Origin of the sequence: Streptomyces sp. rh34, assembly GCF_002551245.1 — a bacterium.
Classification (GTDB): Bacteria; Actinomycetota; Actinomycetes; order Streptomycetales; family Streptomycetaceae; genus Streptomyces.
This window is the reverse complement of the sequence record NZ_NTGZ01000002.1, coordinates 1-115,343: the sequence shown is the minus strand read 5'-3', so window position 1 is coordinate 115,343 and position 115,343 is coordinate 1. Positions and strand designations below refer to the sequence as shown.

Genomic DNA, 115,343 nt, shown 5'->3' with positions numbered 1-115,343 from the left:
ATGTCGGGCCGCGACGACGAGGGAAGCTCCCAGCCGCTCAGCCGGTCCGCGAACAGCCGGAGGGCGCGGGTCAGAGCGCCATCGGTCCTGGCGGAGAAGACGAAGACGCGATCGCCCCCTGCCGGCGTCGCGGTACGGGGCGCACGGGTCGGCGGCTCCTCCAGCAGGACGTGTGCGTTCACGCCGCCGAAGCCGAAGGAGCTGACGCCTGCCCGCAGCGGGAGCCGGCTGCCGTCCTCGCTCTGCCGGGGCTCCCAGGGAATGGTCCTGTCGACGATGCGGAACGGGCTCCCGTCCAGATCGACGTACGGATTGACCTGGTCCAGGTGCACCATGCCGGGCAACGCCCGGTGACGCATGGACAGGATGATCTTCAGCAGGCCGGCGATCCCGGATGCGGGTTCGAGATGCCCGATGTTCGTCTTCACCGAACCGATGCCGCAGTACGGCTCGCCGGACAGCTCGACACCGCGCTTCCGGGCCAGGCGGCGGAACGCGAGCTTGATGCCGTTGATCTCGACGGGGTCTCCGAGTTCGGTGCCGGTGCCGTGCAGCTCCACGTATCCGATGCTGTCGGGTCCTACGCCGGCTTCGTCCAGCGCCGTGCACAGCAGGTCCGCCTGTGCTTCGGCGTTGGGCGCCGTGAGGGACGCCGCACGTCCTCCGTGGTTGACGGCCGTTCCGCGGATGACGGCATGGATCTGGTCTCCGTCGGCCAGTGCGCGGGCGAGCGGCTTGAGCACCAGCATCCCGACGCCCTCGCCCTTCACGTAGCCGTTCGCCCTGGCGTCGAGCGTCTTGCAGCGGCCGTCCGGCGAGAGCAGTCCCATCATGCCCGCGGCCACGGTCGAGTGGGGCGAGAGATTGAGGGATATGCCGCCGGCGATGGCGAGTTCACTCTCCCCCTGGCGCAGCGACCGCACGGCACGATGCACCGATACCAGTGAGCTGGAGCAGGCGGTGTTGACCGGTTCGCTCGGGCCGCGGAGATCGAGGAGGTAGGAGATCCGGTTCACCGAGATGGAGTGTTCGTTGCCCAGGCCGGACTGGGCGCTCATGACGCCGGCCTCGTGCATGAGGTGCTGGTAGTCGCTGAACTGGATGCCCGAGAAGAGGCCCACCCGGCGGCCCGCGAGCGCGGACGGACGGTATCCGGCGTCCTCGATCGCGGTCCACACCGTCTGGAGGAGCATCCGCTGTTGCGGGTCCATCATCTCGGCCTCGGCCGGGGAGATCCCGAAGAACAGCGGGTCGAAGGTGTCCGCTCCCTCGATGAATCCGCCCCATCGGTAGGGCGTGCGCTGCTCGGGCGGCAGGTCTTCGCTGTCGAGGGCCTTCCAGTCCCAGCGGTCGGCCGGCACTTCGGTGACCATGTCCCGGCAGTGGTAGAGGTTCTCCCAGTAGTCGTCGAGATCCCGCGAACCGGGGAACCTGCCGCTCATGCCGATGACCGCGATGGGTTCGGCGCCGTCCCTGTACTCCGGAACCTCCCCAGCCGTCAGCACACGGGAGGCGACGGCCGTCTGCCCACTGGCGTCGGCCTCCGCGGTCGGGGCGTCGGCTTCCGCGGACCGCGGTACGCGGGAGGCGAGCCGGTCTTCGTACTCCTCGATGAGCCAGTCGACGGCTCCGGCGACTCCACGCCGCTCGAAGAAGAGCGTGGGGGACATGGTCACTCCCAGATGGCTGGAGACGCGGTCCGCCAGCGCCTTCAGGGAGACCGACTCGAATCCGTACTCCCCCAGCGCGGTACGACGGTTGATGCGCTCGGGCGCCAGTCCGATCGACTCGCCGGCGAACGTCGTCAGTGTCCGTTCGAGCCACGACCTGAGGTTGCCGTCGCTCTCCTGCGGTGAACGCCCCGTGTCCGTCTTGCTGTCCATCATGACCTCCGGATCGTCCTGCGGGGATGGTTCGGGAGCGGATACCGCGGCCGTCCGTGCGGCCGTGTCGAGCCAGTGGCGTTCGCGGGCGAAGGGGTAGCCGACCAGAGGGACGGCTCCGCGTCCGCGCCCGGCGTGCTGGGAACGCCAGTCGACCTGGGCACCGCGCACCCACCGCTGGGCGAGGGCCTCGGGGCTGTCGGTGTCCGTGGGGACGCCGACCCGGTCGGCGGCTTCGTCCGGGTCGACCGCCAGGCTGCCGGCGAAGACACCGGCCGCGGGAACACGTCCCTCGGCGAAGGCACGAAGCCCGGCGACCGCGCCCGCGAGGTCGGCGGTGACGACCGCGAGGCGTTCGTCCATGGCTTCCCTGCCGACCTGCAGGGTGTAGGCAACGTCTCCGAGACGGTGCGGCCGTGTGGGAATCGACCGCCGCGGGCGGTCGGCCGGAACCTCGAAGTGGCCGCGCAGAACACTTTCGTGCTGTCCGATCAGGTGGTCGGACAACTTCTCCACCGTGTGTGCGGCGAGGGGCAGTTCATCGGACGGCACCCCGCATTCCTCGGCCACGGCAGTGCCCAGCCGCACCCTGGTCACCTCGTCGAATCCGCACTCGGCGAGATCGTCGGCCTGCCCGAGGTCCCCGGGCCGCAGGCCGAGCAACTCGCTCAGCCGATCGGTCAGGTAGTCCTTCACCCTGCTCGCCAGCGTGTGCTCCGGAGCCCCGGGGCCGGAGTCGGCCGAGTGGTCCAGCCGGTCGGCGAGTCGCGAGGCCAGGTCCGTGAGACGGTCGGGGCTCTTCGCGGAGAGCACGAGTACGTGTCGGCCGTCCGCGTCGTCCGGCAGCGGCTCCGGCAACCGGGGTGCTTCGAGGATGAGGTGGGCGTTCGAGCCTCCTGCCCCGAAGGAACTCACACCCGCGATCCAGCGAGGCCGCGCGTCACCGCGTGGCGTCCACTCGGACAGCTCGCGCTGCAGACGGAAGGGTGAGGCCTCCAGATCCACGTCGGGGTTGAGCCGCTCCGCGTGGAGCGACGGCACCAGGGTCCGGTGCCTCATCTGCAGGATGACCTTGGTCACCGCGGCGATGCCCGCCGCCGACTCCAGGTGCCCGATACCCGACTTGACCGAGCCGATCGGGATCCTGTGCGAGCCGTCGGGCACGACTGCCGCACGGGGGTCCGGGCCGGCGTGATCCTGGTCGTGGAACGCCTCGGTGAGCGCGGCCACTTCGATGGGGTCCCCGAGCGCGGTTCCGGTCCCGTGCGCCTCGACGTACCCGATGTCCTCGGCCCTCACCCCGGCCCGGTGCATGGCCGCGGTGATCGCCGCGCTCTGCGAGCGGGTACTGGGCACCGTGTAGCCGTTCGTGCGTCCGCCGTGGTTCACGGCGCTGCCGCGGATGATCGCGTGAACGGTGTCGCCGTCGCGCAGCGCCGCGTCCAGCGGCTTGAGCAGCAGCGCTCCCGCGCCCTCGCCCGGAACATAGCCGTCCCCGTCGGCGCCGAAGCTGCGGCAACGCCCGTCGGTGGAGAGGAAGCGCGCCAGGCTGAGCTGCCGGTACTTGTCCGGGTGGGTGCTGAGATTGACGCCGCCGGCGACAGCTGTGTCGCATTCCCCCCTGCGCAGGCTCTCGCACGCCAGGTGAATGGCGGTGAGGGACGACGAACACATGGTGTCCAGCGCCATGCTGGGCCCGCGGAAGTCGAAGAAGTACGACACCCGGTTGGCGATGGAGGCGTAGGACGACACGCCCATGCGGCCGTCCGGCGCGGCACCGTAGCGCTGGTAGTCGCCGTACATCACCCCCACGAAGACGCCGGTGGTGCCATCCCGCAGGTCGGCACGGGTTCGGCCCGCGTCCTCCAGTGCGTGCCAGACCGTCTCCAGGAAGACGCGTTCCTGGGGGTCCATCATGTCGGCGTCGCGCGGAGCGATGCCGAAGAACAGGGGGTCGAACCTGTCGATGTCATCGAGGAATCCACCCCACTTGGCGTAGCTCCTGCCGGGCCCGCCCTCGGGGTCGTAGAAGCCCTCCATCGGCCATCGATCCGCCGGGACGGTGGTGACGCAGTCCCGGCCCTCGACGAGGTTGTGCCAGAACTCCTCGATGTCCCCGGCCATGGGGTATCGCCCGGCCACACCGATGACGGCGATCTCCCCGTTCGCATGTGTCGATTCCTCGGCCCCCGCCCGGAGGACCTGCGTGCGCCCGGTGGCTGAGGCGGTGACGCTCGACGGGCCCGGGCCGGCCGCCGGTTCCTCCGGTGCCTGGTCCGTGGCGGTGCTCCCATCGGGAGACATCTTGCTCTTCAGCAGTGGCCCGTACCTCCGGGCCAGGTGTCCCGCGATCTCGGAGAGGTTGGCGTACTGGAAGAACAAGGTCTTGGGCAGCGGACCGAACTCACGCTCCAGGCGTTCGGAGAGCCGCATCACCATGACGGAGTCGATGCCATACGTGTCGAACGAGGCCTCGGGGTCGATGCGTCGCGCCGGTACGCGCAACTCCTCGGCCAGGACCTCGCCCAGCAGGGTGGTGGCGAACCGCCGCAGGTCCTCCGTGCCGGCCGCCTGGTCCGCCGTGTCGTCCGGGCGACGCCCGACGGCCGAGCTCTCCGTCTGCCCGGCGGATGCCTGGACGGCGGCGGCAGCCGCCCGGCCCTTGACGACGACGAGCCGGGGCCCGGGGCTGCTGAGCGCCTTCTTGAACGCGCTCCATCCCTCGTCGACGCCGAGTGTGTCCGGGCCCGGGAGCACGTGAGCCATGCCTCCGCCGGACCAGGCGGGCCAGCCGATCGACAGGGTCCGGCCGTTGCGGCGCCCCTCGCCGCGCCACGTCTCCCGCGTCTCGGCGAACTCGTCGAGGAATCCGTTGGCGTAGGCGTAGTCGCTCTGGCCGGGGTTGCCCACGGTGGCCACCACGGAGGAGAAGAAGACCATGAACTCGAGCGGGTCCTCGCGGGTCAGGTCGTCCAGCCACACCGCGCCGTCGCACTTCGCGCCGAGCACGTCCTGGAGGTCGTCCGCCGTCTTGTGCAGGAGGAACGCGTCACGGATGACGCCGGCCGCGTGGATGACGCCGTGCAGCGGACCGAAACGGCTCCTGACCTCACGCAGTGCTTCACCCAGGGCGGTCCGGTCGGACACGTCCGCCCTCATGTGGACCACATCGGCTCCCTCCGCCCGGAGGGAGCGCAGCGTCTCCCGTGCCTCGGGCCCGGGGGCGGAGCGACTGACGAGGACCGGACGGGCGCCGTCGGCCGCCAGGCGCCCCGCGAGTGCGAGGCCCAGGTGACCCGTACCTCCCGTGATCACGTAGGTGTGTCCGGGCCGGACGACGCTCGCGGGGGTTTCCGTCTGTGCGGGCAGCTCCCTCAAGGTCCGCTGTCCGATGGAGCCGGTCGGCTCCAGGCGGAGCTCCACCGGTTCGTCGGGGGACACGTCGGCGAGCAGGAGGTCCCAGGCGGTGGCGGGGAGAGCGCGGTCGTCGATTCCGGTGGGCAGTCCGATGGTCCCCAGGCACAGGTCGGGGTTCTCCCTCCGTACCGTTCGGGCGAAGGCCCCCAGTGCGGCGAGTTCGGGGGCCGTCCCCGCGGCGGCCGGGTAGGCGGTCCTGACCGCCACCGGACCCGGCAGCGGTGCGGCGCAGAGGGCCTGGGTCAGCGCGAACAGCGTGCGGAGCCCATGCGTCCGGCCGAGCGGGGCCTCCAGGCTGGCGGAGAGGGTTCCGGTCGCCGCTGTCCGGGCGGTCGACAGGAGCAGGATCCGGGTGGGCCGCTGTGCCTCCGGCAGGGCGGCCAGCAACCGGGCGTAGTCCTCGGTGGATTCGGGCCGCACTTCGTAGTGACCGGGCGCGAGGGACCGGAATGCTTCGCCGGGGGTGACGAGGACGACGGGCCGCCCGGGGTTCTCCGCACGCAGACGATCGGCCGACGAGCCCTCCGTGTCCAGCACCAGGACCGGCTCCACGGAGGACCGCGCCGTATCTGTGAGGCGCTCCGTCTCCTGCCACTCCGGGGCGAACAGGGTGAGGTCCGGCGGTGTCGCCGGGTCCGGTTCCCGGCTTTCGAGAACCTCAAGACCCTCCATGGTCACGAGCACCGTTCCCGTGTCGTCCATGACCTCGACATCCAGCACGCCGTCGTCACGGCGTTTCAGACGGGCGTAGCAGGAGTCGCCGAGCGGTGTGTGCACGGTCAGCCGGCGCAGTGCGTAGGGGACGCGACGGACGCGGTCGTCGTCACCGGCGAGGGCGACGAGGGCCTGCAGCGCGCCGTCCAGCAGCGTCGGCCTCAGGGAGTTCGGGGCCTGGCGGACGGCCTGTTCCGCGGGCAGTTCCAGGCGGGCCAGGACTTCGTTGCCGGAGAACCGCAGTTCGCTCACCACCCGGAAGCCCGGCCCGTAGGCGAACCCCAGCGCGGTGAATCGTCGGTAGCAGTCCTCCCGGTCGATGACCGAGGTGCAGCGGGCGCGTACTGCCTCGATGTCGACGGTGAGGTCTTCGGGCTCCCGGCTCCGGGGGCTCAGTACGCCGGTCGCGCCCGCGACGCCCGTGGACCCGTCGGGCGCGTCCACCGTGAAGCGCAGGGTTCCGTCCTCGCTCGGGGAGACCGTGATCTCGATCCCTCCGTCGTCCGTCGGGACGACGGGCCGGTTCCAGGTGATCTGTTCGACGACCGGCTGAGCGCCGAAGCCGGCCCGGGCGGCCGCGGCGCGGGCGAGTTCCAGGGAGACCATGCCGGCCAGCACGCGCCGGCCGCCGATGACGTGGTCGGCCACCAGCGGATCACCGGGCCGCGCGCGGAAGCGGAAGGACGCCCCGTGTGCCGAGGGGAGCTCTTCCAGGTCCGGGCCGGTGTCCGGACCGTGCACGGCGGCGTCGGAGTGCCAGTAGTGGTCCCGCTCGAAGGGATAGGTAGGGAGGGGCACCCGCCGCTGTCCGCCCTCGGGAAGGACCTGGCGCACGGGCAGCGTGATCCCGCGTTCGTACAGGTCGGCCGCGAACCTCAGGGCGCGAGCGTGATCGGTGCTGCCCGGGAGGACGTCGGCGAGGCGCTCTCCCAGCATGTCCAGGAGCCGCGTCTTCTCGGCACCGCTCAGCCGCGCGGCGGGCGTGCGGTCCGCGGCTCGGCCGTCGAGGGCCTCCTGGATCGAGCGGCGCAGACCGTGCGTCGTGTCGGCGACCAACGCGAGACGTATCTCGAAGTGCTTGCGGCCGTCGTGCAGGGTGTGGGCGATGTCCTCGAGCCGGTGGGCCTCGCCCCGCTCGTCGAGCCAGGCGTCCAGGTCCTTCAGGCGGCGGCGCAGGGCCTCCCCGGTCTTGGCGGAAACGAGAATGAGGTGGGGCCGGCCGCTGTCGGCCGGGGCGGAAGCCACGGGGCGCGGGGCGGGCGGTTCCTCCACGACCACATGGGCGTTGGTGCCGCTGTAGCCGAAGGAGCTGATCGCGGCGCGGCGCGGCGCGTCCTCGCGTCGAGGCCATGGCTGGAGGGAGGTAACGGGGCGGAACGGCGTCTCGGAGAAGGTGATGCGTTCGTTCGACGCCGAGTAGTGGAGCGTGGGCGGGATCTGCTCGTGCTCGAAGGCCAGCAGACACTTGATGAGCCCGGCCACTCCCGCCGCTTGGCCGGTGTGTCCCAGATTGGACTTGACCGACCCGATGGCGCAGAACTCCCGGTCGTCGGTGAAGCGGGCGAACGACCGTGTGAGGGCCTCGATCTCGATCGGGTCGCCCAGGGCGGTGCCGGTGCCGTGCGCTTCGATCAGCGAGATCGTCCGGGGGTCGATCCCGGCCTGCTCGTACGCCTGGAGCTGCACCTCCGTCTGTGCGCGGGAGCTGGGGGCGGTGATGCCGTTGGACTTGCCGTCCTGGTTGACCGCCGAGCCGAGGATGACACCGCGGATGTCATCACCGTCGCGCAGGGCCGCGTCCAGGCTCTTGAGGACGACCACCCCGCACCCTTCACCGGGAACGAAGCCGTCGGCGTCCTGGTCGAAGGCGCTGCACCGGCCTCGCGGCGAGAGCATGCCCGCCTTGCTGGCCGACACGTAGAACCCGGGGCCGACGAACAGGCACACACCGCCGGCGAGCGCCATCTCGCACTGTCCGCTGCGGATGGCCTGGCAGGCCAGGTCGAGGGCGACCAGCGAGGAGGAACAGGCGGTGTTGAGGGCCACGCTGGGGCCCCGCAGGTCGAGCAGGTAGGAGATGCGTGAGGCCAGGATGGAGGTGTCGTTGCCGAGCAGGACCTGAGCGTCCGCGTCCGGGCCGGAGCGCTGTGATTCCAGCGGGTAGTCGCTGGCCGGAGTGCCGACGAACACTCCGCAGCTGGAGCCCGCGAGCGAGTCGCCCGCGTGACCGGAGTCCTCGAGTGCGTTCCAGCAGCCCTCGAGGAAGAGCCGCTGCTGCGGGTCCATCCGCTCCGCCTCGCGGCCGGAGAGGTGGAAGAACAAGGGGTCGAAGGCGGCGACATCCTCCACGAAGGCGCCCCACCGCGAGTTGGTCCTGCCGGGGGTCCGGGGATCGGGGTCGTAGTAGTCCTCGGGGCGCCAACGGTCCGGCGGCACCTCGGTGACCGCGCACGTGCCCTCGGCCAGCAGACGCCACAGGGCGTCCGGCGACCCGGCTCCGGCGTAGCGGGTGGAGAGGCCGATGACCGCGATCCGCTGCTCCGCAGGTGATCCGGCGGTGTGTGCGGCTCGCGGCCGGTCCGCCTGCCGCCCGGCGGCGCGCAGCTCGGCGAGGCGCCGCTGCCCCTCCTCCGGCGTGATCTGCTTCGTCTCGACGAGTTCCAGCAGTTTCTTCATGGCGCTTCTCATGCGGATCCCCCGAGATTCATGTACGCCTCTTCCAACGACAGCTCGCCGGCGGCCAGGCGTCGGAGCATGTCCTGCTCATCCGTCTTCCCGTCGTCACCGCCGTCGCGCGGTGTGTGCCCCGGGGCGTCGTCGGCCGGTACGGGTGTGTGCTCGTCGTGCACGAACGCGGCGAGCGCCGCGAGCGTGGGGTGGTCGAACAGTGCGGTGGTGCCCAGGTCGATGCCGAGCTCGGCGTTGAGCGTGCTCACGAGCTCGACGAGGATGATCGAGTCCACCCCGTACTCCGTGAACGGCCGTTCCGGGTCGAGGTCGGCCTCGTGCCGCCCCAAGGTCCTGGCTATGAGCTCGGCCAGCTGCCCTTGGGTCTCCTCCAGGTCCCGTTGCTGGTTCTTGCCGGGTTCCGGGGCGTGCCGGGACGGTTGTGCGGGGCGCTGGAGGTCGGCGACCAGCACGTGGAGGCCGAGGCTGCGCGGGGCACCTGCCACCGCGTCGAGGACGGCTGTCTGTTCGAAGCCCTTCTCCCGCAACAGGGCCTGCCAGGTGGCTGGTTCGGCCAGGGGCGAGGAGGGAATCCTCCGGAACCCGTCCTCGAAGCGCCACCAGCCGTCGAGAAGCCCGAACGTGAGGGTCGTGAAGGCGCTGAAGGCGGTCGTCTCGCACAGGACGAGGCGGCCGTCCTCCGTCAGCAGGCGCCGCACGTGCGTCAGAGTGCGGTCCAGGTTCTGCGTGGCGTGCAGCACGTTCGCGGCCACGACCACGTCGAAACCGCCCTCCTCGAATCCCTGGTCACCGGGGGGCCTCTCGATGTCCAGGCGCTTGAAGGACACGAAGGGGTGGCGGGCGGCGAACTCCTTGCGCCCATGGCGCAGGAACCCCGTGGAGACGTCCGTGTAGACGTATTCGACCCGGTCCGCGTAGGGGCTCAGGGCCGAAAGCACGGTGCGTGTCGTGCCGCCCGTTCCCGCACCCACCTCGAGAATCCGCAGGGGGCGTCCCTCCGGGTTTCGGGAGCCGGCGGCGCGGGCGACGACCTCACGTGCCGCCGCCCGGTTGGCTCCGCTCGCGAGCGGGTCGCCCTTGTAGACGTTCTCCACCAGCCTCGTGGACGAGTCGGGGAAGATCACTTCGGTGGGGTCGATCCTTCCGGTCAGCAGCCTCGGGTACTCCCTCAGGCAGGCGTCCAGGAGCTGTACGTGAGCGGCCACCTCGGGGTGGCGTGCCGCCAGTTCTCCCGCCTCAACAGACAAGTCGCGCCCTTCCAGGGCCGTCACGGCGTGGGTGGCGCGGAGCAGCTCTCCGTCGCGTTCCACATAGCCCGCGGCCACCGCGATGTCCATCACGGCGTCGCCCAGCCGGCGGTGCGCGGGGGCCAGTCCCAGTTCGGCGGCCACCGCGGCGGCCGGCAACTGTTCACCGGGCTTCCGGAAGGCCCCCAGGTCCTGCAGGGAGCGGACCATCATCCGGGCTCCCAGGGCGTTCAGTTCGTCATGCGCGCGACGCAGTCGTACCCCGTCCGGCTCCTGCGTCCCCGCCGCGGCCCCGGGAACGGCGGAGAGCTCCTCCCGGTGCGGCGCCGGAAGAGTGCCGAGCCGGTCCAGGAGCCGTTGCTCCGCCTTGATCACCATGGCCTGGGTCAGCCCGCGTCCGATGACGACCTCCAGGGCGGCCATGCCCTCCTCGGAGCTGACGGAGTGCACGCCCATGGCCTGCATCCGGCGGCGGTAGCTCGCCTTCGCCACCACGCCGACGTCGCCCCAGTAGCCCCAGTTGACGACGTGCACAGGCCGGCCCGCACGGGCGAGACCCACACCGAAGGCGTCCTGGAAGGTGGATGCCGCGGCGTAGTTCGACTGTCCCGCGTTGCCGCTGAACGACTGGGCCGACGAGTACAGCACCAGGAAGTCCAGCGGCTCGTCACGCAGCGCCCGGGCCAGCGACACGGATCCGCGCGCCTTGGGCGCGAGCACCGCGTCGAGAGCGGCCTCGTCCATGTCTGCGAGCCGGGAGTCCGCGAGGACCAGCGCGGAATGGAACGCGCCGTGGATCCTTCCGAATCGCCGGTTCACCGACGCGACGGCGGCGGCGAGGGACTCCTCGTCGGCCGCGTCCGCCTGTACGTACATCGCGCGGCCGCCGGCCTCCTCGACGGCACGCAGGTGCTCCTCGACGGCGGGAGTCGCGGCCCTGCGGCCGAGCAGAGCCACATTCGCCCCGGCACGGCGGGCCAGGTGCAGAGCGGTGACCGCACCGATGCCTCCGGCACCACCGAGAATCACATACGTGCCGCCCTTCCGGAACGGTGACTCCTGCGGCGCGGTCGTGTCGGCGATTCGCAGGAGTCGCTTCCAGCGGCGGCCGTCCCGCAGGACGATCTCGTCTCCGTCGGGGTGCCCGCTCTCCAGCGCGACGGTCCGGGCGACCTCTTCGGCCGCGGGCCCGGTCAGGTCCCGGGTGGCGACGTCGACGCAGCCGACCCGCCAGCCGGGGTACTCCTTCGCCAGCGAGCGGCACAGCCCGAACAGGGCGGCGGCCACCGGCCGGGGCTCTTCCGTACCGGTGCGTGCATGCCCGTCTCCCGTCACCGGGATCAGGTCCAGCGGCCTGTCGCCGAGGTTTCTCCGCAGGAGTTCCTTGACCAGGCGGACGAGGGAGCGGACGCCGAGATCCTGCGCACGTTCGAGACCGGCGATCGAGGAGGACGCCTCGGCGGAGTCGAGGGCGCCGAGGAAGTAGACGCGTTCCGGCTCGGGCAGACGGGCCGTCGCCGCGGTCCAGGGTTCGCTGTTCCCGGGGTCGAGGGACACGATCCGGACGTCGGCTTCAGGGTGGTGAGCCGCCAAGCGGGCGGCCAAGCCGTGGTCCCGGGAGGGTGTCACCACCCACACCCGGCCCGCTGCCGTCGTCGCCGACCGGTCGCTCTGTTCCGCTTCCTGCCACACCGGTTCCAGGATGCGCAGCGGGACAGGCGCTCTGAGCTCCCGGTACGAGAGGCCTTCGACGGCCACGCAGGGGCGGCCGGCGGCGTCGAGGATCGTGACGTCGCACTCCTGGGCCCCGGTCTGCCGGACGTACGCCCAGCTTTCGGCCGGGACGGGGCGGAACAGCCGGACCGCGGCCATCGAGAAGGGCACCAGGGGACGCTGCTCCTCTCCCTCCGGCTGAATCGAGGCGACCGCCTGCACCGCGCCGTCCATGACGCCCGCGGGCAACTCCGTGCCGCTGTCCTCGCGAGCGAGGGCCACCAGGCCCTCGCCTGATCCGCTGCGGATGTCGACGACCGTCCGGAAGTGAGGACCGTAGTGGACGCCCATGCGGTCGAAACGGGCGTAGTGGTCCGCCGGCGGGGTCGAGGTGACACACCTCGCCCGGACGGCATCGAGGTCGACTCGGTCCTCGGCGCCGGCGCCGGTCCGGATCTCACCCCGGCTGAACGTCTGCACGGCACCGCTCATGTCCGGGCCCCGCACCTCGAAGGCGTACGCGCCGTTCTTCGTGGGCGAGAGGGCCACCAGGGCCGTCAGCTGTCCGGTGACGAAGAAGGGGCGCAGCCAGACCGCCCGGGACACCGTGACGGGCACGTCCCCCAGCATCGACAGGACCGCCCGATGCACCAGCGAGAGGTGTCCCGCCGCCGGCAGCAACGGCTTGCCGTCGACCACGTGATCGCGCACGAGCGGCTGGTCCGGCGCCAGCGGATACGTGAAGGTGTTCTGGTTCTCCGGCTCCGTCCGTACGCGGGAACGCGTGCCGGATCTCCGGTCGCCCGGCGCCGCGGCGGGCGCCGGGACCGGCTGTGCGGCCGGTACCCAGCAGCTTTCCTGCGCGAAGGGGTAGGTGGGCAGTGAGATCCGGCGTCCGCCGTCCGCTCCGTTCACGGTTTCCCAGGAGATCTCTCCACCGGCGACGAACTCGTCTGCCAGGCGGCCCAGTTCTCCGGTGTCGCCGGTCGGGCGTGTCTCGGGCCGCTGCAGTCGTGCGGCGATCTGTTCCCGGAGGTCGTCGGCTCCTCGGGCGACGAAGGCCGCCCGAACGGGGAAGTGGGAGCGACCCGTTCCCAGCGTATGTGCGATGTCCCGCCATTCGTGTTCCCGGCCCTGCCGCTCCAGCCAGTCGGAGAGGTCCGCCAGCCGTTCGTCCAGCGCCTGCCGGGTCTTGGCCGAGACCGGGCAGAGCCGGAGCCTCCCGACGTCCTCGGACGGCCGCGGCGGGGCGGCGGGCGCCTCGCGTACCACCGTGTGCACGTTGGTGCCGCTGAACCCGAAGGAGCTCACCGCAGCCTGCCGTGGCAAGCCGTTCTCCGCAGGCCAGTCCCGCAGTTCGGTGCTCACGTAGAAGGGGCTCTCGTCGAAGAGGATGTGCTTGTTCGGTGACTGGAAGTGCACCGTCGGTGCGAGCTTGCGGTGTTTGAGCGACAGCAGCGCCTTGAAGAGACCCGCCACGCCGGAGGCGGTGAGGGTATGGCCGAGGTTGGACTTCACGGATCCGACGGCGCAGAATCCGCGGCGCGAGGTGGACGTCCGGAACGCCTGGGTCAGTGCCTCGATCTCGATGGGGTCGCCCAGGCGGGTTCCCGTGCCGTGGCACTCCACGTAGCCGATCCCGCCCGGGTCGATGCCGAACCGCTCGTAGACCGAGGTGAGCAGCCCGCGCTGCGAGGGGGCGCTGGGCGCCGTGATTCCGCTGGTCCGGCCGTCCTGGTTGGCGCCGGAGCCGGCGATGACACCGTGAATGTGGTCTCCGTCGCGCAGCGCGTGATCCAGCCGCTTGAACAGCAGCGCGCCCACCCCCTCCCCGGGGACGAAGCCGTCGGCGCCCTCGTCGAAGGGGCGGCAGCGCCCGCGGGGAGAGAGCATGCCCGCCTTGCTCGCGAGGATGTGGAGTTCCGGGGTGGCCAGGGCGGCCACGCCGCCGGCCATCGCCAGCTCGCTGCGTCCCTCCCGGACCGCCTCGCACGCCAGGTGGACGGCCATCAGGGAGGAGGAGCACGAGGTGTCCACCGCGAGGCTCGCTCCCTTCAGGTTGAGGTGGTAGGAGAGTCGTGACGAGAGCACGGCGGGGTGGGTGCCCATGAAGGTGTAGCCCTCGACGGGCACGCCGTGCTCCCGCAGCAGATGGTGGTAGTCACCCATCGAAGTGCCCACGAACACCGGGCACTCGACACCGTCGAGCGACCGGTCGCTGTAGCCGGCGTCTTCGATGGCCCGCCACGCCTCCATGAGGAACAGGCGCTGTTGCGGGTCCATGAGGCGGGCCTCTCGGGGCGAGATGCCGAAGAAGTCGGGGTCGAACCGGTCGATGCCGTCCAGGACGGAGCCCCACTTGCTGTACGTCTTGCCGGGTGCCTTGGGGTCGGCGTCCCAGTGGGCGTCCGGGTCCCACCGATGCGGGGGAATCTCCCGCACCGAGTCACGGCCGGCGGCCAGGTTGACCCACAGCTCCTCCAGGTCGGCCGCGTCCGCGAATCGGCCCGACATGCCGATGACCGCGACGTCGTGCCGGCTCGCTCCGACGGGCTCGGGGTCTGCGCGGTGCGCCGGTACGACACGGCTCGACTCCGCCGGGGTTCCCACCGGCTGCGGAGCAGGCGCAGGAGATGTCCGCATGGCCGTGCCGACTGCCGTGCCGCCCGTTCCCGGCACGGATACCGCGTTCTCGGCGACGTGCTCGGCGAGCTTGCGGAGCGTCGGGTAGTTGAAGAAGTCGGTCGGCCGGAGGTCCGTGCCCAGTCGCCTGTTGATCTGCTCGACGATCTCCACGGCGAGGACGGAGTCCACGCCGAATTCGGAATGAGGGATGTCGGGCTGGAACTCTTCGACAGGAACTTCGAGCACGGCCGCCATCGCGGTGATGACGACCTCGCGGACGTCCGCGAGGTCCGGACCGCTCCGCACGGCCACCGTCTCCTCCACCGGCGATGCCGGCGATGCCGTCACCGTCCTGGGGGTGTCCTCCACGGGGACTTCGGCGGCCCGGGGCGGGCGGCTCGTTTCGGGGCCGTGCGCGTCGGCGGCAGGAGCAGGGCCTTCCTCGTGGGTCTCCGGTACCCAGTAGCGGTCTCGGGCGAAGGGATATCCGGGCAGGGAGACCCGCCGGGCGCCGCCGCGCGCCGACGGTTCGCCCGCCGCGTCCAGTCCGGAAGCCCAGAGACGGGCGAGCCTGTCCAGGTCGCCGGCCCGCCGGATCGTGGCGAGGAAGGCCGCGCCTTCCTCCCCGTCGAGGAGGTCCTCAAGCAGTCCCAGCTGTCCGTCCGCCGTGCCGCGGACGACCGACGCCGACGTCCTCCCCGCCGCGAACTCCGTCAGGGCGAGCGCCAGTTCCCGTACGTCGGTGGCGATCACGGCGAGGCGCTCGTTCTGGGGCTCCCGGCCGGTCCCGAGGGTGAAGGCGATATCGCGCAGTCCGCGGGATTCCCGGTCCGGCCGCTCCGGGGCCGGACCGGACGAGGCTGCCACCCGCTCCACCAGCTCCCGGACCTTCTGGTGGCCGGCCGGTGCGGGCGCGGCAGCGGCCTCCCCGAAGGCGGTGCGGAGGCGTTCGGCGAGCTCCGAGAGGGTGACCGTGTCGAAGCCCAGGCTCTCCAGGTCGTCGTCCGGATCGACGTGTTCCCCGGGCACACCCAGCACATCGGCCACGACGAGGCGCAGCTCCCTTTCGACGGCCGGAGCCCCCTGGAGCTCCGTCGCATCCTCGCGGCGACGCGGCAGTACCGCGTCGGACAGGCGTACCGCCAGTTCGCGCAGCTGGTCCTCGGTCCTGGCGGACAGGAGGACGAGTTCGGCATCACGAGCGCTGTCCGTGCCGGTCTCCGCAGCCGTGGTGGGTGACGGTACGTATTCCTGCAGGACGGCATGGGCGTTGGAGCCGCCCGCGCCGAAGGAGCTGACCGCCGCCAGGCGCGGCAGCTCCCGGCCCTCGCGGCTGAGCGCCGGCCAGGGTTCGTAGGCGCGCTGTACGTGGAAGGGGCCCTGCCCGAAGGCCACGTTCGGATTCAGTTTCTCGGCGTGCAGCGACGGCACCAGAGCCCGGTGCCTGAACTGCAACAGCACCTTGGTGATCGCCGCGACCCCGGCGGCCGACTCCAGATGCCCGATGTTCGACTTCACCGAACCGATGGGGCAGGCGGCCGAGACCTCGTCCCCCGTGCCCGTGAAGGCACGGCTCAGGCCCGCGATCTCGATGGGATCCCCGAGGGCTGTGCCGGTTCCGTGCGCCTCCACGTAGCCGATCTCCCCGGGCTCGACGCCCGCCCTGCGGAGCGCTTCACCGATCACCTGGGCCTGGGCGGCAGGTGTCGGCACGGTAAAGCCATTGCTGCGTCCACCGTGGTTGACGGCGGTTCCCCGGATCACCGCGTAGATGTGGTCGCCGTCGGCCTCGGCCCGGCTCAGCGGCTTCAGCAGCATGGCGCCCACGCCCTCGCCGGGCACGTACCCGTCTCCGCCCTCACCGAAGCTGCGGCAACGCCCGTCGGTCGAGGCGAACTTCGCCTGGCTCAACTGCAGATAGCGGTTGGGGTGGAGAATCGCGTTGACGCCGCCGACCAGGGCCTCGTCGCAGTCTCCGAGCCGGATGCCGGCACAGGCCATGTGCAGCGCGGTCAGCGAGGAGGAGCACATGGTGTCGAGTGCGATGCTGGGGCCGGTCAGACCGAGGGCGTACGACACACGGTTGGCGACGGCGGCCGACAGCGAGGCCGGGACGAAGCCCTGGCCCTGGAGTGCCGGATCGGCACCGTACAACTGGTACTGGGCGTACATGACGCCGACGTATACGCCGGTCTTCCGGCCGTTCGGTGCCGAGCGGGCGTGGCCGGCGTCCTCCAGTGCGTGCCAGGCGGCCTCGAGGAAGATCCGCTCCTGCGGATCCATCATCCGCGCCTCCCGGGGCGGGATGTTGAAGAAGAGCGGGTCGAAGCGGTCGACGTCCTTCAGGAACCCGCCCCACTTCGCATAGGCGGTACCCGGACGGTCCGCGTCCGGATCGAAGTACTTCGTGTGATCCCAGCGGGACCGCGGCACCTCGGTGACGCAGTCCCGGCCGTCGCGCAGGTTCTGCCAGAACTCCTCAAGGGTGTCGGCCATCGGGTAGCGCCCGCTGACTCCCACGATCGCGATCGGCTCCTCCCGCACCGCGGACGGCGTCGCGACGGCAGCGGGGGGCTGCTCAGGGGCTCGGTCCACGACGGCTGCCGCGGCGCTCGGTTCCGGTGCCGGGGCCGTGACGGCGCTCACGGCTGCTCGGGCGGGAGGCTGCCCGAAGTGCTCATCCACGACACGGGGGTGGCTCCGGGCAAGGTGCCGGCACAGATCGGCCAGACAACGGTGCTCGAAGAACAGCGTCTTGGACAGTTCCCCGAACATCTCCTCCAGGTCCCGGGTGACGTTCATGACCATGACGGACTCGAGCCCGTACCGCTCGAACGGCTTCCGGGGCTCCATTCTCTCCGGCGCCGTCTTCAGCTCGGCGGCCACCAGGCGGGTGAGGTGGTCCAGCAGTTTCCGCTGAGCCACCGGCGCGACGGAGCTCTCCAACTTCCCGTCCGTCTCCTGCTCGGGCTCCGACCGGGTCGCCTCGCCGGTACTGCCGGCCGGCCGGAGCGCGCGCAGGATCGTGGAACGGCGGCCGTGGAACACCGCTGTCCGGGTACGGGCCCGGCTGAGCGCCGCCGTGAAGACCCGCATGCCCGTGCCGACGGGCAGCGGAACCCAGCCGAGGTGCTCCTCGATCCACTGCTTGGCCTTCTCGTCCACGTCCATGCCGCCCGTCTCCCAGAGCGGCCAGGCGATGGAGACCGTGGCTCCTGAGCGGTCGCCGCTGCGACGGTGCTCCTCCCGCCAGTCGGCGAAACCGTCCAGGAAGGCGTTGGCGAACCCGTAGTCGCTCTGTCCCGCGACGCCGGTCACCCCGCTGGCCGAGGAGAAGAGGGCGAAGAAGTCGAGCGGCTCGTGCCGCGTCGCACGGTCGAGGTGGTGCGCCCCCCAGACCTTGGGCCGCAGCACCGCATCCGCGTCCGCCCGCGTCTTCCGGGCCACGAGTCCGTCGCGCAGCACGCCGGCGAGGTGGATGACACCGTCCAGCCGGCCGAAGCGGGTCCGGGCCTCGTCGACCAGCCGGCGCGCGCCGTCCTCGGTCGCACAGTCCGCGGCCACATAGCAGGGGCGGGCGCCGGCATCCTCCAGTTCACGGAGGAACGCGTTGGTGTCCGCAGTGGGCGCGGAGCGGCCGCTCAGCACCAGTCGGGCCTGGTGACGATGGGCCAGGTCCAGGGCGAGCCGACGGCCGAGTCCGCCGAGGGCGCCGGTCACCAGGTACACGCCGTTCGTGCGCAGATGTGGGCCGTCGACCGGGGCCGCGGCTCCCGGCGGGGCAGCCAGATCCTCGCCCTCCGTCAGCTGAAGGCGCCGACGCGTCCCCTCGGTGTCGTAACGGATCTCCTCACCGCCGGCCGCCGGGGCGGCGAGTTCGTCGACGAGGCGCCGAACGTCATCCGGACACAGGGGGGAACCGGTGGAAGTGCCGGGCAGGGTGAGCGTGCTGAACGCGTAGGAAGGATGCTCCGCCGCGACGGCCCTGCAGAATCCCGCCACCGCCCCGCGGGCCGGAGCTCCCGCCGGTACCAGGGAGACCAGTCGGAGGGACGCCCCGGGCGCCCGGACGGCCAGTGCGGTGGTCAGCGCCCGCAAGGCGTGAAAGCCGGTCTCCAGCTCCTCGGAGGTCACCGAGGTGTCCTTGTCGCCTGGTTCCGTCGGCCATGCGTGGACCACGGTGTCGACCGGAGGCTGTGCGGACGATGTCTCCGACAGTTCCTCCAGCAGCCTCGCGTAGTGCTCGCTGTCGCCCGCCACGACCTCGAAGCGGTTCTCACCGGACCTGCGGTACGCCTTTCCCGGGAGCACACGCACGATGCGCGTCGTCGGCAGGTACGCACCGGCGAGCGCATCGCCCAGCCCCTGATCGCCCGCCGTGTCGAACACCAGCACGGTCCCCGGGCGGCGTGCGGCCGGGGCCGGCAGCGGTTGCGGCTGCCAGGCCGGCCGGAGCGTCACGACGGACGACCTGGCGCCCTGCGAGGGGCGGACGACAAGCCCTTCGACTCGTGCGAGGACCTGGCCGCTGTCGTCCGCCAGTGCGAGGTCGAAAACCTCCGGGCGTCCCTGATCGTCCTTCGCACCCGGCCGCGGGCGGGCGTGAACCCAGCAGGCGTCGGGCAGTGGAGCGGGGCCGATCAGCACGCGCGACGCGGCGAAGGGCACCCGGGCCCGTCGGTCCGGAGCAGCCGCGTCGAACGCCACCAGGGTCTGGAACGCCCCGTCGAGGAGTGCCGGATGGAGCCGGTAGCCGTGCCGGTGCGCACCCCGTCGGCCGGTGTCCGCGAGCCTTACCCGGCCCAGTGCCTCTCCGGCTCCCGAGCGCACCGTCTCCAGCACCCGAAGGGCAGGTCCGTACGACAGGCCCTGCTCCTCGAAGCGCTGGTAGCAGGTGGGTCCGTCGAGCCCGGCGTCGCCATCCTTGGTCGCTGCCTCCAGGTCCAGGAAGCCGAGCCCGCCGTCGGCGGCCGCCCCGGGTCCCGCCTGGGCTGTCATGACGCGCCCGCGGACATGTACGGCTCCGCCGTCCGCTCCTGCTTCAGCGACGGTGAAGTCGGTCGTCGCGAGATCAGGGGCGCGCGGCGTCAGGCATACCTCGATGCGGTATTCGCCCTGCGGTGGCACTTCGACCGGGGAGTGCCACACGAGGTCAGCGAGTGTCAGATCTCTTCCCAGTCCCGATTCCTCGGCTGCCGCGAGGACCATCTCGACGATGGCGGCGGCCGGGAGGAGGGCACGGCCGTCCACCACGTGGTCGCGCACCAGAGGCGAGGCGAGCGTGAACGCGGTGATGAACCGCTGGCTGCCGAAGGTGGAGGCGTTACGGCCGAGGAGGGGGTGACGAGCAGCCGTGTCGGGGGTGGACGGTTCTCCGGCCGGTACGTCGTCAGTGAGGTCCGGCCAGTGCCGTTCGGGCAGGAAGGGGTACCCGGGCAGTCCGACCCTGGGTGGGGCGGGGGTGTCCAGGGCGCTCCAGTCGACCGTTTCGCCCCGTACCCAGCGGCGGGCCGACTCCTCGATGCCGTGGCTCCGGGCCGGGTCCGCTCCTGAGATGTTCCGGGCCGTGTCACGCGGGCCTTCCGCCGACCCGAGGAAGATGCCCTCGGAGGAGGCGCGGTCGGAGAAGTCCCGCAAGCGCCGACCGAGTTCGGAGGCGGTGGGGACCACGAGGGCGAGTCGGTGCTCGAAAGCCTCCCGTCCCTGCCGGAGCGTGTACGCCGCGCCGGCAAGCCAGGCAGCACCCTCTTCCACCGGATCGCCCGCGTACCGTCCGGCGTACTCGGCGAGCAGGCCCGCCAGGGCCCGCAGCCGCTCCTGGGTCGGGGCGGACAGCACGATCAGCTGCGGCCCCGGAGCGGGCCGGTGCGGCGTTCCGCGCTCGGCCGGCGGTTCCTCGACGATCAGATGCGCGTTGGCGCCCCCGGCTCCGAACGAGCTGATGCCGGCGATGCGCGGTGTGGCGCGGCCCTCGTCGTCCCGGGGCTCGTGCCATTCCTCCAGGGTTCGCTGAAGACGCAGTCCGGCGGCGTCGAAGTCGATGTGGGGGTTCGTGGTCTCCGCGTGCAGCGAGGGGACCAGACGGCGATGGCGGAGTTGGAGCACCACCTTGGCCAGACCGGCGATACCCGCCGCACCCTCCAGGTGCCCGATGTTGGACTTCACGGAGCCGATCGCGCAGGGTGCCTGGCCGTCGGCGCGCGGGCCGAGTGCCCGGGCCAGCGCCGCGATCTCGATGGGGTCGCCCAGCGAGGTACCGGTCCCGTGGGCTTCGACGAAGCCGATGTCGCGCGGTGCGATCCCGGCACGGTGGCAGGCCTCCACGATCAACCGGGCCTGTTCGTTCGGGTTGGGCACGGTGTAGCCGTTGGTCCTGCCGCCGTGGGCGACGGCGCTGCCCCGGATCACGGCGTGGATCCGGTCTCCGTCCGCGAGGGCGGCGTCCAGCCGTTTGAGGACGACCGCGCCGACTCCCTCGCCCGGAACGTAGCCGTCTCCCCCCTCTCCGAAGCTGCGGCAGCGTCCGTCGGTGGAGGCGTACCGGCCCTGGCTGAGGTCGATGTGCTTCGCGGGATGGATGGTCAGGTTGACCCCGCCCGCGACGGCGACCTTCACGGTCCCGCTGTTCAGCGCCTCGCAGGCCAGGTGGATGGCCGTGAGCGAGGAGGAGCACATGGTGTCGACGGCCATGCTGGGGCCGCGGAAGTCGAAGAAGTGGGAGATCCGGTTGGCGATGGACGCGTAGGAGGAACCGAGGTGCAGTGGGTTGCCGCGCGCGGCCTCCTCCGCCTGGAGCAGCTGGTACTGGGAGTACATGACGCCGGCGTAGACGCCGACGGCTTCTCCCGCGAGCTGGGCCCGGGTCAGACCGCCGTCCTCCAGTGCGTGCCAGACCTCTTGGAGGAGGAGCCGTTCCTGGGGGTCCATCCTCTCGGCCTCCCGCGGCGATATGCGGAAGAACTCGGCGTCGAACGTATCGACGCCGTCGAGGAAGCCACCCCACTTGGTGTAGCTCTTGCCGGGGGTTCCGGGGCGTGGATCGAAGTACTGCCGGTGGTCCCAACGGTCGGCCGGGATCTCGGTGACACCGTCCCTGCCGGCCTTGAGGTTCTCCCAGAAGACATCGAGATTCTCGGCCTGGGGGAATCGTGCGCTGAGTCCGACGACGGCCACGCGGGTGTCCGCCGAGCGTGGGGCGGAGGGAGCAGCGGCCGGAGCCGACTCCGTTCGGGATGTCCGCTCGCCGTCCGGGGCGTGCCGGGGGCCGGGATCCGCACCCTCCGGCAGGAGACGGTCGACGGCGTCGGCGTGTTGCCCGACGAGGAAGTCCGCCAGGGCGCCGATCTTCTGATGCTCGAAGAGCAGGGTCGCCGGCAGCGGTCCGAAGTGTTCCTCCAGCGCACGCACCACGTTCAGCGCCATCACCGAGTCGAAGCCGTAGCGGTCCAGTGACTCGTCGGCGTCGATGGTGTCCACGGGTATCTGCGCCTCGGACGCGATGACCCCGCACAGCCATCGGGCCAGGTCTTCGGCCCGGTCGTTCGCGCTCTCCGGCCGGCGACCCGCATCGTTCGTACGGAGCAGGCGTGCTGCCTCCTCCACACCGACGGCGCCGGACCGGATCCTGCTGAGGAGGGCCTTGCGACCCGTCGCGTCATTCTGCACAGAAAGCCTCCAGGGCCGATTCGGCCGTACGTTCGTCGATCTCGCCGTCCCGGAACCTGCGGAGCAGGTCTTCGAGGGCATCCTCGGAAGGCACAGCGGTACGAACGTCGGGCAGCTTGATCGTCAGTCGTTCCAGGGAGAGGAGCACTCGGCCCTCGTCGTCGAGGAGCTGGATGTCGAAGGTGTGGACGGATCCGGACGCGGGCGTGCCGGGGTGGGTGGCCGCCCGGACCATGACCGACGGCGGCAGTGTGCCCGTGCGGACCAGCGCGCCGAGCGCGACGGGAAGCAGGGGCCGCCCCGGTCCCATGGCACGGATGGAGGGCATCGCGGCGAGGACCTGCAGTGCGCCGTCCACCAGCGTCGGGTGCAGGTCGTACGCGGACCCGCTGGCCGCGAGCTGCTCGGGAAGCCGGAGGCGTCCCAGCACCAGATCCTCTCCCACCCGCAGGTCACGGACGCAGGCCAGCGCGGGGCCGTGTTCGAGTCCCATGCCGGCCAGGAAACGGTAGTGCTCGGCGACCGGTAGGGACCGGGGGCACGCGTGTCGCAAGGCGTCGAGGTCCATCCTCCGCTCACCGCCCCCGGAGTCCCCCGGTTCGACGGTTCCCCTCGCGTGCAGGGTCTCGGCCGAGCGGATCTCGAAGTGCGCGGCGCTCCCGTCGGGTTCCAGATGGACCGTGATCCGGACGGGTCCACCGTCGATCACGAGGGGGCGCAGCCACTGGAGGCGCGTGACCGTATCCGCCCGCAGGCCGGCCTGTCGGGCGGCCCGGAGCGCGAGTTCGGGGTAGAGCACCCCCGGCAGTGTCGGGTTGCCCTGCACCCGGTGATCGGTCACGTAGAACTCGGCGCCGGTCAGTTCCGCGGCCATGACGACGGGCACCGCGCCGGCCGGGCTGACGCGCTTCAGCTCCGGGGCGTCGTCCGTGGCCGCGGCGTAGACCGTGTCGCGTTCCGTGTACCAGTACCGGTGGCGGTCGAAGGGATAGGTGGGCATCGGGATTCTGCGGACGGTGTCCCCTGCCCACAGGGACCGCCAGTCCACGTCCTCTCCGGCCAGGTAGCGCGCGGCGGCCGCGGACAGGGCCGGGTCGGCGCTCGCCAACGCCCCACCCGTCGTGCCGTCGATGGTCTCGCGAAGCCGGGCCCTCAGCTCGTCCCGGTCACGTACGACGAAGACGGCGCGCTCCCGGAAGTGGTCGCGGTGCAGTTGGAGGGTGCCGGCGATCTCGGTGAGGGACGCGCTCGCTCCGTCCCGTTCGAGCCAGTCGGCGAGCCGCGCCACGCGCGCCGCGAGCGCCTGCGGGGTCTGGGCCGACAGGGGTACGGCGAACGTGTGACGGTCGGTCGGGACTGTCCCGCGGACAGGTGGCGGCTCTTCGAGCACGAGGTGGGCGTTGGTGCCGCTGAATCCGAAGCTGCTGACCGCAGCCCGTCGGGGCAGTCCGTCCCGGGAGGTCCACGGACGCAGTTCGGTGTTGACGTAGAACGGTGTGTCGGCGAAGTCGATGAGCTGGTTGGGCTGCTCGAAGTTCACCGACGGTGGTATCTGCCCGTGGCGGAAGGAGAGCAGAACCTTGATGATCCCGGCGATGCCGGCCGCCGCGGCGGTGTGACCGATGTTCGTCTTGACCGATCCGATCGGGCAGAACGACTTGTGGTCGGTGTAGTGGCCGAAGGCATTGCTGAGCGCCTCGATCTCGATGGGGTCGCCCAGGCGGGTCCCCGTGCCGTGGGCTTCCACGTAGCTGATGGACTCCGGGCTGATTCCGGCGCGCTCGTACGCGGCGATCTCCACGGCCGTCTGCGCGGCGCCGCTCGGCGCGGTGATGCCGTTGGTCCTGCCGTCCTGGTTGATCGCCGAGCCCTTGATCACCCCGTGGATGTGGTCGCCGTCACGCAGGGCCGCGTCCAGGGGTTTGAGGATGAGGGCGCCGACGCCCTCGCCCGGTCCGAAACCGTCCGCCGTGTCGTCGAAGGTCTTGCAGACCCCGTCGGGCGAGAGCATGGTGCCGTTGCTGGCGACGATGAAGTAGTCCGGCGCCAGGGTCAGGAACACCCCGCCGACGACGGCTGTCTCGCACTCACCGGCGAGCAGGCTCTGACAGGCGAGGTGCACGGCCACGAGCGACGAGGAGCACGCGGTGTTCACGGCCAGGCTGGGCCCCTTGAGGTTGAGGAAGTAGGAGATCCTCGCGGCCAGTACCGATGCCTCGTTGCCCCAGAACGACTGGGCCTCCTTGAGGACGTCCGCCTTGTTCATCCGGGTGAGGTATTCACTCGGCCCGACGCCGACGAAGACTCCGCAGGGACGCCCGTTCAACGCGCCCGCGGGGTAGCCGGCGTCCTCCAGCGCCTTCCAGGCCTGCTCCAGGAAGAGTCGCTGCTGGGGGTCTGTCTGGGCGGCTTCCTTCCCCGACATGTTGAAGAAGGGCGCGTCGAACGCGTCGATGTCGTCGAGGAAGGCGCCGCGCGAGCAGTACGTGGCGTCCAGCCGCGTCGGGTCGGAGTCGTGGAAACGCTCGTGGGACCAGCGGTCCGCGGGAACGTCGCCCGCCGAGCACACGCCCTCGGCGAGGTTCGTCCACAGTTCGCCGAGGTCCTCGGCGCCGGCGTACCGGCCGGACATGCCGATCACCGCGATGTCGGCGGTAGCAGCCGCCTTTCCGCGGCCGGTCCCGGGCCGTTCGTCGCTCCGGGGAACGAGGACCGCCCGCTCCCCGGCGGCGGCCGATTCGTCCGGGTCCGGCACGGTGACCACGACGCGGCCGACGGTACCGCGGTCGCCCTTGAGCGCGTACGCCTCGGTCACCCGGTCGAACGGGATGACGTGCGCGGTGAACGGGCGGATCGTTCCGGACTCCAGTCGCGTCGCCATCGCCTCGAGACAGGGGACCCGCCGCTCGGGATGGTTCAGGAAGTACTTCTTGGTGTTGAAGCTGTGGAAGCTCTGGTTCTCCACCATCCGCGACAGGTCCAGACCGCCGGACGCCTGGAGTCCGAAGACCGCGATCTCCACGTACCGGCCGTCCGGGGCGAGCAGGTTCAGTCCTTCCTGCGTCGCCCCGTTCCCGAGGGTGTTGATGACCACGTCGACGCCGCGGCCCTCCGTCCGGCGGAGTACCTCCTCGACGACGTCGTGGGCCAGGTGGTCGATCGGATCGGGGATCCCCATCGCGATGAGGTGGTCGACCTTGTGCCGGGAACCCGCCGTGGCGATGATCTCGGCGCCGGCCAGCTGGGCCAGTTGCACGGCCATCAGCCCGTTGGTCCCGGTGGCCGCTCTGATCAGCACACGCTCCCCGGGCCGCACCGCGGCCCGTTCGAAGGCCAGCGACATGGCCAGGAAGGCCACGGGCATCCCGCACGCCTCCTCGTGCGTGAGGTTGGCCGGCTTGCGCACCACGAACGTCTCGTCGGTGAGGACGACGGACGCCTGCCCGCCCATCTCGGGGCGGGTGAGCGCGATCACCTCGTCACCGGGCTTCACCCTGTGCACACCGGCTCCCACCCGGCGGACGACGCCGGAAACCTCCACACCGGGCGTGAAGGGGAAGTCGGGCATCATCGGATAGAGGCCCTGGGCCGCCAGGAAGTCCGAGAAGTTGACCGGGAACGCCTTGACCTGAACCTCGACCTCGCCCGGCCCTGGTGCCACCGGGTTCATCGGCACGACGACCAGATCGGCCGGGCTGCCCGGCCGCTCGAAGCGCACCGCGCGGAAGCCGGCAGGGCCGGCCGCCGGCCGGGGGGCCGGCGGGGCGACCGATGCCGCAGCCGCGGACACCGGATCCGGAGCCGTCACCGGTTCCCTCGTGGGCGCCGGCGCGGTCGCCGTCTCCTGTGGGCGGACTTCTTCGGTCTTGGGTCGCAGACGTCCCTCGACCGCGCTTGCGTACCGCTCGATCACGAAGGCGGCCAGATCTCCCACGGTCGGGTGGTCGAAGATCGCGATCGTCTTGAGGACGATCCCGAGCTCCTCGTTGATCCGGTTGATCAGTTCGACGCCCACAATGGAGTCCACGCCGTACGACGACAGAGGCCGGTCGGGCTCCAGTTCGTCGGCGGGCATGTCCAAGGTCTCGGCGGTGAACGCGGTGATCAACTCCGCTACGCGGGCAGCGAGATCGGTTACGGCCGGCATCGCGGCGGGGTCGGCCCGCAGAGCGTGACCGGCGGCGGACGCCGAACCGGAGGAGGCGTGCTCCGGAGGTCCGGCCGGCTCCGTGAACCGGGTCGTGGCGGAGGGCGCCGCCGTCACGACGCGCTGCGACAGCTCGCCGGGCGCATCCGCTTCTCCGTGCACGTCCACTTCCGTGAACCCGGTGAATTCGAGCCGACGCCGCCACATCTCGGTGTCGAGCAGCGGGGATGACGGCAGACGCCGGGAGGCGTCCGTGTACGCCCACCAGCCGTCCAGAAGACCGAAGGTGACCGTGTGGAAGGCGAGTGCCCGGGTCACCTCGGTGAGGAGCAGCCGCCCGGACGGCGCCAGCAGGGTGCGTGTCCGCTGGAGCGCCCCGTCGAGATCGGCCACCGCGTGGAGCACGTTGGCCGCGATCACCACGTCGTACCTGTCCTGCCCGTAGCCCTGTGCCTGGAGCGGTCGTCCGACGTCGAGCGGACGGAAGGACATCCGCACGTCGTGTCGCCCGGCCCACTTCCGTTCGGCTTCGTGCAGGAAGCGTGCGGAGACGTCGGTGTAGTCGTAGTCGGCCTCGATCCCGGCATCGCGCAACGCTGTCAGTACCTCGGCCGTGGTGGCCCCGGTACCTGCTCCGATCTCCAGGATGCGGGGGCGTTGGCCCGGAGCGGTGTCGCGGACGTGGCGCACGACGTGCTCGGCCAGGAGCCGGTTGCAGTGGTCGACGAGCCGCGCGCCCCGGTAGACGGAGGCCACCCGCTCGGTGGAGCCTGCGGGGAAGACCACCTCGGTCGGTGAGACCGCTCCGGTGAGCACCTGCGGGAGTCCGTCGAGACAGACGCGTACCAGCTCGATGCGGGAGCCGAGGTCCGGGTGGGCGTACCGCAGTTCGGCCGCGCGTTCCTCCCCGGTCCGGCCGTCCTCCGTAGTGCTGACGCGCTCCGTGGCGCGGATCCGGTCTCCGTCCAGCTCGGCGTATCCGCCTCGGGCCAGTACCTCGACCAGACCGTCGACGAGACGCAGGTGCCGGGGCTGTGCTCCCAGCGCGCGGGCGGGCCGGGTGAGTTCGTGTTCCTGTCCGGGCTGCTGGAGCAGGCCGGCCTCCCGCATCAGACCGCACACTTCACGGGCGATGAAGTCCTCGAGTGCTTGTTCCTCGGCGAGGTGGTCCGCTGATCCGGTCATCGGGGCGGCGGGCCGGCCGGCCGCGGCGACGGCGACCGGCGTGGCGGTGCGTACACCGATACTCCGCAGGACGTGCTCGTCGGCGTCGAGTGCGACGACCTGCCGTCGGCCCGATGCGAGGACACGCTCCATCACGGCCATGCCGTCGGCCGGCTCGATGGGACGGTAGCCGCGGGAGCGCAGCTCCTCCCGGTAGCGCGGGGAAGCCACGGCGCCGACCGCCCCCCAGACGCCCCAGTTGATGACCTGGACGGGGTAGCCGGCCCGGCCGGCGAGGGCCCGGGCCGAGGCGTCCTGGGCGGTGGAGGCCGCAGCGTAGTTGCCTTGCCCCATGGCACCGGTGAAGGACTGTACGGAGGACAGGAAGAGCAGGAAGTCGAGGGGTGTGTCCGCGAACAGCTCGCCGAGGACCTCGCTGCCCCGGACCTTCGGCGCGCAGACGGCGCGGTACGCCTCGGTGTCCATGCGCTCGATGGTCGAGTCACGCAGCACCATCGCCGCGTGGAAGACGCCGTGCAGTCCGCCGAAGCGCGCCTCGGCCGTTTCGACGGCCCGCCTCATGGCGGTGAGGTCCGTGGCATCGGCCCGGACATAGTGTGCGTCACCGCCCAGTTCGGCGATCTGGGCGACGACCTCGTCCGTCTTCGGTCCCGGTGCGCTGCGGCCGACGAGCACCAGGCGGGCCGCGGCGGACTTCGCCAGGTGCTGGGCCAGGGTCCGGCCGATGCCTCCCGTCCCACCGACGATGAGGTAGGTGCCGCCCTGCCGGTAGACAGGCTGTGCGGGCGCGGTGAGCGGCAGCGGTCGCAGGCGTTTCACGAACCGGCGTCCGGCGCGGAGGGCCACTTCCTCGCCGTCGCGATGCGCCGGTTCTGCGAGCAGGGCATCCACCGTGCGGTCCTGCCCGGCCGTCCGAGCCGGGCCGGAGGCCGGTGTCCCGATGTCGACGCAACGGACGCCCAGGTGCGGGTACTCCTTGGCCAGGGTCTTGCACAGCCCCACGAGGCCGGCTGCCCGCGGGTTGCCGGCCCGGCTGCCGTCCACGTCGTGCACGTCGCTGGTGACGACCCGGAGCGAGTGCAGCGTCGATGTCCGGTCGGTGTCCGAGAGTGCCTTGAAAAGGCGGAAGAAGACCTCGGCCGGGTCTGCGGAGACGCCGGGTTCCCGAGCGCCCGCGGATTCCCGCCGCGTCTCGCGCACGCCGCCGAGGAACCAGACGTGGCGGATGTTCCCCATCCGTTCCAACAGGTCGCGCAAGGCGACGTCGTCAGTGGCGTCGACTTCCCACGCCCGCTCGGACAGGGCACGGGTGGGTGTGCCGGGGGCGCCCAGCCGAATGCGCCGGCTCTCGCCCGCGGAACCCCGGGAGCTCAGGGCGTGGTCGAGGTCGAAGCAGTGCGGCGGGTGCACGACGAGCGTCCCGCCGTCCGAAGGCGGGGACGAGGAGAGGGAGGTCTCGTCCGGCAGCGGCTGTTCGGTCCAGTAGGGCTCGTGGAGGAGGCGGGCGAGCTGCTGCTCGTCGCTCGTCGGCATGGTGGGCCCGGATCCCCCCTCACGCACGGTCACCCCGCGCAGTTCGGCGCGAATCCGGTGAGCACCGTCCAGAACGGTCACGTCGTACTGGCCGTCCTGGGCGCGGCGCACATGGATGTGCCCGGAGTCCGGCAGCGGCTCCCCCAGGTCGGCCGATTCGAGGGCGAAGGGCAGCCTGGTCGTTCCCTTCCCCGCCCGGCCGGTGAAGTCGAACGTGCTCACGGCCTGCAGGGCCGCGTCCAGAACCGTGGGGTGGAAGGCCTGGTCCTCCGGGGCTGCCCCCGCGTACCGGGTCGTGAAGGCTCCGAGGACGTCGTTCTCGCCGACATGGACTTCGCGCAGGCCGCGGAAGAGCGCTCCGTAGTCCAGCCCCAGGGCACGGAACCGCTCGTAGACATCGTCGTGATCGAGCGTGCGGCCGCAACGTCGCCGGATCGCCGACACGTCGACCGTCGCCCGGCCGGCGGACAGGTTGTCGTTCGGCAGTTCTTCCCAGGTGCCCCGGGAGTGGGTCACGGACGTGCCGCTGTCATCGACGGCAAGGAGTTCGTAGGTGATGCGCCCGTCCTTCTCCCGGAGCCTCACCTCCACCTCGGCGCGGCTCTCCGGCTCGACGACGAGCGGCCGGATCCATACGGCCTGGGAGAGCTTGTACCTGCCGTTGCGACGTGAGGCCAGCGCCGTGTGGGCGAGCCCGATGTGCGCGACGCCGGGGAGCACCATGCGGCCGTGGATACGGTGCTCGGCCACCAGGCGGTCCGTGGCTTCCAGCCGGGTCCGGACGGTCCAGGTGCGCTCGCGGTCCTCCGAGCCCGGTACCCAGTACCGCGTACGGGCGAAGGGGTAGGTGGGGAGCGAAAGGCGAAGGGGGCGCTCGTCCCGGTACAGCCGTTCCCATGCGACGCTCGCGCCCGTGGTCCACTGCTCTGCCGTCGACCGCGGGTCGGCCTCGTCCGGGTGGAGGGACGCGGGGCCGGATGGCTTCGCCGCGGCGCTGTGCCACACGTTCCTGCCCGGCGTCCCACCCCGTGCGAAGGCGTCCAGGCGCTGGGCCAGGACGTCGGCGTCGTCGCACACCACCGCGAGGCGGTGCTCCATGGCGTCGCGTCCGAGCTGGAGTGTGTACGCGAGGTCGAGGAGCCGGCCCGGCCCGGTGGCCGAGGGCAGGCCGGCGACCACGGACCTGATCGAGTGCCCGGCCAGTGACGCACCGTCCACCGGCGAGTGCCGGTCGGCGGCCCATTCGCGCAGGGTGTCGAGGGAGACCGGGCTCAGACCGAGGTCGCCCAGTGGCTCCTCGACGGGTACGTCGCCGGGGTGGACGCCCAGTGCGTCCGCGACGACGGCGACGAGTTCGGACTCGATCGCCCCCGGGTCGGTGCCGTCCGGGGCACCCCGGTCTCCCGCCCGGACCGCCATGGCCATCCGCGCCGCGTACTCCCTCAGCTGTTCGTCGGTGCGCGCGGACAGCACGAACACGTGCTCTCCACGGTCGTTACGGGAAGCGGGGACGGCGGCCGGGCGGTGGTCGAGGTACTCCTCCAGCAGGACGTGCCCGTTCGTTCCGCCGAACCCGAAGGAACTCACGCCGGCACGGCGGGGAAGTTCCCGCCCGTCGGGGCCGGTCCGCCGGGGCCAGTGCTCGGTCGTGCCGGGAATCCGGAGCGGACTTCCTTCCAACTGGATGTGCGGGTTCAGCTCCTTGATGTGGGGGCTGCCGGGCAGCTTGCCGTGTTTCATGGCGAGAACGGCCTTCACGATGCCGGCGACGCCCGCTGCGGCCTCAAGATGGCCGATGACCGGTTTGACGGACCCGATCGCGGTGGTGGGTTCGGTGAGTCGCGGCAGACCGGCACGGTCGCGCAGTTCCCGGAAGGCCTTCTTCAGGCCGTTGATCTCGATCGGGTCGCCGAGGGCCGTACCGGTGCCGTGGATCTCCATGTAGCCGACGGTCTCCGGATCGACACCGGCTTCTTCGAAGGCATCGACGATCAAGGACGACTGGGCGTTCGGATTGGGGGTCGTGAGCGTGTTGACGCGGCCACCGTGGTTGACGGAGCTGCCTCGGATGACGGCGTGGACGTGATCGCCGTCCCGGAGCGCCGCGGACAGCGGCTTGAGCAGCAGGGCGGCGACCCCCTCACCGCGGACGTAGCCGTTGGCCGACGCGTCGAAGGTCTTGCAGCGCCCGTCCGGGCTGAGCATGCCCGCTCGTGAGAAGGAGACGTAGATCGTGGGCGAGAGCAGCAGGTTCACTCCGCCGACCAGGGCCGCGTCACAGCTGCCGGCCTGGAGGGATTCGACGGCGGTCCGCAGGGCGACGAGGGAACTGGAGCACGCCGTGTCGATGGGGAAACTGGGGCCCCGCAGATCGAGCAGGTAGGAGACGCGGTTGGCCAGGATCGCGTGGAACAGTCCGGTCGTCGTGTACGCCTCGGTGGGCACTCCGGCTTCCCGGAGCAGGTCGTAGTACTCGTGTGTGGCCACGCCGACGAACAGCCCGGTACGGGTCCGGTCGGAGGAGAGGTCCGAGGGCCGGTATCCGGCTTCTTCGACGGCACGGTAGGCGGTCTGCAGGAACAGCCGTTGCTGCGGATCCATCAGTTGTGCTTCGCGGGGCGATATGCCGAAGAAGCGGGCGTCGAAGGTGGCGACGTCCTGCAGGAAGCCGCCCCACTTGCTGACGGTCTTGTTGCTTCCCTGTCCCGAGGGGTCGTAGAAGTCCCGCCAGTCCCAGCGGTCGGCCGGGATCTCGGAGATCAGGTCGTCGCCGTTCTCGATGTGCTGCCAGTACGCGTCGAGGGAGGCACTGCCGGGCATCTCGGCGTGCATCCCGACGATGGCGATGGGGCCGGGGCCCGCGGGCTCCCCCGCCGGTACGGCCGGGGTCGCCGGCTTCTCCGCCACGGCGGCCGCGGTCCGCGCAGTGGCGGGCCGGGTGTCCGCGGTCTCTACGGCGTCCTGCGGCCCGTTGGCCGGTCCGGTCGGCGCGGGCGGCTGGATCCGGGTCGCGATCTCCTCCGCGAACGCCTCCAGGAGATGGCCGGCGAGCTCGTCGACGGTGGTGTACTCGAAGAACGTGGCCGGGGTGATGTCGACCCCGAGGCACTCGTTGAGCCGGTTGGCGAGCCGGTTGAAGGTGAGCGAGTCGAAACCGTAGTCGCCGATCGAGACCCGCGGGTCGACCCGTGCCGGGTCGAGCTTCACCAGGGTGGCCACCTCGTCGGTCAGTGCCGCGCACAGAGCTGTTCGCAGCCGCGGGGCCGTATCGTCCACCGGTTCCTGCCTCTCTTCCTCCGGGGAAGCGGCCCGCTGCGGCGGAACGCTACCCCTGACCTCCGTGCGGTCGACATCCATGGGGACGGTGGTGCCGGCCGCCCCGGCCCCGAGCTGTTCGGCGACCTTCGCCCCGTCTCCTGCCACGAACAGGACCTGGCCGGGAGGGCCTTCCAGGACGGCGTCCAGGGCGGAAAGCGCCGTCTTTGTCCGGAGCGGGAGCAGCCCGAGGTTCACCCTCAGCCACGTCTGCACCTCCGCGTCGACGCCCATCCCTCCGTCCTGCCACAGCGGCCAGTTCAACGAGGTGGTGTGCCCGCTGCGGGCGCCTCGTCGGCACTGCTCCTCCCGCCAGTGGGCGAAGGCGTCCAGGAAGCTGTTGGCGTAGGCGTATCCGGCCTGGCCCGAGCTGCCGAGCGGCGCCGCGACGGACGAGAACAGACAGAAGACGTCCAGCGGCCGATCGCGGGTCGCGGCATCCAGATGGACGGCGCCCAGGAGTTTCGGGGACAGCACCTCCTGGATGCGGTCCAGATCCTGGCTGACCAGGAAGGCGTCCCGCAGCACCCCGGCGCAGTGGAAGACTCCGTGCAGCTCGCCGAAGGCCGATTCCGCCGCGTGGACCACGGCGGCGGCTTCCTCGGCGCGTGAGAGGTCCGCCTGCACGTATCGGGCCTCGCCGCCCTCGGCGGCGACCCGTGCCAGGAGCGCGTCGATCCGCTCGTCGCGGGGAGAGCGTCCGGCCAGCACCAGACGAGCGCCGTGGCGGGCGGCGAGTCCGCACGCCACGTGCGCACCGATACCGCCCGCACCGCCGCTGATCACATAGACGCCTCGTCGGCGAAGGCGGGTGCTCCTGTCCGGTGCCGGCACGTTGTGCGTGGCCCAGGTCCTGACGGCTCGCAGGCCGTCCCGGTGGCGCACCTCCGCGTTCGCCGAAGACCGGTCGTACAGTTCGGCCGCCAGCGTCCGGGCGGCACCGCCGCCCTCCGCGAGGGCGGTCAGGTCATGGGCCGGCAGTTCGACCAGCGAGGTGGAAAAGCGGGTGCTCTCCCGGGAGAGGGTGCGCAGGAATCCGCCCAGGGCGGCGTACCCGGGCTGTCCCGTCCCGTTCCCGGGGAACGCGCACACCACATGGATCCGGCTGTGGTCACCGGATGTGAGAAGCGCGTGGACCAGGTGGAACAGCGGCCGCAGACCGTCGTCGAGTTGTGCCTCGACATCGTCGGGTCCGCCCTGGAAGTCCGACGCCGGCCAGGTGGAGAGGATGTCGAGGCGTGTCTCGCTTCCCCGGCCCAGCATTCCCCGGTCGATCAGTACGCGCACCAGGTCCCGGAAGTCCCCGGCCTCCGAGGTGCGCAGGGTGATCTCGTGGCCCCGGCCTTCCTGGGCCGGGGCGTGGAAACCGGTTCCCGGGGTGACCACGACGGGTGTACCCGCACCGTCGGGGAACGCGGACACGGCCGCGGCGAGCGCGTGTCCCGCCTCGGTGGTCGGGGCGAGCACCAGGGTGGCCGTGGCGGGTTGCCGGCCGTCCGCCGGACCAGCGGTCAGGACCGGCCGCGGCGTCCAGGCCGGGCGGAAGAAGGCTCCTGTCGGCACCGGGGCGGGCTGCTCGTCCGGCGCCGTCCGCCAGGGCCGCAGCCAGAAGTCGCGAACGGTCAGGAGAACGCGCCCCTGTTCGTCACAGAGCCGCACCTCGATCTTCTTGCCGGCCTCGGTCCAGGAGCGGACGACGACGTGGGCGAATCCGCGGCGCGGGGTGGCTCGGGTGGCGTCGACGCTTCCTATCGTGAAGGGGAGGTGGAGCCTGCCGCGCCCCTCGCGCCGTTCGATCAGCCACAACGACGCCTGAAGCGCGGAGTCGAGCATCGAGGGATGCAGCACGAACCCGTCGGATCCGTCCTGCGCGGCTTCGGGAAGCCGGATCTCCGAGAGCGCCTCGTCCTGGTTCCACCACAGCCGTCGTACGCCCTGATAGGCGTCCCCCAGTTGCAGGCCGAGCCGGTGGACGAGCGCGTAGAACTCCTCCGCCCCCGCCCGGTCGCCACAGCGGGCACGAATACCGTCGATGTCGACGGTCTGGTCGGCTGTGCCCGGATCGGCCGTACCCGTGTCCGCCCGGCCTCGCCCGTGCACGAGGCGTGCGCCATCGCCGTCGACGCTGTACACCTCGTAGGCCCAGCCTCCGGACGCCGGTTCCAGACCGAGGTGGAAGCGCTGGGGCGCCGGCACCGTCATGGCCTCGGACCAGACGTTGTTCCGAAGCCGTACGGCGGGACTGCCCGCAAGGTGGGCGGCCGCTCTGACCATCTCGAGGTAGCCCACGGCGGGGAAGATCGGTACGCCGTCGACCTGGTGGTCCTTCAGGAAGAACTCGTGCCCGGTGAAGTCGACGAACGTGCCCTGGGCATCCTCCGTGACTCCGCTGATGAGCGGGTGGGAGTCCGCCTGGCCCGATCGGCGTTCGATCGCCTGCTCTTCCTCTTCTCCCTGCTTCTGCTCCAGCCAGTAGCGCTCAGGGGCGAACGGATATGCGGGCAGCTCCACATGGGCCAGGGGCGTGGGGTACAGCTGTGCCCAGGGGACGTCGGCGCCGGCCACCCAGCTCGCGGCCAGCCGGCCGAGGTCACGGGTGCGCAGAGCGCCCGGCACCGCCTCGTGTGCCGCCTGCCGGGCTCCGGGTGTGCGGTCGGTCGTCCAGCATCCGGCGGCCGGCGGGCGGCCCGCGGCCACCGCCTCCAGGCGCTGCACGAGTTCCCCCAGATCCGATGCGAGCAGCGCCACGCGTTCGGGCAGCGGCTGCCGCCGGACCTGCAACTGGTGGGCGACCTCGGACAGCAGCAGGTCACTCTTCCCGGCGGCGACGGCCTGCGCCAGGTTGGCGCAGTGCTCGCGGAGCCGTTCGTGGTCCTTGGCGGACACGACGATCAGGTGCTCTCCGTCCGGGGCGCCGCGCGCCGCCCGGGGTCCGTCGTACTCCTCGACGATCACGTGTGCGTTCGATCCTCCCGCTCCGAAGGAGCTGATCCCGGCACGGCGGGGCAGCTCCTGACCGTCCGGACCGCTCTTCCGGGTCCAGCGGGCGGCCGCTCGCTGGACCCGGAAGGGTGTGGTGCCCAGGTCGAATCGAGGGTTCTCCCGTTCCGCGTGGAGCGAGGGAACGAGAGTCCCGTGTCGCAGTTGCAGGAGAACCTTGGTCAGACCGGCGATGCCGGCGGCGGCCTCCAGATGGCCGATGTTGGTCTTGACCGATCCGACGGAACATCCGTCGTCCTCTGACAGGGCACTCCTCGGCACGCCCTCGAAGGCCTCGGTCAGCCCAGCGATCTCGATGGGGTCACCGAGTGCCGTTCCGGTGCCGTGTGCCTCGATGTAGCCGATCGTCCCGGGGCCGACGCCCGCGTCGTCGAGTGCGCGGCGGACGAGTTCCGCCTGGGCGCGCGGGTTCGGCACCGTGAATCCGTTGGTGCGGCCACCGTGGTTGACCGAGGTCCCCCTGATCAGACCGAGGACACGGTCCCCGTCCGCCACCGCCCGCCGGAGTGGCTTCAGGACGAGCGCGCCCGCGCCTTCTCCGGGTACGAACCCGTCGGCTCCCTCTCCGAAGGTGTGGCACCGCCCGGTCTGCGACAGCATCTGCATCTGGGAGAGCCAGCGGTACTTGCTGGGGTGCAGGTAGAGGTTGACACCACCGACGAGGGCGAGGTCGGACTCGCCTCGGGAGAGGCTCTCGCAGGCCAGATGGACCGCGTGCAGCGAGGACGCGCAGGCCGTGTCGACGGGCATGCTGGGACCGTGCAGGTCGAGCCAGTAGGAGATCCTGTTGGCGACCGACCACTGGGTGGAGGTGGGGATGTCAGTGCTTCCCTCGCGCCACTCGTCGGGGCCCCACAGCAGATAGGTCTGCGTGGTGACGCCCGCGAACACCCCGACCCGGCGTTGCGCGGGGTCGTCCGGGTCACCGAGCCGGTACGGGGGATACCCGGCGTCCTCGAACGCCTCCCAGGCGACCTCCAGGAAGATCCTCTCCTGGGGGTCCATCAGTTCTGCCTCGCGCGGCGAGATGTTGAAGAACAGCGGGTCGAACCGTGTGACGTCGTCGAGGAAGCCACCTGAGGTGTGGGAGATGTCGCTGTCGCCGGCCGCGTCGGCAGCAAGACGCCACAACGCGCGACGTGACGGCGGAAGTTCCGTGACGCAGTCCCGGCCGGCGGCCAGGTTCTCCCAGAACGTGTCGACGTCCGGAGCCATCGGATACCGGCCGGACATGCCGATGACGGCGATCGGGTCGCGCTCCGGGGCGGGGAGGGCGCTGCGGTCGGACGCGGAAACCCGCGCGGAGGGCGCAGGCCCGCCGGGTGCGGGATGGACCTCATCCGCCTCATCCCGCGGCTGCGCGCCTTCGGCGAACCAGGCGGCCAGTTCGTCCGGCCGGTGCGCGGCCACCCGCTCCGCGGCCTGCCTCAGGGTGCGGCATTCGAACAGCAGCGTCTGTGGGACAGCGCCCAGATCCTGTTCGATGCGGGCGTTGAACTGGCTGATGCGGATCGAGTCGATGCCGTACTCGTCGAACCCCGTACGCGGGTCCACCTGGTCCGGTTCGACCCCGAGCAGTTCGGCGAAGACCCCCGCGAGGTAGTGGACGGCCTGCTGGACAGGATCGTTCACGGCAGCAGCGGTCGCGCCGCGCCTCCTGTCCGTCGCTGGGGCGGGCGTCGGCTCCGGAGCCCGCTGCTGCTCCGCCAGGAGCCAGGTACTGCCCTGCTGCGTCCCGTGGACGAAGACTCGGTGTCCGGGCGGGCCGGCGAGGAGCGTGTCGAGCGCTTCGAGGCCCTCGCGGCTCGGCAGCGGGAACACGCCGCGGTCCTGCCGGAAGACGCTGCTCCCGGAGTCGGCCACCGTCATGCCACCGGATTCCCACAAGGGCCAGCCGATGGCCAGGGTGCGGCCGGACCTCTGCCCGTCCCCGCGGAGGCGCTCCCGCTCGGCCGTGTAGGCGTCGAGGTAGGCGTTGGCCGCGGCGTAGTCGGTCTGCCCGGCGTTGCCCGACACCGCGACCACGGAGGAGAACAGGACGAAGAAGTCCAGCGGATCGTCCCGGGTGGCCCGGTCGAGGTTGACGGCGCCGAGGATCTTCGGAGTCAGCACCGCCCGGACGTCGTCGAGGGTCTTGTTGACGAGCAGTCCGTCACGGAGCACGCCCGCGGCGTGGATGACCCCGTCGATCCGCCCGTGCCTTTCCCGGACGACGGCTGTGACGGCCTCGGCCTGCTCGGGATCGCGCAGGTCCGCGGTGAGGTACTCGGCCCGGGGGTCGTCCCCGCCGGGCAGCGCGGTCATGGCGTCGGTGCGCGCCGACGGGAGCTCGGACCGGCCGACCAGGACCACCCGGACCCGCGGGGTACGCAGCAGGTGCTCGGTGATCAGCCGGCCGAGTCCACCGGCTCCGCCGCTGATGACGTACACGCCGCCGGGCCGGATGCCGGTGTACGGGTCCGCGCCTGTGCCGCGGCGCGCGTCCCACTCCTTCTCGGTGTACCGCTCCGCATGGCGGGTGCCGTCGAAGTAGAGGACGGATTCTGCTGCGTCCGTCGCCCCGAACTCCTCCGTTGCACGCCGCCAGGCGGACGGGTCGGTCGGCCGGGTGTCCACGGTGACGGCGCGGAGCAGCACCCTGGCCGTCTCCCTGCGAAGGCTCCGGGCCAGGCCGGCGATGGCCGCGGTCTCGGACTCCGCGGTCGCCGCGTATCCGGTCCGGAGTGGTTCACCCGCGGCGACGCCCGGCCGCAGGCAGACGATTTCCGTGTGACCGCTTTCCTGGAGGGACGCGATGGTCTTCGACAGGAGGAACGCGCTGTACACCGTCTCGGTGAGCCGTTCGTCGAGCGGCGCGTCCGCCCGCGGCGCCAAGAGATGGATGATGCGGCGGGGCAGGCGGCCGTCGGCTCGGAGCGTGGAGAACAGCCTGCGCCAATCGCCCTCTTCCGTGGCACGCACTGTCCAGGTGCCGGTGCCGTCGTCCTCGTACCGCTCTCCCAGACGGATCCAGCAGAGCTCATCGGCCGGCAGGGCGCTCTGTACGAGGTCGCGCAGTTCGTCGTGGAGCCTCGCGGGGAGGGCCACCGTGAGCGGCCCGCTCACGGTGCGCCCCCCGTCCGGCAGGGAAACGGCCTCGATCTGCCGGGACAGTTCCCGGAGCGTCACGGCTCGATCCGGGCCGGCCGCTGTGGGAGTGCCCGAGGCGGCGAGGGCGGGCCGAGGGGCGGGGTGCCGCTCCAGCCGGTGCTCGCTCCGGACGAACTCCGTCGTGGGCAGAGGCAGCAGCCTGCCCCGGGCCCCTGTTGCCGTGCGGCGCCAGTCGAGGGGAACGCCACGCAGCCAGAGGTTCAGCAGCGGTCCGGCGAGCACGTCGGCGAGGTCATCGTCCCCGTCGACGACGACGTCCGCCGAGAGGGGCAGACCGGCTCCGACGGAGAGAACGGCCTCCTGCGGGCGGTGCGTCCCGGAGGCGGTCGCGGTGGCGGAGGCCCATGCGCACACGTCGTCGGAGTCGACGCTCGTCCCGGTGCGGGACCGCAGCAGGGGAACGCCTTCGTCGTCCGGCAGCAGCTTCGTACGCTGCCGGGCCCGCTCTGCTGTCTCGGCAAGCTCCGAGTCGTCCCCCAGGACGAGGGCGATGGCGTCCTGCCGGGTCAGGACGCCATGGGACAGCAGATCCAGAAGATCCCGTACCGGGGCGCTGTCGACCTCGCGTTCGTGGACCATGTCCCACTTCTTGTGCAGGAGGTCGAGGGCGTTCTCGGCGGCCAGCACGCGCAGCGTGCGGCCCGGGTCGGAAGGGTCGGCGGCCGCGGTGTGCCAGGCGTCACCGCCCGTGGGCAACCCGGGGCCTGTCCCCTGCCGCTCTGCCAGGAGGTGGTCCCATTCCTTGATGTGGCCGCGGAAGGTGTGCTGGTCGTCAGCGAGGCGACGGGCGCGGTCGTGCACGCGCGCGGACTCCTCGTCGCTCACGCGCAGGTCGGCCCGGAGGCCCGTCAGATAGTCCGTGTCGAGCCGGTAGGGGTGCAGGACCTGGCCGTTCACCGGTTCGGTGAAGGGAATGCGCGGGGCACGGAGCGGAACGGCGGTGCTGGGCCCGGCACCCTGGGCGAGCGCGGCGGCGACCGGAACGTCCAGGGCGTCGACGGCCGCGAGCGCGGCCCAGACACCGGGGCCGTACGCGGTGACCGACTCCGGGGCGAACCCCGCGTGCAGCAGAGCGCGGACGGTCAGGTAGGTGAAAACGACCTCGTCGCCCGGCCCGCCGCTGCCCTGGCGCAGGTCCCGCAAGGCCTTCGCACCCTCGGGCGACTGCTTGCGCAGGCCGGTGACGGCTTCCGTGTAGAGCGGGGAGGCCAGAAGCTCCCGCAGTTGTCGACGGGAGGGGACGGCGAGCAGGCCCACACGCAGCAGCCAGGAACGGTCCGTCACGGCTTCTTGGGGTGGTGCGGCCGCATCGACCAGGGCGGTGATGTCCCCGGCGTCGGAGACGAGGCCTCCGACGCGGTACGGAAAGTGCTCACGCCCCACGGAAAGCGTCCGGCAGACATCGGCGGCCGGTTCTGACGTCCATCCGTGCTGCCCGGGCTCCTCGCGCCAGCGGTCGAGAAGCCGTTCCAGGGCCTCGGGACTGCGGGCCGACAGCATGAACGGGTGGCGTCCGGTGCCCGCGCGGCGACTGCCACCGGCCCGTGCGGGCTCCTTGGCGCCGGCCCGGGCGCCGGCGAACTCCTCCACGAGGACGTGTGCGTTCACGCCGCCCATGCCGAAGGAGCTGACACCGGCGCGAAGGAGTTCGTCCTCCTCGTGCGGTGACCAGGCGGAGCTTTCCCGTGCCACCTGGAAGGGGCTTTTGTCGAATCGGATCAGCGGGTTGAGTTCGCGGATGCCGATGCTCGGAGGGATCGTCCGCGCGCGCATCATCATCAGGACCTTGATCAGCCCGGCGATCCCCGCCGCGGCCTCCAGGTGCCCGATGTTGGGCTTCACCGACCCGATGCGGCACCAGCCGGTGTTCTCCGACGCCGCCGCGTACACGCCCCGCAGCGCCTCCACCTCGATCGGGTCGCCCAGCGAGGTGCCGGTTCCGTGCGCCTCCACGTACGTGACGGTCCGCGGGTCCCAGCCGGCACGGGTGAGCGCGGTCGAGACGACGTCGCGCTGGGATGCGAGGCTGGGAGCGGTGATGGTGTCGCGACGGCCGACGTGGTTGACGGCGCTTCCGGCCAGGACCCCGTAGATGTGGTTGCCCTCGCGCACGGCGTCTTCCAGGCGGCGCAGGAGCACCATCGCGACGCCGTCTCCCGGCACGTATCCGTCCGCGTCCTGGGAGAAGGTCTTGCACCGGCCCTCGGGGCTGAGCATCCGTGCCTTGGAGAACGAGATGTACTTCCAGGGGTGGAGGTTCAGGCTGACGCCGCCGGCCAGAACGTAATCGGCCTCTCCGGTGCGCAGTGCCTGTGAACCGGCGTGTACGGCCACGAGCGATGAGGCGCAGGCGGCATCGATGGAGATGCTGGCACCCCGCAGGCCGAAGAAGTGGGAGACACGGTTCGCCAGCAGGCAGTCGTAGCCTCCCAGTCCCGAGTGGCTCTCCACCGGTGCGCCGTCCTTGGCGGCCTCCTGGAGGTGGTCCCGCGCCATCACTCCGACGTACACGGAGGTACGGGCGTGACTCAGGTCGGCCATGGGGATGCCGGCGTCCTCGACACAGTGCCAGGTCTCCTCCAGCAGCAGACGCTGCTGGGGGTCCATGAGCGCCGCGTCCTTCGGCGGAACTCGGAAGAAGGCATGGTCGAAGGCGTAGGGGCGGTCGATGAGGCCGCACCACTTGCTGACGGAGGTGTGGGGGACGGAGATGTCGGGTGAGTAGTGGCGTCCGATGTCCCAGCGGTCGGGGGGCACCTCGCCGACTGAGCAGACTCCCGCGTGGAGATTGGACCAGTAGGCGTTCTGGTCCTCCGCGCCGGGGAGCCGGCAGCCGATGCCGACGACTGCTATGCGACCCGTCATGCTGTCCGTGGCCTTGTCGCGAGATCCGTCCGAACCGGTCATCGGCCGGCCTCCCGCACGGGCGTGGCGTTCAGTTGCCGGGCGGCCGCCTCCATCAACCGGGTTCCGATCTCGTCGACGTGGCGCTCGCGCCAGCTCTCCATCCGCGTGCCCTTGACCCATTGGTTGAAGGCGCCCAGGGCGGGACCGCAGTGCACTTGGAAGTCCACGCGGTTGTCGGCCGATCCGGCCATGGCGGCCCGCTGGCTGTGACCGAAGTACCACCGGAACACCAGGGCCATCCGGTGCTTGGGGTTCTGCTCGGCCTTCTCCAGCTCCTTGGGCTCCCGCCGGGCGAAGTAGTCCCTCGTCTCCTGCCAGACGTCATCCAGTGACCTGCGGAAGTAGCGCTGCTCGATCAACGCGCGCGTCTCCGGATCGATCTCTTCCAGCGATTCGTGACGCCGGTACAACTCGTGGAGCTTCCTCGCGCGGGCGGGGAAGAACACACCGCGCTTGAGGACCTGCACCTGCGCGCCGATCTCGAACATGTCCCCGGCCGGGGCGTAATCGGTGTCCTGCACGTTGATCTGCTGCAGCATGTCCTTGGCGAGGTCGCTCATGTCGGCTTCGACCGTGCACTGGTTGATCGAGCCGGTGAGTACGAAGTCGGCGCCCAGCAGGAACGCCGCCGCGGCTGCCTCCGGCGTCCCGATCCCGCCCGCGGCTCCCACCCGCACCCGTGCCGGGTAGCCGAGCTCCTCCGCCATGCGGTCACGGAGGCGCAACATGGTCGGGAGCAGCACCATGAGATTCCCGCGGTCCGTGTGCCCTCCGGAGTCCGCCTCGACACACAGGTCGTCCGCCATGGGCACCCCCGCCGCCAGTGCCGCCTGTTCGGCGGTGATCAGCCCTTCCTGTTCAAGGAGCCCGACCAGCCGCTCCGGTGGAGGGCTCAGGAAGCTCTCGGCCACTTCCGGCCGGGAGACCTTGGCGAGGATCCGGTTGGCGATTCTCACCTCGCCGTCCGGGCCCTTGGTGAGCCCGCTGAGCCGGTAGTGCACGAGCGCCCGGGTGACCCTCATGAAGGCAGAGGCCTCCACGGCCCGGATCCCGCGTGAGAGCAGCAGCCGGACCGTGTCGTCCTCCGTCGCGGGGAAGGTCGGATTGTGGACCAGGTTCACCCCGAACGGGGCGTCGGTACCGACTCCGGCCACGATGCGCGTGATGGCCGAAGCGATACGGTCCTGCTCCAGACCACCACTGCCGAAGAAGGCGAGCAGCCCAGCGCGGGCCGCGCGTATGACCAGCTCCTCGGAGGCGATACCGCGGTACATCGAACCGCAGACGTAGGCGTACCTGGCGCCGTAGGCACGCCGGAACGCGGCACTTCCGAGCGACTGCGGGCCTGACGTCTCGTCGGCTGTGTCTCGGCCGACCTCCACCGCTTCCCGAACCGCCTGCGGGGCGGGCGCCGGAGCCGGTGCGGGCCTGGGCGACGGGAGCGTCGGCACTGGTGCGGTCGTTTCCCGGATCTTGCCGACCAGTCGGGTCAGAACCGTGCCCGGACCGACCTCTTCGAACTCGGTGACGCCTTGCGCCAAGAGGTGTCTGACGCTCTGTTCCCATCGGACCGGACGGACCAGTTGCTCGGACAGCAGGCGACGCACACTGTCCTGTTCGTACTCCCGCCCCGTGACATTCGCGATGACGGGCACGGAAAGCCTCCCGAAGGTGACCCCCTCAAGGAACCTTTCGAACTCCCTCTGGACGGAGGCCATGTGGCGTGAGTGAAAGGCGCCACTCACCCGGAGGGGGACAAAGCCGCTGGCTCCGGCTGCGGTGAACACGTCGCGTGCACCGTGAACGATGTTTTTGGGCCCGGAGATGATCACCTGGTCGGCTGAGTTGTAGTTGGCGATGTCGATTTCGGTGAGGCCGGCGTCCGCCAGGACCGATGCGATCCGCTCCTCACCCATTCCGACGACCGCCGCCATACCACCGTTCCTGACCGTGCCCATCAGGCGACCCCGCTCCTTGACCAGACGCAGGCCCGTCAGGAAGTCGAACGCGCCTGCGGCGAAGAGCGCTGTGTACTCGCCGAGGCTATGACCTGCGAAGAAGCCGGCCCCATGCCATCCCCCGCCCGTCCTGTCCAGATGGGCCAGTGCCGAAACGGCATAGAGAGCAGGCTGAGTGAATTCAGTCAGATCCAGTCGGCGGTCCGCGTCCTCCTTGCAGAGGTCCGCTATCGAGTATCCGAGAACATCATCGGCGCCGGAAACCAGCTCCGGAAAGCGGGCGAAGAGATCACCTCCCATTCCGCGGGACTGCGAACCCTGGCCGGGAAAGATGATTGCCTTCATGCGCTCTCCACGGTTTGTGGTTTTTCCTGACAGGGCACGTCGGGAACGCCTGGACAGCTTCCGCAGGCGCTCCAGCCCATGCCCTTCTCGAGCGAACGGGTCGATCAGCGCGACAGACCTGGAACGGGAATTCTCGGACAGATTCCGTGCAGCGAAATTGGACATGGTCGCAGAGGGCCCGAGGTCGACGTAGAGACATGGATCGCCTTGGTCTTCCAGCGAGCGGATCGCTTTCTGGAAGTTGATCGGTTCCCTGACCATGCGCCAGAAATGGTCGACTCCGAGATCATCCATGGCCGCCCCGGTGGCGCAGGAGACGAAGGGCACGCCTGGCCGGCGCACGGTGAGACCGGACAGTGCTTGCCGGTAGGGCTCTGCCGCCACGTCCATGAGCCGCGAGTGAAAGGCAAAGGTCACCGGCAGCACTTGGCAGAGCACTCCGCTCGCCTTGAGCCGGGCTTCCTCCCGCGCTACTTGCCCCGGTTCTCCGGTGAGCACGAAGTGATGGCCGAAATTGACCGCAGCCAGTTCGAGCCCTCCACAGAGGCTCTCGTCAAGGGGCCCTTCGTGGCCGCCTTTCCGGTATTTACGGATGTCATCCAGGACAGCGATCATGCTGCCGGGCGGGCAGTGCCGGTCCACCAGCCGCACTTGCGCCGCGATCGAGCGGGCCAGGTCCTCGACGTCCAGTACGTCGGCCGCCGCCGCAGCCGCGAACTCGCCCAGACTCGCCCCCAGCACGCGGTCGGGCTGGATCCCCTCAGCCCGGACCATCTCCACCAGGGAGAGCTCCACCATCAGGATCGCCGGATGCGTGTACCTGAGTTGATCGAACGGGTGCGCAGCCCCCCGGTCCTCCCGGTAGATCTCTCGCAGAACGCCTGGCAGTCCAGCGTCCGCGAACACCGCGTCCAAAGACCGCATCGAACGCGCAAAGGCTGGATTTGAGCGCCACAACTCCCGGCCCATCCCGTAATATTGAGACCCCTGGCCGGAGAACATAAAAACTAAGGATTCGGACACGACAAGCCCCCCGTTGGCTACCTCAATCCCTCACGCTGAATGACTGCCTGAGTGTGCGCGCACGAATTCAGCACACCCTCGGGCTCCATGACGCAGCAGATGGTTACCGAGCTCGACGCGCAGAGCGGATCGCTCCGTCAGTCCCGTACGCATCGATTCGGGAGATAGCGCTGCCAAAACTGCTGCTCGTCAGCCGAGCGCAGGCACTCTAGCCGGTGAAAATCTTCACCGGCCAACGCCTAACCTCACCTGAAACCCCCACCCCGTTGCCGTCGAGTCGTCCAGGTGACTGATCCCGACACGACGGAGCTTACATAGGATCAGGCGCCGCTCTCAAGGCTTACCGGCGTTAGGGATTCGACTATGTAGCTCGCCGGATGGATATACCGATGAGTAACAGGATCCGGGTTGACTCGCTCGACGGGGAAGCGGCTCAGCGTCTTACGGAGGAGCGCTTCGCGGATACCGAGAAGCGACATGACCAACCTTCGAGGTCACGGCTGGTGCTGCGCTGCCTCCAGCGTCGCGAACGCAGCGTCGATGAGATCGGGCAACTCCGCCTCAGCCGGCGCCGCGGCCCATTCCAGAATCGCGGTCGTGGCGACGGCAAGGCTCGCTGCGACCAGCACTTTGATCCGGAGAGGATCTTTCTCGGTCTCGTCCTCCCGGGAAAGCGCCTGGACGATGTGCTGCTGAGTGATCGCCTGGTTCTGCCACATTCTCCCCTGGAGCGCCGGCGTCATCAGGACCAGCCGAGTGCGGTCGAGCAGCGCCTGCCGGTCAGCCGCGTAGACCTGCGCCAGCCCGCCCCGGAGCGCGGTGTGGATCCGCCGTACGAGCGGCTCACCCGCAGAACAGTCCTCGACCAGCTGCGTGATCAGGAAGTCGTAGTCGTCCTCGGCGGCCGCGTGCTCCTTCGTGGGGAAGTAGCGGAAGAAGGTCATCGTCGACACTCCTGCCGCAGCCGCGATCTCCTCCACCTTCGTCGCCTCGTACCCCTTCTCGAGGAAGAGGCGCATCGCGTGGCTCTGCAGAGTGCGACGTGTGGCGGCCTTCTTGCGCTCACGCCAGTCGGACTTGCCCTCTGAACCCGTCATGGCCCGGATCATTCCACGTCGACGAGGTCTTCCGATCCAGCCTTCACCGCGCTTCCCTCGGTGGTACCGCCTGCCCGGGCAGGCAGGAAGATGCCGCAGAGAAGCGCACCGATCAGGACCACGACGGCGCAGCTGATCATGACGCCGGACATGGCCGTGGCGAACGCCTCCCCGGCGGCCGTGCTCAATGCCTCGCCCGCCGGGCCCAGTTCGTCGGCGATGGCGGCGGCGTTCATCACCGATTCGCTCGCGGTCTCCACCGTCCCGTCCGGCAGGCTCTCCGAGGCTTCGGAGAGCCTGTTGGCGTACACGGTGGACAGCATGCTTCCGAGAACAGCTACCGCCAGGGCGCCGCCGACCTGCCGCAGCGTGTTGGCCACCGCGGCTCCCGCTCCGGACTCATCACCGACCTCCGCGGTAACGGCCTCCATCGCGGGTGCCATCGCTGCCCCCACACCGAGCCCGCACAGAGCGAGCGCGACCGCGACCACGCCGTAGCCACTGTCGGCCTCGACCCGCGAGAGGAGCACCAGTCCCACTGCCAACAACACGAGGCCTGCCACCACGGTGATCTTCGTGCCGATCTTCCGGTCGACGAAGCCGGCGAGGGCACCCGTCACCATGAGGCCGCCCATGAGCGGGACGAGCCGGATCCCCGTGTCGAAGGCATCGTTGCCGGAGACTCCCTGCAGGAACAGCGGCACGACGAACAGAACGGCGAACAACGCGATGGAGACGACTACGGCGGCGATCGTGCCCCAGGTGAAACGGGGCTTGCGGAACAGTGCCGGATCCACGATCCGGTCCCCGGTACGCGCCTCCCACACGAAGAACGCAAGGAGAAGGAGAACCGAACCGCCGAGCAGGCAGATGGTGAGCGCCGCCCCCCAGCCTTCCTCCGGGGCGGTGATGAAACCCCACACCAGGGCCACGACACTCGCGATGACCAGAATCAGGCCGACCACGTCCATCGGAGGAGGGGCCGGGCTCCTGGATTCCCGCAGAAGCATCCACCCGGCCACGACGGCCACAGCGACCACGGGAACGTTGATCCAGAAGACCGATCCCCAGTAGAAGTGCTGGACCAGGAAGCCGCCGATGATGGGGCCGAGAGGCAGCCCGGCGGCGAAGGCCGTGGTGATGATCGCGATCGCCTTGGGGCGTTCGCGATCATCGAAGGTGTCGGCCACGAAGGCGAGTGTCAGCGGAAGCACGACGGCGGCGCCGGCACCCAGCAGGGTGCGGGCCACGATGAGTTCGGTGGACGACCCGGCCAACGCGGACCACACCGACGCCACGGTGAAAGTCGCCAGCCCGAGGAGCAGCACCTTCTTGCGTCCGTAACGGTCACCCAGGACACCGGCCGGCAGCATCACTGCCGCGAAGGCGAGGGTGTACGAGTCCACGATCCACTGAAGCTCAGCCGTGCTCGCCCCCAGGGAGCTGGAGATGGTCGGCAGTGCGACGTTCAGAATCGTGATGTCCAGGCCCACCACCAGGAGCGCGAGACAGAGGACACCGAGCACCCACCACCGCGCGCTGTCGGGTCGCTGCACCATCGCGCTCCTCATGTTAGTGACCAACATGTTGCAAACTAACATCAGGGTGACGCCCCTTCAAGTACCCCTGCGGCTGTCGCGGTTGGCGGCGATGAGGGGTGATCCCGTCGGCGCGCCCCCTGCCAGGGCGCAAGGCCCTCGACCGGGGGTCGCGGACCCTTCCGGGCATGTCGCCACCCGCTACAACAGGGCCCGGCCCTGCCCTCGCCGGGGCGCTTGATGGCGACGACGGAGCTCCCCGGGCGCGTGCGCCGCTTCTTGGGGGCGGTCTTCCCCGCCAATGACGGGGCGCCCCTCGGGAAGGAAGGTCGTACAGGCGGAGGCGGATGCGCAGGGTCGGCGCGGACGCGACGATGACGGGCCCGAGCGGGCTCCCCCGAGCAGCAGCCGCGTCGTATCAAGCCTGAGAACCACGAAATCCCGCCCAGTTGAAGTAACTGGACGGGATTTCGTGAACCGTTCCCGAGCTAGCTCGTGAACGGACCGCTGTGGACCTGTGGGGATTTGAACCCCAGACCCCCTCGATGCGAACGAGGTGCGCTACCAGACTGCGCCACAGGCCCTTGCGACGTGTGAAACTCTAGCACCCTCACAGGGGTGCTTGGAAATCCGTTCCCGCGCTGGTCAGCGGTGTCGGGTTTCCCGGAGCACCGTGGGCCCCGGACCCCCGGGACCCACCGGCCTCACTCGTTGGCCGCACGCGGCCGGTCCTCGTCGTCGTACTGGTCGAAGAGCGGGGTCCGGCCCCGGTCGCGGTTGCGACGGGACTGGTTCGTTCGCCGGCGCGGGGCCGGGTCGACCGCGGGGGCCGTCGGGTGCGACGTACCCGTCTGGGTGGGCTCGGCGGTGCTGGAGCGGGCCGCGCTCCAGGTCTCCGGGTCGCCGACCTCCACGCCGCCCGTGGCCCGGGGGGCGACGGGCGCCGTGACGTAGGTGGGCAGCGGCACGGGGACGGGCTCCCAGCTGTCGCCCTGGGCGCGGCCGCGCTCGCGCTGCTGGTCCACCCACTCCGCGTGATCCGTCTGCTCGACGAGTGCGCGGCGGCCGGCCTCCTGGGGGGAGACCGTGGGCGTCGGCTCCGGCGCCGGGTGGTGCGCTTCGGAGTCGTCGTCGGGCTCGGCGGGGGCGGGGGCCGCGGGCTGGTGCCTGCGGGGGCGGCTCTCGCGCAGTCGCTGTGCCGCGACCTCGGCCCGGCGGCGGTCCATGGTGAAGGCGAACCGTCGGCGTTCCTGGGCGCGCAGATGCACGATGTACGTGCTCAGCAGCACGGCCGGCGCGGCGGGGGCCCACAGGAAGCCGAGACCGCCGACCGCCGCGACGACCGCTCCGAGAGTGAAGGCCAGGAAGAGGACGACGGTGGTCCGCCTGCGCCGCGCCAGGACCTGGGAGCGCTGGGCGCGCCGGGCACGCTCGGCGTCGGCCACGCCGGAGCCGGGGCGTCGCCGGGCGGGGGGCACATGCTCCGCAAGGCGCTCACCGGACCGGCGTTCGTGCGACTGACGGTCGGGCGGCTGGTGCCCCGCCCGCCGGTCGTGCGCCGGGCGGTCGGAGGCCTGGTGGTCCGGGGCGCGCTCGGGCGCGTGCGCCGGGTCGGTCAGCCGGGCTTCCGTGTGCGCCGGAGGCGCGGCAAAGGCCCGGACGTCCACGGATTCCATACGGTCCGTTTCCCGGTCCGGGTCGACGTCGGGCGCCGCCTCCTCAGCGGTGCGCTCCCGCAGCTCCTTGGCGTACCGGCGCTCCATCGCCGCCCGTCCGGACAGCAGCCGGATGGCGGTGCTGAAGCGTTCCGTCGGACGGGCCTCGTTGAGCTCGTCCTGCCTGCGGAGCCACATCGGCACCAAGTAGGCGGCCCAGGCCCCGACGATGACTGCGTAGATGAGGCCGCTGCTGCTCACGCTCACACCGTAGAGGGGTTTGCGCGGAAGGATCCGCCAATTGGCCCGGTGTGTCGCACGATCCGGCTGATATCACGGACTTTTTTTGTGATGGTTCGGATCAACAGCCGCCGATAGCCCGACGCCATGCGATCACCCGGCGATCAAATTCGAACACTTATTTTATTTCGTCGGGCAGCCCGGGGCCCCGCGGCGGCACGGGGCGCGACCGGCGCCAGCGCCGGAGCATCCCCTCGGGCACTTCCTCAGCGGTGAGGGCGAAGATCAGGTGATCGCGCCAGGCGCCGTCGATGTGGAGATAGCGCGGGCGTACGCCCTCCGAACGGAATCCGAGTTTCTCCACCACCCTGCGGCTGGGCCCGTTCTCCGGGCGAATGCAGACCTCGATGCGGTGCAGGCCCACCGCGCGGAAGCAGTGGTCCACCGCGAGTGCCACGGCCGTCGGCATGACCCCCCGCCCGGCGACGCTCCGGTCGACCCAGTAACCGATGTGACCGGAGCACATCGACCCCCAGGTGATCCCCGCGACCGTGAGCTGGCCGACCAGCCGGCCCTCGTACTCGATGGCGAACGGCAGCATCCGCCCCGCGTTCGCCTCGGCTCGCAGGTGGCGGACCATCTGCCGGTACGTGGGGCGCTGCGCCATCGGACCGCCGGGGGCGGGCGGCGGGACGGTCGCCTCCCAGGGGCGCAGCCAGTCGCGGTTGCGCCGGTTGACCTCGCGCCACATCCGCTGGTCACGCATCTTCATCGGGCGCAGGACGATCTCGCCGTCGGTCAGCGTCACCGGCCAGGTCGCGTTGTTCAGCTCGGGCTCCCCGGTCGGGAGTGGTCGCCGCCGCGGAGCTGGTCGACGGCGTGCACCAGGAGCCGGCCGAGGACCGCGAGCCCGTCCTTCACCCCGCCGGTGGAGCCGGGGAGGTTGACGATCAGGGTGCGGGAGGCCACGCCCGCCAGGCCCCGGGAGAGGGCGGCGGTCGGGACCTTGGCCAGGCCCTCGGCCCGGATCGCCTCCGGAATACCGGGGATCTCGTGGTCGAGGACGCGACGGGTGGCCTCGGGCGTGGCGTCGGTGGGCGAGATGCCCGTACCGCCGGTGGTGACGATCACGTCGTACCCGGCGGCGACGCCCGCGCGCAGGGCCGCCTCGACCGGGTCACCGTCGGGGACGACCTGCGGGCCGTCGACCGTGAAGCCGAGGCCGGTCAGCGCTTCGGCGATCAGCGGGCCGCCCCTGTCCGCGTACACCCCGGCGGAGGCCCGGTTGGAGGCGGTGACGACGAGAGCGGTGTACGGGGAGGGGAGTCCGGCGCCGGTGGGCTCGGCCGCCTTCTGCTCGTGGCCGGGGGCGCCCGACCCGGACGTCCGCTGTCCGTGGCCGGGGGCTCCCGGCCCGGCCGGCGTCACGTGCCCGTTCCCTCCGGCGCGGTGCGCCGGTAGTCGCCGGACTTGCCACCCGACTTCGCCTCGACCCGTACGTCGGTGATGACCGCGCTCTTGTCGACGGCCTTGATCATGTCGATCACCGTGAGGGCCGCAACCGAGACCGCGGTCAGGGCCTCCATCTCGACACCGGTGCGGTCCGTCGTCTTCACGGTGGCCGTGATCTCCACGGCGTCGTCGGCCACGCTCAGGTCGACCTTCACGCCGGAGACGGCCAGCGGATGGCAGAGCGGGATCAGGTCCGGGGTGCGCTTGGCACCCATGATCCCGGCGATCCGGGCGGTGGCGAGGGCGTCACCCTTGGGAACTCCCTCGCCGCGCAGCAGCTCGATCACGCGCGGCGAGACGAGCACCCGGCCGGAGGCGCGGGCGACGCGGGTGGTGACGTCCTTCTCCGACACGTCGACCATGCGGGCCGCGCCCGCCTCGTCGATGTGCGTCAGCCTGTTCTGCGTACTCAACTCACTCCGCCTAGCGGTAGGGGCGCCGGTTACGCCTCGGGGAACCGGAGGGGGTCCCCCGGAAGGCACGGCGGCAGATACCGTACCGCCACCGGGCGGCGGTCAGCCGAGCAGGATCACGTCCGTCTCCGTGCCGGGCTCCACCGAGGTGACGTCCTCGTCCACCACGATCAGCACGTCCGCCTGCGCGAGCGCGGCGATCAGATGCGAACCGGAACCGCCGACCGGAGTGACCGTGCCCGCCTCCGTGTCGTAGCGGCCGCGCAGGAACTGGCGGCGGCCGTCCGGCGACGTGAGCGCCTTGTCGGCGCTCAGCCGGGCACGGACTGTGGGGCGGTGCACGTCGGTGAGGCCCATCAGGGCACGGATGGCGGGGCGGACGAACAACTCGAAGGAGACGTAAGCGGAGACCGGGTTGCCCGGCAGGGCCAGCAGCGGGGTGTGGTCCGGGCCGATCGAGCCGAAGCCCTGCGGCTTGCCGGGCTGCATGGCGAGCTTGCGGAACTCGACCCCGCCGCCCGGCTCGTCCTCGTCCCCGACGGAGGACAGCGCCTCCTTGACCACGTCGTACGCGCCGACACTGACACCGCCCGTGGTGACGACCATGTCCGCGCGGATCAGCTGGTCCTCGATCGTGGCGCGCAGTGTCTCGGCGTCGTCGGCCACCGCGCCGACCCGGTAGGCGATGGCTCCGGCGTCCCGGGCGGCGGCCGTCAGCGCGAAGCTGTTGGAGTCGTAGATCTGGCCGCCGGTCAGCTGCTCGCCGGGCTGGACCAGTTCGCTGCCGGTGGACAGGACGACCACGCGGGGGCGGGGCCGTACGACCACGGTGGCGCAGCCGATCGCCGCGAGCAGCCCGATCTGCGGCGGGCCGACGACCGACCCGGCGGCCAGGGCCAGATCGCCCGGCTTGACGTCGCTGCCGCGCTCACGCACATGGGCGCCGGCCACGACGGGCCGGTGCACCCTGACCTCGCCGGTGGCGCCCTCGGGCGCGTCGCTGTGGGCGCGCATGGCGGCGGCCGGACCCTCGCCCGTACCGCCGTCGGTCCACTCGACCGGGACCACGGCCTCCGCACCGGCGGGCAGCGGCGCGCCCGTCATGATGCGGGCGGCCTGTCCCGGCCCCACGACCTGGTCGTCGGCGAGCCCCGCACTGCCCGCGGCGACGTCGCCGATGACGGTGAGGACCGCGGGGAACTCCTCGCTGGCGCCCTCGACATCGGCGACCCGGACCGCGTAACCGTCCATGGAGCTGTTGTCGAACGGCGGCAGGGCCACCTCCACGACGACGTCCTTGACGAGAACGCAGCCCTGGGCGTCGGGCAGCTGCAGCTCGATGGGCTCCAGCGGCCTCACCGCGTCGAGGATGTCGTCCAGGTGCTCGTCCACCGACCAGATCGTGCTGCTCACGGCGTTACATCTCCTCAGCGACGTACTTGCGCAGCCAGGTCCGGAAGTCCGGCCCCAGGTCTTCACGTTCGCACGCCAGTCTGACAATGGTGCGCAGGTAGTCGCTGCGGTCGCCGGTGTCATAGCGGCGGCCCTTGAAGACGACGCCGTGCACGGGGCCGCCGATCTTCTCGTCCGCGGCGAGCACCTGGAGCGCGTCGGTGAGCTGGATCTCGCCGCCGCGGCCCGGCTCGGTGTGCCGCAGCATGTCGAAGACCGCGGGGTCCAGGACGTACCGGCCGATGATGGCGAGGTTGCTGGGGGCGTCGGCCGGGTCCGGCTTCTCGACCAGGTCGGTGATGCGGACCACGTCGCTGTCGACCGTGGCGTCCGCGGCGGCGCAGCCGTAGAGGTGGACCTGCGAGGGGTCGACCTCCATCAGCGCGATGACGCTGCCGCCCTCACGCTCCTGGACCTCGACCATCCGGGCCAGCAGCGCGTCGCGCGGGTCGATCAGGTCGTCGCCGAGCAGCACCGCGAAGGGCTGGTCGCCCACGTGCGGGGCGGCGCACAGCACGGCGTGCCCGAGGCCGCGGGGGTCGCCCTGTCGCACGTAGTGCATGGTGGCCAGGTCGCTGGACTGCTGGACCTTGGCGAGACGGTCGGCGTCACCCTTGCGGGTGAGCGCGGACTCCAACTCGTAGTTGCGGTCGAAGTGGTCCTCAAGGGGACGCTTGTTACGGCCGGTGATCATCAGCACGTCGGAGAGACCCGCTGCCACGGCCTCTTCGACGACATACTGGATGGCCGGCTTGTCGACGACAGGCAGCATCTCTTTGGGAGTGGCCTTCGTGGCGGGCAGGAACCGGGTGCCGAGACCTGCTGCCGGGATGACAGCCTTGCTGATCCTGGGGGGCGACTGAGTCATGTGCAGACCTTAACGGCCACACACGTCCAGAAGCTGATATTCCGGTTAACTTCGTACTCAAATATGCCCATACGAGAATCGTGCGAGTCGCCATTGAACACCGAAAAGCCCAAAAAGGCGTCCGCCAAGCCCGGAAAGGCGTCCGCGAAGAGCGCCCTGCGGCGCGAACTGCTCGCCGCGCGTGCCCTCCTGACGAAGGAGGACGTCGTCCGGACCGCCGCGGTTCTTGCCGGGGCGGCGTTGCGCCTGTCCGAACTGGCCGACGCCCGTACGGTCGCCGCGTACGTCTCCGTGGGGCGTGAACCGGGCACCCGCGCCCTCCTGGAAGCACTGCGCGGGCGCGGCGTCCGAGTGCTGCTGCCGGTCCTCCTGGCCGACAACGACCTGGACTGGGCGGCCTACGAGGGCCCGGAGCACCTGCTCCCGGCCGGGCGGGGGCTCCTTGAGCCGGGCGGCCCGCGCCTGGGCCCCGCCGCCGTCCTGGAAGCCGACGCGGTGCTGCTGCCCGGCCTCGCGGTGGACGGGGGCGGGATGCGGCTGGGGCGGGGCGGCGGGAGCTACGACCGGGTGCTGGCCCGGCTGACGGCCGCCGGGGCGCACCCTTCGCTCGTCGTGCTGCTGTACGACGACGAGGTGGTCGCGCGGGTCCCCTCGGAACCGCACGACCATCCCGTGGACGCGGTGGTCACGCCGGCCGGAGTACGGCGCTTCGCCTCATGAGCCCTTACCTGGCCCTCACAGCCGGAAGCCCTCTTGCAGCTCACGCGTGAGCTGCAAGAGGGCTTCCGGTCCGCCTTACGGTTTCAGCGTCAGCGTGTCGACGGTGGACGCGTCGACCGCGTCCGTCCCGAAGGACCAGTCGAGCAGTTCGCCGTCGACCCACTTGTCGGTCTGGTCGGTGTAGTGCGCGTTGAACGCGTGGCCGGATGCTCCGCTGAGGTTGATCCAGCGGGACTTGTCCCAGTCCCCCACATTGACGACCATCCGCATCGACGGCACCCAGACGACGTCGTATCCGCTCGCCGCGTTCCACCCGGTGGCGTTGACCGCCGCCTCGCCGCCGCCGAGGTTCCAGGGGCCTCGGTTGAGCGCCCGCTGGAGCAGGCCGGGGCCTTCGATGCCGAGGGTCTGGTTCTTCAGCGTCAGCCGGTGCAGCCGGCCCCAGCTCCAGGTGGAGATGTTCTTGCCGAGCTTGGCGGTCAACTCCCAGCGGGCGTCCTCCATCGCCCGGGCGAACAGGTCGTCCCGGCTCTCCAGGGCGTCCTCGCGGCCCCGGGCAGGGGCCTTCCACCACGCGTTGTCCTGGTCGTCCACGATGTCGCGGACCACCTGGAACCAGCGGTCGCCGCCGTCCGGCTGCGCGGTGTCGCCGTCGCGCTGGCCGCACTCGCGGACGAGCTTCTTCTGCTGGTCGACCGGGCCGCTGTTCTTGGCCGGCGGCACGTTGAGGCAGTCGCCCTTGACCCGCATCTCCTTGGGCAGCTTGTTGCCGAAGGCGAGCTTCAGGATGTTGCGCCAGACGCCGTTGAAGTACGCGGCGGCGGCCGAGTCGGGTTCCTGGGTGTAGTCCCAGCCCTCCAGCAGCTTCTGGGCCTCGCGGACGCTCGGGTCGGAGATGTTGATCTCCTTCAGCTTGGGCACCAGCAGCGCGGCGATCTCGCTGAAGTTGTCCATCTGCATCTTCTGCATGTCATCGGTCGAGACCTTCTCGCCGCCCTTGATCTTCTGGGTCAGGAGGTCGTTGATCCGCTGGCTGCGGGCGCCGTAGCCCCAGTCCTTGGTCAGGAGGTGGGGGTACTTCTTCTCGTCGATGACGGCCTGGTTCGCGGTGACGATGAAGCCGCGGTCCGGGTTGTACTCGTACGGCAGCTCGTCGAAGGGGATGTACCCCTTCCACGCGTACTTCGGGTCCCAGCCCGGGGCCGGGGCCGTGCCGTCGTAGCCCTCGGAGCGGACCGGGATCTTGCCGGGGGCCTGGTAGCCGATGTTGCCCTCGGTGTCGGCGTAGATGAGGTTCTGCGAGGGGACCTCGAAGTTCTCTGCCGCCGCCCGGAAGGTGGTGAAGTTCTTGGCCCGGTTGAGCGCGAAGACGGCGTCCATGGACTTGCCGGGCTCCAGCGCGGTCCACTTCAGCGCCACCGCGTAGCCGTCGGCCCGGTCGGGCGCGGCGTTGCTGACGGGGGCCTTCTGGCCGACCTTGTCCAGCTCCTTGCTGCGGTCGGAGACCAGGGGCCCGTTGTTCGTCTCACGGACCGTGATCGTCCGGTCCCTGCCGCCGGCGACCTTGATGGTCTCCTCGCGGGTCTTGAACGACTTGGTCTCGCCGTCGTACAGGTAGCCGTCGTCGGAGACCTTCTCCAGGAAGAGGTCGGTGACGTCGGCGCCCAGGTTGGTGAGACCCCAGGCGATGTCCTGGTTGTGACCGATGATCACGCCGGGCATGCCGGCGAACGTGTAGCCGGCCGTGTCGTACTGGCAGGTCTTGGAGAGCTCCCGGCAGTGCAGGCCCATCTGGTACCAGAGGGAGGGCAGCATCGGTGCGAGGTGCGGGTCGTTCGCGAGCAGCGCCTTGCCGGACGTCGTGTGCTTGCCGTCGACGACCCAGGAGTTCGAGCCGATGCCGTTGCCGTTCGGGCCGAGCAGCGCCGGGATCTCGTCGAGGGTGTCCGAGAGCGCGGAGAGCTGGGTGTTCAGGCCCTCGGTGGCGCCCTCGGGGGTCGGGGAGCCGATGTTGTCCGACGGGGTGGCCTCGGGGTCGAACTTCCCGGTGGCCGGGGAGATCGCGCCCTGCTCGACGATCGGCTTGTTCTTCTTGTACGGGTAGCCGGGGTACAGGTCCTCGATCTGGTCCTTGTCGAGGCGGCTGGTCAGCAGCGAACGGTCGATCTCGTCCTGCATGTTGCCGCGCAGGTCCCAGGCCATCGCCTTCAGCCAGGCCACCGAGTCGACCGGGGTCCACTCGCCGGGCTTGTAGTCGTTGGTCAGCCCCAGAGCCGCGTACTCGACCGAGATGTCCCGGCCTTCCTTGCCCTTCAGATACGCGTTGACGCCCTCCGCGTACGACTGGAGGTTCTTCTTGGTGCTCTCGTCCAGGACCTCGTCGTACTCCTTCTGCGCCACCTTCCGCCAGCCCAGCGTGCGCAGGAAGGAATCGGTCTCCACCTGTCCGGAACCGAACATCTCGGAGAGCCGGCCGGACGTCATGTGCCGCCGGACGTCCATCTCCCAGAAGCGGTCCTGGGCCTGGACGAAGCCCTGGGCGCGGAAGAGGTCGGCATCGGAGTCCGCGTAGATCTGTGGAATTCCGTACGAGTCGCGTTTGACTTCGACGTCGCCGGTAAGGCCGTCGAGCGTCATCGACCCGGTGGTCTGCGGGTACGAGGCCCGCACGGTGGATACGGACCAGTACGCCCCGTATCCGACACCCGCGACGAGCGCCAGCACCAGGACGAGCACGATCAGGCGGGCGCGTCGCCCCTTCTTCCTGCCGGGCTTCTTCGCGTCGGAAGGGCCGGAAGAGGCGGTTGTGTTGGCGGGCATCGCTGTCCTTCGAGGGGCAGGGTGGTCCTGGGAGTGCAGGAGCAACCATAGGCGCAGCGGAGAAGCCACTCGGACGCGGTATAGGGATGCATCCATTTGCGTCTTCCTCGCACGAACACTCGAACCCGTCAAGGAATCGTTAAAGATTAGGTAAGGTAACGAAGTAACTGGCTGCCGGAGGACGATCCGGCAGGCGCACGCAGGGAAGGAACGGACCCTGACTGTCCACGCGCTCAACGAACTCCTGCTTGTCTGCTCGCTCGTCCTGCTCGTCGCCGTGGTGGCGGTACGGATCTCGTCGCGCAGCGGGCTCCCCAGCCTGCTCCTGTATCTCGGCATCGGGATCGCCCTGGGGCAGGACGGCATCTTCGACGTCAAGTTCGACAACGCAGAGCTGACGCAGGTGTTCGGCTACGCCGCACTGGTCGTCATCCTGGCCGAGGGCGGACTCGGGGCGAAGTGGAAAGAGGTCAGACCCGTCCTGCCCGCGGCCGCGGTGATCTCGACCGTCGGCGTCGGCATCAGCGTGGGCATCACCGCCGCCGCCGCGCACTACCTGGTCGGCCTGGACTGGCGCCAGGCCCTCATCATCGGCGCGGTCGTCTCCTCGACCGACGCGGCGGCCGTCTTCTCCGTGCTGCGCAAAGTGCCCCTGCCGCCCCGGATCAACGGGGTCCTGGAGGCCGAGTCAGGGTTCAACGACGCCCCCGTCGTCATCCTGGTCGTCGCGTTCTCCGCGGTCGGCCCGGTCGAGCACTGGTACATCCTGGTCGCGGAGATCGCCATGGAGCTGGCCATCGGCGCCGCGATCGGCATCGCGGTGGGCTGGCTGGGGTCCCTGGGGCTGCGGCACGTGGCGCTGCCCGCCTCCGGCCTCTACCCGATCGCCGTGATGGCCATCGCCGTCTCCGCTTACGCGGCCGGCGCCATGGCCCACGGCAGCGGGTTCCTCGCCGTCTACCTGGCCGCGATGATCCTCGGCAACTCCAAGCTGCCGCACTGGCCCGCCACGCGCGGCTTCGCCGACGGGCTCGGCTGGCTGGCCCAGATCGGCATGTTCGTGCTGCTCGGCCTGCTGGTCACCCCGCACGACCTGGTCGACGACTTCTGGCCCGCCATCGTCGTGGGCCTGGTGCTGACCATGGTGGCGCGGCCGCTGTCGGTCTTCCTGAGCCTCGCGCCGTTCCGGCTGCCGGCCCGCGAGAAGATCCTGATGTCCTGGGCCGGGCTGCGCGGGGCGGTGCCCATCGTCCTGGCGACCATTCCGATGGTGTCCGGGGTGGAGGGCAGCACCAAGATCTTCAACATCGTCTTCGTCCTGGTCATCGTCTACACCCTGATCCAGGGCCCGACGCTGCCCTGGGTCGCGAACAAGCTGAACATCGCCGACGATCCGTCCGAAGCCGCCGACCTGGGCATCGAGTCGGCCCCGCTGGAACGGCTGCGCGGACACCTGCTGTCGGTCGCCATCCCCACGAAGTCCAAGATGCACGGCGTCGAGGTCGGCGAACTCCGGCTCCCGGCCGGCGCCGCGGTCACCCTGGTGGTCCGGGAGGGCAAGAGCTTCGTGCCGGCCCCGGCGACGGTGCTGCGACGCGGGGACGAACTGCTGGTGGTGGCCACCGATCCGGTGCGCGACAGGGCGGAGGAGCGGCTGAGAGCGGTCGGCGAGGGCGGCAAACTGGCCGGCTGGCTGGGCACGGGCAGATCCTCCGCTTCCGACGCACCCGGCACGGCGGGATCCCATGGCGGTTCGGCCATCCCCCAGGCGATGAAGCTGGCCAAGAAGCTCGGCGGCGCCGGTACCAGTACCAACGCCCATGGAAGAAGGGGAAGCGGAAGCGCAAACGGCAGCGGCAGCGGCACGAAGGCCAGTCTCTGAGACTCCCGAGGCTCCTGAGTTCTCTCTGAGTTCTCCCTGAGGCGACGCCCCAGGCGTCGGGCGCCGGAGCGGCGTAGATCACAGGCTGTTACGGAAGCCCTGTGCGCAATCTCAGGCATACAGGGCTTCCTGCCTGTACCATGAAGGTAAACCTGATCGACCAACTCTGTCTGAAGCAGAGCTGGCGCGACCGTATGGCGGTCGTGGTGTCTCTTCGCCCGGCGTTTCTTCGCCGATTGCAGCGAGTCGCCCGGCATCTACCGCAGTTCAGCGCGAAGAGGACAGCTCTCGGCCGCTTCCGTCCGGCCCGCCCCACAAAGGCGCCGGGAAGCAGGGCTACCAGGCGGCAGAAAGGCAAGGACCGTGGCAACCACGGTCTCCGACCGCCCCGGATACGGGCAACTGCTGCGCACCCCCGGTGCGTGGACCTTCCTCCTCCCGGGCTTCGCCGCACGGCAGCCGTTCGCGATGCTCACCATCGGCATCGTCCTCCTCGTGCAGCACACGACCGGCTCGTACGGCAGCGCGGGAGCCGTCGCGGCGGTCTCCGGCGTCGCCATGGCGCTGTTCGCCCCGCAGAGCGGCAAGCTCGCCGACCGCTTCGGCCAGCGCGCCGTCCTGCTGCCCGGGGTCCTCCTCCACACCGTCTCGGTCAGCGCCCTGACCGTGCTGGCGCTGGCGGACGCACCCCTGTGGGCGCTGTTCGTCGCCGCCGTGCCGACCGGTGCCTCGATCCCGCAGATCGGCCCCATGGTGCGGGCCCGCTGGGCGGCGATGCTGGGGGCGACCCCCGACCGGCCCGCCTCTCCGCTGATGTCCACCGCTGCCGCGTTCGAGTCGGTGACGGACGAGTTCACGTTCGTCCTCGGCCCGGTGATCGCCACCGCGCTCTGCACCGGCGTGCACCCGGCGGCCGGACTGATCACGGAAGCCGCTCTGACCCTGGTCGGCGGCCTGTTCTTCGCCGCGCAGCGCGCCACCCAGCCCGCCCCTCGCAACGCGGCCACCGCGGCCGAACCGCACACCTCGGCGCTCTCCGTACCGGGCGTGCGTGTCCTGGCCGTCGCCTTCCTGGGCATCGGCGCGGTCTTCGGCGGGATGCAGGTCTCGCTGACCGCGTTCTCCGAGGAGATCGGTCACCCCGGGGTGAACGGTGTCCTCTACGGGATCTTCGCGGCGGGCAACATGCTGGCCGGCATCGCCTGCGGCGCCATCGCCTGGAAGAGCAGCCCGCGCCGTCGGCTGATCGTCGGATACGTGGCACTGACCCTGACCGCGTCCGGCCTGTGGGCCGTGCACTCGGTGCCGCTGCTGGCCGGGCTCGGCCTGCTGGTCGGCCTCTGCATCGCTCCGGCGCTGATCAGCGGCTACACCCTGGTCGAAGCGCTGGTGCCCGCCACCGCCCGCACCGAGGCCTTCACCTGGCTGACGGGCGCCGTGGCGCTCGGACAGGCGGCGGCCGTGACCGTGGCGGGGCAACTCGCCGATGCCCATGGTGCGAGCACCGGTTTCCTGGTGCCTCTGGCCGGAACCGCGCTGGCCCTGATGACCCTGCTGGCCCTGCGTTCGCGGCTGGCTCCGAGGCCCTCGGGACGCACCGTGGCACGTGGGATCGGTCACCGCGAGCCGGTCACGGTGGACTGATTCAACGGAATACGTCAGTATGGAGCGTCGTTAGCACTCATTGAGTGAGAGTGCCAGGAGGAGCAAGTGCCGACCTACCAGTACCAGTGCACCGAATGCGGCGAGGGCCTCGAGGCGGTGCAGAAGTTCACCGATGATGCCCTGACCGTGTGCCCGAGCTGCGACGGACGCCTCAAGAAGGTGTTCTCCGCGGTCGGCATCGTCTTCAAGGGTTCCGGTTTCTACCGGAACGACAGCCGCGGCTCCTCGTCGAGCAGCACAGCGGCGTCGACGGCCTCGAAGTCGTCCGACTCCACGTCGTCCTCGTCGTCGGGTTCGGACACGAAGGCGAGCGCGACGACGTCGTCCTCTTCGTCTTCGTCTTCGTCCGGCTCCTCCTCGTCGTCGGCGTCCGCGCCGGCCTCGTCGAGCGGTACGTCGGCCGCCTGAGCCCGCGTACGCCCCACCTGCTTTTCACCGGACCCCGCCGAGGCCTCTCGGCGGGGTCCGGGCGTTCGCCCCGGAAAACGCTCCTCCCGATACGGTGACCGCATGGCGAACGCACTTGACGAAACGGGCTCCGGTACGGGTACGGCGGGTACCGGGAGCTCCGCGGAGATCGGTGTCATCGGCGGCTCGGGCTTCTACTCCTTCCTGGAGGACGTCACCGAGGTCTCCGTGGACACCCCTTACGGGAAGCCGAGCGACTCGGTCTTCCTCGGCGAGCTCGGCGGCCGACGGGTGGCCTTCCTGCCCCGTCACGGACGCGGCCACCACCTGCCGCCGCACCGCATCAACTACCGGGCCAATCTGTGGGCGCTGCGCTCCGTCGGGGTCCGGCAGGTGCTCGGCCCGTGCGCGGTGGGCGGGCTGCGGCCGGAGTACGGTCCGGGCACCCTGCTCGTCCCCGACCAACTGGTGGACCGCACCAAGGCCCGCGTGCAGACTTTTTACGATGGTGAGACCCGGGCCGACGGGACCGTACCGAACGTCGTCCACCTGGGCTTCGCCGACCCGTACTGCGCCGAGGGGCGCAAGGCCGCGCTCGCCGCTGCTCGCGGACGCGACTGGGAGCCGGTGGACGGCGGCACCCTGGTGGTCGTCGAGGGTCCCCGCTTCTCGACCCGTGCGGAATCGCGCTGGCACGCGGCGATGGGCTGGTCGGTCGTGGGCATGACCGGACACCCCGAAGCGGTCCTCGCCCGGGAGCTGGGCCTCTGCTACACGACGATGACCCTCGTGACCGACCTGGACGCGGGGGCCGAGGCGGGCGAGGGCGTCTCTCACGAAGAGGTGCTCCAGGTGTTCGCGGCCAACGTGGACCGGCTGCGCTCGGTGCTGTTCGACGCGGTGGCCGGGCTGCCGAAGAGCGAGAACCGCAACTGCACGTGCGCCCACGCCCTGGACGGGATCGACACGGGGATCGCCCTGCCGTAGGGCGGGGATCGCCCTGCCGTAGGGATCGCCGCCGCTTCGGCAGGGCGGGCGTCGCCGGAACGGGTGACGGAGTTGTCCCCAGTGCGGGGACTGTCCACAGGCCTCAGCGGGATCTGCGCGGACGGTGGAGAGTGAGGGGAGTTCGGCCGGAACAACCGGTCCGGACTCCCCTTTCCCCTTCCCTTGCCCTTGCCCTCGTCCGGCGGAATCCAGGTGATGCCATGTCCATGCCCATGTCCACGCCCCCTTTCCCGTCTCGATCCCCTTCCCGGCCCTCCCCCCTCTCCCCCTCGCCGTCCCGTTCCCCGTGCCCGTCTCCGCCTCCTGCGCCGGTGCCCGCGCCGTGCGGGGTGGGGCCGTTCGGACCCCTGCGTGTGCGGGGCGGTGGTGCGGACCGGCTGCGCCGTATGCTGCGCCGACAGCGGCGTGCGGCGGCTGCGGGGCTGGCGCTGGCGGGTGCCGCGCTGGCCACCACGGGCCTGAGCAGTACCGACGGGGAGTCCGGCCCACCGGATGCTCAGCAGGGGGCAGGCCGGTCGTCCGTGCGGCTGGTCTCCGCGCCGGTCAGGATCGCGGACCCGGAGACGGTACGACTGCTGCGCCCGGGGGACCAGGTCGATGTGATCGCGGTCGGTGACGCCGACGGCCAAGCGCGCGTGGTGGCGCGAGGAGTGCGCGTGGCGAAGGTGCCGTACGCGGCCGCAGGCCCCGGCGGCCATGCGGCGGACGTGTCCAGCGCCGGAGCGGACGGTTCGGGAGGAATGGGTGGTTCGGGAGGGGCGGAAGGCATCGGAGAAGCGGAGGGCATCGGAGGAACGGGGGCGGAGGCCGGGGCGCTGGTGGTGTTGTCCGTGGAGCGGTCGACGGCCACGGCGCTGCTGGGCGCGAGCGCTTCGGGGCGACTGGCCGTGGCGGTGTCCGATGCGAACTGACGTCCGCTCACCTCACCCGTGGGAAGTAGCGGGTTGGACAGCGCCGCCTTCTCCCGCCTTAGGTGACGGAGCAGTTCGCTCCCGTCACCGCCCATGCGAAAGAAGGCTCACCTGTGAGCGAGAAGAAGGTCAGTCTGCTGGAGGGCTTCAAAGCCTTCCTGACACGCGGCAATGTGATCGACCTCGCGGTGGCTGTCGTCATCGGCGCCGCGTTCACCAACATCGTGAACGCTGTCGTCAAGGGCGTGATCAACCCCCTGGTCGGCGCGTTCGGCACCCAGGACCTGGACAACTACAGCTCCTGCCTCCAGGGCCCCTGCACCACGGACCCGAAGACCGGGGAGATGGACGGGATCGAGATCCTGTGGGGCTCGGTGCTCAGCGCCGCCCTCAGCTTCCTCATCACCGCTGCCGTCGTGTACTTCCTGATGGTGCTGCCGATGGCCAAGTACCTGGCCAGGCGGGCGGCGACGCAGGCCGCCAAGGAAGGCGTGCGGGAGACGATGGAGGTGAGCGAGCTGGAGGTGCTGAAGGAGATCCGCGACGCCCTCGTGGCGCAGCGCACCGGTGGCGAGCCCGGCTCTCACGGGCCGGGCTCGGGCGAGGCCCCGGGCGGAACGGACGGAGCGGCGGCGGACCCGCGCGAGGACCGGTAGCCCGGAGGGCTATCGCTCAGATGTGGTGGGGCGGCTTCTCGTCCAGGAAGCGCGCGAGGTCGGCGGCACTGCCACCGGAGAGAGGCCGCTCACCCCACCCCTGGTCCGTATCGTCCGCGGACTGCCGGTCCAGCGGATCGTCGAAGTCCAGAACCGGCTTGGGCTTCGGTTCCTCGTGCGGCTGCTCCTGTGGCTGCTGCTGCTTCGCATCGCGCGGGCTGGGGGCGGGGGCGGCGCTCATGTCTCCAGGGTACGGCGGCTCACCACCAGATGTGAGCCGCCGTGGAGCCGGGCGGCGGGCGTCAGCGGTCCTTCGGGTCGATGAGCCACAGGCCGAGCACGACGAGGAACGACAGGCAGAGGAAGCCTGCTCCCCACCAGGCGGTGCCGGTGTTGCCCTCCATCCACTCGTCGATCAGGACCGTCAGCCCCCAGAGCTGACCGATGACGACGGTCATGGCCAGGGTGAGCCGGGCGGTCAGCTTCGAGGAGCGCTCGGGGTCCTGGTCGGTGCCCGCTCCGGGCCCGGGGCCGGTGTGCCGGACGCGAGGGTCCCCGTATCCGCTGGTGGGGCGGATCTGCGGATACCGCTCGTGGACGGGCCGGTTCAGTTCGGGGTCGGCGCTGCCGGGGTGGTACGTGGGGAAGTGGCTGCCGGGGGGCGGCAGCGGCTGCTCGGGGTGCGGGGTGTCGCTCATGTCCGCCTGCCCGCGTTCTCGGCGGTGGCGGAGGTCTCGCCGGTTCTCGGCCCGGGGCCGGGTGCGGGGCCGGTGGCCCGGCGGGCGGTTTCCGTTCCGCCGTCGGCCCGGGGCGGGGGCCGCTCGCCGGTGCTCCGGCTGCGGGGCCGGGCGCCGGCTGCCCGGGGCGGGGATTCGGCTCCGCCGCCGATGTCCTGTCTCTTATANTATAAGAGACAGGCCCGGGGCGGGGGCCGCTCGCCGGTGCTCCGGCTGCGGGGCCGGGCGCCGGCTGCCCGGGGCGGGGATTCGGCTCCGCCGCCGATGTCGGGGCACCCGATGCGGGAGGCGAGGTCGGGGCGGTCGCCGCCGAGCTGGCGGCAGAGGCCTTCCTCGATGCTCTCGCCGGAGCGGGTGGTCCCCACGGCCCAGATACTGCCGTCGTCCTGCTCGATGACCACGACCTTGGGCAGCCCGCGCGGCGGCGGTCCCGCCGTGACCTCGCCGGACCGGGCGTCGAAGACTCCTTCGTGGCAGGGGCAGTACAGCTCGCCCTCGGTGCCCCGGTCCTTGCGCCAGAGCACGGCGCAGGCGAGGTGGGTGCAGACGGCGGAGTAGCCGACGAGGGTGCCGTCGTCGAGGCGGACGGCGACGGCCCGGTCCTCCTCGCCCGGGTAGCGGAAGGCGATCGACTCGCCGGGCTGGAGTCGCCCGGCGATGCGCTTCGCCTCGGGGGCCTTGCCCTCCTCGCCGTCGCCGTGGCGGTGGAGCATGCCCGCGGCCACCCCGATGCCGCCGACGGCGAGTCCGCCGGAGACGGTGGTGACGATCCGGAGGTAGTCCCGCCGGGTGGTGAGGGAGTCGGCGGCGATCCGGTCCTGGAGCGCCTCGCGCGGGTCTCCCCCGGCGGAATGCTCGCCGCCCGGCTGCTGATCGGTGACGCTCATCGGCGGACGTCCTTCCCGTTGATCTCGACGACGGGGAGCCCGCCGGGGACCGGCCACTGGACCCGTTCGGCGGGGACGACCATGGCCACGCCGGTGCGGACCTCGGTCTCGCCGAAGACGAAGGTGTCTGCGACCTGGACCCCGGGGCGCTCCGCCTGGAGTTCCTCGACGGTTCCGTAGAAGAGCGCTCCGGTCGGACAGACGGTGGCGCACATGGGGGCGAGGCCGTAGGCGGTGCGGTCGTAGCAGAGGTTGCACTTCATCTGCAGCTTCGCCTGGAGGTCGATCTTCGGTACGCCGAAGGGGCAGGCGTTGACGCAGTTGGAGCAGCCGATGCAGCGGGTGGTGTCGGCCTGCTGCACCACGCCGTCGGCGGTCACCAGGATCGCGTCGGCGGGGCAGACCTCGGCGCACGGGGCGACCGGGTCCTCGCAGTGCATGCAGACAGTGGGGAGGGAGGCGACGGAGTGGCCCTCGTCGGTGTAGTCGAGGTGGATCATCGACTTGCCGCGGTGCGAGTCGCATTCGCGGCAGGCGGAGACACAGGCCTGGCAGCCGATGCAGCGCCCCGGGTCGATGAAGATCGTTCTGCCCATCATGGGGCCTCAGCTCCTCTCCGAGGTGCCACGTCCCTGGGGGGCCGTGGGAGGCAGCGGGTCGGTACGGGAGACCTGGGTCTCCGGGTAGGCGACATGGCCGGGAGCGACCGGTGGGGCGGGGACCTCGTCGATCCGCTCGGCGTGCTCGATGCGGCAGGCGCACACCTTGTACTCCGGGATCTTGGACCGGGGGTCGAGGGCGTCGATGGTGAGGGCGTTGGCCGCGGTGGGGACGGGCCAGTGGTAGGGGACGAACACGGTGTCGGCGCGGATCGCCTCGGTGACCAGGGCGGGGAAGACCTCGCTGCCGCGCCGGGTGACGACGCGGACGGGCTCGCCGTTGCGGAAGCCGTGCGAGGGGTGGATCTCGGCCCAGGGGCGCGGGGTCTGTTCGACGAGGGCGCCGAGCCTGCGGGTCTGGTTGCCGGAGAGGAAGTGGGCGACGGTGCGGCCGGTGGTGAGCGACATGGGGTACGCGTCGTCGTACGGGTCCATCGGAGGGTGCCATTCGACGACCTGGAGGTGGATCTTGCCGTCGGGGTGGTAGGTCTTCCCGTCCTCGAAGAGCCGGGGGGTGCCGGGGTGGTCGGTGGTGGGGCAGGGCCAGGCGATGCCGCCGGTCTCCTCCAGACGTTCGTAGGTGATGCCGTAGTAGTCGTTGACGGTGCCGGCGGAGGCGATACGCAGCTCGTCGAAGACCGACCGGGAGTCGGGGAAGTCGAATTTGTCGCCGACGCCGAGCCGTCGGGCGAGTTCGCACATCGCCCAGGTGTCGGTGCGGACGCCGGGGGGCGGGTCCTGGGCCTTGTTGTGCTTGACCACGCGGGCCTCCGCGTTGGCCATCACCCCGTCGTCCTCGGCCCAGGTGGTGACGGGGAAGACGACATGGGCGTTGGCGGCGGTCTCGGAGAGGAAGAAGTCGAATTGCGCGTGGAACTCGGTGGTGTCGTACCCCTCCTTGACCACCCGGTAGTTGGGCAGGGAGACGAAGGGGTTGTTGCAGATGCCGATGAGGCCGCGGATCTCGCGGCGCTGCATCTGCCAGACCATTTCCATCATGGAGGTCCCGGCGGGCGGGAGTTCGGACTCCTCGATGCCCCAGATCTCGCAGATCTGGCGGCGGTGCTCCTCGTTCATGATGGAGCGTCCGCCGGGGAGGAGGTCGGACTTCTGGCCGTGCTCGCGGCCGCCCTGTCCGTTGCCCTGGCCGGTGATGGTGCCGTAGCCGGCGCCGGGTTTGCCGATGTGGCCGGTGGCGGTGCAGAGGTTGATCACGGTGAGGCAGTTCTCGACGCCCTGCGAGTGGTGCTCGATGCCCCGGGCGTGCCAGGCCATGGCCTTGGGCGCGCGGGCGAAGGTCCGGGCGACCTGGACGATCTGCTCGGCGGGGATCCCGCAGATCGCGGCGGCACGGGAGGGCGGGTATTCGGCGGCCTTGGCCTTGACCTCTTCCCAGCCGGTGGCGTGGGCGGCGAGGTAGCTCTCGTCGGTGAGCCCTTCCTCGATGACGACGTGCAGGACGGAGGTGAAGAAGGCGGAGTCGGTGCCGGGCTTGAGGGCGACGTGGATGTCGGCGGTCCGGGCGATGGCGGTCTCGCGCGGGTCGATGACGATGAGGCTGGCCCCCCGGTCCCGGGCCCCCCAGACGTACTGGGTCATCACGGGGAAGCACTCGCCGACGTTGGAGCCCGCGATGAGCAGGCAGTCGGTGAGCAGGATGTCGGAGAAGGGGTTGCCGGCCCTGTCGATGCCGAAGGCCAGCTTGTTGGCGCCCGCGGCGCTGACCATGCAGAGGCGCCCGTTGTAGTCCACGTGCCGGGTCTTGAGCGCGACGCGGGCGAACTTGCCCACCAGATAGGTCTTCTCGGAGAACAGGCTGGCCCCGCCGAGGAGACCGAAGGCGTCGTTGCCGTGGGTCTGCTGGATGCGCTTGATCTCGGAGACGGTGAAGTCGAGCGCCTCTTCCCAGGAGACCTCGCGGAACTCCTCGTCGCGGGAGCGGCGCATCAGCGGGGCGGTGAGCCGGTCGGGGTGGTTGACCTGCTGGTAGGCGTTGATGCCCTTGGGGCAGAGCCGCATCCGGTTGATGTCGTGGTTGCGGGGTTCGACGCCGAACACCTTGCCGCCGCGGTCCACGCGCAGATACATCCCGCACTGGACGCCACAGAAGCAGCAGTGGGTCGGCACGAGCGTCTCGCCGTTCTGGTCGGCGTGCCACTGGTCGGCCGGGATGCCGCCCGCGTCCCGGAAGGCGCGGGTGCCGGGAGGGGCGAGGGAGGGGTCCAGGGGGATGAACGTCCGGCGGTCGGCAGCAGTTCGCGGATCCGCGGTCACTTGAAGCCCTTCTTCACATCGGAGAGGTAGGCGCTGCCGCGCAGCACCCGCTTGCAGCGCGGGCAGTATTCGGCCCAGGAGTCGAAGTCGAGCCGGAGGTCGCGCATGGTGCCGCGCAGGTTCTCGACATAGGGGCCGGTGTCGATGGGCTCCTCGCAGCGGCGGCAGGCGAACACCTCGTCGTCCTTGCGGCCGGTGTACTTGAACAGCTGCATGCCGACCGCGGCCGGGCGCTGGACGATGTGGAAGAACTTGCCGAACGGGATGTAGATGAGGGTGAAGACGACCGACACCATGTGCAGGATCGCGAGGAACTGGTAGCCGCCGCCGTGCAGGAAGATCGAGGAGAAGGTGAGCAGCAGCCCCGTCACGGAGATGACGATGAGCGCGATCAGCGGCACCAGGTCGTAGGCGAAGCGCTGACCGGTGGCGGCGCCGCGGTCCTTCATCCGGCGCCACAGGAAGTACGAGGCGCCGGGGATGACGAGGACGGCGGCGATGTCCAGGCCGTGGAACATGAGCCAGCCGAGCACATGGAGCGAGTCGAACCCGAGGATCTTGAAGCCCCAGATCCGCATCTCGTAACCGGGTCCCGCACCACTGCCGGAAGTGAAGGTGAACCAGCCCCAGGTGAGCGGGAAGGTGATCAGGGCGGCGAGGACGCAGCCCCAGAAGATCAGCTGATGGGCGGCCCAGCGGGCGTGGGAGCGGGCGCCGAGGAACTTCTGGAAGCCCAGATAGGTGGCGATCATCTTCGGCAGGGCGGTGGGGGCCCCGCGGAAGTTGTCCAGGGAGAAGAGGCTGCGCAGGCCCTGTTTGAAGAGGCGCCGGGCGCCGGGGGCGGAGACCCAGACGGTGTACCGGTAGGCGACGCCGAAAGCGAGGAAGACCGTGGCCACGGCATAGGGAAGGAGAGCCGAGTCGAAGTTGTGGAGCATGCGGCTGCCGAGCACGATCGCGAGGATCAGCAGGGCGGAGACAGCCACGCCGGCGAGCGTCGCCCGGGTGGTGACGGACCGGGGGCCGGTAGCGGCGGGAGGCGTTGCCGCAGGGCCGCCGGGGGCTTGGGGCTCGGCGGCTGCGGTGGCTTCTGAGGGCTCGGTCACCCGGCCACCGTAGGGCTGTTTGGGCTGATTGAACCCGTTTTAGGGCGTGAGAGGGTGAGGGGGTCGCCCAGACAGTCGCAAGGGCCGCCTCGCCCGGGCGGGGGGCTTGCTCGTCGCGTCCCTCCCGCCGGTACGTTCGCAACGCACCGCCCGCACTACCCTGCGGGCCTCGATCCCGACCGGAGGAGCCACGCGATGACCCCCAGGGACCCCATGGACCGCGTGGACCCCGAGGGCCCCATGAACCGCGCGGAACCCCTGGACCGCATGGAACCGGAGGGCGGAGCCTCTGGGCGCTCGCCCCTGCTGGACGCACTGACCGATGTGGCCGGAATCCGCGTCGGCCACGCCGAGGTCGCCGGTGCGGGCGCGCTGAGCGGAACGACCGTCGTCCTGGCCCCCGAGGGCGGGGCCGTGGCCGCGGTGGACGTCCGGGGCGGCGGGCCGGGTACGCGGGAGACGGACGCGCTGGACCCGCGCAATCTGGTGCAGCGGGTCGACGCCGTCGTCCTCACGGGCGGCAGTGCGTACGGGCTCGACGCCGCGTCCGGCGTGATGGCGTGGCTGGAGGAGCAGGGCCGGGGCGTCCGGATCGGCACCGGACCCACCCAGGTGGTGCCGGTCGTTCCGGCCGCCGCCCTCTTCGACCTCGGCCGGGGCGGCGACTGGCGGGCCCGCCCCGACGCGTCGACCGGCCGCGCCGCGGTGGAGGCCGCGGCTGCCACGGGGGCCGGGGAGCCCGTCGCCGAGGGCGGCGTGGGCGCGGGCGCCGGCGCGATGGCCGGGCAGCTCAAGGGCGGCATCGGCACGGCGAGCACCCGCCTCGCATCCGGGGTCACCGTGGCCGCCCTCGTCGCGGTGAACGCGGCGGGCTCGGTGGTCGACCCCCGGACCGGGGTGCTGTTCGGGGAGTACGGGGCCGGGGAGCCGCCGGCCCACCCTCCGGCCGAGGTCCACGCGGCGGCGGAGCGACGTCTCGCGCGGGAGCGGGAGGCGACGGAGGCGGCCGGGGCCGGGGCCCCGCCGTTCAACACGACGATCGCGGTCGTCGCCACGGACGCGGACCTGACCCGGGCACAGGCCCAGAAGCTGGCGGGCACCGCACACGACGGGCTGGCCCGCGCGGTGCGCCCCGTCCATCTGCTGACCGACGGGGACACCGTGTTCACGCTGGCCACCGGGCAGGTGCGGGTGCCACCCGGGGACCCGGCCGCCGTCAACGAGATCCTGGCGGCGGGCGCCGACGTCCTGGCGCGGGCCATCGTGAAGGCCGCGCGCGCTGCCCGGAGCATCGAGGGACCGGGCGGCAGGCTCCTCTCGTACACGGAGCTGTACGGCGCCAGGCCCTAGCTGTATTGAGCCGTACGGCGAACAGCTCCACGAGGCCGTACGGCGGCGGGCGCCACACAACCGTACGGCGGTCGGCGCCACGCGGTCGCACAGCGCCTGGCGGCCGGTCCGGGCGGCGGACACCGGGGGGCGCGCGGCGCGGGCGAGGGGCGCGCGGGCGCCCGACTCGTCGTCTGCACAAGGGAGTTCACCCCAACCGCCCGAAATGCACCGGGAACACGCGGGGAACTTTCTGCGTGCGCCCTACGTTTTTACCAACCCCGGTCACGATGTCGGACCCAGGGACTACGTTAAGCACGCACCAAGTAACACGCGGCGACGGCCTGGAGACACCACCTTGAGCGATCCGTACGAGACAACCGAGCACCACCTCGACCGACTCCTGCGACGCGCCCTCAACTCCTTCGACCTTCCCGACAGCACGGTCGACCGCCTCGGCACCGCGCTCGCCCACAGCAGTTCGCTGCACTCGTCGCACCACAGCTCCGTGCTGCACCGCGAGACCTACCGTCACACGTATCTCCTCGCCGACGGTTCCGCCCTCACTCTGTGGGAGCTGGTGCACAGCGGAGGCCGGGACGTGCGGATACCGCGTCGGCACGAGCTGTACGACGACGAGGGCGACGCCCGCATTGCCGCGTCCCGACTCGCCGGGAGCTTCTCCGACTCCCCGGCCTTCGGCGACGAGGGAGTGCAGGAGACCCCGGGCGATCTGGAGATGCTGACGCTGCTGATGTCCGCCCCGCCGGCCCCGCTCCCCCGGACGTACGCCCCCGACAATTCCGCGGACCACGCCCGCCGGGTGCTGCGCCGCGCGGAGAACGCCGACCGGCCGGGCGAGCAGAAGACACGGCTGCTCCGGTCCGCGTTCGCCCACCACATCACCCAGATCTTCGGGCGTCAGTGCCGCGTCGACGGCCGCCCGGCCGGATTCACGCTCTATGAGCACGCGTTCCTGCTGCTGGACGGCAGCGAGACGAGCCTGTGGGAGGTCGAGCACACGGCGACGCCCGACGGCCGCCACATGTGCGAGGTGTACGAGGACGAGCACGCCGCCCGTGCGGCGATGGAGAGCCGCACCCGGATCTGCTGACCCGGACCGCCGTGACCGGCCCCGACCGACTCGCCGCACAAGCCGGTCACAGCAGGGCAGGGCCGGTCACCCCTGGGCCGGTCACGCCGCCCACACGGGGCCGGCCCCACCGCCCGCGCGGATCAGCTCACGCCGCCCTCCGCGTGCGCCTCGCCCTCCACGGGGGCGTCGCCCTCGACGTGGGCGCGCGGCCGGGCGGGCAGCGCGAACATCACCAGGAAGATCACCGAGAACACCCCGGCCACCCACCACAGCGCCTGCTGGAACGCGTCGACGAACGCCGGGCCGACCGCCTCGGGGGCCAGCCGGTCGCCGATCGCCCCGTAGAAGACGACGGACACCAGGCCGAGACCGAGCGCCGTCCCCATCTGCTGCACGGTGTTGATCAGCCCGGACGCCGATCCGGCGTGCTCCTTGGGCACTTCGGAGAGCACCGCGTCGGTCAGCGGAGCCACGACCAGCCCCATCCCTGTGCCCATGACCACCAGCGGGACGGCCATCTGCCAGGACGTGATGACCATGCCGTACTGCTCGCTCTCCCAGAGGTAGATCAGCAGTCCGGCGATCATGAGGAGCGCACCGGCCTGGAGGACCTTGCGGCCGAAGCGGGGTACCAGCTTCTGCACGGAGATCCCGGCGGCCACCGAGACGGCGACGGAGAACGGGATGCCCGTCGTGCCGGCGCGCAGCACGCTCCAGCCGAGACCCATCTGCATGTACAGGGTCCAGACCAGGAAGAAGATGCCGAGGCCGACGCCGAAGGTCAGCTGCACGGCGATGCCGGCGGCGAAGCTCTTGACCCGGAACAGGGACAGTTCGATCAGCGGCGAGCCGTCCGTCAGCGCCTTCTGCCGCTGGTACAGAACCAGCGCCCCGAAGACGAACAGGCTGCCCACCATCGACAGATGACCCCAGAGCGGCCAGCCCAGCTCATGTCCCCGGGTGAGCGGGTAGATGAGCATCAGCATCGCCAGAGTGATCAGGGCGACGCCGAGCAGGTCGAGGCGGACCGCCCTGGGGGCCTTCGACTCGGTGATGAACTTCGCGCCGAGAATCAGTCCGGCGATGCCCACGGGCAGGTTGATCAGGAAGATCGGCCGCCAGCCGAGCCCGAAGAGGTCCCACTCGGTGAGCAGCGCGCCCAGCAGCGGCCCGGAGACCGCGCCGAGCCCGACGATCGCGCCGAAGAGCCCGAAGACCTTGCCGCGCTCGTGCGCGGGGAAGGTGGCGTGCACGATCGACAGCACCTGAGGCACCATCAGCGCGGCGGTGGCGCCCTGGAGGACCCGCGCGGCGACCAGTATCTCGGGGCTGCCCGCGAAGCCGCACAGGGCGGAGGCGAGCGTGAATCCGCCGATGCCGATGAGGAAGAGCCGCTTACGCCCGTAGATGTCGCCGAGCCGGCCGCCCGTGATCAGCCCGGCCGCGAACGCGAGGGCATAACCGGCGGTGATCCACTGGATCGCGGAGACCGAGGCTCCGGTCTCGCGTTGGATGCTGGGGATCGCGATGTTGACGATCGTGACGTCGACCAGGTCCATGAAGGCGGCGGTCATCACGATGGCGAGCGCGAACCAGCGCCGCCGGTCGGCCGGCGCGGGGGCCGCGGATGCTTCCGGTGCGGTGGGTGCGGTGGGTGGTGCGATGTGCGACGCCGTGGGCGGCGGAGGTGCGGAAGAAGGCATGGGAAGAACCTAGGCATCCATTAGGTCAGATGATGACCTGATGGTCCGGCATCCTGGGGCCATGTCCGACACCCCCGCACGACTGCTGAAACTGCTGTCGCTTCTCCAGACCCCGCGCGAGTGGCCGGGCGGCGAGCTGGCCGAGCGGCTCGATGTCAGTCCGCGCACGATCCGCCGCGACGTCGACCGGCTGCGCGACCTGGGCTACCCGGTCGAGGCCTCACGCGGCTCCGTCGGCGGCTATCGCCTGGTGGCGGGCGCCGCCATGCCGCCCCTCCTGCTGGACGACGAGGAGGCGGTGGCCATCGCGGTGGGGCTGCGGGCCGGGGCGGGGCACGCGATCGAGGGCGTCGACGAGGCCTCCGTACGGGCGCTGGCGAAGCTGGAACAGGTGCTCCCCTCCCGGTTGCGGCACCGGGTCTCCGCGCTCCAGAACGCCACGGTGCCGCTGACCCGGGGCGACGGCGCCACCATCGACCCGCGGACCCTGACGACGCTGGCCTCGGCGGCCACCGGGCGGGAGCGGCTGAGGTTCGCGTACCGCAGCGGCGACGGCACCCGGACGAAGCGGCAGGTCGAGCCGTACCGGCTGGTGAGCACCGGGCAGCGCTGGTACCTGGTCGCGTACGACCTCGACCGGGAGGACTGGCGTACGTTCCGGGTGGACCGGGTCGGCGAGCCGCACGCGACGGGGGCCAGGTTCGCGCCGAGGCCGCTGCCCGTCGAGGGCGCGGGGAGTGACGCCGGCAGCGGGGACGCGGCGAAGTTCCTGGCCCGGTCGATGAGACGGATGAAGCCGGAGCTGTGCCTCGATGTGTGGTTCGGGGCGCCGGCGGAGTTCGTGGCGGCGCGGCTGCCCGCGCATCTCGGGACGCCGGAGCCGGACGGTGAGGGCGCCTGCCGGCTGCGGGCCTCGTGCACCGATTCGCTGGAGTGGGTGGCACTGCGGCTGGCGTTGGTGGACTGCGAGTTCTCCGCGCACGGGCCGCCGCAACTGGTGGCGTACCTGGAGAGCCTCGGCGCCCGGCTGACCCGCGCCTCCCTCGCCCCGGCCCCGGCCCCGGCCCCGGCCCCGGAGGGAGGGGCGGCGCGGAACAGGACCGGACCCGGGCCAGGACCGGTCCCCGGCCACCCCGGAACGGGTGCGCCCGGCGGCTGACCCGGAACAGGGATGAGCCCCGACGCCGGGGGGGGTGGGCGCCGGGGCTCAGCTCAGGGACCGGTGAAAACCGGTCGGGTGACCGGAATGACCCGGTCGGTCGGCCGGTGCGAACCGGCTTGATGGGGAGATTACGGGTTATTGGCTCACGCCGCAGCGTCAAAGCCCGTGTCGTGAGCCATTCGCTTCAATTCGAGCAGTGCGTGCTTCTCTATCTGGCGGATCCGCTCCCGTGTGAGGCCGTGCTGCTTGCCCACTTCGGTCAGTGTCCGCTCCCGGCCGTCCTCGATGCCGTACCGCATCTTGATGATCGAGGCGGTCCTGTTGTCGAGCTTGCCGATCAGGTCCTCCAGCTCCTCACTGCGGAGCAGGGTCATCACGGACTGCTCGGGCGAGACGGCGGAGGTGTCCTCCAGCAGGTCCCCGAACTGGGTGTCGCCGTCGTCGTCCACGGACATGTTGAGACTGACCGGGTCGCGGGCCCAGTCCAGGACGTTGCCGACGCGCTCGGCGTTGGAGTCGAGCTCGGCGGCGATCTCCGCGTGCTCCGGGTCGCGCCCGTTCTCGCGGTTGAACTCGCGCTGGACCCGGCGGATCCGGCCGAGCTCCTCCACCAGGTGGACGGGGAGCCGGATCGTGCGGGACTGGTCGGCGATGGACCGGGTGATGGCCTGCCGGATCCACCAGGTGGCGTACGTGGAGAACTTGAAGCCCTTGGCGTAGTCGAACTTCTCGACCGCGCGCACCAGGCCCGCGTTGCCCTCCTGGATGAGGTCGAGCAGAGGGAGCCCCGCGCGCGGGTAGCGGCGGGCCACGGCCACGACGAGCCGGAGGTTGGAACGGATGAATATGTCCTTGGCGCGCTCGCCCTCGGCGACCAGCGCCTCCAGCTCCTCACGCTTCGCGTCACCGACGGCGCTCTCCACCCCGCCGTCGAGGATCTGCTGGGCGAAGACGCCCGCCTCGATGGTCTGGGAGAGGTCGACTTCCTTGGCGGCGTCGAGCAGCGGTGTGCGGGCGATCTCGTCCAGGTACATGCCGACCAGGTCGCGATCGGCGATTTCTCCGCCCACGGCGCGAACACTGCCTGCCCGGCCGGACCCACCGGAGGTGGTGGACGTACGACGGGCGACGGCACGGGTTGCCATGCGTGCTCCCTTGCTGAGTAGGTCGCGACACCCTTTCGAGGTGCCCTGCATCCGTTGGAAACAACGACTGGAATCCGGACAGAATTCCCATGCCGCACATTCACTTTCGCGATCATGCAGTACCCTGTCCGGCGCCGACCGCTGGATTCCGCTTCCGGATTCCGCCGGACGCGCAGGTCAGAGCCGGTAGCGGGGACGATCGGCCCCTTCGCGGCACTCCGACCGGGTACCCGGAATCGGCGCGGGCATGAGACGGCGCTCACCTGCACGTCGCACTGCGCCCCACCCGACGCGCCCCGCCCGGCCTCCCGGCACCGGGGAGGGCCGTTGCTCCCACCCCGGAAGACGGCCGGGGCGGCGTCCGGGTTGCTCAGGGCGTCCACTACGCGCCGGACCGCAGGCCCCGGCCACGGGACGCACGACCGCCGACACCACAGGCACCCTCGACGAGGCGCCTGAGCGCATACTCCGGCAGCGGCCCTGACCTTCCCCGCCGTGCCCGGAGCCCCTCAGCCGAACTGCACCGAGCGCTTCGCCAGCCCCATCCAGAAGCCGTCGATGACGCTGCGCCCCCGGTCCAGCTCGTCCTCGGCCGCGCCCAGCGTCACGAACAGCGGCGCGAAGTGCTCGGTGCGCGGGTGGGCCAGCTTCCCGGCCGGGGACGTGTGCTCGAAGTCGATCAGCGCGTCGACGTCCTGGGCCCGCAGCGCGCGGTCGCCCCAGTCGTCGAACTCCGCCGACCAGCCGGGAACGCCGCCGCCCCGGTGCCGCAGAGCGGCCAGGTTGTGGGTGAAGAAGCCGCTGCCGACGATGAGAACGCCCTCGTCGCGCAGGGGGGCGAGTTTGCGCCCGACGTCCATCAGCTTCTGCGGGTCGAGGGTCGGCAGCGAGATCTGGAGTACGGGAACGTCGGCGTCAGGGAACATCTCCACCAGCGGTACGTACGCGCCGTGGTCGAGGCCGCGGTCCGGAATGTCCTGGACCGGCGTACCGGCGCCGCGCAGCAGCTTGCGGACGCTGTCGGCGAGCCGGGGCGCGCCGGGGGCCCCGTAACGCACGCCGTAATAGTGCTCGGGAAAGCCCCAGAAGTCGTGGACGAGCGGCACGGTCCCGGTGGCGCCGAGCGCGAGCGGGGCCTCCTCCCAGTGGGCGGAGACCATCAGGATCGCGCGGGGGCGGGGCAGCCCCGCGGACCAGGCGGCGAGTTCACCGGGCCAGACGGGATCGTCGGCCAGCGGCGGTGCGCCGTGCGAGAGGTAGAGGGCGGGCATCCGCTCCGCGGTGACTGTCATGGCACTCCCATCCACTGGACGCGGCGCCAGGGCGACGGGCGCCGCGTTGGGCGCACAGGGCACTGGTTCCGGTCACGCGTTCGGCCGAGCAGGAGTTCCCCGAGGCCATATGAGGGATCGTTGTTCAGGGGCCCTGTGAAACCCCTTCGGATCCCCTGCGGGGACCTGCCGGGCAGGCTTCTTGAAAATTCAAGTTCCTACCTCCGGAGACCTTAACTCTATCTAGTTAAACTTTCAAGAAAAGGTCGTACAGTGGAGTACATGACCATGGCATCCACCAGCGCGCCGCGCTGGCTCACCGACGAGGAGCAGCACGCCTGGCGCGCCTATCTGCAGGCCACCACGCTGCTGGAGGATCACCTCGACCGCCAGTTGCAGCGCGACGCCGGCATGCCGCACATCTATTACGGGCTGCTCGTCCAGCTCGCGCAGGCCCCCCGCCGCCGGATGCGGATGACGGAGCTGGCCCGGAACGCGAAGATCACCCGTTCCCGGCTCTCGCACGCCATCGCCCGGCTGGAGAAGAACGGCTGGGTACGCCGCGAGGAATGCCCCTCCGACAAGCGCGGCCAGAACGCGGTGCTCACCGACGACGGCTACGCGATGCTCCGCCGCTCGGCGCCGGGCCACGTCGAGGCCGTACGGCAGGCGATGTTCGACCGGCTCACGCCCGAGCAGGTGAGCAGCCTCGGAGAGATCATGCGGGCGATCGCCACCGGCCTGGAGCCGGAGGGCACGGACGCGGATCTGCCCTGGCTCCGCTGAGCGGAACCAGGGCAGAAGAACTACCGGGCGGGGAAGGTACCGCCGTCGTCAGTGGGCGACCACCGGGATCCTGAACTCCTCCTCGGCACCCGCGCCGGACGCGTCGTCCGTCCCGCCGGACCCCGTTCCGGGGCGGCCGGTGTTGATGAGGGCGATCGCGATGGCGGCGGCGGCCACGAGGATGCCGACAGCCCACCAGATCGCGGCGGCGAAACCGCTGACCATGGCCTGGAGCTCCAGGAGCTGCGGGTCCGTGGCACCGGCCGCGCGATCGGCGACGTACGCGGTGGTGGCGCTCGCGGCGATGGTGTTCAGCAGGGCGGTGCCGATGGCGCCGCCGACCTGCTGCGAGGTGTTGACCATCGCGGAGGCCACCCCGGCGTCACGCGGCTCGATGCCGTGCGTGGCCAGGGACATCGCCGGCATGAACGCCGTACCCATGCCGAGGCCGAGGAGCAGCATGCCGGGCAGGATGACGGCCGCGTAGCTGGTGTTGAGGTCCAGCTGGGTCAGGAGCAGCATGCCGACCGCGGCGACCAGGAAGCCGGGGCCCATCAGCAGGCGCGGCGGGACCCGGGTCATCAGCCGGGTGCCGATCTGGGTGGACCCGGTGATCATGCCCACGATCATGGGCATGAACGCGAAGCCGGTCTTGACCGGGGAGTAGCCCTTCACGACCTGGAGGTAGTAGGTCAGGAAGAGGAACAGCCCGAACATCGCGATGATGGCGAGACCCAGCGAGAGGTAGACCCCGCCGCGGTTGCGCTCGGTGAGGACGCGCAGCGGCAGCAGCGGCGACTTCACGTGCGCCTCGGTCACGACGAAGGCGATGAGCAGCACGGCGGCGGCGACGAACATGGAGACGGTCACCGCGTCCGACCAGCCGGCGGACTCGGCGCGGGTGAAGCCGTAGACCAGGGCGACCAGGCCGAGCGTGGAGAGCACGACGCCGGGGATGTCCAGCGGTGCGCGGTTGCGGGTGCCGGACGGCTCACGGATCACGAAGTACGCGCCCGCGGCGGCGACGATGGCGAACGGGATGTTGACGAAGAACGTCCAGCGCCAGTTCAGGTACTCGGTGAGGAAGCCGCCGAGGATCAGCCCGACCGCGCCACCGCCACCGGCGATGGCCCCGTAGATGCCGAACGCCTTGGCGCGCTCCTTGGCGTCGGTGAACATCACGGCGAGCAGGGAGAGGGCGGCCGGGGCGAGCAGGGCGCCGAAGACACCCTGGAGGGCCCGGGAGCCGAACATCATCGCCTCGTTCTGGGCGGCACCGCCGAGCGCGGAGGCCAGCGCGAAGCCGATCAGACCGACGACGAAGGTGCGCTTGCGCCCCCAGAGGTCGGAGATCCGGCCGCCGAAGAGGAGAAGCCCGCCGAAGGCGAGGGCGTAGGCGGTGATGACCCACTGCTTGTTGCCGTCGGATATGCCGAGGTCGGTCTGGGCGGAGGGCAGCGCGATGTTCACGATGGTCGCGTCGAGGACGACCATCAGCTGGGCGAGCGCGATGAAGGCCAGGGCCTTCCAGCGGCTCGGATCGGGAAGGGCGGTGTCAGCCGTTTTTGACATGGGTGTAGTCACCTAAGGACGTGCGAGGACGCCGGGGCGTCGCGAAGTGGGCGCCGGAGTACGTGCTGATGTACGCGCGACGGGATGACGTGGGTTCGTGGGACGCGTAGGTGGACACAGCTGTCCACGTGGGCGGGAAGGACGCACGCGGGAAGGGCGTGCACGGGAACGATGTACGCGGGAACGATGTACGCGGGAGGGCGTTTCCCGGTGACGGACAGGCGTCGGCGTCGGGCGGCCGGGGACACGCACACGCCCGCGGGCGTGACCGGTGAGGGCGGGACAGGGCCGGAAGTTTCAGGTCGTCGCGGGCGTCAGGGGCGCCGCAGATCCTCCAAGGTCGCCGCCGATCCGGGCAGTTCGGAGCGGGCCGGGGTCTCCAGTCCGTCCAGGAACAACTGCAGATGACGGTGGGTGAACCGGTCGATGCCCTGGCAGGCGATGCCGGGGAGCGGCCGGGTGAGCTGGGAGAGGGCGACGAGTACGTCACCGACGGCGATGTCGGTACGCAGCCGCCCCGCGGACATGGCGCGCGCCACGAGCCCTTCGACGGCCTCTTCGAGGCGTCGGCGCTCGGCGAGCAGTTCGGGGTGGTCCTTGTCGAAGACGCCGGAGAGCATCGGGCACAGGGCGCCGATCCGTTCGTCGGCGGCCGCGTGCACGAAGCGGCTGAGCGCGGCGAACGGGTCGGACTCGGTGGCGGCGGCCTCTTCGGCCCGGAGGGTGGTGCGGGAGGTGACCGCGAGGACGACCTCGTGGGTGAGCGCGACGCGGTCGGGGAAGTTCCGGTAGAGCGTGGCGTTGCCGACGCCCGCTCGCCGTGCGACATCGTCCAGCGCCACGTCCGGCCCGAACTCGACGAACAGCTCGCGCGCCGCCGTGACGATCCGCTCACGGTTGCGCAGCGCGTCGGCGCGCGGGCGGGGCGCCCGGCAGGGTGCTGCCGGTGGGGTGCTCTCGGCGGCCGCCGGTGCGTTGCTCTTCGCGGCGGTCTCGGCGACGGTCTCCACGACGACGCTCCTTCCCTTCCCTCTGTGTAGCCGGTCAGCGCCCGTCGGTAACCGGGGACCATTTCCCCGTTTAGCGGGGACACGTATGCAAACGGGGAGAGGGTCCCCGCTTATTTCCCGCCAGAACGTGACCTGAACCACATCGCTTCTGGCGGAAAACCCTCCGATCGGCGCACCCAGCGAGCGGCCCCGGACCACCCGGCACAGGCTGATCGCCAGAGCGCAGTCAGGGGTCGGCCGACTGCCGCGGACCCCGAAGGCGCCTCGATGCAGCAGCCCCGCCACCGGATACGCAGACACCGCCGCCCGGTCGCCCTGGCCGGAGCGACCGCGCTGGTCATAGCGGCCATGGCCTCGGCCAGCACCACCCTGCCGACCACCGGCCGCGCCTCGGCGGGCCCGGCGGCCACCAGCCAGGACTCCGCGCTCGCCCCGTGCCGGATCTCCGCCACCATGGGCGTGCAGATGTCCGAGGGCCTGCCGACCCCGCCCGGCTACGCCCGGTCGACCGGCGAGATCAAGGCGCTCAACCTGATGATCGACTTCCCGGACGCGGAGGGAACGGAACCCGCGACCGACCGGTACGCGGAGTTCTTCCCGCAGACCTCCGAGTGGTTCAGGGCCAGCTCCTACGGCCGGCTCGTCTACCGGCCCGAGGCCCCCGTCAAGGACTGGCTGCGGATGCCGATGGCGTTCACGGAGTACGGGATAGAGCGCGGCTCACCCTTCGAGCCGGGCTACCGCCAGCTGGTGAAGGACATCGTCGCGGCCGCCGACCCCCGGGTCGATTTCTCCGCGTACGACCTGGTCAACGTCCTGGTCAGCCCGAACGCCGGCCCCTCCGCGCTGGACACCGTGCTCTCGGTGACCTTCTCCGGCAACGACGAGGCCCCGGCGGCGGACGGTGTCCCGCTCTCCAACACGTCGTTCGTCTACAGCCGCCAGGACGACGGATCGGGGTCGTACGCAGAGACCGGTTACCGCGTCCTGCCGCACGAGAACGGCCATGTCTTCGGACTGCCCGACCTCTACACCATGGAGGGCGGCGGCTCGGTCGGGCACTGGGACATCATGTCCGAGGACTGGGGCGCCAACAACGACTTCCTGGCCTGGCACAAGTGGAAGCTCGGCTGGCTCGACAACGAGCAGATCAGCTGCGCCTCGCAGCCCGGCGTCAGCGAGCACACGCTCGGCCCGCTGGCCACCGAGGGCGGCACCAAGCTCGCCTTCGTCCCGCTGAGCGACCGGTCCGGCTACGCCGTGGAGGTCCGTACGGCGGCGGGCAACGACGAGGCGGTCTGCCGACCGGGGGTGCTGATCTACAAGGTCAGCTCCGACGTGGACACCGGCCAGGGCCCGGTCTCCGTCGCCGACGCCACCGAGGACAGCGGCGGCTGCACCCGCCGCCCCAACGTGCACGCGGAACTGTCCGACGCCCCGTTCCGCCCCGGCCAGACCTTCATCGACCGGGCCAACGGCGTACGGATATCCGTGCTGGACGAGGACGAGGACGGCGCCTACCGGGTGCGGGTCACACGCCCGTGAGCGGCTCGGCGCCCGGAGCGCACGCCGCATCGGACTCCACGAAGGCCCGGAGCCGGTGCTTGAGGAGCTTCCCGGTGGCGTTGCGCGGGAGCGGCTCGTCGGTGAACAGCACCCGGGCGGGCACCTTGAAGGCGGCGAGCCTCCCGCCGACGTGCTCGCGCAGGGCCCCGGCGGTGACCCCGGCCCCGGGGCGCGGCCGGACGACGGCCGCCACTTCCTCCCCCAGCACCGGGTGCGGGACGCCGAGGACGGCGGCGTCGGCCACGTCGGGGTGGTCGTGCAGGACGCCCTCGACCTCGACGCAGTACACGTTCTCGCCGCCCCGGATCACGACGTCCTTGAGCCGGTCGACGATGGAGACCCGCCCCTCGCGGCGTACGGCGAGGTCCCCCGTACGGAACCAGCCGCCTTCGCCGAAGGCCTCCTCGGTCGCCGCCGCGTCGCGCCAGTAGCCGCGGAACAGCGACTGGCCGCGCAGCCACAGCTCCCCCGGCTCCCCGTCGGGCAGCTCCTCGCCCGACGGCCCGGCGACCCTCACCTCCGTGACCGGGGTGGGCCGTCCCACGCCGCCCGGCTCCGCCCGGTACTCGTCCCCGAAGTGCGCGAGGACCCCGCCGCTGGTCTCGGTGAGCCCGTAGCCGTTGCGGGGCTCGACGCGTTCGCCGTACCGGGAGGTGAGGCGGGCGATCAGGGCGGGCGGGGCGGGGGCTCCCCCGGTACTGAACAGCGTGAGGCTCTCCAGCCCGTCCCCGGCCCGCTCCGCGGCCTCCAGCAGCTGGAGGCCGGTGGCAGGGACCCCGGCGAAGTGCGTGACGCCGTGCGCACGGATCAGCCGCAGCGCCTCGTCCGCGTCCCATTTGTGCATCAGGACGAGGGTTCCGCCGACCGCCATCGCACCGTAGAAGCCGGTGAACGCGGCAACGTGGAAGAACGGGAACGTCATGAGGGAGACGGGGGCGGGCCCCTGCCCCGGAATGACACCGCGCGCCAGCGCGGAGGCCGCCGCGTGGTAGCGGGGGTTGAGCGCGGCCCCGGCCTGGGCGAGCTGGGTGGCCACCGCGCCCTTGGGACGGCCGGTGGTGCCGGAGGTGTAGAGGATCGTGGCGTCGTCCTCGGGCCGGGGCTCCACGTCGGGCGGCGCGGCCAGTGGATCGGGGGCGGGAAACTCCTCGTACCGCTCGACGCGCAGCCCGGTCGCGAGCCCGGTGTCGTCCACCTCGCCGTGGTTCCCGTGGTTCCTGTGGTCCCCGTGGTCCCCGTGGAAGAGGACGACGCGCGTCCCGGTCCGCCGGGCCCAGCCGGAGACCCGCCCCAGCCGCTCCCCGTCCACGAGGAGCACCCCGGGCTCGCAGTCCTCCAGTGCGTGGCCGAACTCCTCCTCGGTCCACCAGGCGTTGAGCGGTACGGCGACGAGACCGGCCAACTGGGCGGCCCAGAAGGCGATCTGCCACTCGGGGTGGTTGCGCATCGCGATCACGGCCCGGTCGCCGGATTCCAGCCCGTACCGCTCCCGCAGGCGTACGGCGAGGGCGGAGGCGGCGGCGAAGAACTCGGCGTAGGAGTACCGCTGTTCACCGGCGACGAGGAACGGCGCGTCCCGGTAGGCCCAGGTGGTCTCCACGAACTCCCGCAGCGTACGGGGCCCGTCGGCGTACTCCGGCGTCCCCTGCTCGCCGACGACCACGGCGAAGGGCGCGCCGGGCGCGGTGAGGGAGGCCTCGATGCGCGCGGCGCGCCGGGCGCGTTCCGCGGGGGCCCCGGCGTCTTCGGGGGCCGGGGGCGGGGACGGGTGGGTGTGCGGCACGGACGGCCTCTCTCGCGCTGACGCTGGCTGCTACGCGAGACGCTATGCGGACGGGGGCGCGGGGCCAAGGCCGGACGAGCGGCGCGCACGGATCCGGGAGGGTCGTCCGCCCGACGAGTTCGTCGGCGAAGTCGGGCAGGACGTCCCGCAACGACACCCTGGCCGGCGCCCGTTCATGGCGGCGGGCCAATCGCCTTGTGTTTGCGCGACGTCGATGTCCATCAGCAAGGAACAGGGCCCCATGCTCCAGGGGAGCCCTCGCGACGGACGACCGGCCGACGCCTTCCGCGTGCGCCGATCCGCGGGTGGGCTGACGTGGACCGGGCCGCTCCTGCGTCAGGCCGTCGAACGCCGCCGTGCCACAGCGGCGCCACCGCGGGCACTGCCTGCCGCCCGAGCCCACCGGCGTCAGGCGAGACGCCGTCCCCCGGCCGTCATCGACCTCCGCGACGGCCTCCTCCACAACGAGGACGAGGTCTCGGCGCGGCCCGCAGCCGGCGCGCGACCCTGGACGGCGATACGCCTCGACATCCTCCGCAGCCCAATGACGCGGACACGTCCCGTCGAACAGAACAGACCGGTGGGCAAGCCGGCACCGGCAGCCGACGGCGGAGGGGGCGTCGGCGACCCGCTCTGACGACGGCCGCGGCCGGGGGTTTCCCGCCCATATCGGGCTTATATGAGATAGACCACTTTCGGGGCCATAGGCAGGGGCGGTCACCCCGGCCTAGAGTCCTGTCGTTTGCGGAGTATTCGGCTCCGCTCCGTCCGGGCCGACCCTCCGCTCCGTACACGACCTGTACGCGCACGCAGAGACCGGGCCGATTCCCCGACTCACAAGGAACCGGGTACATCCACATGGGCACGTTGGAAACCTGGGTCGTCGAGCTCAACGACGTCTTCTGGACATACCTGCTGATTCCGCTGGTCGCCGTCGCCGGCGTCTGGTTCACGCTGCGCTCCAAGGGTGTGCAGATCCGCCTGATTCCGGAAATGTTGCGGGTCGTCAGGGACAAGCCGCAGTCCGGCGTCAGCCCCTTCGGTGCCTTCACCATCTCCGCCGCCGCGCGGATCGGCACCGGCAACATCGCCGGTGTGGCCACCGCGATCACCATGGGCGGCCCCGGAGCCGTCTTCTGGATGTGGATGATGGCCCTGGTAGGCGGAGCCTCGGCGTTCGTCGAGTCGGTCCTGGCCCAGCTGTACAAGGTGCGCGACACCGAGCCCGGTACGTACCGAGGCGGCCCGGCCTACTACATGCAGAAGGCTCTCGGAATGCGCTGGCTCGGCGTGGTCTTCGCCGTTCTGATCACGCTGACGTTCGGGTTCGTGCTGACCGCGGTGCAGTCCAACACGATCACGGTGGCCACGAAGGGCTCCTTCGGCTCGGACGCCTCCTGGTTCAGTCCCGTCCTCGGCGGCGTGCTCGCCGTGCTGCTCGCGCTCGCGGTGTTCTTCGGCGTGAAGCGCCTGACGGCCGTCACCAAGGTCATCATCCCGGTGATGGCCGCGCTCTACCTGCTGACCGGCGCGGTCATCGTGCTCCTCAACCTCGGCAACGTGCCGGGCATGCTCGGCGACATCATCGGCGGCGCCTTCGGCTTCCGCGAGGTCGCGGGCGGCGCCGTGGGTACGGCGATCCTGCAGGGCGTGCGGCGCGGCATGTTCTCCAACGAGGCGGGCATGGGTTCCGCCCCGAACGCCGCCGCGGCCGCGGAGACCACGCACCCGGTCAAGCAGGGCCTGGTCCAGGCCCTCGGCGTCTACTTCGACACCTTGGTCATCTGCACCATGACCGCCTTCGTGATCCTCTCCGCCAACCCGACCCTCGGTGAGCGCGGCGGCGCGGACGTCACGCAGGCCGCCTTCACCAGCGCGCTCGGCGACTGGGCCGGTCACCTGCTGACCCTCGTGGTCTTCATGGTCGCCTTCAGCTCCATGATCGGTAACTACTACTACGGCGAGTCCAACATCCAGTTCATCACCCGCAGCAAGAGCGTGATGAGCACGTACCGTGCGATGGTCATCGCCTGCGCCGTCCTCGGCGCGATCGGCTCCGTCCCGCTGGTCTGGAGCCTCGCGGACGTCACGATGGGCGCGATGGCCCTGGTCAACCTGATCGCGATCATCCCCCTCAGTGCGGTCGCCTTCCGCCTCCTCGACGACTACCTCACCCAGCGCCGCCAAGGCCTCGACCCGGTCTTCCGCAAGGACCGGGTTCCGGGCCTGCGCGGCGAGGTGGAATGCTGGGGCACGTCGGACCAGGACGCCACACCGCAGGGGCGGATGCCGGTCGGCTCGCTCTGACCCGGACGCGCCCCCGCGCGACCGTAGGCATCGAAGGGCGGCATCCCGGGAGGGGTGCCGCCCTCTGGTATTCCGAGGTCGGGCCCGAGTCCCAGGTACCGTGTCGAGCTGCGGCGCGAAGGTACTGCGGCGCACAGCGGCAACGGGGGCGACCTCCGCAATCCCTATCCGCTAGGCTGTCAGCGGTCAGTCGGCCTCCAGTGCGCCTGCTCGGGAAAGTGTCCTTCCGGATCCCTACCGCGCACCGCCACAGGGTTGTATGACCAGGGCGTTTGCCTCACTCCGCCCGGCATTCCCACTGGGTTTTCCGGCAAGGTTTTCGGCAAGCCCCGGCCTTCGTAGCTCAGGGGATAGAGCACCGCTCTCCTAAAGCGGGTGTCGCAGGTTCGAATCCTGCCGGGGGCACAACGCGTTACCGCTCCGCCCTGGGGTCCACCCCCGGGGAGGGCTTCTGCTCGGCCTCGGACTCCTCGTCCGGGGCCGTTTGCGTGCGGGGGGTGCGTGAGCGTACGCGGGAGACCGCCGGCGACGGCCCGACGGGAAACCGAGGCCCGTGACCCGTGACCCGATGGCTCCGCGTCCGCGTCGGGCCCGGGCTGCCGCACAAGCGGTTCACCCGAGCTCAACGACTTCGCCGCCGCTGTGGCCGCTTCCCTCAGGTGGCGCTGTCTTCCCCGCCGCTGTGGCCGCTTCCCTCAGGTGGCGCTGCGGTGCTGCTGTTGTCGGTCGGGCTGCTCAACCGTGCTGTGCGACGGCATCGCCTCCGCGCTGCCACATTTCGTAGTTCCCACATTCCGCTGTGGTCTCGGCCATCGCCTGAGCCGCGGTGAGGAAGTCATCGATCACCGGGGAGGTGCGCGAGGCCGCCACCGCGAGGCACACCTGGTCGGGCGCCAGGTCCGGGATGGGCACGTAGCTGATGTCCGGATGTGAGTAGAACACGGTCGCCGAACGGGCCAGGAACGAGATGCCCCGGCCGGCCGCGACGTGTTCGAGCGTCTCGTCCACCCCGCGCACCAGGTACCCGGCGTTGGGGTGCGGGCGCCTGGTGGGCTGCGTGCTCGGGTCGGCGTGCCAGACCAGCGGCTCACCGGCCAGGTCGGCCTCGGTGACCGCCTCCTTGCCGGCCAACCGGTGTCCGGCGGGCAGCACCGCGACCCGCGGCTCGGTGTAGAGCGGGACGACGCGCAGGCCGGTCTCGTCGATGGGCAGCCGCACGTAGCCGACGTCGATGCGGCCGTCGAGCAGCATCGTGGCCTGGTCGCCCCATTCGATCCGCTGTACGTCCACGACCACGTCCGGGTGCCGGGCCTCGAACGCCCGCGCCGCCGGGATGACCGCGACGCCCGCCCGGAAGCCGACCGTCAGCCGCCGGCTGCCGCGCGCCGCCACGGTCACCCGGCGGCGGACCGCGTGCGCGGAGGCGAGCAGCGGACCGGCATCGGCCAGGAGTTGTCGGCCCGCGTCGGTCAGCGCCACACCGTGGCGGCCCCTGGTGAACAGCGAGGCGCCGAGATCCCGCTCCAGCGCGCGGATCTGCCGACTGAGCACCGGCTGTGCGATGTGCAGCTCATCGGCGGCGCGGCTGAAATGCAACTGGTCGGCCACGGCGACGAAATAGCGCAGTTTGCGCAGGTCCAGATCCATGGCGCCTCCCGGCCCGGTGATACCTCCAGGGTATCACCGGGACTAAAAGAAGTCTTGGACACCCCATCAGGACGATGACAACCTGCAGAGGTACCAACGGGGACGGGCCGAAGGGAATTCGGCACACGAATTCGGCACGAGAAATCGATGCCGGAAATCAGTGCCGGAAATCAAGCCGGAAATCGAGCCGGATTCGACAGCAGCACGCAGGCCCAGAATGCGCACAGCGGGAATCGAGCGCTGTCCGCCGCGTCATTCGACAGCGGTGACGACACGACCGTCAACAACGACGGGACAGGAATGTCGTCCCGTCCAGCTTCAGAAAGCAGGCACACCCATGAGCAGCATCAGCGTTATCGGCCTGGGGAACATGGCCGCCGCTCTGGCCGCCCGGGCGCTCGCCGGCGGCAACGCCGTCGAGATCATCGGCCGCGACCCGGCCAAGGCCAAGGAATTGGCCGGGTCGCTCGACGGCGCCACTGTCGGGACGGCCGGAGCCGTCCCGGCCGGGGACATCGTCATCCTCGCCGTGCCGTACGCCGGGGCGGCGACGGTGGTGAACGAGTACGGGGACGCGCTGCACGGCAAGGTCATCATCGACATCACCAACCCCGTCTCCCCCGATTCCCAGGGCCTCCTCACCCCGGACGGCAGTTCCGGCGCGCAGGAGATCGCCAAGGCCGCCCCCGCCGGCGCGCACGTCGTGAAGGCGTTCAACACCGTCTTCGGTCACATGCTGGCGCAGGGCAAACCGCTGGACGTACTCATCGCCGGCGACGACGCGGAGGCCAAGGCAACTGTCGACGCCTTCATCAAGAGCCTCGGGCTGCGGCCGATGGACACCGGCCCCCTGGGCATGGCGCGCTGGCTGGAGGGGACGGGCCTGGTGATGATCGGCCTGGGCCGCTACGGCGCGGGGAGCTTCGACTTCACGCTCGGCATCAACACATCTGCCTGAACGCGCCCGCACCACCACTTCTCGCGCCCCATCGAACACAAGGACCGTGAGCATGCGCGTTTTCGTCACTGGTGGGACCGGCCATTCCGGTTCGAGCATCGTCCCCGAACTCATCGCCGCCGGGCACCAGGTCACCGGCCTGGCCCGATCGGACACGGCCGCGGCGGCGCTGTCCGCGCTCGGCGCGAAGGTGCGCCGCGGCGACCTCCGGGATCTCGACGGGCTCAAGGAGGCGGCCGCGGACTCCGACGGCGTCATCCACGTCGCGCACAGGCAGGACCTGCTCCCGTCCGGCGGGATCGACGCCGTGGCCGCCGCGGAGCTCTCGGTCATGCTCGCGTACGGCGAGGCGCTGGCGGGAACCGGAAAGCCACTGGTCGCGGCGGGGAGCATCGGCTCACCCGGCCAGCACCTTGGCCGGCCGGCCACCGAGGAGGACCCGGCCCTTCCCGGCGGCGACGAGCACAGGGGCACGCTGCGGGTCCGTAACGTCGTGGAGACCGCCGTGATCGGCCTCGCCGAGCGCGGAGTGCGGTCTTCGGTCGTACGGATGGCCAACATCGCGCACAGCACGACCGACCGTACCGGCTTCCTCCCCACGCTGATCGCGCTGGCGAAGGAGAAGGGGGTCGTCGGCTACCCCGGAGACGGCGCGAACCTGTGGAACGCCGTGCACACCCGCGATGCCGCTTCCTTGTTCCGATTGGCGCTGGAGAAAGGGCCGGGCGGCACATACTGGCACGCGGTCGGGGACGGGGCCATCCCGTTCCGCGAGATCGCCGAGGCCATCGGAAGCCGTCTGGGCCTGCCCGCCGTGAGTATTCCCGCGGACGTCCTGATGGTGCCGGGATACTTTGGTTTCCTCGCGAACATCGTCACGCAGAACTATCCGGCGTCCAACCTCATCACCCGCCGGGCCCTCGGCTGGGAACCCACTCAGCCCGGCCTGCTCGCCGACATGGACAACGGCCATTACTTCTCCGCGACCGACGACAGGGATCCGCATCACCACACACCCGGTGAATGAATAGGGTTCGGCTCTTCCAGGACCCGCCGGAATGGTTGGCCGACGGCTGCCCAGGAAGAGGGGAACGCTGGCGGGAGTGCCTGACCGCACCGGAACTCCTGCCCCGTGCTGTCGACCGTGTGCGGGTGGCCGAACGCGTCACTCGGTTCCAGCCGCCCGGCGGGCCGGTCCGGGGCCGGGCCGGGGTTCCGGGGCCGGCACTCCGTCAGCCCCGGGCCCTCCCCCGCCCCTCGGCCAGGATCTCGTCGACCACGTGCGCCGCGATCCGCGCCATCACCGGGTTCGTGTCCCGGAGGTGCGCGAGCTCCATCAGGGCGATGGACAACGCCCAGCCCCGCCCCCGCGTCCAGGTGGCGTCGTCGGCCGCGACCGCCGTACGGAACGTCTCCCGGGCCCCGGCCGTCAGCAGGTACCAGGCCGCGATCAGGTCGACGGCGGGATCGGCGACACCGGTGCAGCCGAAGTCGATGACCGCGGTGAGGCGGCCCTCCGCGACCAGGACGTTGCCCGGCTGGAGGTCCCCGTGCACCCAGACGGGCCGACCCCTGAAGGGCTCCGCGGTCAGGGCCTCGTCCCAGGCGGCGGTGGCGCTCGCCCGGTCCAGGACCGCGTCCAGGGCCGCGAGCGCCTCGCGGGTCGCCGGGTCGCGGGAGGCCAGCGGTTCGCTGCGGTAGGCGGGCGGCGCGTCCGCCGGGTCGACGCGGCGCAGCGCCAGCACGAACTCCGCCAGATCGGCCGCGAGCAGGTCGGAGGCCGAAGAGCCGTCGCCGGGCCCCGGGTTCGTCCCGTCCAGCCAGGTGCAGACCGACCAGGGCCGGGGGAAGGTCTTGTCCGGAACTCCCTGGACCAGCGGGAGGGGTACGGGGAAGGGCAGCCGCGATGCCAGCAGGGGCAGCCAGCGGTGCTCCGTCGCCACATCCGCCGCACTGCCCTCGGTACGGGGCAGCCGTACGGCCTTGTCGGCGCCCAGGCGGTAGATGGCGTTCGCGGTCCCGCTCGCGCCGACCGCCTCCACGGGCAGGTCCGCCCAGTGCGGGAACTGGGCGGCGATCAGGCCGTGTACGAGTGACGGTTCGATGATCATGCGGCGATCGAACCAGGTGGGCCCGGGCGCGCACAACGTGGCTCCCTCCCCCCACCCGGCCCTCCGGCCCCGCGTTCCCGCCGGCCCCGTCCCGCCCCTGCCGTGCCGGAAAAACCGGTGCGGCGCGGCGCCCCCGTACGGGAGGATCTGCGGCCATGACCTCCCCGCCGCGCATCCTCGTCCTCCCGCCCCGGCTCACCGCCTCCGCCCGCACGTTGCGTGCCAGCGCGCTGCGGCGCGGGCTGCGGATCGTGGAGGCGACGGCCTCCGCCGTACCGGAAGGGCTGGGAAGCCCGGGGTGGGCGAGGTGGGCGGAGGGTGCGGGGTGGCTGGAGGAAGCGGGGCTGACCGCAGGCACCGGGAGGACCGCAGATCCCGGCAGGACCGCCAGCACCGAAAACACCGGGGGCACCGAAGGCGAAGGTCATGCCGTGCATCTGCACGCCGGGCCCTCCTTCGCCGACGTCGTGGCCCCCGCGCTCGGGGTCGCGCTCCTGGAAGCCCCCGCCGACTGGCTCGCGCGGCTCCCGCGGGCTCTCACCCGGCGGGAGATCCTGTCGATGCCCATCGGCGAGGCGTACCGGCTGCGACGCCCCGCCTTCGTCAAGTCACCCAACGACAAGAGCATTTCGGCGCTCGTGTATGCGGACGGGTCCCGGCTGCCCGGACCGGATGCCGTGGATCCGGCGACCCCGGTGCTGGTGAGCGACGTGATGACGTTCGCCGTCGAGTACCGGCTCCATCTGCTCGACGGGGCCGTCCACGCCGCCGGGCAGTACGCCGAGGCCGGCCGGTTGCGGCTCGGGCCGCCGGACGGTGACGCGCTCGCCTTCGGGCGGGACGTCCTCGCGACCGCCGGGGAGACCCTGCCGTCCGCGATCGTCGTCGACGTCGGCCGGAACGACGAGGGCCGATGGGCCGTGATAGAAGCCAACGCCGCCTGGGCGAGCGGATGTTATTCGGCCGACCCGGACCGGGCCCTCGACACCGTCCTCCGCGCCGCCGGACCCGCCACGGACCTGTCACCGCACGACCGCGGCTTCGTGCGGTAGAGCCGCAGCCGGAGGACCGTCAGCTCAGCTCTTCGGGGCAGGGCGTGCCCGGCTGGAGCTGGTACGGGGCCGCCAGCCGGTACACGCCCGGTCGCGGCGCGAGCAGTTCGGTCCACTCGTCGCCGTACGGGCCCTCCTCGACCTTGTTCAGGCAGCCGTGGGTGTTGAGATACGTCTTCGGTGCGGTGTCGTCCAGCTGCGACCGCTCCTTCGACTCCTCGGTCTCCAGCGGGCGCTCCACGCTCTTGCCCTCTTCGTCGACGAGCGCGAGCCAGCGGGTGTACGGGATCCGGATCAGCACCCGGCCCGCCGACTTCACCGTGATCGTCAGCTCGTCCGCGCCTGCCCGCTCCACCGTCGCCGGAGGGTCGGCCAGCGGCACAGGGTCCAGCACGCGGAAGAGCTTCCAGTTCGCGTCGCCCCAGATCTCGCGCAGGTAGGGCTGCCCCTGCTCGACCAGTTCCGCCTCCTGGATCGCCCCGTTGTCCGGCCGGTCCTTGGGCAGCACGACGTAGTGCACGGCCCAGCGGTCCAGCCACTCCCGGTAGTTCACCGGGTCGAGCGTGTCGTCGTAGAAGAGCGGGTTGCGCTTCATGTCCGCCTGGCGGTTCCAGCCGCGCGCCAGGTTGACGTACGGGGCGAGCGCCGATGACTCGCGGTGACTGCTCGCGGGCACCACCTCGACCCGGCCGCGCTCCGCCTCCACCTGCTGAAGCTGGTTGATCAGCGGGGCCAGTTCGCGGTTCCAGGACGCGGCGGGCGCGGTCCGGACGATGTCGTCGACGCCCTTGAAGCCGATCCAGAAGTTGAGACCCACGAAGGCCAGGACCAGGACGTACCAACGGCGGCTGCGCGGCACCGCGTACGGCAGGGCGGCGAGCAGCGCCACCCCGGCGAACAGCATCGCCATGCGCGTGATGTTCGACCCGATCTGCGAGTCGATGACGTACGTGAGCAGCGTGCCCAGCCCGTAGACGGCGGCGGCGGTGCGGACCGTGCTCCAGTCGCGCGGTACGAGGACGTACACGAGGACCGCGAAGACGAACGGCAGCGACAGCGTCCCGAGCGACATCGGCTGCGTACCCGAGAACGGGAACAGCCAGGCGGACAGCCCCACCACGGCCACCGGGGCGAGCCCGATCGCGTACGCGCCGGGGCGCCGCTTGTGGAGGAACAGCGCCGCCGCGACGACGCCCAGAAAGAGTCCGGCGACGGGGCTGGACGCGGTGGCGAGCGCGGCGAGCGGGGCGGCGACAGCGGCCTTGGCCCACCGCTTGTACCGCCAGCGGTAGGGCCAGCAGAACACCGCGGCCACCGCGCCGACGGCGAACATCATGCCCAGCCCGAACGTCACCCGTCCCGACAGCGCGTTGCACAGGAACGCGAAGACCCCGGCGAGCGAGCAGGCCAGCGGGTTGCGGACGGCCGGGACCCGCACGAGGATCAGCGCGGTCAGCGCGGAGGAGACCGTGCCGACGATCATCATCGTCGTACGGACGCCGAGCAGCGACATCAGGTAGGGCGAGACCACGCTGTACGAGACGGGGTGCATGCCCCCGTACCAGGCCAGGTTGTACGCCGTGCCGGGGTGCCGGCCCACGAACTCGGCCCAGGCGTCCTGCGCGGCGATGTCGCCGCCCGTGTTGGCGAAGAAGAAGAACCAGAGGAGGTGGGCGACGGCGGCGGCGGCTGTCGCGATGGTGACGGGGTGCCGCAGCAGCCGGCGGGCCCTGGCGGAAGACGGCCCGGGAGCGGCGGGACCCGCGGCCCCGGGGGGCTCAGCGGCCACGGAGGAACAAGACCGATCAGGGGTCACGGCGGCATCAGGTTCGGGAGACCCGGGAGAATCAGACGGATCAGACGGATCAGACGGATCAGAGGAATCGGAGGGGTCGGAGGGATCAGAGGAATCGGAGGGATCGGAGGGACCAGGAGAGTCGAGGCAGTCCGGAGACTCCACGGAATCCGCAGGCTGCCCGGAATCCCGGGTCTCAGCGGAGTCCGGGACACGGGGGGACGGCACGCGAACGTGCAGGGCGTCGCCCCCGGCCCCTGTGGTCTCGTCCGCCTCGCGGCCGGGCTTCGGCTCCGCGGTGGTCACTACGGCTCTCCCCGTCCTGCGCCGGCCCCGTACCTCTTCAGGGACGCGTCCCAGCGTCCCTGAGTCGTCCAGGGACGCTAACACGTACCCCCGGCACGTATCTCTGTCATAAACGGGGAGGGGCCGAGAGCATCGCCCGCCCCTCCCCCGCTCCGGTGCCTCAGCCGATCCTGGTCAGCTTGTCGCCGAAGGCCGGCTGGGTCAGATCGTTCTGCAGCACCACCGGCGCCGTGACCTTGCCGGTGCCGGTGCCCACCGTCACCATGCCGACCTCGCTCCCGGCCTTCGCGGCGTGGTCGATGCCCTTGCCGTTCTCCGTGACCTTCAGCTCGACCTCCAGGCCGGACCAGCCGACCGCCTTGAGGTTCTTGGTGGCCACCACCGGGGTCTGCCCGCCGAACCCGTTGTCCACGTACCCGACGACGTCACCCTTCTTCACCACCGTCACCGAGGTGGCGGCCTCCTGCGCGTCCTTGATCAGCTTCAGGCTGTTCTGGAGGGACAGCTCCAGGCTGTCGTAGACCCGGCCGGTACCGGCCTGCTGGCCCATGACCGCTCCGTAGATCCACAGCATCTTGCCGTCGACCTTGGTGTTCGCGGACCAGAGCAGGTTGCCGCCCGCAGGGGTGGAGGACCCGGTCTTGATGCCGCTCACGCCCGGCTGCAGCAAGAGGTTGTTGTTGTTGTAGATCTTGCCGTCTATGCCCTCGATCTCGATCTCGGGCATGTCCACGATCTGCCTGAAGACCTCGTTGCGCATGACCGCCTGCGCCAGCTTCAGCTGGTCGGTGGCGGTGGAGACCGTGCTCTTCTCCAGCCCGCTCGGGTCCGTGTACGTCGACCCGGTCATGCCGAGCTTCTTGGCCGCGTCGTTCATCTTGTCGATGAACGCGTCCTCGGAACCCGCGTCCCAGCGGGCGAGCAGCCGCGCCGCGTTGTTGCCCGAGGGGATCATCAGCAGCTGGAGCATCTGCCGCTGGCTGAGCTTCTGCCCCTTGGTCAGCGGGGCCGTCGACTCGTCGGGCCGCTCGGACTCGTCCTCGGCCTTCTGGTCGACGGTGATCGTCTCGCCCTCCTCGTCACCCTTGAGGGGGTGCTCCTGAAGGATCACGTGGGCGGTCATGACCTTCGCGACGCTGGCGATCGGGGCCGGCTTCTGCACGCCCTCGGAACCGAGCGACCCGACGCCGTCGACCATCACGGCCGACTGTCCCTGGCCCGGCCAGGACAGCTTCGTCTCCCCGCCCTCGAAGGTGTATGTCGGCTTCGCCGTGAGCTCCAGCGCGGGCTCCGGCAGCGGGCGCATCACCTGCACGATCGCAAAGACGATCAGCAGGAGGAGTACCAGCGGGGTCCAGATCTTGACCCGTCGGACGGCGGTCCGGACCGGGGTCTCCGGGGGCGGCGGGGTGTTCGTCAGCTCGGCGAGCAGGTCGAGCGGCGGCCTCGGCGGCAGCGGCTGCTGCCGGGTCCGCTCGGCCGCCGCCCAGGACGGGGCGGCGGGCGGCGGGGAGGCCGGAGAGGCGGCCTCCGGACCGGGCTCGGCCCCGGACTCCGGCTTGCGGGGCGCGGGGGCGGGCCGTACGTCGTCGGAGCGCAGTGGCACGAACGTGCTCGTACGTTCGGCCTCGCTCTCGGGCTTGTTCCCGCTCCCGGGCGTGCTCTCGGACTTGCTCCCGGGCTTGCTCCCGGGCTTGTCCTCGCGCGGCGGGAGCTTCAGCGCGGTCGTCGCCTGGTCGACCCGGTCGGCCGCCCCGACCGGCTTGACCGCCTTGAAGATGGCGGTGGGCTGATCGATTCCTCGCAGGTCGGAGGCGCCGTCGGCGTCCGGCTCGGGGGTGGAATCCGGTTCGGACCCGGCCCCGGACCCGGTCTCGCGGTCGGTGTCGGACGACGCCCTGTCCGGTTCGGCGTCGGCCTTCGGCTTGTCGTCGGGCCCGCCCTTCGACTCCGGCTCCACGTCCGTCCCGGGCTCCGCCTCCGGCTCCGCTGTCGCGGAAGGCTCGTCCTTGGCGTCGGCCCCGGACTCCGCAACGGACTCCGCACCGGACGTCGCGCCGGACTCCGCGTCGTCCTCGGTGTCCGCCGTCGGCTCGTCCTCGGCCGCGGCGTCGACCCACGCGGCCACCACGTCACGCAGCCGGCCGTCCCCGGCCCCGGGCTCGTCCGCCGTCTCCGCGCCGGGCGCCTCCGTGCCCGTGTCCGGGCTCGTACGGCCCTCGACGGCTCCCGCGCCCTCCGCGGGCGTGGCGGACTCCCCGGAGGCCCCGGAGGCCTCCACAGGCGCGCTCTGCGGCTCGGGCGCGGCCTCCGTCCCGGACTCGGCGCCGGACCCGGTCTCCGGCTCGGAGGCAGCCGTCGGCCCTGAGCCAGTCGCCGACCCGGCCTCCGGCTCACGCGCCGCGGAGCGGGATTCCGCCTCGGGCTCACGCCGGGCGGCGTCCCCCGGGAGCCGGGGACGGAACACAGCGGTCGCCGTGTCGGACGCGGCTCCCGCATCCGCGTCCGTACCGGCGTTCGCGTCCGTGTCCGTGTCCGTGTTCCTGTCCATATTCTTGTCCGCGTCCCTGTCGGCGCCGGGGGCTCGGAACACGGCGAAGCGCGGGTCGCGTTCCTCCGCAGCCGTCCCCGACGACTTCTGCTGCTCCGTTTTGTCGGGGGACTCGCCCGCCACCGATGCCTCCTCATGCGCTGCGGGGCCACCCCGCGCTGTCCGAACCATCTACCAGTGTCCTGTGTGAACCCTTGGCCGAGCTGCTAGACGAGAACGACATACCTACTGGTTCCCTCACAAAGCAGGCAGGCGCTCTCGACAGACCAATGTGAGAGGGGTCACCCTGTCAGACATCCACGCGGGGAGGCATGGATGGGCAGGAGCCGCAGAACAATCCCGGAGGAGCTTTTGCTGCTCGCTCTGGACCCGACCACGGGTACCACAGCGCAGCCGCAGTCGCTCGACCTCGGCCTGGCCGGGGCACAGCTAGTGGAGCTGGCTCTGGCAGGACGGATAGCCCCTGACGGGGATCGTATCGCCGTGGTGATGCCACGGCCGACAGGAGATCCGACTCTGGACTCCGCACTGGAGCTGCTGCGCCGTCGTGGCAGCCCGGTCCGGGCGGTCCACTGGATCGGCGGGCCCCGGCTGGGGCTGCGCCAGATCTATCTCGCTCATCTGGAGCGGTGCGGCATGGTTCATGCCGTGGCGGGCCAGATGTGCGGAGTGCTGCCGACGACTCGCTACCAAGCGACGGAGACGGCGATCAGCCGGGACATCAAGACCCGGCTGGACAGCGCGATCCGCACCGGTGTACCGCCGGACCCGCGGACCGCGGCGCTCGCCGCACTGGCCCACGCGGTCGGACTCGGCAAGCACCTGTACCCCGGGAACGAGGGGCGCTCATCGCGCTCCCGGCTCCGGGACCTGATCAGGCACGACCCGATGGGCGGACTCGTGGCGCACGCCGTGATGGACGTCCAGAACGGTGTGGCCATCCAGCCACGCCGTACGCAGCAGGCAGCGGGCGTTCCGTTGCAGCCGCAAGCACAGGCCCGTCGCGGCAGCATGGCGCACACCGCCGCGAGCTGACCGCACGGACCTGAGAACAGCACACCGCCGTACCGTCGTCAGTCGTCACAGGACCCGGTCCGGGAGCCGCACCACGCACGGGGCAGCCGGTAGTCACCACTACCGGCTGCCCCGTGCGCTTGTGCGCCCTCCCGCGCACCGGTGCGTACGCCCCCCGCGCCCCGCGTGTGGCCGTTTCCCAGCGCGGCCGGGGCAAGGGGTGGCAATCTGCTGAGCAGTAGATACGCACAGCTACATAGCCGGAGGTGCCGTTTCCGTGCCGTCCAACGTCAATCCCACTGTCAGGCGACGCAGGTTGGGCCAGGAATTGCGCCGCCTGCGCGAACTCAAAGGCATGACGGCCGAGGAAGTGGCGGAGCGGCTGCTGGTCTCGCAGTCGAAGATCAGCCGCCTGGAGAACGGCCGCCGGTCCATCAGCCAGCGCGATGTGCGCGACCTCTGCGGGGTGTACGAGGTCGAGGACCACCGCATCGTCGACTCGCTGATGCAGATGGCGAAGGACTCCCGCCAGCAGGGCTGGTGGCACGCCTTCGGCGACATCCCGTACAGCGTCTACATCGGCCTGGAGACCGACGCGGAGTCGCTGCGGGTGTACGAGCCCCAGATGGTCCCGGGCCTGCTCCAGACCCGGGCGTACGCCGAGGCGTTGATCAGCGGTGCGCTTCCCGAGGCCCCTCCGTCGGACATCGAGAAGCGGGTCAACGTACGGTCGCGGCGGCAGGACCGGGTCAACGCGGCGGAGAATCCGCTGCGGCTCTGGGCCGTGATCGACGAGTCGGCGCTGCGCCGGGTGGTCGGCGACAAGCAGGTGATGATCGACCAGCTGGAACACCTCGTCGAGCAGTCCCACCTGCCGCACGTCACCGTGCAGGTCCTGCCGTTCGACATGGGCGCGCACCCGGGCATCAACGGCCAGTACGCGATCCTGGAGTTCCCCGACGCCGCGGACTCCAGCGTCGTCTACATCGAGGGCGTCACGAGCGACCTCTACCTGGAGAAGGCGAACGACGTGCAGCGCTACAGCGTGATGTACGAGCACCTGCGGGCGCAGGCGCTGAACGTGGAGCAGACCCGGGAGTTCATCAGCAAGATCGCGAAGTCGTACACGAGTTGACGGCCCCCGCGACGGCATCCAGGGATGCGTTGAGTGGGCGGCGGCGGGATGGTACACCGCCACCCACTCACCACAGAAGGCTTACCTGGTAAAGACCACCCGGTCGAGTGAACGGCCATCTCATGGACGGGGCTTGGCGAGTAGCGTCGATCACGCCAATCGGAATCAGGTTGGTGCGACTCACCCAACTCTCTGAACCGGAGTGAACATGGCAATTCTTCAGGGTGCTACGGACAAGTGGACGAAGTCGTCGTACTCCGGGGGCAACGGCGCGTGCGTCGAGGTCAAGTCCCCGGTCGCTCTGTCCATCGCCGTACGTGACTCGAAGGCCCCCCAGGGCCCCTCGCTGACCTTCGTCCCCGGTGCGTGGAACGCGTTCGTGCGTGATGTCGCCTCGGGCACGGTCAACTCCTGACCAGCACACCACCGCTGATCACGCACCACTACTGATCACACAGCGCTGATCGCGCATCATCGATCACGCACCACAGCACAACCGCACCACAGCACAACCGCACCACAGCACCACAGCACCACAGCACCACCTGATGGGGCCCTCTCGACCGGTTCGCCGTCCTGGCCGAGGGGGCTCGACACGATCCGGCACCGCCTCCGGCGTCACCGCAACCGGTCGACGTACCGGTCCGTGCCCGGCACGGTCGGCACGAATGGCGCGACCAGCTCGACCCGCCCGAGACCGGTCTCCGCGACCGCAGCGTCCAGGCCGCCGAAGCGCTCCTCCCAGCGGGTCCGCGGATCCTCCTGGAGGAACCACAGCAGCGTCAGCCGGGTGCCGACCCCCTCGACCTGCTTCACGTACGTCATCCGGTCCCCGGGCAGGGGCGTCGGCCGGAACACCGTGACCATGGCCGCGGGCGACCCCTCCAGCCGCTTCGGGAGATGGCGCGAGCGCAGCCATTCCAGCAGCTCCGCCCGCTGTTCGGGCCCCTCGGCGTCGACGACCTGGAGGACGAGACCCGCGTACGGGTGGTCGAGCGCGTGGAAGTCCCGCGGGCCGGCGGCCCCGTCGCGGTAGACGGTGGCCTCGTGGTCCTGGAAGGCCGTGAACACATGGGTCCGGTCCTGGTAGACCCGGCCGTCCCGGTTCAGCCGCTTGTTGATGGCCACGGTCCACTTCATGTGGTCGTCGTAGCGCCCCTGGGTCACCCAGTACGTCGACAGGTAGCACCCCGTGCCGACCGGCCGGGCCACCGCCGACTCCTCCGGATACCGCAGCTCCTGGAGATCCTTGGTGGCCACCCAACGCCGCCCGGCGAACATCCACGGCATCGCCATCGCACCCGCGTAGTAGTGGTCGTCCTCGTACCAGCGGTTGTACGCGTACTCATGGCCCGGATGCGGTTCGACCATGGTGATCAGGGCGTGCCCCGGGCGCACCCCGTACGGCCCCGCCCCCGCCAGCTCCGCGTACCGCTCGCTTCCCGCCCCGCTGCTTCCCGCCCCGCTGCTCCCCGTACCGGCGTCATCGGTCATCGCCTCTGCCTGCCTTCCTCTTCCCTCGGGCCCTGCCCCGCCCTACTCTGACGGACCGTCAGATGAACTTCCAGGGCCGGGAGGCGCCGATGTTGCTCGCAGGGAAGACCGTCATCGTGTCGGGCGTCGGACCGGGACTCGGGCACCGGGTCGCTTCGAGCGTCGTCCGGGACGGCGGGCGCGCGGTGCTCGGGGCGCGTACGGCGGCGAACCTGGCCAGGTCGGCGGCGGAGATCGACCCGGAGGGCCGGCACACCGCCCACCTGCCGACCGACATCACGGACGAGGCGCAGTGCGAGGCGCTGGCGGCACTGGCGGTGGAGCGGTTCGGGGGGATCGACGCGGTGGTCCATGTCGCCGCCTGGGACAGCTGCTTCGGCGGGCTCCAGGACGCGGACTTCGCCACGTGGCAGTCGGTCATCGACGTGAACCTCCTGGGCACGCTGCGGATGACCCGGGCCTGCCTGCCCGCCCTCAAGGAGCGGGGCGGCTCGGTGGTGGTGATCGGCACGCAGTCCGCGGTGGCCGCCCCCACCCAGGTGTGGCAGGCGGCGTACGCGGCGTCCAAGGGGGCGCTCACCTCGGCGATGTACTCGCTCGCCCGGGAGCTGGGCCCGGACCGGATCCGGGTGAACACGGTACTGCCGGGCTGGATGTGGGGGCCGCCGGTGCAGGCGTACGTGCGGTTCGCCGCGCACTCCGAGGGCGTACCGGAGTCCGAGGTGCTGGCCCGGCTCACCGAGCGGATGGCGCTGCCGGAGCTGGCCACGGACGGGGATGTGGCGGAGGCCGTCGTCTTCCTGGCCTCCGACCGGGCCCGGGCGATCACCGGCCAGTCGCTACTGGTCAACGCGGGCGAGCTGATGCGCTGACGCAGAGTCCCGCTCGACGCGCCGACACCCGCGCACCGCCCGCACTACCCGCACTACCCGCACACGAGGCATCCTCCCTCCCGACTTCTCGGCCGCACGGGACCCGCATCCCGTGCGGCCTTCGCGCGTTGCCGCGTACTCCCTGACTTCTCTGCACAGCCTGACGAAGTGCCCGCCCATCGTGTGGCCGCGGTCACGTTCGCGACAACGCCCCACAAGGTCAAGAACGAGCAAAATCGTTCGCCGTACTGACCCCTGTTCATATCCATGACCATCAGGCAGCCTTGACCGAGGGCACGCACAAGGGGTTCAATCCCCGAAGTCCCCGCTCCCGCACGGGGACACCGCTGAACGGCCGTACCGACGAAGTGCGTTCCCGTTCACAAGGCGGACCCCTGGAGGGGGACATGAACAGTCTCGACTGGGCTGTACTCATCGGCTACTTCGGCGTGATGGTCGCGATCGGACTCTGGTCGCACAAGCGCGTGGACAACGTCAGCGACTTCTTCACGGCCGGCGGCAAGATGCCGTGGTGGCTGTCGGGCATCTCGCACCACATGTCCGGCTACAGCGCGGTGATGTTCACCGGCTACGCCGGTATCGCGTACCAGTACGGGGTCACGTCCTTCGTGACCTGGTCGCTGCCGATCGCCATCGGCATCTTCATCGGGGCGAAGCTCTTCGCACCCCGGCTGAACCGGCTGCGCTCACGGCTCCATGTCGCCTCGCCGCTGGAGTACCTCAAGAACCGCTACAACATCCAGACCCAGCAGGCGCTCGCCTGGTCGGGGCTGCTGCTGAAGATCGTGGACGTCGGCGCCAAGTGGGCGGCCATCGCCACCCTGTTGTCCGTGTTCACCGGCCTCTCCATCACCCAGGGCATCCTGATCACCGGCGTCGTCACCGGGATCTACTGCACGGTCGGCGGGTTGTGGGCGGACGCCCTCACCGAACTGGGCCAGTTCATCATCCAGTTGTTCGCCGGGCTGGCGATGCTGCTCGCCGTGATGAGCAAGCTCGACGGCTTCTCCACCCTGTGGACGGTCTGGGACAAGCTCCCGGAAGGGCACGCGGACCCGACCGCCGGCCCGTACACGGTGACGTTCCTGATGGCGTTCCTGTTCATCAAGACCTTCGAGTACAACGGCGGCATGTGGAACCAGGCCCAGCGGTACATGGCGACCGACTCGGCCGCCTCCGCGACCCGGTCCGCCCGGCTGTCGGCGATCCTGTGGTTCGTCTGGCCCCTGGTGCTGTTCTTCCCGATGTGGTGCGCCCCGCTGCTGGTCGACGCGCAGAAGCCGGACGCCTCCGACAGCTACGCCCTGATGACCGAACAGCTGTTGCCGCACGGCCTGTTGGGTCTGGTCATCGTCGGCTTCTTCTCCCACACGATGGCCATGTGCTCCTCGGACGCCAACGCCATCGCGGCCGTCTTCACCCGGGACATCGCCCCGGCGCTCTCGAAGGCGGCGCGTGGCTGGAACGAACGCGCCGGACTGATCGCGGCCCGCTGGACCACCGTGGCCTTCCTCGCGCTGTCGATGGCGATCGCGACGCAGATCAACTCCCCCGCGTTCAAGGACATCATTACCGTCGTGATCAAGTGGGTCGCCGGGCTGATGGGCCCGATCGCGATCCCCTTCATGCTGGGTCTGCTGCGCCCGTTCCGGAAGTCCGGGCCGACGGCCGCGCTGGTCAGCTGGGCCTCGGGCCTGTTCGCCTTCTGGCTGGTCAACTACCCGGTCCACTGGGCCGTCGAGGGCGGGGTGCCGCTCCAGTACCAGGTGTCCGTGCCGCTCGCCGTCTCGCTCGTGCTCTACATCCTGATCGGCTTCGTCAAGCCGGAGGACACCCCGGAGCGCGACGCGCTGCTGACCCGGATCAACGAGGGTGACGGGGACGACGACGGGGACGGCACGGCGACGGCCGCCGTGATCCCCGCCCAGGACGGAGGCCCGGCCCCCGCCCCCCAGCCGCGCGGATGATCGGCCGACCCGCCCCCAGCCGCGCGGGGAGCCGGCCGGCCCCGCCCCTCAACCGCGCGGGTAGCGGGCCAGCCAGCCCGGGGCGACGGCCGTCGGGCTGTGCAGGGCGGGACCCTGGGTCATCTCCATCGCGAAGTCGTCGGCCAGTTCGAGGAGCGTGCCCCGCCCCTCCAGCTCCACGAGCCAGGCCGGCGGCAGCGCGGTCTCGCCGTGCAACGCCCCGAGCAGCGCCCCGCAGACCGACCCGGTGGCGCGGGAGGGGCCGCTGTGGTTCACCGCGAGCCGCAGCCCGTGCCGGACGTCCTCGCTGACCAGCGCGCAGTACACGGCGACGGCGAGGACCTCCTCGGCGGCGTCGCTCGCGCCCAGCGCCTCGATCAGGGCCGGGCCGGGGATGCCCTGGCGCACGGAGCCGAGGGCCTGCCGCAGGGCCTCGGTCACCGGCTCGTGGCCGGGGCGTTCGGCGAGCAGCGCCAGCACGTTCTGCACGGCCCCGTCCAGGCTCTCGCCCCGCGCCAGCCCGTGCACGAGTACGGCGAAGGCTCCGGCGGCCAGCTGCGCGGCGGGGTGGCCGTGGGACTGGGCCGCGCACTCGACGGCCAGCTGGAGCACGAGCCCCGGCTCCCAGCCCACGAGGAGCCCGAACGGCGCGGACCGGGTGAGCGCGCCCGCGTCCCGGGCGGTGGGGTTCTTCGGCCGGTCGAGGGTGCCCATGACGGGGTCGCCGAAACCGCCCAGGCATTCCCGGGCGGGGGCGCGGCGGGCGTAGAGCCACTCCTCGGCGGCCAGCCAGCCGTTGTCCTCGCGCCGTTCGTCCGGCCCCCAGTCGTGCTGGGTGGCGGCCCAGCGCAGATGGGCCCGGTGCACATCGGTGGGCGGGTGCCAGGCCCCGGTGTCGCGGCGGACCTGGGCGCGGATCAGCCCGTCGACGGTGAACAGGGTGAGCTGGGTGAGGGCGGTGACGGCGCCGCGTCTGCCGTGCGCGACGACGTAGTCGGTGACTCCCTCGACCCCGTGGGCGGCGCGGATCTCCTCCAGCACGAGCCCGCTGACCCCGGCCCCGAGCGCGTCCCCGACAGCCCCGCCGAGCAGCGCCCCGCGGACCCGGCTGCGGAAGTCCTGCTGTTCGGCCCGGCCCCAGACCGCCGTGGTCCCTGTGCTCACCCCGCCCCTCCCCGTCACCCACATGCTCGCCCGCGCGGGCCGCTGCGGGCGACCGCGCAAGCACTGTAATCGAACGGGAACAGGCGGTAGAGGGGGCCGACCCGGGTACGTACGGGTATGACGACGGACGTCCCGCAGGTCGTTTTTGGGCCGGTGCGGAAGTCAGTGACCGGGGCGCACCCGGGCCGCCGCGGCGGTGAGCACGGCGTCCGCCGGCTGCGCCACGGTACGTCCGCCGCCGCTGTCGACCCGGGCCGGGCCGAGCGCCTCCACGGCGTCCAGCATCAGCGCCTGATAGCGGACGGTACGGGCCAGGAACCGGTCGATGAGGTGCCGTTCCGCGTCCGTCGCGTCCTCGTAGCGCCCCGCCGCCCGCACCCGCTCGCGTACGACCGTGTCGTCGGCGGTGAGCCATACGGCGGCCGTACGGGGGACCGTCAGCCGGGCGACCCACGCGGGCCGGAGCGCCGAGCCCTCCAGGACCAGGCCGGGCGCCCCGGGCTCCGCACGGTCGGTGATCAGCTCCTCGATACGCGGCCGGAGCCGTTCGTAGTGGTCGAGGACCGAGGCGAGCAGTTCGTCGGTGGTCAACGTCCCGTAATGCTCGGCGACATGCGGCGGCACCTCGTGCTCCGGGGTCCGCCAGGGCCGTCCCGGCTGCCGGGCCAGGCCGTCCGTGGAGCGGTGCTCGAAACCGAGCCGCTCCGCCACCGCCCCGGCGACGGACGACTTCCCGGTGTTCGAGGTCCCGCCGATCAGCACCACCCGCACATCGCGCATGCCCCCGGCCCTACGGCCCCGTCCGGGCCCCCAGCCGCTCCCGCTGCGCCCGCGCCCACGCGTAGTCGGGGTCCAGCCGCAAGGCCCGGTCGAGGTCCGCCAGCGCCTCCGGGATCCGGCCGAGCGCCTCCAGCGCGAGGGCCCTGCTGCCGTGCGCCCAGGCGTAGTCGGGGTCCAGGGCCAGGGCCCGGTCGTAGCAGGCGACGGCCTCCTCGGGCCGGCCCGTCGCCCGGTACACCTCACCCCGCTCCCCCTCCGTTCCGGCCAGACCGGGGGAGAGCTCCTCGGCCCGGTCCAGGTCGGCGAGGGCGCCCACCGGGTCGCCCAGGACGGTGCGGACCCGGGCCCGCCTCACCAGCGCCCAGGCGTACTCCGGCCACAGCGCGATCGCCCGGTCGAAGTCGTCGAGCGCCTCCTCGTGCCGGCCCAGCGCATGGCGGACCAGGCCCCGGCTGCCCAGGGGCACCGCGTCGGACGGGTCGAGGGCGTGTGCCCGGTCCAGGACGGTCAGGGCCTCCTCCTGGCGGCCCATCCGGCGGTAGGTCTCCCCCCGTTCACGCACCGCCCAGGCCCAGGCGGGCGCGATCTCCTCGGCCCGGTCCAGGTCGGCGAGGGCCTCCTCGTAGCGGCCGAGCGAGCGCAGGATGACCGCCCGGCCCTGGTGGGCGCGTTCGCTGCGCGGGTCCACGGCGATCGCCCGCCCGTGATCGGACAGCGCGGCGTCGAGCTCCCCGGCGCGGAAGCGGTGCCAGGCGCGCACCACGAGGGCGGCGGCCCGGTCGGTGTCGTTCAGCTCGGCCCGGGTCAGGAGGAGCCCGAGGGCGGCGGTGGGGCGGGGACCGTGGTCCGTTATGGCGGCCAGCAGGTCCCGGCCCCAGTCGCGCAGTACGGCGTTGTCGGCGTCCTCGCCCGCCTCCGCGAGGGTCAGGGCCCAGTAGCGGGCGCGGGACGGCGCCTGCCCGCACAGCTCGATCCCGGCGCGCAGGGCCTCGGGCAGCGCGGTGCGGGGGCGGGCGCAGAGCCGGTGGTAGAGCACGTCCAGGGCCGCCCGGCGCCAGGGCTGCTCGGCCCAGAGGCGTTCCGGGTCGATGCCCTCGGCCGCCGCGTCCCGCCGGGCGGCGAAGGCGTCGGCCAGCCGGTCGTGCGCCGCCTTCCACCGTCGCGGCGACCCGGTGCGCTGGAGGCGGAGCATCGGGGCCCGGACGACGGCGTGGTAGCGGGAGTGGCCGGAGTGCCGCTCGGCGACGAACGGCAGCTCGTGCAGCCAGTCGTAGAGATCGGGCACGGCGTGCGGCCCGTTCCGCGGTGCGGCCACGGCGACGGCGACCAGGTCCTCGTCGAACCGGCGCGGCAGCGCGCAGGCGAGCGCCGCCGCCCGGCGGGCCGGGTCGCTCTCCCCCGCCAGGAACCGTTCGACGGCGGTGGCGTTCGCCTCCCCGGCCGCCCCGGGGTTGGCGGCGAGCGTGGAGACCAGGACGGGCAGCCCGCCGGAGAGCCGCAGCACCTCCCGTACGACGGACTCCGTCACCACCCCCCGACCGTGCAGGAGTTGGCGCGACTCGGCCTCCGTGAACGGGCCGAGCGGTACGTCGGCGACCAGCCGGCTCCGGTCGCCCCAGTGCACGGGGTCGAGGCGGCGCTGACCGGCCAGGGTGAGGACGAGGTTGGCGGGCAGGCCGCCGTACCGCCCGGGGGTCAGCAGGTCCGCCAGCCACCGGTCCAGTTGGGGTGCGGTGCGCTCGTAGGTGTCCAGGAAGAGGGCGATCCAGGGCACGGTGTCCGCGACCCGGTCCAGCTCGGCGACGAAGACCGGGGTGAGAACCCGGACCGGTTCCGCCAGCAGCAGAGCCTCCTCCTGCTGCCGGGCCCGGCCCCCGAAGACCGCCCGCAGTCCGCCCGCGCCCCGCGCCACGACCGCCGGGTCGATGCCCCCGGCGAGCGCCCCGACGACGGGTATCGTCCCGGCCGCGATCAGCCCGGCCTGCGCGGCGGCGAGCGCCCCGGGGGAAGGGGCCCCGCCCGGCGTCTCGCTGTCCGCCGCCAGCCGGCCGGCCGCGTCGTGGCGCGCGCGCCGGTAGGTGACGAGCATCCGGTCCAGTGCCTTGAGCGGGTACCCCTGCTCGGCGAACTGCGCGGCGACGTCGGCGAGTACGTCCGGCACGGAGTCGGCACTCTCGTCGACCGACGCGGTCAGCGCCCCGAACTTCCCTGCCACCTCACGCCATTCCCGTACGAGCGAGGTCTTGCCGACCCCGGCGTTGCCCCGCACATGGAAGACGAACCGGTGCCGGGGGTCCTCGGGCGGCAAAGCGAAATTGGCCCGGTAGAGGCCTAGTTCGGCCTCCCGCCCGACGAAGGCGGCGCGGCGCTGCCCTTCGACGATCTGCTGGAGGGAGAGGCGGCGAGGGCTCGGCGGAGACATGGGGCCAGTCTGTCAGCGGGGCCGTCCGTCCGGGAGCCGCACCTTTGCGAGCCGGCCGGCGCGCCGAGCGAGGCACCGAGGAACAGCAGCAGCACGCCGGAACCGGTCAGCGCGCCGGCGAACGGCGAGGGGCACGAGCCTTCCCGCCTACTCAACCGCCCCCTGAGTAGCGGCGCTCATGATCCCGCCCCGGCCGCTGCCTAACGTGGCGCCCATGGACACGGAAGCGACCGCAGCAGCCACGTCAGCCACGGACCCGACACCCGCCGACAGCTCGCGGTGGTTCTATGGCTGCGCGATCGCGGTGATCGTCTTCTTCGTGCTGATCATGCTGGGGGCGGCTGCGGTCACGGAGTTCGAGAAGAGCCTCGACGGCGACGGTCAGATGGAACAGCCCGGCCTCTCGGGCAGCGTGTCGCAACCGCTCGGTCCCGGCGCGACGGCCCGGTACGAGGACGGCTTGTGGGTCACCGTCAGCCGTCCGCAGCCCCACGACGACGGCACCTACAGCCTCACTGTGACCTTCAAGAACGGCACCGACGAGGAACTCCGCCTCAACGGTGACTCGTATCCCCCGCCCCTCGCCGTCCGGGCCGGCGAGTCCGGCGACGACTATGCCGGCGGGTACAGCGTGAGCTGGCTGAACTCGGAGAAGTCCCGCGCCGCCCTCGTGCCGCCGCTCGCCGAGGGCAAGGAGCGCGGCGTCACGGTCCGTATGAAGCCGACCCGCAAGGGCGTTCCGGTCACGGTGGAGGTCTCCCCTCCGGACGCCGGTTACCGGGAGACGGCCCACTTCCAGCTCACCCTGGGCTGAACCTCCCGATCACATCGGGCAGAGCGGGCCCCGTCAGTCCCTGACCCGCGCCTCGGCCCAGGCGCGGGCTGCCGTCACGTCCCGCGTGGCCGTCGTCGGGCAGCCCCAGAGTTGCTCGCCGCTGTGGATCGCCTCCGCGCGCTCCGCCGGGATGTCCGGCGGCGCCACGAAGGCGAGGCCTCGGCAGTGCGCCGTGAGGCCGGGCCGGATCTGCTTGAGGGTCCGGACGCGGTCGGCGGCAGAGGTACCGGATGTCGGTGCCGATGCCGACGCCGCCGGAGTGCGCCCCTGTGGCGGCGCGGGCATCAGGAGGATCGCCGCGAAGGGCTCGGCACGCTCCGTCAGAGCGCGCAGCTCGTCGAGGACGAACGCCTGGGCCCGGTCCATCGGCAGCCCTGAGGCGTCGATCTCGCGTGGTGCCTGTGCCGTTTCCTGAATGTCCATCAGCCGACCCTAACAGCATTAGCGACCATTGGTCACTAATAAGGGATCACCCCTCCCTGCGTACGCTTGCCCCGATGAACAGCACCGGAAGGAACGGGCCCGGGCGGCCGCCGCGGCTGAGCCGGGAGCGGATCGCCGATGCCGCCCTGCAAGGGGACGTGGCGACGCTCACCATGCGTGAGCTCGCGACGAGGCTCGGGGTATCGCACTCGTCGCTGTACCGGTGGGTGCCCGATCGCGACGGCGTGCTCGACCTCGTCAGTGAGGTCATGGTCGGGCGGGTGCTCCCCGAGGACGAGCCCGACAGCGGGACCTGGCTCGACTGGCTGGAGCGGCTGGCGTGGGCGATGCACGACGAGTTCCTGGCGGTACCCGGCTACGCAGCGCATGTGGCCCGCCCGCACCGCCACCACCTCGCGTCCTTCGGGCGGCTGCACGACAAGGCCGTCACCGCGTTCCGCGCGGGCGGCGCGGACACACAACAAGCTGAGCAGAACTGGGCCGTCTTCGGACTCGGCGTGGTCCGGTGGCTGGCAGCAGCGGGCAACGCCCCGGCGGAGCCACCGTTCGCCCTCTACCTCGGCACGCTACTGCGCGGCCTGCCCCGCCACGACGAGGAGCGCCGCCCGCACGCATGACCTTCTCCGGCGCCGTCAGGCCCAGGGGTCGAAGGGGATCCCGGCCGGCTTGGAGTTGCTGAGCAGGTTGCGGAAGCGGTCGTCCTTGTCGGTGACCTTGATGGTCGCGGACCCGAAGTCGGCGTTCATGAGCCTGTCGCGCAACTCCGTGCTGGGGAAGCCGTTCCAGTCGACGACCGGCGGGTAGCGCCAGTTGCCGTAGTGGTTCTCGGGCGGCTCGTCGTTGCCGTTGGCCAGGCGGAAGAAGTGCGTGCTCGGACCGTCCTTGTGGTAAACGGCCTTGGGGTGCGAGCCGTCGAACCGCACCTGCGAGCGCGGGTAGGTCTTGACGGTGCTGTGCTGCGTCGTCGAGACGTAATCCACCTGGTTGGAGCTCTGGTTGACCCAGGAGATCACGTGCTCGAAGTCGTGGCGGTGCCCGCCGAGCCCACTGCCGTGGACGGCCTGGTCCTTCTCGAAGTAGCTCGCGTAGACGATGCCGCACCAGCCGTTGTTGCACTTCGAGCGGGCGTACGTCTGCGAGTTGTCCAGGTCCCATCGGTCCCGGCAACTGCCGTTGATCGCGCCGGTCGTCCGCAGGCCGGGCGCGAGGGTGCCGTCCGGGCCGATGGCGGGGGTGGCGTAGCAGCCGTCGCCGTCGTAGTCGAAGGCGGGCGAGAACGTCTGCTCGTAACCGCCCGCGTTCTGGGGGAGGCTGCCCGGCGGGCCGGCGTGGGCCGTGGAGGCGGTGCCCAGCACGAGGAGGCCTGCGGCGGCGAGGACGGCGACGGTGCGGGCGGTGCGCTTGCGGGCGGCACCGGCGCGAGCACGGGCGACGAACCCGTTGCGGACGGAAAGCAGGGCTCCTACGGCGGCGGGTACGGCGCCGCGGGCCCCGGTCGGCGTTGCCGGTTTCGGCAGAGTTCGCATGGTTTCTCGCTCCTGACTCATCGGGCACATCAGCCCGTGGCGACGGGGATCGACCTCCGCAAGAGTTGCCCGGGTCATGACAGAAAGAAACGGAAGACCGCCTCCCGCCTGCCCGCCGGCATTCAGCCGCCGCCCACCCAGCAAACGATCAAGGAGCGAAGATAACGTGGGGGAACAGGCAGCCTCAGGGCGGAAGAAGAATCGACGTACGGCTTCACGGAGGACCTATGGCTTGGGACGAGTGGGAGCAGGCGAAGGCAAGGGCGCAGCAGGACGCGGCCATGCGGCTGAACCAGGTCGCCCCCGAACGCGGCGGCGGCGGCGGTGACGGAGACCTGGTCGTGCACGACAACGTGCTCGGCGCGCTCGGCAACGCGGCCTACAGCCTGCGGCAGCACTTCTCCACCGCGTCCGACCACGCCCGGCAGAACACGTTCGACGCGTCCATCCAGCTGTTCAACGACGGGCTGGACATGGGTTCCGCCCTCACCGAACTCCACGACGCCTGGAACACGAAGGCGGCAACGCTCAAGGAGGCGTGCGCCCACATCTCCAACCATCTCGACTACTCCCGCGCCGAACACGCGAAGGACTCGGTCAAGATCGCGACGGACCTGCGCACGGTCGGCGGGGACGAGCTGTCCGTGTCGCGCATCAACGACTACTACAAGTAGCGGCTACTACACGTAACGAGCATGTCGGACAACGGGGGCACACAACATGGTCACCTTCCAGGACCTCAACGACCTGCGGCTGGGAAAGCTCCAGGCGGCGGTCGCGGATTGGCAGGCGATGGTCGGCAAGCTGGTCAAGGTCGCGGACGGCGGCAATGGCGAGGTCAGCGCGGCGGACCTGGACAGCAAGGCCAAAGCGGCCGACTGGAAGGGGCAGAACGCGACCGTGACCAAGGACTTCGTCACGGTCACGGCGCGGGAGTTCGACGACGTCGTCACCGTCGCCCGGAGCGTGCACACGATCCTGAGCGGTGCGCACAGCAAGCTGACGAAGCACAAGAGCGACTTGGCCGACGCGGTGAGCCGCGCGGCCAAGAAGAACATCTACGTGGACGCCAAGGGCATGGTCAGATCCGCCACGCCCTCACCGCAGGCGACGGGCGACGCGAAGATCGAACCGCCGACCCAGGCGGAGATCGACGCGGTGGCCAAGGAGATCAGCACCATCCTGACCGCGGCAGGCGAGACGGACAGCACCGCCGCCACGGCGCTGCGTTTCCACGCGAAGGACAAGCACGGGTTCGAGTCGAACGGATTCAACAGCTTCGACTCGGCGCAGAAGAGCATCGAGGACTCCGACGAGCTCATCGCCCTGGGCAAGAAGGACCCCAGTCAGCTCACCAACGAACAGCTGGCACGCTTCAACGCCCTGATGAAGGCCCACCCCAACGACCCCGTCTTCGCCGAGCGCGTGGCCCTCGGCCTGGGCCCGGAAGGGACGCTGAAGTTCTTCGCCGGGGCGGTGGACCTGGACAGCTGGGAGAACCGGGACGGGGGCGGCACGGGCACCCGGGAGGCGCGCGAGGAGCGCATGCAGCTGCTCGGCGCGCTGGAGAAGCAGCTGGGCGCCACGCTGGCCACCGCGTCGCACTCCAACAGCGAGGGCATGGAGTCCTGGAAGGACCGGGTGGTCGCGCTCGGCGGCGAGAACGTCGGCGGTGGCCAGGGCGGGAGCCAGACCCGCGTCCACGGCTTCCAGGCCATGAGCAACCTCATGCGCCACGGGAAGTACGAGGGTGAGTTCCTCAACGACTACGGCAACGCGCTCGTCAAGTACGAGAAGGAGAACACCGGGGACGTCAAGGACCCGGGCCCCGGCGGCAAGAACCGGGAGGACGTACTGCCCTGGGACAAGCTCCCGTCGTACGCGAAGATCGACCAGCTCCACTACGGCGACGAGGCCGACGCGGGTACGGACCCGATGACCGGGTTCATGAAGGCCCTGGCCCACAACCCCGACGCGGCCACCGACTTCTTCAGCTCGACGGACCCCCAGGACAACGCGCAGTACGTCCTCAAGGACCGCGAGCCCTTCAACGACGTGGTGCCCGACTCGATGGGGTACGGGGAGTCGGCAAGCGACTACGAGGGCCCGAAGGCGAGTTACGAGGCGACCGGCGACGCCCTCGTCGCGGCGGCGACCGGGGTCGACCCGAACGACAGCTCCGCGCGACCCCCCGAGCACACCGGACAGCACCGGCAGGTGCTCGACAGCTCGCTGAAGTATCTCGCGGAGCGGGGCGACGACTTCCCCGCCGAGATGCGGGACGACATGGCGATCGTGCTGACGAACCACGGCGACACGGTTCACCACTCCGCCAGCGCGCTGGCCGAGGATCCCAGCGACCCGAAGCTGCTGGACAGGGACCAGCTGCTGGAGGTCTCCAAGCAGGTCTCCCGCGACCAGAACGCGTACGGCATGCTCAACGAGGGTCTGAACCGGGAAATCGTCAGGGACATCCACGAGGACGACCCGAAGGACCCCAAGGAGACCCTGCAGCGGGCCGGCGCCACGGTCGGCTTCCTGGAACAGGCCCGCTACCAGGCCCTGGTGACCGACAAGGACGACCCCTCGTGGGACGCCAAGTGGATGTACCACGGGTTCGGCAGCATCGCGAACTTCGTTCCGGGGGTGGGCGACATCGCTCAGCGCGGCATCGACGCGGCGGCCTACCAATGGCAGACGCAGGAGCAGGAGCGGATCGACGCGATCCAGCAGCAGGACAACAAAGAGACCTTCAAGGGCAGGGAACAGCAGTTGCAGGCACTCGCCGACGAGTGGGCCAAGGCGAACCCCGACCACTCCAACAGCCGCTACACGCTCACCAGGGAGATCGGCACTGCCGCCTACGACGGAAATGACCGCGCCAGCGGGCTGGCGGGCGGAGGGTGATGAAGGCGATGAAGCCAATGAGGGCGATGAAGAAGAGCGTGTCGCGAGGGGTGGGCTCCGTCGCGCTGCTCACCGTGATCGTCGCCGGAGCCGCCGGCTGCGGAGGGCCCGAACCCTTCAGAATCTCCGAGGCTTGCGGAACCGAAGTCGACCCCGATCTCATCGGCCGGCTCCTCCCCAGGGGTGAGGAGCTGAAGACCAAGGACACCTTCTCCGAACCCAAGCAGCCGCGCTGCGAGTTCGAGGTGGACGGGAAGGAACAGGTGGGGCTGAGGGGCGACGTCGTCGAACCGTTCGTCAAGCCGTTGGAGGTAAGCGCCGACGGCATGCGGCGGCTGGGCAATCCGGCACCCGCCGACATCGGCGACGGCGCCACCATCGCGGACCACGGAGGGATGGCCCTCCGGGCCTGCACATACCAGGGCGAGAAGATGCAGTTCGTGNCACCATCGCGGACCACGGAGGGATGGCCCTCCGGGCCTGCACATACCAGGGCGAGAAGATGCAGTTCGTGCTGGCCATCGACGGCGTGGAGGACCCGGAGGACACCGCGGAACGCCGTCGCCTCCTGGAAGCGTTCCTGCGCTCCCAACTGCCCGTCGCGATGGAAGCGGAGGGCTGCCGCCCGTAATGGCCGGCAGCGAGCGGATGAAGAAGAGCTCTCTGCGACGGGGGCGGTGCTCGATGGTCTCTGCGGCTCTGTTCCTCGGGGTCGCCGGTTGCGGCGGGACCGAGTCGTTCACGGTCTCGGACCTGTGCGGGAGGAAGGTGGACTCCGCCCTCGTCGCCCCGTTCCTCCCGGAAGGCGAAACACTGGAGGTCAACGGCAATCTCTCCGCTCCGGAGCAACCACGCTGCAAGGTGTCCGTGGACGGCGAGCTCTACCTCGACGTGCGGGGCAACATCGACGAGGCCGATTTCGACTTTCTGAAGGCCACGGAGCGCAGTATGCGGCGGCTGGGCAACCCGGCACCAGCCGACGACATCGGTGACGGTGCCACCATCGCAGACCACGGAGCGATGGCCGTGCAGGCGTGTACGTACAAGGGAGAGAAGAGCCAGTACATTCTGGACATCGACGGGGTGGACACCCCGAAGGACACTGCCGAGCGCCGTGGGGCCCTGGAAAAGCTCCTGCGGGCTCACCTGCCCGTCATCATGGAGGCAGAGGGCTGCCGCCCGTAGTGGCGGGGGGCAGAAGAGCCGGAGGACGTAGTGAGGGGCGCATGCGAAGGAACGTTCTGCGGCACGTGGGCGGCATTGCGCTGCTCACCGCCCTGCTCCTCGGGGCCACCGGCTGCGGCAGCCCCGAAGCATTCAAGGTCTCGGAGGCCTGCGGAACCAAGGTCGACCCCGAACTGATCGGCCGGCTCCTCCCCAGAGGCGAGGAGCTGAAGACCAAGGACACCTTCTCCGAACCCAAGCAGCCACGCTGCGAGTTCGAGGTGGACGGGAAGGAACAGGTGGGGTTGAGAGGGGACGTCGTCGAACCGTTCGTCAAGCCGCTGGCGGTCAAGGAATCGGTCATGCTCCGCCTGGGCAACCCGGCACCCGCCGACATCGGCGACGGCGCCACCATCGCGGACCACGGAGGGATGGCCCTCCGGGCCTGCACATACCAGGGCGAGAAGATGCAGTTCGTGNCACCATCGCGGACCACGGAGGGATGGCCCTCCGGGCCTGCACATACCAGGGCGAGAAGATGCAGTTCGTGCTGGCCATCGACGGCGTGGAGGACCCGGACGACACCGCGGAACGCCGTCGCCTCCTGGAAGCGTTCCTGCGCTCCCAACTGCCCGTCGCGATGGAAGCGGAGGGCTGCCGCCCGTAATGGCATCGGGGGCCGCGCTACGCCTCCCAGGCTTCCGGCTTGTGGGCGATGAAGCCGGCGACCGGCCGTTTCGCGCCCTCTTCGGGCTCCTGCAACGTCCGCGCCGTGATGACGAACCCCGCCAGCTCCAGAAGTTCGGCGATCCGGTCCGCCGGCAGCCGGTAGCTGTCGAAGGGGACGGTGGGGCCTCCGTAGCCGTACGTCAACTGCCGGTGCCCGTCGTCGCCGACCCGGGTGACGATCAGCAGGTGCCCGCCGGACGCCAGTGTCCGGTGGAACTCGGCGAACGCGCCGGGGAGCGACTCCGGCGGCAGGTGGTGCGTGGAGTAGAACGCCAGGATGCCGCCCAGTTCGCCGTCCTTGGTCTCCAGCGCGGTCATCGAGCCGACGTCGAAGCGCAGTTCCGGATGGGCGGCGCGGGCCAGCCCGACCATCCTCGGCGAGAGATCGATCCCGAAGGCGGAGACCCCCAGCCCGGTCAGGTAGGCGGTCACCTTGCCCGGTCCGCAGCCCACGTCCGCCGTCGGCCCGAGGCCGGACGACGTGACAAGCTCGGCGAAGGCGGCCAGTACGGCGCGCGACAACGGGTCCAGCTCGCTCGGGTCCTTGACGGACCGGGCGTAGTCGGCGGCGACGGCGTCGTACGACTGCCGGATCCGTTTCAGATGCGGGGGTTCCATCCCGCCAACGCTATGCCCGCAGCGGCCTCGAAGGCCACGGCCCTGCTGAGCGGTGCGCTGCCTGGCGGGAGCCCACCT

63 protein-coding genes, 2 tRNA genes and 1 pseudogene (1 of these 66 running past the window's edge) are annotated in these 115,343 nt (G+C 70.9%); 29 read left to right on the top strand and 37 right to left on the bottom strand.

Annotated elements, in window-relative coordinates:
- The 13 genes from CR470_RS01155 to galU all read right to left on the bottom strand — a co-directional run.
- Positions 1-8,690, bottom strand: partial view of an SDR family NAD(P)-dependent oxidoreductase gene (locus tag CR470_RS01155; protein WP_179892079.1) — the 5' portion only. It extends 2,779 nt beyond the left edge of the window; the window shows 8,690 of its 11,469 coding nt (coding positions 1-8,690); its start codon is at positions 8,688-8,690; the stop codon falls past the left edge of the window.
- 8 nt (positions 8,691-8,698) lie between these two features.
- Positions 8,699-21,952 carry an SDR family NAD(P)-dependent oxidoreductase gene (locus tag CR470_RS01150; RefSeq protein WP_179892078.1) on the bottom strand — a complete coding sequence of 4,418 codons (13,254 nt, stop codon included), beginning with the start codon at positions 21,950-21,952 and terminating at the stop codon, positions 8,699-8,701.
- Entirely contained in the window at positions 21,942-41,147 is a 19,206-nt protein-coding gene (locus tag CR470_RS01145) for an SDR family NAD(P)-dependent oxidoreductase (protein WP_179892077.1), read from the bottom strand. The genes CR470_RS01150 and CR470_RS01145 overlap by 11 nt, the downstream gene beginning before the upstream one ends.
- 38 nt (positions 41,148-41,185) lie before the next feature.
- Entirely contained in the window at positions 41,186-44,494 is a 3,309-nt protein-coding gene (gene fabD / locus CR470_RS01140; protein ID WP_097865704.1) for an ACP S-malonyltransferase, read from the bottom strand.
- Between the two features lie 515 nt (positions 44,495-45,009).
- Entirely contained in the window at positions 45,010-45,612 is a 603-nt protein-coding gene (locus tag CR470_RS01135; protein WP_218923743.1) for a TetR family transcriptional regulator, read from the bottom strand.
- An 8-nt stretch (positions 45,613-45,620) separates the two neighbouring features.
- Positions 45,621-47,171 (bottom strand): MFS transporter, encoded by a 1,551-nt coding sequence (locus tag CR470_RS01130; protein ID WP_179892076.1) that lies wholly within the window; start codon positions 47,169-47,171, stop codon positions 45,621-45,623.
- Between the two features lie 489 nt (positions 47,172-47,660).
- Positions 47,661-47,734, bottom strand: a tRNA-Ala gene (locus tag CR470_RS01125).
- Between the two features lie 120 nt (positions 47,735-47,854).
- Positions 47,855-49,066: a divisome protein SepX/GlpR gene (gene sepX, locus CR470_RS01120; protein ID WP_179892075.1), complete on the bottom strand. Its 1,212-nt coding sequence runs from the start codon at positions 49,064-49,066 to the stop codon at positions 47,855-47,857.
- Between the two features lie 157 nt (positions 49,067-49,223).
- The gene (locus tag CR470_RS01115; RefSeq protein WP_097865687.1) at positions 49,224-49,853 is read right to left on the bottom strand and encodes a GNAT family N-acetyltransferase; all 630 of its coding nucleotides are present in this window, start codon (positions 49,851-49,853) and stop codon (positions 49,224-49,226) included.
- A gap of 17 nt (positions 49,854-49,870) precedes the next feature.
- Positions 49,871-50,314 (bottom strand): MogA/MoaB family molybdenum cofactor biosynthesis protein, encoded by a 444-nt coding sequence (locus CR470_RS01110; protein WP_257138309.1) that lies wholly within the window; start codon positions 50,312-50,314, stop codon positions 49,871-49,873.
- A gap of 155 nt (positions 50,315-50,469) precedes the next feature.
- On the bottom strand, positions 50,470-50,970 hold the full coding sequence (gene moaC, locus CR470_RS01105) for a cyclic pyranopterin monophosphate synthase MoaC (RefSeq protein ID WP_097865685.1): 501 nt from the start codon (positions 50,968-50,970) through the stop codon (positions 50,470-50,472).
- Positions 50,971-51,072: 102 nt separating this feature from the next.
- Complete coding sequence (gene glp, locus CR470_RS01100; RefSeq protein WP_097865684.1) at positions 51,073-52,383, bottom strand: molybdotransferase-like divisome protein Glp; 1,311 nt, start codon at positions 52,381-52,383, stop codon at positions 51,073-51,075.
- Positions 52,384-52,387: 4 nt separating this feature from the next.
- Positions 52,388-53,290: a UTP--glucose-1-phosphate uridylyltransferase GalU gene (gene galU / locus CR470_RS01095; protein ID WP_097865683.1), complete on the bottom strand. Its 903-nt coding sequence runs from the start codon at positions 53,288-53,290 to the stop codon at positions 52,388-52,390.
- A 93-nt stretch (positions 53,291-53,383) separates the two neighbouring features.
- Here galU and CR470_RS01090 point away from each other — a divergent pair, with 93 nt between their 5' ends.
- Positions 53,384-54,010 (top strand): 5-formyltetrahydrofolate cyclo-ligase, encoded by a 627-nt coding sequence (locus CR470_RS01090; RefSeq protein WP_097865682.1) that lies wholly within the window; start codon positions 53,384-53,386, stop codon positions 54,008-54,010.
- Between the two features lie 75 nt (positions 54,011-54,085).
- Here CR470_RS01090 and CR470_RS01085 read toward each other — a convergent pair whose 3' ends face one another.
- Positions 54,086-56,830, bottom strand: a complete 2,745-nt coding sequence (locus tag CR470_RS01085) for a penicillin acylase family protein (RefSeq protein ID WP_097865681.1) — start codon at positions 56,828-56,830, stop codon at positions 54,086-54,088.
- Between the two features lie 277 nt (positions 56,831-57,107).
- Between CR470_RS01085 and CR470_RS01080 the strand changes: the two genes are divergently transcribed.
- The 6 genes from CR470_RS01080 to CR470_RS01055 all read left to right on the top strand — a co-directional run bounded on the left by CR470_RS01080 (position 57,108) and on the right by CR470_RS01055 (position 63,360).
- Positions 57,108-58,712 carry a potassium/proton antiporter gene (locus CR470_RS01080; protein ID WP_373561378.1) on the top strand — a complete coding sequence of 535 codons (1,605 nt, stop codon included), beginning with the start codon at positions 57,108-57,110 and terminating at the stop codon, positions 58,710-58,712.
- A gap of 363 nt (positions 58,713-59,075) precedes the next feature.
- Positions 59,076-60,356, top strand: a complete 1,281-nt coding sequence (locus CR470_RS01075; protein WP_097865679.1) for an MFS transporter — start codon at positions 59,076-59,078, stop codon at positions 60,354-60,356.
- A gap of 66 nt (positions 60,357-60,422) precedes the next feature.
- Complete coding sequence (locus CR470_RS01070; RefSeq protein WP_097865678.1) at positions 60,423-60,785, top strand: FmdB family zinc ribbon protein; 363 nt, start codon at positions 60,423-60,425, stop codon at positions 60,783-60,785.
- A gap of 102 nt (positions 60,786-60,887) precedes the next feature.
- Positions 60,888-61,772 carry an S-methyl-5'-thioadenosine phosphorylase gene (locus CR470_RS01065; protein WP_097865677.1) on the top strand — a complete coding sequence of 295 codons (885 nt, stop codon included), beginning with the start codon at positions 60,888-60,890 and terminating at the stop codon, positions 61,770-61,772.
- Between the two features lie 227 nt (positions 61,773-61,999).
- Positions 62,000-62,704 (top strand): hypothetical protein, encoded by a 705-nt coding sequence (locus tag CR470_RS01060; protein ID WP_373561380.1) that lies wholly within the window; start codon positions 62,000-62,002, stop codon positions 62,702-62,704.
- A 113-nt stretch (positions 62,705-62,817) separates the two neighbouring features.
- On the top strand, positions 62,818-63,360 hold the full coding sequence (locus CR470_RS01055) for an MscL family protein (RefSeq protein ID WP_097865676.1): 543 nt from the start codon (positions 62,818-62,820) through the stop codon (positions 63,358-63,360).
- Positions 63,361-63,376: 16 nt separating this feature from the next.
- On the opposite strand, the gene CR470_RS01050 is transcribed toward CR470_RS01055, so the two are convergent.
- The 6 genes and pseudogenes from CR470_RS01050 to CR470_RS01025 all read right to left on the bottom strand — a co-directional run bounded on the left by CR470_RS01050 (position 63,377) and on the right by CR470_RS01025 (position 69,023).
- Positions 63,377-63,601, bottom strand: coding sequence for a hypothetical protein (locus CR470_RS01050; protein ID WP_097865675.1), 225 nt, complete (start codon positions 63,599-63,601; stop codon positions 63,377-63,379).
- A 61-nt stretch (positions 63,602-63,662) separates the two neighbouring features.
- Entirely contained in the window at positions 63,663-64,058 is a 396-nt protein-coding gene (locus tag CR470_RS01045) for a hypothetical protein (protein ID WP_097865674.1), read from the bottom strand.
- A gap of 233 nt (positions 64,059-64,291) precedes the next feature.
- Positions 64,292-64,984 (bottom strand): annotated as a pseudogene (locus CR470_RS01040) (ubiquinol-cytochrome c reductase iron-sulfur subunit); the annotation flags it as partial.
- A complete protein-coding gene (locus CR470_RS01035; protein ID WP_007452552.1) occupies positions 64,981-65,583 on the bottom strand; it encodes a 4Fe-4S dicluster domain-containing protein in 603 nt (200 codons plus the stop codon). The pseudogene CR470_RS01040 and the gene CR470_RS01035, both read right to left, overlap by 4 nt.
- A gap of 6 nt (positions 65,584-65,589) precedes the next feature.
- Positions 65,590-67,917, bottom strand: coding sequence for a molybdopterin oxidoreductase family protein (locus CR470_RS01030; RefSeq protein ID WP_097865672.1), 2,328 nt, complete (start codon positions 67,915-67,917; stop codon positions 65,590-65,592).
- Positions 67,914-69,023: an MFS transporter gene (locus CR470_RS01025; RefSeq protein WP_097865671.1), complete on the bottom strand. Its 1,110-nt coding sequence runs from the start codon at positions 69,021-69,023 to the stop codon at positions 67,914-67,916. Before CR470_RS01025 ends, CR470_RS01030 begins: the two co-directional genes overlap by 4 nt.
- Before the next feature lie 267 nt (positions 69,024-69,290).
- Here CR470_RS01025 and CR470_RS01020 point away from each other — a divergent pair, with 267 nt between their 5' ends.
- Together CR470_RS01020 and CR470_RS01015 are read left to right on the top strand one after the other, a co-directional pair.
- Positions 69,291-70,373, top strand: a complete 1,083-nt coding sequence (locus CR470_RS01020; RefSeq protein WP_373561379.1) for a P1 family peptidase — start codon at positions 69,291-69,293, stop codon at positions 70,371-70,373.
- Positions 70,374-70,710: 337 nt separating this feature from the next.
- Positions 70,711-71,466, top strand: coding sequence for a DUF6227 family protein (locus CR470_RS01015; RefSeq protein ID WP_097865669.1), 756 nt, complete (start codon positions 70,711-70,713; stop codon positions 71,464-71,466).
- Positions 71,467-71,588: 122 nt separating this feature from the next.
- Here CR470_RS01015 and CR470_RS01010 read toward each other — a convergent pair whose 3' ends face one another.
- Complete coding sequence (locus CR470_RS01010; protein ID WP_097865668.1) at positions 71,589-73,151, bottom strand: MFS transporter; 1,563 nt, start codon at positions 73,149-73,151, stop codon at positions 71,589-71,591.
- Between the two features lie 61 nt (positions 73,152-73,212).
- On the opposite strand from CR470_RS01010, the gene CR470_RS01005 reads away from it, so the two are divergent.
- On the top strand, positions 73,213-74,310 hold the full coding sequence (locus tag CR470_RS01005; RefSeq protein ID WP_257138307.1) for a helix-turn-helix transcriptional regulator: 1,098 nt from the start codon (positions 73,213-73,215) through the stop codon (positions 74,308-74,310).
- A gap of 146 nt (positions 74,311-74,456) precedes the next feature.
- Here CR470_RS01005 and CR470_RS01000 read toward each other — a convergent pair whose 3' ends face one another.
- Positions 74,457-75,458: a sigma-70 family RNA polymerase sigma factor gene (locus CR470_RS01000; protein ID WP_097865667.1), complete on the bottom strand. Its 1,002-nt coding sequence runs from the start codon at positions 75,456-75,458 to the stop codon at positions 74,457-74,459.
- 509 nt (positions 75,459-75,967) lie between these two features.
- Complete coding sequence (locus CR470_RS00995; protein ID WP_097865666.1) at positions 75,968-76,750, bottom strand: dioxygenase family protein; 783 nt, start codon at positions 76,748-76,750, stop codon at positions 75,968-75,970.
- Positions 76,751-77,002: 252 nt separating this feature from the next.
- Here CR470_RS00995 and CR470_RS00990 point away from each other — a divergent pair, with 252 nt between their 5' ends.
- Positions 77,003-77,515, top strand: a complete 513-nt coding sequence (locus CR470_RS00990) for a MarR family winged helix-turn-helix transcriptional regulator (protein WP_097865665.1) — start codon at positions 77,003-77,005, stop codon at positions 77,513-77,515.
- 48 nt (positions 77,516-77,563) lie between these two features.
- Here the strand turns inward: CR470_RS00990 and CR470_RS00985 are convergent, their stop codons facing one another.
- Both CR470_RS00985 and CR470_RS00980 read right to left on the bottom strand, forming a co-directional pair.
- Positions 77,564-79,087: an MFS transporter gene (locus CR470_RS00985; protein ID WP_097865664.1), complete on the bottom strand. Its 1,524-nt coding sequence runs from the start codon at positions 79,085-79,087 to the stop codon at positions 77,564-77,566.
- A 314-nt stretch (positions 79,088-79,401) separates the two neighbouring features.
- Complete coding sequence (locus CR470_RS00980; RefSeq protein WP_097865663.1) at positions 79,402-80,097, bottom strand: TetR/AcrR family transcriptional regulator; 696 nt, start codon at positions 80,095-80,097, stop codon at positions 79,402-79,404.
- Positions 80,098-80,364: 267 nt separating this feature from the next.
- Here CR470_RS00980 and CR470_RS00975 point away from each other — a divergent pair, with 267 nt between their 5' ends.
- Complete coding sequence (locus tag CR470_RS00975) at positions 80,365-81,642, top strand: M6 family metalloprotease domain-containing protein (protein ID WP_097865662.1); 1,278 nt, start codon at positions 80,365-80,367, stop codon at positions 81,640-81,642.
- On the opposite strand, the gene CR470_RS00970 is transcribed toward CR470_RS00975, so the two are convergent.
- Positions 81,629-83,446 carry a class I adenylate-forming enzyme family protein gene (locus CR470_RS00970; RefSeq protein WP_097865661.1) on the bottom strand — a complete coding sequence of 606 codons (1,818 nt, stop codon included), beginning with the start codon at positions 83,444-83,446 and terminating at the stop codon, positions 81,629-81,631. The genes CR470_RS00975 and CR470_RS00970 overlap by 14 nt on opposite strands.
- A gap of 858 nt (positions 83,447-84,304) precedes the next feature.
- Between CR470_RS00970 and CR470_RS00960 the strand changes: the two genes are divergently transcribed.
- Both CR470_RS00960 and CR470_RS00955 read left to right on the top strand, forming a co-directional pair.
- A complete protein-coding gene (locus CR470_RS00960) occupies positions 84,305-85,753 on the top strand; it encodes an alanine/glycine:cation symporter family protein (protein ID WP_097865660.1) in 1,449 nt (482 codons plus the stop codon).
- A 332-nt stretch (positions 85,754-86,085) separates the two neighbouring features.
- Positions 86,086-86,158 (top strand) — tRNA-Arg (locus CR470_RS00955).
- 330 nt (positions 86,159-86,488) lie between these two features.
- On the opposite strand, the gene CR470_RS00950 is transcribed toward CR470_RS00955, so the two are convergent.
- Positions 86,489-87,400, bottom strand: a complete 912-nt coding sequence (locus CR470_RS00950) for a LysR family transcriptional regulator (protein ID WP_097865659.1) — start codon at positions 87,398-87,400, stop codon at positions 86,489-86,491.
- A gap of 337 nt (positions 87,401-87,737) precedes the next feature.
- On the opposite strand from CR470_RS00950, the gene CR470_RS00945 reads away from it, so the two are divergent.
- Both CR470_RS00945 and CR470_RS00940 read left to right on the top strand, forming a co-directional pair.
- The gene (locus CR470_RS00945) at positions 87,738-88,358 is read left to right on the top strand and encodes an NADPH-dependent F420 reductase (protein ID WP_097865658.1); all 621 of its coding nucleotides are present in this window, start codon (positions 87,738-87,740) and stop codon (positions 88,356-88,358) included.
- A gap of 52 nt (positions 88,359-88,410) precedes the next feature.
- Positions 88,411-89,385, top strand: a complete 975-nt coding sequence (locus tag CR470_RS00940) for an SDR family oxidoreductase (RefSeq protein ID WP_097865657.1) — start codon at positions 88,411-88,413, stop codon at positions 89,383-89,385.
- A gap of 205 nt (positions 89,386-89,590) precedes the next feature.
- On the opposite strand, the gene CR470_RS00935 is transcribed toward CR470_RS00940, so the two are convergent.
- Positions 89,591-90,469, bottom strand: a complete 879-nt coding sequence (locus CR470_RS00935) for an aminoglycoside phosphotransferase family protein (protein ID WP_097865656.1) — start codon at positions 90,467-90,469, stop codon at positions 89,591-89,593.
- A gap of 155 nt (positions 90,470-90,624) precedes the next feature.
- Here CR470_RS00935 and CR470_RS00930 point away from each other — a divergent pair, with 155 nt between their 5' ends.
- Positions 90,625-91,521: an ATP-grasp domain-containing protein gene (locus CR470_RS00930; protein ID WP_179892074.1), complete on the top strand. Its 897-nt coding sequence runs from the start codon at positions 90,625-90,627 to the stop codon at positions 91,519-91,521.
- A gap of 19 nt (positions 91,522-91,540) precedes the next feature.
- Here CR470_RS00930 and CR470_RS00925 read toward each other — a convergent pair whose 3' ends face one another.
- Both CR470_RS00925 and CR470_RS00920 read right to left on the bottom strand, forming a co-directional pair.
- Entirely contained in the window at positions 91,541-93,622 is a 2,082-nt protein-coding gene (locus CR470_RS00925; protein WP_097865655.1) for an MFS transporter, read from the bottom strand.
- A 160-nt stretch (positions 93,623-93,782) separates the two neighbouring features.
- Entirely contained in the window at positions 93,783-96,296 is a 2,514-nt protein-coding gene (locus CR470_RS00920; RefSeq protein WP_097865654.1) for a serine hydrolase, read from the bottom strand.
- Between the two features lie 192 nt (positions 96,297-96,488).
- Between CR470_RS00920 and CR470_RS00915 the strand changes: the two genes are divergently transcribed.
- From CR470_RS00915 to CR470_RS00905, 3 genes are all read left to right on the top strand, one after another.
- Positions 96,489-97,208, top strand: a complete 720-nt coding sequence (locus CR470_RS00915; RefSeq protein ID WP_097865653.1) for a GOLPH3/VPS74 family protein — start codon at positions 96,489-96,491, stop codon at positions 97,206-97,208.
- Between the two features lie 256 nt (positions 97,209-97,464).
- On the top strand, positions 97,465-98,322 hold the full coding sequence (locus CR470_RS00910) for a helix-turn-helix domain-containing protein (RefSeq protein WP_097865652.1): 858 nt from the start codon (positions 97,465-97,467) through the stop codon (positions 98,320-98,322).
- A 208-nt stretch (positions 98,323-98,530) separates the two neighbouring features.
- Positions 98,531-98,737, top strand: coding sequence for a DUF397 domain-containing protein (locus CR470_RS00905; protein WP_097865651.1), 207 nt, complete (start codon positions 98,531-98,533; stop codon positions 98,735-98,737).
- A gap of 203 nt (positions 98,738-98,940) precedes the next feature.
- Here the strand turns inward: CR470_RS00905 and CR470_RS00900 are convergent, their stop codons facing one another.
- On the bottom strand, positions 98,941-99,816 hold the full coding sequence (locus tag CR470_RS00900; protein ID WP_097865650.1) for a hypothetical protein: 876 nt from the start codon (positions 99,814-99,816) through the stop codon (positions 98,941-98,943).
- A gap of 89 nt (positions 99,817-99,905) precedes the next feature.
- Here CR470_RS00900 and CR470_RS00895 point away from each other — a divergent pair, with 89 nt between their 5' ends.
- Positions 99,906-100,688 carry an SDR family oxidoreductase gene (locus CR470_RS00895; RefSeq protein WP_097865701.1) on the top strand — a complete coding sequence of 261 codons (783 nt, stop codon included), beginning with the start codon at positions 99,906-99,908 and terminating at the stop codon, positions 100,686-100,688.
- A 407-nt stretch (positions 100,689-101,095) separates the two neighbouring features.
- Entirely contained in the window at positions 101,096-102,676 is a 1,581-nt protein-coding gene (locus CR470_RS00890) for a sodium:solute symporter family protein (RefSeq protein ID WP_097865649.1), read from the top strand.
- A gap of 48 nt (positions 102,677-102,724) precedes the next feature.
- Here CR470_RS00890 and CR470_RS00885 read toward each other — a convergent pair whose 3' ends face one another.
- From CR470_RS00885 to CR470_RS00875, 3 genes are all read right to left on the bottom strand, one after another.
- A complete protein-coding gene (locus CR470_RS00885) occupies positions 102,725-103,840 on the bottom strand; it encodes an ADP-ribosylglycohydrolase family protein (protein ID WP_097865648.1) in 1,116 nt (371 codons plus the stop codon).
- Positions 103,841-104,002: 162 nt separating this feature from the next.
- Positions 104,003-104,620 carry a hypothetical protein gene (locus CR470_RS00880; RefSeq protein WP_179892073.1) on the bottom strand — a complete coding sequence of 206 codons (618 nt, stop codon included), beginning with the start codon at positions 104,618-104,620 and terminating at the stop codon, positions 104,003-104,005.
- A gap of 10 nt (positions 104,621-104,630) precedes the next feature.
- Positions 104,631-107,042 carry a tetratricopeptide repeat protein gene (locus CR470_RS00875; RefSeq protein WP_097865647.1) on the bottom strand — a complete coding sequence of 804 codons (2,412 nt, stop codon included), beginning with the start codon at positions 107,040-107,042 and terminating at the stop codon, positions 104,631-104,633.
- A gap of 214 nt (positions 107,043-107,256) precedes the next feature.
- On the opposite strand from CR470_RS00875, the gene CR470_RS00870 reads away from it, so the two are divergent.
- Positions 107,257-107,856 (top strand): hypothetical protein, encoded by a 600-nt coding sequence (locus tag CR470_RS00870; RefSeq protein WP_097865646.1) that lies wholly within the window; start codon positions 107,257-107,259, stop codon positions 107,854-107,856.
- A gap of 33 nt (positions 107,857-107,889) precedes the next feature.
- Here the strand turns inward: CR470_RS00870 and CR470_RS00865 are convergent, their stop codons facing one another.
- Entirely contained in the window at positions 107,890-108,300 is a 411-nt protein-coding gene (locus CR470_RS00865) for a hypothetical protein (protein ID WP_097865645.1), read from the bottom strand.
- Positions 108,301-108,374: 74 nt separating this feature from the next.
- Here CR470_RS00865 and CR470_RS00860 point away from each other — a divergent pair, with 74 nt between their 5' ends.
- Complete coding sequence (locus tag CR470_RS00860) at positions 108,375-108,938, top strand: TetR/AcrR family transcriptional regulator (RefSeq protein ID WP_097865644.1); 564 nt, start codon at positions 108,375-108,377, stop codon at positions 108,936-108,938.
- Between the two features lie 15 nt (positions 108,939-108,953).
- Here the strand turns inward: CR470_RS00860 and CR470_RS00855 are convergent, their stop codons facing one another.
- Positions 108,954-109,847 carry an NPP1 family protein gene (locus CR470_RS00855; RefSeq protein ID WP_097865643.1) on the bottom strand — a complete coding sequence of 298 codons (894 nt, stop codon included), beginning with the start codon at positions 109,845-109,847 and terminating at the stop codon, positions 108,954-108,956.
- Between the two features lie 227 nt (positions 109,848-110,074).
- Here CR470_RS00855 and CR470_RS00850 point away from each other — a divergent pair, with 227 nt between their 5' ends.
- The 5 genes from CR470_RS00850 to CR470_RS41225 all read left to right on the top strand — a co-directional run bounded on the left by CR470_RS00850 (position 110,075) and on the right by CR470_RS41225 (position 114,585).
- Entirely contained in the window at positions 110,075-110,521 is a 447-nt protein-coding gene (locus CR470_RS00850) for a hypothetical protein (RefSeq protein WP_097865642.1), read from the top strand.
- A gap of 46 nt (positions 110,522-110,567) precedes the next feature.
- The gene (locus tag CR470_RS00845; RefSeq protein WP_097865641.1) at positions 110,568-112,754 is read left to right on the top strand and encodes a DUF6571 family protein; all 2,187 of its coding nucleotides are present in this window, start codon (positions 110,568-110,570) and stop codon (positions 112,752-112,754) included.
- 466 nt (positions 112,755-113,220) lie between these two features.
- Positions 113,221-113,385: a hypothetical protein gene (locus CR470_RS41230; protein ID WP_373561377.1), complete on the top strand. Its 165-nt coding sequence runs from the start codon at positions 113,221-113,223 to the stop codon at positions 113,383-113,385.
- A gap of 53 nt (positions 113,386-113,438) precedes the next feature.
- Positions 113,439-113,939, top strand: coding sequence for a hypothetical protein (locus CR470_RS00835; protein ID WP_257138306.1), 501 nt, complete (start codon positions 113,439-113,441; stop codon positions 113,937-113,939).
- Between the two features lie 481 nt (positions 113,940-114,420).
- Complete coding sequence (locus CR470_RS41225; RefSeq protein WP_373561376.1) at positions 114,421-114,585, top strand: hypothetical protein; 165 nt, start codon at positions 114,421-114,423, stop codon at positions 114,583-114,585.
- 17 nt (positions 114,586-114,602) lie between these two features.
- Here the strand turns inward: CR470_RS41225 and CR470_RS00825 are convergent, their stop codons facing one another.
- The gene (locus tag CR470_RS00825) at positions 114,603-115,265 is read right to left on the bottom strand and encodes a class I SAM-dependent methyltransferase (RefSeq protein WP_097865640.1); all 663 of its coding nucleotides are present in this window, start codon (positions 115,263-115,265) and stop codon (positions 114,603-114,605) included.
- Between the last annotated feature and the right edge of the window lie 78 nt (positions 115,266-115,343).

Bases quoted from the DNA above. Each gene is read 5' to 3' on its own strand.
- CR470_RS01145 (WP_179892077.1), bottom strand. From the start codon at position 41,147: ATGACGGGTCGCATAGCAGTCGTCGGCATCGGCTGCCGGCTCCCCGGC.
- fabD (WP_097865704.1), bottom strand. From the start codon at position 44,494: ATGTTCTCCGGCCAGGGGTCTCAATATTACGGGATGGGCCGGGAGTTG.
- CR470_RS01135 (WP_218923743.1), bottom strand. From the start codon at position 45,612: ATGACGGGTTCAGAGGGCAAGTCCGACTGGCGTGAGCGCAAGAAGGCC.
- CR470_RS01130 (WP_179892076.1), bottom strand. From the start codon at position 47,171: ATGGTGCAGCGACCCGACAGCGCGCGGTGGTGGGTGCTCGGTGTCCTC.
- galU (WP_097865683.1), bottom strand. From the start codon at position 53,290: ATGACTCAGTCGCCCCCCAGGATCAGCAAGGCTGTCATCCCGGCAGCA.
- CR470_RS01085 (WP_097865681.1), bottom strand. From the start codon at position 56,830: ATGCCCGCCAACACAACCGCCTCTTCCGGCCCTTCCGACGCGAAGAAG.
- CR470_RS01065 (WP_097865677.1), top strand. From the start codon at position 60,888: ATGGCGAACGCACTTGACGAAACGGGCTCCGGTACGGGTACGGCGGGT.
- CR470_RS01060 (WP_373561380.1), top strand. From the start codon at position 62,000: ATGCCCATGTCCACGCCCCCTTTCCCGTCTCGATCCCCTTCCCGGCCC.
- CR470_RS01050 (WP_097865675.1), bottom strand. From the start codon at position 63,601: ATGAGCGCCGCCCCCGCCCCCAGCCCGCGCGATGCGAAGCAGCAGCAG.
- CR470_RS01045 (WP_097865674.1), bottom strand. From the start codon at position 64,058: ATGAGCGACACCCCGCACCCCGAGCAGCCGCTGCCGCCCCCCGGCAGC.
- CR470_RS01035 (WP_007452552.1), bottom strand. From the start codon at position 65,583: ATGATGGGCAGAACGATCTTCATCGACCCGGGGCGCTGCATCGGCTGC.
- CR470_RS01020 (WP_373561379.1), top strand. From the start codon at position 69,291: ATGGAACCGGAGGGCGGAGCCTCTGGGCGCTCGCCCCTGCTGGACGCA.
- CR470_RS01010 (WP_097865668.1), bottom strand. From the start codon at position 73,151: ATGCCTTCTTCCGCACCTCCGCCGCCCACGGCGTCGCACATCGCACCA.
- CR470_RS01005 (WP_257138307.1), top strand. From the start codon at position 73,213: ATGTCCGACACCCCCGCACGACTGCTGAAACTGCTGTCGCTTCTCCAG.
- CR470_RS01000 (WP_097865667.1), bottom strand. From the start codon at position 75,458: ATGGCAACCCGTGCCGTCGCCCGTCGTACGTCCACCACCTCCGGTGGG.
- CR470_RS00995 (WP_097865666.1), bottom strand. From the start codon at position 76,750: ATGACAGTCACCGCGGAGCGGATGCCCGCCCTCTACCTCTCGCACGGC.
- CR470_RS00985 (WP_097865664.1), bottom strand. From the start codon at position 79,087: ATGTCAAAAACGGCTGACACCGCCCTTCCCGATCCGAGCCGCTGGAAG.
- CR470_RS00975 (WP_097865662.1), top strand. From the start codon at position 80,365: ATGCAGCAGCCCCGCCACCGGATACGCAGACACCGCCGCCCGGTCGCC.
- CR470_RS00960 (WP_097865660.1), top strand. From the start codon at position 84,305: ATGGGCACGTTGGAAACCTGGGTCGTCGAGCTCAACGACGTCTTCTGG.
- CR470_RS00950 (WP_097865659.1), bottom strand. From the start codon at position 87,400: ATGGATCTGGACCTGCGCAAACTGCGCTATTTCGTCGCCGTGGCCGAC.
- CR470_RS00945 (WP_097865658.1), top strand. From the start codon at position 87,738: ATGAGCAGCATCAGCGTTATCGGCCTGGGGAACATGGCCGCCGCTCTG.
- CR470_RS00940 (WP_097865657.1), top strand. From the start codon at position 88,411: ATGCGCGTTTTCGTCACTGGTGGGACCGGCCATTCCGGTTCGAGCATC.
- CR470_RS00935 (WP_097865656.1), bottom strand. From the start codon at position 90,469: ATGATCATCGAACCGTCACTCGTACACGGCCTGATCGCCGCCCAGTTC.
- CR470_RS00930 (WP_179892074.1), top strand. From the start codon at position 90,625: ATGACCTCCCCGCCGCGCATCCTCGTCCTCCCGCCCCGGCTCACCGCC.
- CR470_RS00915 (WP_097865653.1), top strand. From the start codon at position 96,489: ATGGGCAGGAGCCGCAGAACAATCCCGGAGGAGCTTTTGCTGCTCGCT.
- CR470_RS00905 (WP_097865651.1), top strand. From the start codon at position 98,531: ATGGCAATTCTTCAGGGTGCTACGGACAAGTGGACGAAGTCGTCGTAC.
- CR470_RS00900 (WP_097865650.1), bottom strand. From the start codon at position 99,816: ATGACCGATGACGCCGGTACGGGGAGCAGCGGGGCGGGAAGCAGCGGG.
- CR470_RS00895 (WP_097865701.1), top strand. From the start codon at position 99,906: ATGTTGCTCGCAGGGAAGACCGTCATCGTGTCGGGCGTCGGACCGGGA.
- CR470_RS00890 (WP_097865649.1), top strand. From the start codon at position 101,096: ATGAACAGTCTCGACTGGGCTGTACTCATCGGCTACTTCGGCGTGATG.
- CR470_RS00880 (WP_179892073.1), bottom strand. From the start codon at position 104,620: ATGCGCGATGTGCGGGTGGTGCTGATCGGCGGGACCTCGAACACCGGG.
- CR470_RS00875 (WP_097865647.1), bottom strand. From the start codon at position 107,042: ATGTCTCCGCCGAGCCCTCGCCGCCTCTCCCTCCAGCAGATCGTCGAA.
- CR470_RS00870 (WP_097865646.1), top strand. From the start codon at position 107,257: ATGGACACGGAAGCGACCGCAGCAGCCACGTCAGCCACGGACCCGACA.
- CR470_RS00865 (WP_097865645.1), bottom strand. From the start codon at position 108,300: ATGGACATTCAGGAAACGGCACAGGCACCACGCGAGATCGACGCCTCA.
- CR470_RS00860 (WP_097865644.1), top strand. From the start codon at position 108,375: ATGAACAGCACCGGAAGGAACGGGCCCGGGCGGCCGCCGCGGCTGAGC.
- CR470_RS00855 (WP_097865643.1), bottom strand. From the start codon at position 109,847: ATGCGAACTCTGCCGAAACCGGCAACGCCGACCGGGGCCCGCGGCGCC.
- CR470_RS00850 (WP_097865642.1), top strand. From the start codon at position 110,075: ATGGCTTGGGACGAGTGGGAGCAGGCGAAGGCAAGGGCGCAGCAGGAC.
- CR470_RS00845 (WP_097865641.1), top strand. From the start codon at position 110,568: ATGGTCACCTTCCAGGACCTCAACGACCTGCGGCTGGGAAAGCTCCAG.
- CR470_RS41230 (WP_373561377.1), top strand. From the start codon at position 113,221: ATGGCCCTCCGGGCCTGCACATACCAGGGCGAGAAGATGCAGTTCGTG.
- CR470_RS00835 (WP_257138306.1), top strand. From the start codon at position 113,439: ATGGTCTCTGCGGCTCTGTTCCTCGGGGTCGCCGGTTGCGGCGGGACC.
- CR470_RS41225 (WP_373561376.1), top strand. From the start codon at position 114,421: ATGGCCCTCCGGGCCTGCACATACCAGGGCGAGAAGATGCAGTTCGTG.
- CR470_RS00825 (WP_097865640.1), bottom strand. From the start codon at position 115,265: ATGGAACCCCCGCATCTGAAACGGATCCGGCAGTCGTACGACGCCGTC.